General features: G+C 62.4%; 72 protein-coding genes, 2 pseudogenes and 1 riboswitch. Of the genes and pseudogenes, 36 read left to right on the forward strand and 38 right to left on the reverse strand.

Annotated elements, in window-relative coordinates; translation table 11 throughout:
* Positions 1–239: 239 nt before the first annotated feature.
* The 3 genes from AC5E6W_RS03865 to smpB all read right to left on the reverse strand — a co-directional run bounded on the left by AC5E6W_RS03865 (position 240) and on the right by smpB (position 2,976).
* Complete coding sequence (locus AC5E6W_RS03865) at positions 240–1,556, reverse strand: methyl-accepting chemotaxis protein (protein WP_491750944.1); 1,317 nt, start codon at positions 1,554–1,556, stop codon at positions 240–242.
* Between the two features lie 19 nt (positions 1,557–1,575).
* Complete coding sequence (locus tag AC5E6W_RS03870; protein WP_491750945.1) at positions 1,576–2,160, reverse strand: hypothetical protein; 585 nt, start codon at positions 2,158–2,160, stop codon at positions 1,576–1,578.
* Positions 2,161–2,433: 273 nt separating this feature from the next.
* Entirely contained in the window at positions 2,434–2,976 is a 543-nt protein-coding gene (smpB, locus tag AC5E6W_RS03875; RefSeq protein WP_491750946.1) for an SsrA-binding protein SmpB, read from the reverse strand.
* 168 nt (positions 2,977–3,144) lie between these two features.
* Here smpB and AC5E6W_RS03880 point away from each other — a divergent pair, with 168 nt between their 5' ends.
* The 10 genes from AC5E6W_RS03880 (at position 3,145) to AC5E6W_RS03925 (ending at position 14,315) form a co-directional block, all read left to right on the forward strand.
* Positions 3,145–5,811 carry a secretin GspD/PilQ domain-containing protein gene (locus tag AC5E6W_RS03880; protein ID WP_491750947.1) on the forward strand — a complete coding sequence of 889 codons (2,667 nt, stop codon included), beginning with the start codon at positions 3,145–3,147 and terminating at the stop codon, positions 5,809–5,811.
* A 58-nt stretch (positions 5,812–5,869) separates the two neighbouring features.
* Entirely contained in the window at positions 5,870–6,346 is a 477-nt protein-coding gene (locus tag AC5E6W_RS03885; protein ID WP_491750948.1) for a type II secretion system protein, read from the forward strand.
* A gap of 71 nt (positions 6,347–6,417) precedes the next feature.
* Positions 6,418–6,825, forward strand: a complete 408-nt coding sequence (locus AC5E6W_RS03890) for a type II secretion system protein (protein WP_491750949.1) — start codon at positions 6,418–6,420, stop codon at positions 6,823–6,825.
* Between the two features lie 233 nt (positions 6,826–7,058).
* The gene (locus tag AC5E6W_RS03895) at positions 7,059–8,393 is read left to right on the forward strand and encodes a M48 family metallopeptidase (RefSeq protein WP_491750950.1); all 1,335 of its coding nucleotides are present in this window, start codon (positions 7,059–7,061) and stop codon (positions 8,391–8,393) included.
* Between the two features lie 254 nt (positions 8,394–8,647).
* On the forward strand, positions 8,648–9,067 hold the full coding sequence (gene queF, locus AC5E6W_RS03900; RefSeq protein WP_491750951.1) for a preQ(1) synthase: 420 nt from the start codon (positions 8,648–8,650) through the stop codon (positions 9,065–9,067).
* A complete protein-coding gene (locus tag AC5E6W_RS03905) occupies positions 9,068–9,583 on the forward strand; it encodes a hypothetical protein (RefSeq protein ID WP_491750952.1) in 516 nt (171 codons plus the stop codon).
* Positions 9,584–9,793: 210 nt separating this feature from the next.
* The gene (locus AC5E6W_RS03910) at positions 9,794–11,101 is read left to right on the forward strand and encodes a M20/M25/M40 family metallo-hydrolase (RefSeq protein ID WP_491750953.1); all 1,308 of its coding nucleotides are present in this window, start codon (positions 9,794–9,796) and stop codon (positions 11,099–11,101) included.
* Between the two features lie 263 nt (positions 11,102–11,364).
* Positions 11,365–12,669 (forward strand): spinster family MFS transporter, encoded by a 1,305-nt coding sequence (locus AC5E6W_RS03915; RefSeq protein WP_491750954.1) that lies wholly within the window; start codon positions 11,365–11,367, stop codon positions 12,667–12,669.
* Positions 12,666–13,940 carry a glycosyltransferase family 2 protein gene (locus AC5E6W_RS03920; RefSeq protein WP_491750955.1) on the forward strand — a complete coding sequence of 425 codons (1,275 nt, stop codon included), beginning with the start codon at positions 12,666–12,668 and terminating at the stop codon, positions 13,938–13,940. The genes AC5E6W_RS03915 and AC5E6W_RS03920 overlap by 4 nt, the downstream gene beginning before the upstream one ends.
* Positions 13,941–14,060: 120 nt before the next feature.
* On the forward strand, positions 14,061–14,315 hold the full coding sequence (locus AC5E6W_RS03925) for an SEC-C metal-binding domain-containing protein (protein WP_491750956.1): 255 nt from the start codon (positions 14,061–14,063) through the stop codon (positions 14,313–14,315).
* A 230-nt stretch (positions 14,316–14,545) separates the two neighbouring features.
* Here AC5E6W_RS03925 and ispG read toward each other — a convergent pair whose 3' ends face one another.
* The 4 genes from ispG to AC5E6W_RS03945 all read right to left on the reverse strand — a co-directional run bounded on the left by ispG (position 14,546) and on the right by AC5E6W_RS03945 (position 21,447).
* The gene (gene ispG, locus AC5E6W_RS03930) at positions 14,546–15,778 is read right to left on the reverse strand and encodes a flavodoxin-dependent (E)-4-hydroxy-3-methylbut-2-enyl-diphosphate synthase (protein WP_491750957.1); all 1,233 of its coding nucleotides are present in this window, start codon (positions 15,776–15,778) and stop codon (positions 14,546–14,548) included.
* Positions 15,779–16,011: 233 nt separating this feature from the next.
* A complete protein-coding gene (locus AC5E6W_RS03935; protein WP_491750958.1) occupies positions 16,012–17,031 on the reverse strand; it encodes a type 2 periplasmic-binding domain-containing protein in 1,020 nt (339 codons plus the stop codon).
* Positions 17,032–17,264: 233 nt separating this feature from the next.
* The gene (locus AC5E6W_RS03940) at positions 17,265–19,262 is read right to left on the reverse strand and encodes an alkaline phosphatase family protein (protein ID WP_491750959.1); all 1,998 of its coding nucleotides are present in this window, start codon (positions 19,260–19,262) and stop codon (positions 17,265–17,267) included.
* Positions 19,263–19,623: 361 nt separating this feature from the next.
* Complete coding sequence (locus tag AC5E6W_RS03945; protein WP_491750960.1) at positions 19,624–21,447, reverse strand: MFS transporter; 1,824 nt, start codon at positions 21,445–21,447, stop codon at positions 19,624–19,626.
* A 39-nt stretch (positions 21,448–21,486) separates the two neighbouring features.
* Here AC5E6W_RS03945 and queG point away from each other — a divergent pair, with 39 nt between their 5' ends.
* A complete protein-coding gene (gene queG, locus AC5E6W_RS03950; protein WP_491750961.1) occupies positions 21,487–22,971 on the forward strand; it encodes a tRNA epoxyqueuosine(34) reductase QueG in 1,485 nt (494 codons plus the stop codon).
* A 5-nt stretch (positions 22,972–22,976) separates the two neighbouring features.
* Positions 22,977–23,936 carry a YihY/virulence factor BrkB family protein gene (locus AC5E6W_RS03955; RefSeq protein WP_491750962.1) on the forward strand — a complete coding sequence of 320 codons (960 nt, stop codon included), beginning with the start codon at positions 22,977–22,979 and terminating at the stop codon, positions 23,934–23,936.
* A 138-nt stretch (positions 23,937–24,074) separates the two neighbouring features.
* On the opposite strand, the gene AC5E6W_RS03960 is transcribed toward AC5E6W_RS03955, so the two are convergent.
* From AC5E6W_RS03960 to AC5E6W_RS03985, 6 genes are all read right to left on the reverse strand, one after another.
* Complete coding sequence (locus AC5E6W_RS03960) at positions 24,075–25,322, reverse strand: YncE family protein (RefSeq protein WP_491750963.1); 1,248 nt, start codon at positions 25,320–25,322, stop codon at positions 24,075–24,077.
* 158 nt (positions 25,323–25,480) lie between these two features.
* Positions 25,481–25,603 (reverse strand): hypothetical protein, encoded by a 123-nt coding sequence (locus tag AC5E6W_RS03965; protein WP_491750964.1) that lies wholly within the window; start codon positions 25,601–25,603, stop codon positions 25,481–25,483.
* Positions 25,600–26,334: a cytochrome c biogenesis protein CcsA gene (ccsA, locus tag AC5E6W_RS03970; protein ID WP_491750965.1), complete on the reverse strand. Its 735-nt coding sequence runs from the start codon at positions 26,332–26,334 to the stop codon at positions 25,600–25,602. Before ccsA ends, AC5E6W_RS03965 begins: the two co-directional genes overlap by 4 nt.
* Before the next feature lie 62 nt (positions 26,335–26,396).
* Positions 26,397–27,077 (reverse strand): heme exporter protein CcmB, encoded by a 681-nt coding sequence (locus AC5E6W_RS03975; RefSeq protein ID WP_491750966.1) that lies wholly within the window; start codon positions 27,075–27,077, stop codon positions 26,397–26,399.
* Positions 27,074–27,580 (reverse strand): Cys-tRNA(Pro) deacylase, encoded by a 507-nt coding sequence (ybaK, locus tag AC5E6W_RS03980; protein WP_491750967.1) that lies wholly within the window; start codon positions 27,578–27,580, stop codon positions 27,074–27,076. The genes AC5E6W_RS03975 and ybaK overlap by 4 nt, the downstream gene beginning before the upstream one ends.
* Entirely contained in the window at positions 27,577–28,308 is a 732-nt protein-coding gene (locus tag AC5E6W_RS03985; RefSeq protein ID WP_491750968.1) for an ATP-binding cassette domain-containing protein, read from the reverse strand. The genes ybaK and AC5E6W_RS03985 overlap by 4 nt, the downstream gene beginning before the upstream one ends.
* A 152-nt stretch (positions 28,309–28,460) precedes the next feature.
* A riboswitch (SAM riboswitch) is annotated at positions 28,461–28,566 on the forward strand.
* A gap of 129 nt (positions 28,567–28,695) precedes the next feature.
* Here AC5E6W_RS03985 and thrC point away from each other — a divergent pair.
* Both thrC and AC5E6W_RS03995 read left to right on the forward strand, forming a co-directional pair.
* Positions 28,696–29,997, forward strand: coding sequence for a threonine synthase (gene thrC, locus AC5E6W_RS03990; RefSeq protein ID WP_491750969.1), 1,302 nt, complete (start codon positions 28,696–28,698; stop codon positions 29,995–29,997).
* On the forward strand, positions 29,994–30,287 hold the full coding sequence (locus AC5E6W_RS03995) for a MoaD/ThiS family protein (RefSeq protein ID WP_491750970.1): 294 nt from the start codon (positions 29,994–29,996) through the stop codon (positions 30,285–30,287). Before thrC ends, AC5E6W_RS03995 begins: the two co-directional genes overlap by 4 nt.
* A 128-nt stretch (positions 30,288–30,415) precedes the next feature.
* Here AC5E6W_RS03995 and AC5E6W_RS04000 read toward each other — a convergent pair whose 3' ends face one another.
* Entirely contained in the window at positions 30,416–31,615 is a 1,200-nt protein-coding gene (locus AC5E6W_RS04000; protein ID WP_491750971.1) for a pyridoxal phosphate-dependent aminotransferase, read from the reverse strand.
* Positions 31,616–31,816: 201 nt separating this feature from the next.
* Positions 31,817–31,969: a DUF3309 domain-containing protein gene (locus AC5E6W_RS04005; protein WP_491750972.1), complete on the reverse strand. Its 153-nt coding sequence runs from the start codon at positions 31,967–31,969 to the stop codon at positions 31,817–31,819.
* 227 nt (positions 31,970–32,196) lie between these two features.
* Between AC5E6W_RS04005 and AC5E6W_RS04010 the strand changes: the two genes are divergently transcribed.
* Positions 32,197–32,349 carry a lmo0937 family membrane protein gene (locus AC5E6W_RS04010; protein WP_491750973.1) on the forward strand — a complete coding sequence of 51 codons (153 nt, stop codon included), beginning with the start codon at positions 32,197–32,199 and terminating at the stop codon, positions 32,347–32,349.
* A gap of 86 nt (positions 32,350–32,435) precedes the next feature.
* Here the strand turns inward: AC5E6W_RS04010 and lon are convergent, their stop codons facing one another.
* The 5 genes from lon to AC5E6W_RS04035 all read right to left on the reverse strand — a co-directional run bounded on the left by lon (position 32,436) and on the right by AC5E6W_RS04035 (position 40,817).
* Positions 32,436–34,862 carry an endopeptidase La gene (gene lon, locus AC5E6W_RS04015; RefSeq protein ID WP_491750974.1) on the reverse strand — a complete coding sequence of 809 codons (2,427 nt, stop codon included), beginning with the start codon at positions 34,860–34,862 and terminating at the stop codon, positions 32,436–32,438.
* Between the two features lie 287 nt (positions 34,863–35,149).
* On the reverse strand, positions 35,150–36,430 hold the full coding sequence (gene clpX, locus AC5E6W_RS04020) for an ATP-dependent Clp protease ATP-binding subunit ClpX (protein WP_491750975.1): 1,281 nt from the start codon (positions 36,428–36,430) through the stop codon (positions 35,150–35,152).
* A gap of 447 nt (positions 36,431–36,877) precedes the next feature.
* Positions 36,878–37,495, reverse strand: a complete 618-nt coding sequence (clpP, locus tag AC5E6W_RS04025; RefSeq protein WP_491751013.1) for an ATP-dependent Clp endopeptidase proteolytic subunit ClpP — start codon at positions 37,493–37,495, stop codon at positions 36,878–36,880.
* Between the two features lie 247 nt (positions 37,496–37,742).
* Positions 37,743–39,185 (reverse strand): trigger factor, encoded by a 1,443-nt coding sequence (tig, locus tag AC5E6W_RS04030; protein WP_491750976.1) that lies wholly within the window; start codon positions 39,183–39,185, stop codon positions 37,743–37,745.
* A gap of 309 nt (positions 39,186–39,494) precedes the next feature.
* Positions 39,495–40,817: a hypothetical protein gene (locus tag AC5E6W_RS04035; RefSeq protein ID WP_491750977.1), complete on the reverse strand. Its 1,323-nt coding sequence runs from the start codon at positions 40,815–40,817 to the stop codon at positions 39,495–39,497.
* 116 nt (positions 40,818–40,933) lie between these two features.
* On the opposite strand from AC5E6W_RS04035, the gene AC5E6W_RS04040 reads away from it, so the two are divergent.
* Both AC5E6W_RS04040 and AC5E6W_RS04045 read left to right on the forward strand, forming a co-directional pair.
* Positions 40,934–41,731, forward strand: coding sequence for a uracil-DNA glycosylase (locus AC5E6W_RS04040; protein WP_491750978.1), 798 nt, complete (start codon positions 40,934–40,936; stop codon positions 41,729–41,731).
* A gap of 88 nt (positions 41,732–41,819) precedes the next feature.
* On the forward strand, positions 41,820–42,125 hold the full coding sequence (locus AC5E6W_RS04045; RefSeq protein WP_491750979.1) for a YtxH domain-containing protein: 306 nt from the start codon (positions 41,820–41,822) through the stop codon (positions 42,123–42,125).
* A gap of 137 nt (positions 42,126–42,262) precedes the next feature.
* Here the strand turns inward: AC5E6W_RS04045 and AC5E6W_RS04050 are convergent, their stop codons facing one another.
* From AC5E6W_RS04050 to AC5E6W_RS04085, 8 genes are all read right to left on the reverse strand, one after another.
* A complete protein-coding gene (locus AC5E6W_RS04050; protein ID WP_491750980.1) occupies positions 42,263–42,733 on the reverse strand; it encodes a cupin domain-containing protein in 471 nt (156 codons plus the stop codon).
* A gap of 368 nt (positions 42,734–43,101) precedes the next feature.
* Entirely contained in the window at positions 43,102–45,579 is a 2,478-nt protein-coding gene (locus tag AC5E6W_RS04055; protein ID WP_491750981.1) for an ATP-dependent Clp protease ATP-binding subunit, read from the reverse strand.
* 350 nt (positions 45,580–45,929) lie between these two features.
* Positions 45,930–46,691 carry an ABC transporter ATP-binding protein gene (locus AC5E6W_RS04060; RefSeq protein WP_491750982.1) on the reverse strand — a complete coding sequence of 254 codons (762 nt, stop codon included), beginning with the start codon at positions 46,689–46,691 and terminating at the stop codon, positions 45,930–45,932.
* Positions 46,612–46,842 carry a hypothetical protein gene (locus AC5E6W_RS04065; protein WP_491750983.1) on the reverse strand — a complete coding sequence of 77 codons (231 nt, stop codon included), beginning with the start codon at positions 46,840–46,842 and terminating at the stop codon, positions 46,612–46,614. The genes AC5E6W_RS04060 and AC5E6W_RS04065 overlap by 80 nt, the downstream gene beginning before the upstream one ends.
* Before the next feature lie 59 nt (positions 46,843–46,901).
* Positions 46,902–47,375: a carboxymuconolactone decarboxylase family protein gene (locus AC5E6W_RS04070; RefSeq protein WP_491750984.1), complete on the reverse strand. Its 474-nt coding sequence runs from the start codon at positions 47,373–47,375 to the stop codon at positions 46,902–46,904.
* An 80-nt stretch (positions 47,376–47,455) separates the two neighbouring features.
* Positions 47,456–48,787 carry an FtsX-like permease family protein gene (locus tag AC5E6W_RS04075; RefSeq protein WP_491750985.1) on the reverse strand — a complete coding sequence of 444 codons (1,332 nt, stop codon included), beginning with the start codon at positions 48,785–48,787 and terminating at the stop codon, positions 47,456–47,458.
* A gap of 39 nt (positions 48,788–48,826) precedes the next feature.
* Complete coding sequence (locus tag AC5E6W_RS04080) at positions 48,827–50,083, reverse strand: peptidase associated/transthyretin-like domain-containing protein (RefSeq protein WP_491750986.1); 1,257 nt, start codon at positions 50,081–50,083, stop codon at positions 48,827–48,829.
* A gap of 89 nt (positions 50,084–50,172) precedes the next feature.
* Positions 50,173–51,183, reverse strand: a complete 1,011-nt coding sequence (locus tag AC5E6W_RS04085) for an NAD(P)-dependent alcohol dehydrogenase (RefSeq protein ID WP_491750987.1) — start codon at positions 51,181–51,183, stop codon at positions 50,173–50,175.
* Positions 51,184–51,570: 387 nt separating this feature from the next.
* Between AC5E6W_RS04085 and AC5E6W_RS04090 the strand changes: the two genes are divergently transcribed.
* Positions 51,571–52,683, forward strand: coding sequence for a VWA domain-containing protein (locus AC5E6W_RS04090; RefSeq protein ID WP_491750988.1), 1,113 nt, complete (start codon positions 51,571–51,573; stop codon positions 52,681–52,683).
* 169 nt (positions 52,684–52,852) lie between these two features.
* Here the strand turns inward: AC5E6W_RS04090 and AC5E6W_RS04095 are convergent, their stop codons facing one another.
* The 3 genes from AC5E6W_RS04095 to AC5E6W_RS04105 form a co-directional block, all read right to left on the reverse strand.
* Positions 52,853–53,356: a DUF4149 domain-containing protein gene (locus AC5E6W_RS04095; RefSeq protein WP_491750989.1), complete on the reverse strand. Its 504-nt coding sequence runs from the start codon at positions 53,354–53,356 to the stop codon at positions 52,853–52,855.
* Positions 53,356–54,759 carry a peptidase associated/transthyretin-like domain-containing protein gene (locus AC5E6W_RS04100; RefSeq protein ID WP_491750990.1) on the reverse strand — a complete coding sequence of 468 codons (1,404 nt, stop codon included), beginning with the start codon at positions 54,757–54,759 and terminating at the stop codon, positions 53,356–53,358. The genes AC5E6W_RS04095 and AC5E6W_RS04100 overlap by 1 nt, the downstream gene beginning before the upstream one ends.
* Positions 54,760–54,839: 80 nt before the next feature.
* Positions 54,840–55,118: a hypothetical protein gene (locus AC5E6W_RS04105; protein WP_491750991.1), complete on the reverse strand. Its 279-nt coding sequence runs from the start codon at positions 55,116–55,118 to the stop codon at positions 54,840–54,842.
* A gap of 145 nt (positions 55,119–55,263) precedes the next feature.
* Between AC5E6W_RS04105 and AC5E6W_RS04110 the strand changes: the two genes are divergently transcribed.
* From AC5E6W_RS04110 to AC5E6W_RS04155, 10 genes and pseudogenes are all read left to right on the forward strand, one after another.
* Complete coding sequence (locus tag AC5E6W_RS04110; protein ID WP_491750992.1) at positions 55,264–56,511, forward strand: tetratricopeptide repeat protein; 1,248 nt, start codon at positions 55,264–55,266, stop codon at positions 56,509–56,511.
* A 200-nt stretch (positions 56,512–56,711) separates the two neighbouring features.
* Positions 56,712–56,777, forward strand: a pseudogene (locus tag AC5E6W_RS04115) (zinc-ribbon domain-containing protein); the annotation flags it as partial.
* A 3-nt stretch (positions 56,778–56,780) separates the two neighbouring features.
* On the forward strand, positions 56,781–57,107 hold the full coding sequence (locus AC5E6W_RS04120) for a PspC domain-containing protein (protein ID WP_491751014.1): 327 nt from the start codon (positions 56,781–56,783) through the stop codon (positions 57,105–57,107).
* Positions 57,104–58,396: a diaminopimelate decarboxylase gene (lysA, locus tag AC5E6W_RS04125; RefSeq protein WP_491750993.1), complete on the forward strand. Its 1,293-nt coding sequence runs from the start codon at positions 57,104–57,106 to the stop codon at positions 58,394–58,396. Before AC5E6W_RS04120 ends, lysA begins: the two co-directional genes overlap by 4 nt.
* 342 nt (positions 58,397–58,738) lie before the next feature.
* On the forward strand, positions 58,739–59,074 hold the full coding sequence (locus tag AC5E6W_RS04130) for a retropepsin-like aspartic protease (protein ID WP_491751015.1): 336 nt from the start codon (positions 58,739–58,741) through the stop codon (positions 59,072–59,074).
* A 53-nt stretch (positions 59,075–59,127) separates the two neighbouring features.
* Positions 59,128–59,322: a hypothetical protein gene (locus tag AC5E6W_RS04135; protein WP_491750994.1), complete on the forward strand. Its 195-nt coding sequence runs from the start codon at positions 59,128–59,130 to the stop codon at positions 59,320–59,322.
* Between the two features lie 373 nt (positions 59,323–59,695).
* Entirely contained in the window at positions 59,696–60,436 is a 741-nt protein-coding gene (locus tag AC5E6W_RS04140; RefSeq protein ID WP_491750995.1) for a YebC/PmpR family DNA-binding transcriptional regulator, read from the forward strand.
* Positions 60,437–60,509: 73 nt separating this feature from the next.
* Positions 60,510–61,259 carry an acyloxyacyl hydrolase gene (locus AC5E6W_RS04145; protein WP_491750996.1) on the forward strand — a complete coding sequence of 250 codons (750 nt, stop codon included), beginning with the start codon at positions 60,510–60,512 and terminating at the stop codon, positions 61,257–61,259.
* Positions 61,260–61,364: 105 nt separating this feature from the next.
* Positions 61,365–62,291 carry a glutamate formimidoyltransferase gene (gene ftcD, locus AC5E6W_RS04150; RefSeq protein ID WP_491750997.1) on the forward strand — a complete coding sequence of 309 codons (927 nt, stop codon included), beginning with the start codon at positions 61,365–61,367 and terminating at the stop codon, positions 62,289–62,291.
* A gap of 136 nt (positions 62,292–62,427) precedes the next feature.
* Entirely contained in the window at positions 62,428–63,405 is a 978-nt protein-coding gene (locus AC5E6W_RS04155; protein ID WP_491750998.1) for a hypothetical protein, read from the forward strand.
* A gap of 102 nt (positions 63,406–63,507) precedes the next feature.
* Here AC5E6W_RS04155 and AC5E6W_RS04160 read toward each other — a convergent pair whose 3' ends face one another.
* A complete protein-coding gene (locus AC5E6W_RS04160) occupies positions 63,508–63,795 on the reverse strand; it encodes a hypothetical protein (protein WP_491750999.1) in 288 nt (95 codons plus the stop codon).
* A gap of 180 nt (positions 63,796–63,975) precedes the next feature.
* A complete protein-coding gene (locus tag AC5E6W_RS04165) occupies positions 63,976–66,330 on the reverse strand; it encodes a lytic transglycosylase domain-containing protein (RefSeq protein ID WP_491751000.1) in 2,355 nt (784 codons plus the stop codon).
* Positions 66,331–66,529: 199 nt separating this feature from the next.
* Between AC5E6W_RS04165 and AC5E6W_RS04170 the strand changes: the two genes are divergently transcribed.
* Together AC5E6W_RS04170 and AC5E6W_RS04175 are read left to right on the forward strand one after the other, a co-directional pair.
* Entirely contained in the window at positions 66,530–67,213 is a 684-nt protein-coding gene (locus tag AC5E6W_RS04170) for a sigma-70 family RNA polymerase sigma factor (protein ID WP_491751001.1), read from the forward strand.
* Positions 67,214–67,407: 194 nt separating this feature from the next.
* Complete coding sequence (locus AC5E6W_RS04175; RefSeq protein WP_491751002.1) at positions 67,408–67,683, forward strand: anti-sigma factor family protein; 276 nt, start codon at positions 67,408–67,410, stop codon at positions 67,681–67,683.
* A gap of 87 nt (positions 67,684–67,770) precedes the next feature.
* On the opposite strand, the gene AC5E6W_RS04180 is transcribed toward AC5E6W_RS04175, so the two are convergent.
* Both AC5E6W_RS04180 and AC5E6W_RS04185 read right to left on the reverse strand, forming a co-directional pair.
* Entirely contained in the window at positions 67,771–69,027 is a 1,257-nt protein-coding gene (locus tag AC5E6W_RS04180) for an ABC transporter permease (RefSeq protein WP_491751003.1), read from the reverse strand.
* Between the two features lie 9 nt (positions 69,028–69,036).
* On the reverse strand, positions 69,037–70,290 hold the full coding sequence (locus AC5E6W_RS04185) for an ABC transporter permease (RefSeq protein ID WP_491751004.1): 1,254 nt from the start codon (positions 70,288–70,290) through the stop codon (positions 69,037–69,039).
* A 333-nt stretch (positions 70,291–70,623) separates the two neighbouring features.
* Here AC5E6W_RS04185 and AC5E6W_RS04190 point away from each other — a divergent pair, with 333 nt between their 5' ends.
* Complete coding sequence (locus AC5E6W_RS04190; RefSeq protein ID WP_491751005.1) at positions 70,624–71,904, forward strand: phage integrase SAM-like domain-containing protein; 1,281 nt, start codon at positions 70,624–70,626, stop codon at positions 71,902–71,904.
* A 535-nt stretch (positions 71,905–72,439) separates the two neighbouring features.
* On the opposite strand, the gene AC5E6W_RS04195 is transcribed toward AC5E6W_RS04190, so the two are convergent.
* Positions 72,440–74,125 (reverse strand): tetratricopeptide repeat protein, encoded by a 1,686-nt coding sequence (locus tag AC5E6W_RS04195; protein ID WP_491751006.1) that lies wholly within the window; start codon positions 74,123–74,125, stop codon positions 72,440–72,442.
* 400 nt (positions 74,126–74,525) lie between these two features.
* The gene (locus AC5E6W_RS04200; protein ID WP_491751007.1) at positions 74,526–74,987 is read right to left on the reverse strand and encodes a hypothetical protein; all 462 of its coding nucleotides are present in this window, start codon (positions 74,985–74,987) and stop codon (positions 74,526–74,528) included.
* A gap of 142 nt (positions 74,988–75,129) precedes the next feature.
* On the opposite strand from AC5E6W_RS04200, the gene AC5E6W_RS04205 reads away from it, so the two are divergent.
* The 5 genes and pseudogenes from AC5E6W_RS04205 to AC5E6W_RS04225 all read left to right on the forward strand — a co-directional run.
* Entirely contained in the window at positions 75,130–75,867 is a 738-nt protein-coding gene (locus AC5E6W_RS04205; protein ID WP_491751008.1) for a DUF6088 family protein, read from the forward strand.
* Positions 75,864–76,931 (forward strand): nucleotidyl transferase AbiEii/AbiGii toxin family protein, encoded by a 1,068-nt coding sequence (locus AC5E6W_RS04210; RefSeq protein WP_491751009.1) that lies wholly within the window; start codon positions 75,864–75,866, stop codon positions 76,929–76,931. Before AC5E6W_RS04205 ends, AC5E6W_RS04210 begins: the two co-directional genes overlap by 4 nt.
* Before the next feature lie 456 nt (positions 76,932–77,387).
* The gene (locus AC5E6W_RS04215) at positions 77,388–77,684 is read left to right on the forward strand and encodes a hypothetical protein (protein ID WP_491751010.1); all 297 of its coding nucleotides are present in this window, start codon (positions 77,388–77,390) and stop codon (positions 77,682–77,684) included.
* Positions 77,678–78,628, forward strand: a complete 951-nt coding sequence (locus AC5E6W_RS04220) for a hypothetical protein (RefSeq protein WP_491751011.1) — start codon at positions 77,678–77,680, stop codon at positions 78,626–78,628. Before AC5E6W_RS04215 ends, AC5E6W_RS04220 begins: the two co-directional genes overlap by 7 nt.
* A gap of 771 nt (positions 78,629–79,399) precedes the next feature.
* A pseudogene (locus tag AC5E6W_RS04225) lies at positions 79,400–79,741 on the forward strand (ArdC family protein); the annotation flags it as partial.
* Between the two features lie 65 nt (positions 79,742–79,806).
* Here the strand turns inward: AC5E6W_RS04225 and AC5E6W_RS04230 are convergent.
* Positions 79,807–80,778: tyrosine-type recombinase/integrase (locus tag AC5E6W_RS04230; protein WP_491751012.1), on the reverse strand; the 972-nt coding region annotated here is incomplete at its 5' end.

Raw genomic sequence — 80,778 nt, forward strand, 5'->3', positions numbered from 1 at the left:
GGTGGACGAGGACACCATCCGGCGGTACATCGAAAATCAGCAGTGGGACGATCCGGGAGAGAACTTCAAGATCACCGCGCCCACCGAGCCTTAAGCCGGCTCTCAGCCGGAAGCCTTGCAGTCGGCTTCAGCCGCACTCAGGCGACTTCCTGTCGCTACCCCACCCTACCGGCTTTCAGCCGTTAGTCGTTTAGGTTTCAGTTCCCAGATGCCAGAGGGCCAGATGCCAGAGGGTTTGGTTAGGTGAGTTGAAGGACGATGTGGTGGAGGCTTTGGGCCTGGGCTTTGAGCTGGGCGGCGGCGGCGGAGTTTTCCTCGGCGGTGCTGGCGGTGACCTGGGCGATGGCTTCGATGGTCTGGACGGCGGAGCTGACGCGGCGGATGCCGTCGACCTGCTCGCGGCTGGCGTCCTGGATATCCGTGATGATGGTGTTGAGGCGGAGGGACTGGTCGGTGATGCCGCGGACGGCCGAGGCGACCTGGGTGACCTTGGAGAGTCCGGCGGTGGCGTTCTGGATGGAGATGCCGATGAGGTCGGCGGTCTGACTGGCGGCTTCGCTGGAGCGGTGGGCGAGGTTGCGGACCTCGTCGGCGACGACGGCGAATCCGAGGCCGCTTTCGCCGGCGCGGGCGGCCTCGACGGAGGCGTTGAGGGCGAGGATGTTGGTCTGGAAGGCGATTTCTTCGGTGGTTTTGACGATGCCGGAGATCTTTTTGCTGGAGGCGTTGATGGTGTCCATGGCGCTGACCATTTCGTCGAGGAGGCGGTTGGCCTCGGCGAAGCGCAGGGTGTTTTCGGTGGCGATGGTTCCGGCGAGGTTGCAGCTCTCGGCGTTGCGTCCGGAGACGTCGGTGATCATCTGGGCGGAGGAGGAGATTTCGCCGATGGAGGCGGCTCCGTCGGTGGCGGAGTTGGCCAGCGAGACGCTGGCGGACTCGACCTGTGCGGTGGCGTGCTCGACCTCGGTGGCGGTGGTGTCGAGGTACTCGAGGACGATGCCCTGGGAGTGGAGGGAGCGGCCGAACTGCATCGCGAGCCAGACGGCGGGAATGGTCTCGACGACGACGTACATGGCATGAATGAGGACGATGCCGAAGCCTGCCTTGTAGTTGAAGACGCTGCTGGGGAGCCACAGCCAGAAGACGACGTGGTGCACGGCGATGACGCCGGCGGCGACGAGGATGGGCGCGACGCGGCCGAAGGCGACCATCAAGGCGAGCAGCGCGAAGATGCCGAAGTGGGCTTCGATCATGCCGCCGGCGACGTGAATCGTGAGGGCCGTGACTCCCATGGAGCAAACGGCCAGCGAGACCGGACCGAAGTCCCAGGTGTTGTCGGTGGCGAGGGCGATGCCTGGGCCGAGCAGCAATACGATCATGGCGCCGACGACCAGCAGCATGCTGGCATGCGTGACGGCCGCGAGGATCAGCAGGACGGGCAGGAAGGCAGCCATGAAGTAGAAGCCGAGCGTGCTGACCTTGCGGATGTAGGCCTTCTCGTAGTTGGTGACGGAGCCTTGCAGCGAATTTTGAGAGATGGAGGTCTGGGAGGTCATACGGGAGTCAGAGGTCCAGTCAGGGAAGGCGGTATTTCATGCGGAAGGGGTCGACCTGGGCACGGAGGCGCTGGCTGACGGCGCAGCCCATGAGAGGCATGGCGTGGGGTTCCTGGCCGGAGCGCAGGGCAGAGAGGATGCTGGTGTCCTGGTCGCCGAGCTCGCCATAGCCGCCGCGGTAGAGGATTTTGCTATTGGGCGAGACGATGACGAGCAGAGGGACGCCGACGAGGCCGATCTTTGCGGAAATGGTTTCGGAGTTGATGTGGCTGACGGAGAAGCCGCGGTCCTGGACGAGCTGGAGGTTATGGGGAGCGTCGGAATCGGGCGGCTCGGGGCCGTCGACCATGACGATCTGCTCGTCTACGGCGGGATGGGGACCACGGGCGGCGAGGCGCTGCAGGACTCGCTCGGAACAGGCGCAGCTGGGAGAGAGAAAGTGGACTTCGCGCCAGTGGCCGGGGGTGGCGGCGGGTGCGAGGGTGAGGATGTCGTCGCCCGGGGCCTGGAAAGGCATGTGGTAGCTCATGAGGATGCCGCCGCCGAGGACGACGAGGGCCGTCCAGCAGATGTAGAGAAGGCGGGATGAGAGAAAGGACGGCATAGGGGCAAACGCGGACTGCCGTCCTGGAGGGACGGACATGGGTCGCTTGCGGTTATCGGCCAGAGGGGAGTGGGAGTTCAGCGGGGCAAGCACGCGAAGGGGTGGTTCGCGGCGCGTTATGCCTCAGGGGTTGAAGCCCAGTCCCGAATCGACCCTTCAACGTACGAGCTAAAGCTCCCACCCTTCAAGGCAAGAGCGTTTGAGGAAAAGCGAGAGTGTTCCGCAGCTTGAGTTGGGACCTACGCTTCGTGTGCCGGTTGTTGGGGGGGTGCGCTACGCGCGCTGGGAGCGGGCGATCGCGGCGCGGGTTTCCTTGTCGGCTTCGCGCTTGCGCTCGGTTTCGCGCTTGTCCCAGTCCTGCTTGCCTTTGGCGAGGGCCAGCTCGCATTTGACCAGACCGTGGCGGAAGTAGAGCCGCGTGGGGATAAGGGTGTAGCCCTTCTGGTTGGTGAGGCTCTTGAGCTTTTCGAGCTCGCGCTTGTGGAGCAGGAGTTTCCGGGTGCGGAGGCTCTCGTGGTTCATCGCGTTGCCGTGCGAGAACGGGCCGATGTGGGCGTTCAGGAGGAACGCTTCTCCGTCCTTTAGCAATCCATAGGCATCCTTGAGATTAGCGTTGCCTTCGCGGATGGATTTGACCTCGGTGCCGCGGAGGGCGACGCCGCACTCGAAGCGGTCGGTGAGGAAGTAGTTATGGCTGGCGGAGCGGTTGAAGGCGGCATCGCGGTTGCCGGCGGCCACGGGGTCGCGGTCCTTCTCCCTGGGGGCAGAGGATTTTCCCTGAGTGGTAACAGTCGGGTTGGATAGCGAACGGGGCATCGGTACGTCCAAGAGGGGAGACAGCAGGTCTCCGAGTTCTTGATGCTAGCAGAGCGGCGAAGGGTGCAGTTGGCCTGTCGCCGACTGGATCGCTGCGGTTGTCACAACGCCTCGGGAATGGTTCTGCGAGACGTACAGAGGAGTGGTTCTGCAGCGATGAGGCCGGAGATGCGAATGGTAGTATGGAGCGAGCCCGACCCACCGCTCAGGAGCAAGAAACATGCTGTTGGGACACGCCCTGGAGCGGATCCTGGCCTCGGCCACCAGCAGCTTCTGAAGGCACGTGTGCGAGGCATTCCGGAGCAGGACGCGAGCATGCAGGGAAGCAGGATGGCAGGGCGCAGCGGGAGTCGCAAGGGTCAGTCCACGCCGCGTCGTAGGTGGGCCGCACGCTTAGCGGCTCTGACGATGATGCTGGGCGCGCTGTGGGCAGTAAGCGCGACTTCGGCGCACGCGCAGTCGGCGGCGACGTGGAACAAGCGGGGCGAGACCGCCGAGGCTCGCGACGACTACGATACGGCTTTCGAGGACTTTCGCCAGGCGCACCTGAAGAAGCCGAAAGACCTGAGCTATCGGGCGCGCTACGAGCGTTTGCGCTTTGAGGCGGCGAATCAGCATGTGGATCGCGGCCGGGTGTTGCGGGCATCGGGCGATGCGGCCGGAGCGGTGAACGAGTTCACACGGGCGCTGCAGATCGATCCGGGCAACCAGGCGGCGGCGCAGGAGCTACAGCAAACTCAGAGGGCATCACCCAACGCGGCTCCCACAGCGGGAGCTGCGGCGCAAGCCGCACTGGCTTCGGGAGATAACGGTGGCGCCGCGCCGATTACGCCGATGCTGGGCGAACAGACGCCGTACCAGAAACAGGTGCAGCGCGACATCCTTACGCTGGCGACGCCGGTGACTCTTCGGCCCGTCTCCGAGGATCCGGTCACGCTGGACATGGTGGAGGACACGAAAGTCGTCTACCAGGCGATCGGCAAGGCTGCCGGGCTGAATGTGATCTTCGATCCGGACTACACGTCCAAACGCATCCCGGTGAAACTGACGAGCATGAGCCTGTACGACGCTCTACGCATCGTGGGGATGCTGAGCGGGACGTTCTGGAAGCCGGTGACTCCGAACACGATTTTTGTGGCGCAGAACAATCGCGCCAAGCGCACCGACCTCGATGATATGGCGGTGCAGACGTTTTACCTGACGAACGTCTCGCAGCAGAACGATGCGAATGAGATTCTGGTTGCCCTGCGCAACCTGCTCGATCCGAGCGTGAAGATCTACCTTGTGGCCAGCCAGAATGCGATCATTCTGCGCGCGACGCCGGACGAGTTGATCCTGGCGGAGAAGCTGATTAACGATCTGGACCGGACACGTGCCGAGGTAGTGATCGACGTGGCCGTGCTCGAGGTGAGCCGCAACAAGGAACGCGATCTCGGGATCACCTTGCCGACCAGCATTGGGATTACGCCGCAGCAGAGTAACTACAACCAGAACACCGCCAACACCAGCACGACGAGCACGACAAGCACGACGAGTACGACGAACACCACGAGCACCAGCGGCCTCACGCTGAATACCCTGGCGAACCTGAATGCGACGAACTTTGCTGTGTCTGTCACGGGCGGTACGGTGAATGCTCTGTTGACCGATGCGGACACGCGCATTCTGCAGAACCCACGCATCCGGGCGACAGATGGGCAGCACTCGACGCTGAAGATTGGATCCAAGATTCCGGTGGCGACGGGATCGTACAGCTCGACGCTGAGCGCGGCGTCCAGCCTGGGTGTGCAGACGCAGTTCACGTACCTCGACGTGGGTGTGAATATCGACATTACGCCGACGGTGCACTACGACCGCGAGATCTCGCTGAAGCTGAAGATCGAGGTGTCGGCGCAGAACGGGCAGGTGACGATCTCGAGCGTGACGGAGCCGATCATCTCGCAGCGCGTGTCGGAGCAGGTGATCCAGCTGAAGGATGGCGAGCCTTCGCTGCTGGCCGGGTTGCTGCAGAAGCAGGACTCGACGTCGGTGAACGGGACGCCTGGCTTGGCGCAGCTGCCATTCTTCAAGTACTTCTTCTCCAGCCAGGACAAGACGACGCAGCAGGACGAGATTGTTTTCCTGGTGATCCCGCACATCGTGCGCGAGCAGGTACTGACGGACGAGAATACCGAGGCGATCTATACGGGCACCGGCACGTCGATCGAACTGATGCGGAAGGACCCGGCGAAGCTGGCAGCGGCGCGTGCCGAGCGGATGAATGCGGCGCCTCCGACGGGGCCTGCGCAGGATACGTCCGCGGCGCGCGCGGCCTCGGCGATGGTGGGCGCGATTGCCCGCGACGGAAACCCGATTCCGGCGGCTCCGGCTGGATCTCCTGCTGTGGTGACTCCTTCCGCGCCGGTTGCGGGGGGTGCGATGACGCCGGTTTCGCTGCAGGTGATTCCTCCGGCGACGACCCAGGCCGTCGGCTCGACCTTCCAGGTGGTGATCAAGGTTACGAACGCGCATGACCTGTATAGCGTGCCGCTGCAGATGCAGTTCAACAACAAGGTGCTGCAGCTGGTGGATGTGGACAGCGGCGACCTGATGATCCGCGACGGGCAGCCGGCTGCGCTGGTGCACCGCGATGGAGGCGATGGCTCGGTGACGATCACGGATTCGCGGCCGCCGCAGACGTCGGGCGTGAATGGCGATGGAGCGTTGTGCACGCTGACCTTCAAGGCCATCGGGGCGGGAGATTCGCCGCTGGCGCTGGTGAGGATCGGCGCGCGGGATTCGAAGCAGAATAACCTGCCCACGGTCGGCTCGCAGGGCATGGTGCACGTGAAGTAGAGCAAGGGCTCAGGGCCAAGGGTCCAGGGCCAAGGGGTAGATTACGGGATCCTTGAGGATGCAGCTTTCTTCCAACGCGAAATGCCGAAAGCCCGCAGAGGCAGGGTTGACGCTGGTCGAGTTGATCATCGTGGTCACGGTGCTGTCGATTTTGGCGCTGGCGGCGATTCCGGTGGTGAAGCTGCAGATCAAGCGGGCGCGGGAGACGGCGTTGCGGCGGGACCTGTGGGAGATGCGGCGGGCGATCGATGCCTACAAGGACGCGGCGGATAAGGGCGCGTTCCAGACCAAGGCGGACTCGATGAACTATCCGCCGGACCTGCAGACGCTGGTGGATGGCGTGGATGTGCAGACCAAGCACCTGCGGTTCCTGCGCAAGATTCCGATTGATCCGATGACGGGAACGGCAGACTGGGGAATGCGGTCCAACCAGGACGACCCGGATTCGGACTCGTGGGGAGGACAGAACGTGTTCGATGTCTTCACCAAGAGCAATGGGACGGGGTTGGATGGGACGAAGTACAGCACGTGGTGAAGAGTAGTGAATAGTGAGTAGTGAGTAGTGAGTAAAGACAGGCCGAACGGCTGCGGATTGCGATGATCACGATGGCGAGAACTCGGAGGCGGGACGGTGCGGGGGGCTTTACGCTCATCGAGCTGATCATCGTCATGGCGATCATCGCGACGCTGGCGGCGATTGCGATTCCGAAGTACGTCACGATTGTGAAGAAGGCTAAGGAGTCGGTGCTGCAGGAGGACCTGCACGTGATGCGCAATGCCATCGACAACTACACGGTCGACAAGGAAAAGGCTCCGCAGTCGCTGGAGGACCTGGTGCAGTCGGGGTATCTGAAGGTCATCCCGGTGGATCCCATGACGGGTCATAGCGATACGTGGATTACGGGGCAGTCGGACTCGATGATGGACATCAACCAGACGGACGGCGGGATCGACGATGTGCATTCGGGCGCGCAGGGTGTGGCGATTGATGGGACGGGGTATAACACGTGGTGAGCAGCGCGCGGTGCGCGTTAGCGGCTGCGCCGGGTAGCGCTTCGCGGTAGCGGCTTCGCCGTTACCTTAGGGCCCGATTCGGGACATTGGGTGGTGGTGGGGCTGGTCGTCCTATCGAAGGACACGACTGTACTGTCACCCAAATCTGGTGGCTTAGCGTCTAAGATGGTATCCAGAGCTGCGCCCCATCTGCCGATTTCCTCAGGGGCGGTGTCTCTTCGGGGTAACCCCACATGCGTGTCCTCACCCTCGCTACTTTGATGAGCCTTTCGGTCGGCGCTGTGGCGCTGGCCCAGACGACTTCGTCCTCTTCGCCCTCTGGGACATCATCTGGGACTCCTGCTGCGACGTCATCCGCGCCGGGTACCAGTCCCGCTCCGGCGGCGTCCGCACCAGCAGCACAGGATTCGAGCAAGCAGCCTGCGGCGAAGCCGAACGCTTCCGCGCAGGATAGCGACGCCACGATTGCGGCGGAGCACTCGGCGAATGCGGATGCGGATAAGGTCATCGACCCGAAGGCTGATCCGAAGGCCGATTCCAAGACGGATGGGAAGAAGTCCAAGGACGCGAAGGCGACCGATGTTGCCGACTCGAAGAAGGATGACGATATTCCGAACCCGGGCGATCAGCTGGACCCGCACATCAAGAAGGGCAGCGAGGACGATGTGAATGCGATCGGCACGCGGAACATCGGCGGGCGGGGCATGGGGAACTGGTACTCGATCAACTCCGAGATTGGGATGGGCAAGCAGTACTCGATGGAAGTGGAGAAGAGCTCGCACCTGGTGACGGACCCGGTGATCGTGGAGTACGTGAACCGCGTGGGCCAGAACCTGGTGAAGAACTCCGATGCGAAGGTGCCGTTCACGATCAAGGTGCTGGACACGGATGAGATTAACGCGATGGCGCTGCCGGGCGGATTCTTCTACGTGAACTCGGGGCTGATCCTGGCGTGCGATTCGGAAGATGAGCTGGCGGGTGTGATGGCGCACGAGATCTCGCACGTGGTGGCGCACCATGCGGCGCGCGAGATGACGCGGCTGAACTACATGCAGATCGGGTCGATCCCGCTGATGATTTTTACGCAGGGTACGTGGACGGGCTACGGGATCTATGAGGCCGCGCAGCTGGCGGTGCCGATGGCGTTCCTGCAGTTCTCGCGGAACTTCGAGGCTGAGGCGGACTATCTGGGCGTGCAGTGGATGTACAAGGCCGGCTATGATCCGCAGGGCATGGTGACGATCTTCGAGAAGCTGTCGGCGCTGGAGAAGCACAAGCCCGGTGCGCTATCGCGGGCGTTCAGCGATCATCCTGCGACTCCGGATCGGATTGCTGCTGTTGAGACGGAGATTGCGACGATCCTGCCGGCCCGGCCTGAGTACCTGGTGACGACGAGTGAGTTCGACACGGTGAAGGCGCGGCTTGCGCGTATCCAAAACAAGCGCGGGCTGAACGACAAGAAGAATGGCAACAAGCCGACGCTGCGGCGCACGGCGAGCACGAACAACGACCCGAACTCGACGACGAACTCGAATGATGGCCCGCCGACGCTGGGGAGACGGAATTGAAGAGCCAGTGAATAGTGAGTAGTGAATAGTGAAGAAGGGCAACGGCGTGGACTTCGGTTCGCGCCGTTGGCTTTGCGGTGCTCGACAAGATGGGTTCGGGGAACTGTAGAGGGACGAGGCGTTCAGGAGAGGCGAGGAGCGAGTCGCTGGGCTGGAGTCAGGCACGCTGTTGAGCTTCGAGGGGAGCAGCTATGAGCGATGAGGAGAGTTGCAGGTTGTTTCGCCTGGCTAGGACGTTTTGAGACAATAGAGGGATGAGCAACACGGAGCAGAAGCACACTACCGGCTATACCGACGACCATGCGGCGGCAGGTCTTGATGTCCAGTTTCCGGCCATCGAGACGTGGCGGAACCAGTTTCAGAAGTATGAGATTTTGATCGACGATCCGGAGTTTACGAGCGTGTGCCCGAAGACAGGGCTGCCGGACTTTGGGGTGCTGAAGATCCGGTACATGCCGCGCGAGAAGTGTCTCGAGCTGAAGAGTTTGAAGGAGTATCTGTTCACGTATCGCAACCTGGGGATCTTTCAGGAGAACATCGTGAACCAGGTGCTGGACGATGTGGTGAAGGCGACGGACCCGGTGTGGGCGGAGATTGTGGGAGATTTTCGGCCGCGTGGCGGGATCTCGACGGTGGTGACGGCGCGGTATCCACGGAGTGAGGAGATGCGGTAGGTGTTTCCGTTCTCCACGCCTTTTGCGATGTGGTCGCCATTGCGCGTGGAGTTGGTGCAGCAGCGGTTGGAAGAGGCGATAGGTCCACCGTCGCAGATGTTCCAGGTGAAGGCTCTTTCGGGCAAGGTGAGTCGCGAGGGTGTCGCGATCTACGTGACTCCGCGGGGAAGAGGCGCGCAGACTGCTCGCGTGCTCAAAGCCCGGATGATCTCGGATGGCGGTGGAACGCGGTTAGAAGGACAGTTCCGGCTGCGCTGGGGCAACGCCATCGCCCAGCTGATCATGTTCCTGATTGTTTCGGGCGTGTTGATGAATCAGCTGTTCGAGGCCCTGGAGAGAGATTCCGGCGGCTCTCGGGTCGGGGCATTGGCCGGCCCATTTCTGCTCTTCGTCGTTGCATTCGGTATCTTCCTGGGGCCGATTTTCAGTCCTTCTAAGGACAGGCGGCTCGTTGTGGGGCTCGAGATGCTACTCGCGTCGGAGAGACCGAAGTGGCTGGATGATGCCACAAGTTAGAAGGTGAGATGCAGCGGAAGGATAGGCTTCGAATGGCTGACCGAGACTTGGCACCGGCATCCTGCAACCCACATCTCTTCGAGATACGGGGCACCCGGCTTTGGTGGAATGAGTCGGCTGGGCCGGAGGATTGGGTGGTATTCTCACGGCATCGTGACTACTTTTTCTGTTCGAGCGTGCGTTGCCGCGGTGGCGGCTTTGTCTCTTTCCTTGTCGTCTCCTTCGTTGCTGGCGCAGAACCCGCCGGATACGCCGGAGGCTGTGATGGTGAAGGCGGTGGATGCTTCTACGGCGGCGGATGTGGCGTTGCTGGAGCAGATGGTCGACATCAACAGTGGGACGATGAACCTGGCGGGCGTGGTGCGGGTGAAGGATGTGATCGAGCCGCAGCTACAGGCGCTGGGATTCAAGACGACGTGGCATCCGATGGAGCAGGTGGATGAGCGTGCGGGCGATCTGGTGGCGGAGCATCCGTGTGCGCTGGGCAAGGGCAAGTGCGGCAAGCGGATGGAGCTGATCGGGCACATGGATACGGTGTTCGAGCCGAATTCGAGCTTTCAGAAGTACTCGGTACTGCCGGGTACCAACGGGAAGGTTGCGACCGGGCCGGGCACGGGCGATATGAAGGGCGGGCTGGTGGTGATGCTGAGCGCGCTGCGGGCGATGAAGGCCGCGGGCGTGCTGGACAAGACCGAGATCACGATCGTGCTGAGTGGCGATGAAGAGCGAGCGGGCGCGCCGGTGTCGGTTTCGCGCAAGGACATGATCGACGCGGCGAAGCATAGCGACCTGGCGTTTGAGTTTGAGGGCACGTCGCCGAAGGGTGGCGCGGAGGGACCGGATGCGGTGCGGCTGGGACGGCGGAGCTCGGAGACGTGGCTGATTGAGACGACGGGCAAGACGGGACACTCGTCGCTGATCTTTGGGGACGCGATGGGGTATGGGGCGATTTATGAGCTGGCGCGCATCCTCGATCAGTTCCGGACGGAGCTGCAGGAGCCGGGGCTGACGTACAACGTGGGCCTGGTGGTGGGCGGAGCGACGGCGGAAGAGAATGCGGCGAAGACAGGCGGCGATGCGACGGGCAAGCCGAACGTGATTGCGCCTACGGCGCTGGCGAAGGGCGACATCCGGGCGCTGAACCAGGAGCAGAACGATCGCGTGAAGAAGAAGATGGAGGCGATTGTGCGCGACCATCTGCCGCGGACGAGTGCGCGCATCGAGTTCTACGAAGGCTATCCGGCGATGGGGGTGACGCCGGCGTCGGAGGCGCTGCTGGCGCAGATGAACGAAGTGAATGCGACGCTGGGGTTGCCGCCGATGGCGATCATCGATCCGAAGGAGGGCGGCGCGGGGGACATTTCGTTCGTGGCCCCGTATATTCCGGGGCTGGTGGGCGTGGGCGTGATGGGAGCGGGATTCCACGCGGAGGGCGAGACGGTGTATCTGGAGTCGCTGCCGCGGCAGGCGAAGCGGATGGCGGTGTTGATGTATCGGCTGAGTGGGCAGGGGAAGTAGGTAAGAGGGGGTTGGGGGTTAGGTGTTGGGCTGCCTGCGTGTTTTTGTTCTGTAGAGGTTTGAGGGGAACAGGTATGAGCTAAGAGGAAAGGCGCGTTCTCGGGGGGACAGAGAGCGGGGGGCGTGTGGTGTCGGGGAGATCCTGCGAACCCACGTCTCAGAATCGAGACGTGGGGCACCCGGATTTGTGGGATGCACCCAGGATTGCTGCAGGGTTGGTATTCTCCGAGAGGCTGTGATTTCGCGGCGGCCGGGGGATGCTGATGGCGGAGAGCGTTACGAAGCCGGTGGGTGGTGCAGCACAAGGCGCGGCTAAAGGCGCGACCGTGGCGCTGGTGCTGTTGACGGCGATGAACTTCGTCAACTACCTGGACCGGTACATTCTGTTTGCGGTACAGGAACCGGTGAAGCATGAATTCGGGCTGAGCGATGCACAGGTGGGTTCGCTGACGCTTTGGTTTATGGTGGCCTATGTTGGCGCATCGCCGATCACGGGTTGGCTGGGCGACCGTTTCCCGCGGAAGCCAATGATCGTGACGACGGCGCTGATCATTGCGGCGATGAACTTCTTGACGGCGTATGTTCACGACTACGCGTCGTTGAACTTTCGGCACGCTGCGCTGGGTATTGGTGAGGCGAGCTTTGGAATCTTTGCTCCAGCGCTGCTGGCGGACTTTTACGCAGAGGATCAGCGTAACCGGGTGCTGACGATCTTCAATATCGCGCTTCCGGTGGGAGCGGCTGCGAGCTTCGAGATGGGGTCGTGGATTGCGAGCCACTATGGCTGGCGGATGAGCTTTGTGTCGTCCGCGGTTCCTGGGGTTCTGGTGGCGTTGCTGATTCTTGCGTTTCTGAAGGAGCCGAAACATGCGAGGCTCCAATCAGAATCTTCGGACGGGACCAGCTCACAGGGCTCCCAGGCAAAGAAGACTTACTGGTTTGAGTTATCGCTGCTGCTGAAGAATCCGGCATATCTTTGCGCGATTCTGGGCTTTGCGGCGATCACGTTTTCGCTGGGCGGCATTACCGCGTGGATCTCCGCTTTCCTGCAACGCGTGGGTGGGTATTCGCAGCAGGCAGCTGGCGGTGTGATGGGCCCGATCATTGTGGTAGCGGGCTTTGGCGGTACGGCGCTGGGTGGTTGGATCGCGCAGGTGTGGTCGAGGAAGACCTCGAAGGCGCTTTATTTCGTGCCGGGCATTAGTGCGGTGCTTACGATTCCTCCTGCGGTGGTGTGTTTTTTCGGACCGAGGGCGCTGATGGTTCCTTCGTTGAGTGTGGCGGTGTTTCTCGTGTTCCTTGGGACTGGCCCAATCAACGCGGCGACGCTGAATGCGGTGCCCGCGAACCTGCGCGCTACTGCGATGGCGGGGCAGTTGTTCGCGCTGCATATCTTTGGGGATATGTTTTCGCCGACGTTCATCGGCATGATCAGTGACCGGTCGAACCTGCGTTATGGGCTGGCTGCGACGCTGGTGACGTTTGCCATCGCGGGAGTGATCTTCTTCTTCGGCGCGCGGTATGCTCCGGAGCTGCATCACTCGGTGGAGCAGCCGCAGGCAGCATGAGCTGGCACGTTACTCCGTTCTGGAGCGCATGGATCGAGCTGGGAGCGTGGGGGATTGCGGGCACGTGGTGCGTGCGTGCGACCGCGGTGCTGCAGAAGCTGCCGGGGATGGCGGACCTTACTTCTTCTGTATGGAACATCATGCCGGAGCAGATGCCTTCGGTGGTGGTGGTGGTGCCGGCATGCAATGAGGCGGAGAGCATCGGGGCGTCGCTGGACTGCTTCCTGACTGCGGATTATCCGGAGCTGTTCGTGCTGGCGGTGGATGACCGGTCGACCGATACGACGGGCGCGATTCTCGATGAGTATGCGGCGAAGTGGCCTGACCGCATTGGGGCTTTGCACATCACGGAGCTTCCTGACGGCTGGCTTGGCAAGGTGCACGCGATGCAGGCGGCGGTGGATGCTACGGACTCGGAGTTCTTGATCTTTACGGATGCGGATGTACTGTTCTCGCCGTCGATCTTGCGGCGTGCACTGGCGTATGCGGAGGCTGAGGATACGGACCACCTGGTGGTGATGCCGACGGCGCAGGTGAAGTCGCGTGGCGAGGGCATGATCCTGGGGTTCTTTCAGCTGCTGGGGTTCTGGGCGGCTCGGCCATGGAAGATTGCTGACCCGAACGCGCAGGATGCGATTGGGGTGGGGGCGTTCAATTTGTTGCGGCGGTCGGCGCTGGAGGAGATGGGCGGCATGATGCCGCAGCGGCTGACGGTGATCGAGGATGTAACGCTGGCGCGGAGGATCAAGGCGGCGGGGCTGAAGTCGCGATTGGCGTTTGCGCCGGGGCTGGTGCTGGTGCATTGGGCGAAGGGCGCGGGCGGTGTCATTCGCGTGATGACGAAGAATCTGTTCTCGGGCTTTGGGTTCAATCCGTTGCTGCTGGCGGGCGCGGCGTTGTGGATTGTGATGTTCTTCCTGGCACCGCTGGCGGGGTTACTGTGGCTGCCTACGCTGCTGCCGTCGTTGCTGGTGGTGCTGGCGATTGCGTCGATGTACCGAGTGATCGGGCAGTACAGCTTGATCGATGCGCGGTATGGATGGGCAGCTCCGCTGGGCGCGGTGATGTTTTTGTATGCGATGCTGCGGTCGCTGGCGTATGCGTGGTGGCGGGGCGGGATCGAATGGCGGGGAACGGTGTATCCGCTAAGTGAGCTGCGGTCGTTCAATAGCCCGTTTACGTGGATGCGCGAGGGGATGGAGCGGCGACATCGGGCGCGGAGGGCTGTGCCTTCGCGGTTGAGGCGGTGGGTGGATCGGTGGAAGGGGTAGGGAGTTGTTGGTTGTTGGGTGCTAGTTGTTAGGTGTCTTGCGGGCCGGGGCGTGTTTGATCTGTAGAGGTATGAGGGGAATAGCTACGAGCAATGAGGGAAGGCTTGTTGGAGGCGTGCTATGTTGGAGGCATTCCAACGAGGAGGTCTGACATGCAGACTATCGAAACTCTTGAGACCATCGACAACCTCCACTCCTTTCGAGCGCAGTAGTAAGCGGCGCAAGGGTTATCCCTCCGAAACTAATGTCAAGCGTGGTCTGCGGATTGTGCGCGGTCACAAGGACCTGCTCGAGAAGCTGGGGCGGAAGGATCTTTGTCCGTGTGGATCCGGCAGGAGCTTTCAAGCGGTGCTGCCTGGGGTCGGGGCGGTTTGATGGAAGTAATCGACATTACTTCTTTCCGCGAGTGACAGTTGTTCCCAGGGCCTGGATTCTGCTGGCCCACATCTCTTCGAGATATGGGGCACCCAGGTTGGTGGTGGGAGCAGACCGGGTTGCCGATTCAACCCATGTCTCAGAATCGAGACATGGGGCACCCGGTTCGTGCAATGCAAGAACGGCGTCCCTGGGGACGCCGTTCTTGTGTTGCGCGTTGTGATTTGAAGTTAGACCTCGACTGCCTGATGGCCGTAGCGCTTCTCTACGTAGTCGTCTAGGATGACCTGGAACTCTTCGACGATGTGGTCGCCTTTGAGGGTCATGGCTAGTTTGCCGTCGATGTAGACGGGGGCTTTGGGTTCTTCGAAGGTGCCGGGGAGCGAGATGCCGATGTTGGCGTGCTTGGATTCGCCGGGGCCGTTGACGATGCAGCCCATGACGGCGAGCTTGAGCTCTTCGACGCCGGGGTAGATTTTTTTCCACTCGGGCATGGACTCGACGAGGTAGTTCTGGATGCGCTCGGCGAGCTCCTGGAAGTAGGTGCTGGTGGTGCGGCCGCAACCGGGGCAGCTGGTGACCTGGGGCATGAAGCTGCGGATGGAGAGCGACTGCAGGATCTGCTGGGCGCAGCGGACTTCTTCGGAGCGATCGCCGCCGGGCGTTGGGGTGAGCGAGACGCGGATGGTGTCGCCGATGCCGGCGAGCAGCAGCGGCGAGAGGCCGGCGGTGGAGGCGACGATGCCCTTCATGCCCATGCCGGCTTCGGTGAGGCCGAGGTGCAGGGCGTAGTCGCAGCGGGAGGCGAGCTCGGTGTAGACGTCGATGAGATCTCTTACTCCTGAGACCTTCGCAGACAAGACGATCTGATCGCGGCGGAGGCCGTAGCGCTCGGCGGCTGCCGCATTATCGAGAGCGGAGACGACCATGGCTTCCATCATGACGTCGCGGGCGGGGAGTGGGTTCGCGGACTTGGAGTTCGCGTCCATCATCTTGGTGAGGAGGGCCTGGTCGAGCGAGCCCCAGTTGACGCCGATGCGGACGGGCTTCTGATACTCGACGGCGCACTCGACCATGGTGCGGAAGTTGTCGTCATCTTTGCGGCCGATGGAGACGTTGCCGGGGTTGATGCGGTACTTGGAGAGCGCGCGGGCGCAGTCGGGATATTTGCGGAGCAGCAGGTGGCCGTTGTAGTGGAAGTCGCCGACGATGGGCGTGGTCCAACCCTTGGCGCGGATACCTTCGACGATGGCGGGGACGGCCTGCGCGGCATCGTCGTTGTTGACGGTGATGCGGACGAGCTCGGAGCCGGCGCGGGCGAGGGCGGCGATCTGCTGGACGGTGGATTCGACGTCGGCGGTGTCGGTATTGGTCATCGACTGGACGACGACGGGCGCGGAGGAACCTAGCTTCACTCCTCCTACATCGACGGTGGCGGATTTGCGGCGAAGGGCTTGCGGCATCGGTTCTATTTTACCGCTTCGGGTCGTTGGGAGGGAGGAGCCGAACGCGCCGGACGCGGAGGGACGCGACGGGCTTACGCCGGGAGGAAAACACGGAGGACACGAAGGGCACTAAGGTTTCACAACGGAGAGGCGAATGCCAGGAGCCAGGGGCGCGAAGGTGCACAACGGGGCCTGGGAGAGTGTGGGAAAGACGAACGCGGGGTTCGCGGAGTACGCGGTGGGGCGCGGTGTTATTGCAGTGGGAGGGATTGGAGGAGGCCGCCATTGCGGGAGAGGGCATTGGGGCCTCGGGGGAGTTTGAGGGGGGAGGCGGGGCCGAGGTCGCGGTTGAAGAGCTCGCCGTAGTTGCCTGTGGCTTCGAGGACGTGGGTGGGCCAGGCGTCGTCGAGGCCTAGGGGGTGGCCTAGCTCGCGGGTGAGGCCGAGGAGGCGGCGAAGGGTGGGGTCGGTGGACTTGGAGGCGGTGGCGAGGTTGGTGTGGGTGAGGTTGCGCTCTTCGGCGGCGACGAGGAGGTTGAGAGTCCAGGTGAGGATGTTGTGGAAGCGGTTGTCGTCGTTCGTGCCGGAGCGGGAGGCCATCGCGAGGGGATCGGGGGCGATGGTTTCTTGGAGGAGGGTGTAGTTCGGTGCGCTGGATGCTAGCGAGACGCGGACGGCGGCTAGGCGGGTGAGGTCTCCGGCGAGGGCGGTGCAGTTGTGGGTGGAGAAGGCGGCTTCCATCTCGCCTTGTTCCTGGAAGGGAAACGGGGCGAGGGTGAGGCGGTGGTCGTCGAAGTAGGCGTGGAGCTGGGAGTCGATCTCGGTTTCGGCGAGGTAGCAGACGCGCTGGCCGGACAGTTGCGCGAGGGTGGTGATGTGCGTGGCGGCGGGCACGAGGATGCCGATGGCGTCGTAGAGGACGGGCTGGGTGAGGAGGATGCCGGGCTGGGTGGCGTGGGTGAGGTCGTCGGAGACGGTGGGGACGAGGTCGATTTCGCCGGCGCGGAGGGCGTCGAGGGCGGTGTCGTTGTCGGGATAGCCCTTGAGGGCGTAGTGGGCCTGGGGACCGAGGATGGCGGCGGCTACGGCGCGGCAGAGGTCGGTGTCGAAGGCGACGCGGGGGCCGTGCTGGTCGGCTAGGGTGTACTCGGGTTCGGACTGGTTGATGCCGCAGAGGAGGGTGCCTCGGTGGCGGATGGTGGTGAGGATGTCGGAGGGCTCAGAAGCAGGTCTCTCCGCTGCGGCGCTGCGCGCCTCAGGTCGAGATGACACATTTTTCTGGGGAGCGGGGACCTGTGGAGGGCTAACTGCGGTGGTGCCCCAGGTCCGAGAATCCGGACCTGGGGCACCCGGAGTGGTGGTGGGGATAGACTGTGGTGCTGATCCGGCCCACGTCTCAGAAGCGAGACGTGGGGCACCCGGGGTTTGGGCACTCAGGAACAGCAGATCCCCTTCGGGGATGACAACAAGAAGGACAAGAGCGGTGCAGGCGAGTGCGATCGCTCTCATGGCTTCCAGGTGCCGGAGCGGGGATCGCCGGGGGTGGTATTGGGGCGGGGGTTGAAGTCGGCGGGGACGGGGTTGGGCAGGTCGGCGTCGGTGGGCTTGATGTGGAGGGCCTTGCAGCCCTGGCCGCCGTAGTGTGGGAAGGCTGTGAGCTGGGCCTCGGGGATGATGGCGTAGCTGGCGGGCAGGAGCTTGCGCTTGCCGAGGAGGCGGGCGTTGTCGAAGCCGGTCAGCAGGTCGGAGACGCCGGGGGTGAGGTCGTCGGCGGGGCCGAGGAAGTCCTGGTGGTACTTGTCGTGGCCGATCTTGCGGGCCTTCAGCTCGTCGGGTAGGTCGGCGAGGGGGATGAGGTCGAAGAGCTCGTCGACGAACTTGATGATGGAGCTGTGCTCCGAGGGCTCGTGCGCGATCGCGTGGCTGACGCCGTAGGGCGAGATGAGCAGGAAGGGAATGCGGGGACCCTGGTCGAGCGGCAGCCCCTTGTTGTCGCGCGAGCGGACGTGGGGCTGGGTGTGGTCGTAGAGGCCGTCGGTCTCGTCGTAGGCGATGAGGATGGCGGCGTGCGGCCAGTAAGGGCTCTGGGCGATGGCGTTGATTTCTTTCGCGAGCATGGCTTCGCTGAGGGCGGAGTCGGAGTAGCCGGGGTGATCGTCGTCGCCGGCGAAGTTTTTCTGGGCGATGGGCGAGGGATCGGCGGGCTTCATGCCGAAGATGTTGCCGTAGCCGCCGCGGATGTAGAAGACGCCGGAGTCGGGAAGCTTGCGGTCGGTGATGTCGGTGAAGAAGGTGCTGAGCGAGTGCATGTGGATGTTGGCGAGGGGATTGTCCGCGACATAGCCGAAGTACTGTGGCGCGTTGTGATGCGCGACGTAGCCGACGTGCAGGGCCTTGCCAGCGGGATCGTTGGGCTCATGCGCGTAGCCCTGCTGGTACCAGCCCCAGTGGATGGGAGCGACGCCGTGGCCGGCGATCTTGGCGATGTCGTCCTGGATGTCGGGGAGATCCATTGCGGGGTTGTAGTCGGCTGCAGTGGTCTTCGCGATGTCCGAGCCCATGAAGGAGAGCGGCAGCGAAGCGTAGGTGAGGTTGAAGGCGAAGGTCTTCTCGGGGTTGGGTTTGGGCTGGGCGGGGTTGCCGGCTTCGTCCTGCGCGAGGGCCCAGTAGGGACGGGCGTTGCCGACGGTGGGCATGGTGGCCCCGTGGGCGCCTTCGGCGAGCTCGGGGTGGAGCATCCACTGGGTCTCGCCGGTCTGGCCGGAGATCATGCCGATGGCGTTGGGGCCTGAGGGGCCGACGACGGTGTCGAAGAAGTGATCGAAGAGGGCGAAGCGATCGGCGTACTGCCAGAGGAAGGGGGCGATGTCGCAATCGACGTGGGCCATGACGAGCTCGCCCATCTGCTTGCGGGCGAGGGAGGGAAGCTTGGAGGGCTTGCCCGACTGACCTTCGCTGAGGGTCACGCCTTCTTCGCTGAGGGCGTACTGGTCATTGCGGGCGACGCCTGCGGCATCGAGATTGAGTTTTCGGGAGATGCCGACGTGGGAGTGATCGACGGAGTCGATGTCGGTGGGATAGAGGGGGACGACTTTGCCGTTGATGTCGGTGACGGTGGTGGGGATGCGGAAGGGGGAGATGGTGGTGACGGTGCCGTCGAGGTTGACGATGGGCTGGGTGAAGCCGGCGACCTGGGAGGCGGGCTTGTTGTAGAGGCCATCGGCTCCGGGATAGTTGCTGAAGTAGAAGTCGAAGCTACGGTTTTCCTGGAAGAGGATGAAGACGTACTTGATGTTCTTCTTCAGGAGCGCGAGCTTCTGGTCGTGGGTGAGGCGGGGTTCTTTTTCGACGCGGCTGGCCCACTTGGAGCTGATGGGGTTGGAGGCGGGTGCTTTCTCTATCGCGGCCTGGGCAAGGAGGGCGGTTGGGGAAAGGGCGAGGGTCAGCGCGAGTGTGGAGCGCCTGATTCGTGCGAAGAGGGGGTGTGTCGTGGCGGGAGGCATTCGCTGCGATTGTTACAGGAGGGTTACGGGTGGGGCAAGGATGCCGAAACGGGTGATCGAGTCGCGTTGGGAGTCCCGAGCGAGGTGCATGGGTGCCGCGTGAGACGAAACTCGGGGGTCCTTCGTCCGTCGCTGCGCTTCTCAGGATGATGGCGAGAGACAAAGGCAACTGCAAAGGCACTGCGACAGCAACAACAAGGGCAAAGGCGAACGCAGAGGACGCAAAGGTACGCAACGGTTTTCTTGCGATGGACCCCAGGGGTGAGTGCGGGCCCCGAAGTGCGAGGGACCCGGGGCACCGAATTGTTGGAGGTCCACCCACATCTCTTCGAGATATGGGGCACCCAAAGTTGTGGTGGGCCTATGCGGCGGAGGATTTGTCGAAGAGTTGTTCGATCTCTTCGAGGGTGCGGCCTTTGGTCTCGGGGAGGAAGAAGGCTACGGTGACGAGGTAGACGAGGCTGCAACCGGCGAAGACGAAGAAGATGAAGCTGTAGCCGTGCTTGGAGACGACCGGGAGGAAGACTCCGGCGAGGGCGGTGGAGACGATCTGGTTGATGACCAGGGCGATGCTCATGCCGTTGGAGCGGATGCGGGTGGGCATGAGCTCGGAGAGGGCGAGCCAGACGCAGACGCCGGGGCCGATGGCGTAGAAGCTCATGAAGAGATAGAGGCCGACGGCGAGGATCCAGCCGTGCTGCGCGCTGGGGACGCCACTGATCTTCGCGCCGACGATGTGCAGCGGCGCGGTCTTGGCGGCGTCGAGATGGGCGAAGGGGTTCTGGAAGAAGGATTCGACGCGGGTGCCGGGGAGAGCGTCGGCGCGGGTGACGGTGATGGGAGCGGAACCCGCGTCGTCGGAGCGATGGATGCTGGTGGCTCCGGTGTAGTCGCCGTAGCTGTAGATGACGGCGAGTGAGGCGCGGGTGTTGTCGACGGTGGAGACGGCGCCGAGGAGGTGGGCTGCCGTGGTGGGATCGAAGGGCAACGTGAGGGTCTGGTCGGAGGAGACCATGGCCTGGACCTGCGCGGTGACGTCGACGCTGTTGCTCTCGCTGGTGCGGAAGAGCACGCCGACGAGGATGAGCGAGGCGAAGAGGCCAGAGCAGCCGAGGGTGAAGAGGAATTTGCGGCCTTTGCGGTCGATGAGGGCGACTCCGACCATCGTCATGAGGAAGTTGACGGCGGTGAAGAGGACGTAACCCCAGTGGGCGGCGAAGTCGGAGAGGCCGCTTTGCAGGAGGATGTTGGTGTTGTAGCCAATGATGGAGTTGATGCCGGTGGCCTGGTTGCAGGCGAGGATGACGCAGGCGAGGACAAAGGGGATGACGTACTTGCGGCGGAGGAGGGAGCTGGACTTGTCTACGGTGGTTGAGGATGTTGGAGACGAGGCGGATGAGTCTCTGGCAGCCATCTCGGCGAGCTCGAGGGCGGCTTGCTCGGGCATGCGGGAGCGTAGGAGCGCGGTCTCAGCCTGGGCGATCTTGCCTTTGCGGAAGAGCCAGCGGGGGGACTCGCCGACGAAGAACGAGCCGAGGACGAAGAGGATTCCGGGTGGGAGCGAAACCCAGAAGATGCTGCGCCAGGCGTGGTCCTTGAACTGGAAGAGCGCGGAGGCCTCGGCGGTCGCGGTGACGGACTTCACGCGATAGCTGAAGTAGAGGCCGATGACGGCGGCGGAGAAGATGCCGAAGGTGAGTAGCCACTGGAAGATGGCGGTGCCGCGGCCGCGGGTGGAGGCAGGCAGGCACTCGGCGAGATAGAGGGGAACGACGACGCCGATGAAGCCTCCGCTGATGCCCTGCAGGAGGCGGCCGGCGAAGAGTGAGGTGTAAGTCTGCGAGAGTGCGATGACGGGGATGGAGAGCGAGAAGGCGATGCCGCTGAGGATCATGAGCGGCTTGCGACCCAGGAGGTCGGCGAGAAGACCGGCGAAGAGCGTGGAGATGACGGAGCCGAGCAGCACGGCGGCGACGATGATGGAGAGCTGGCCGGCGCTGAGCTGGCGCGTTGCCTGGAGGTAAGGCAGGGCGCCGCCGATGATGCCTACGTCGACGCCATAGAGCAGGCCGCCGAGGCCGGCGACGAGCAGGACGAAGCGGGTGTAGGCGGTGCGGCGGGAGTCTAACGAGGTTGAGGGAACGAGCTCGCTTGGCGCGTTGGCGGCGGTGGGGAATGCGGGCATCCGGTGGTTTTCCTTGTCCCTCACGATACTGCATGCGCGATGTACAGCGGGGGCGCGAACGTGTCCAATGAGGGGATGATGCCGGGGAGCTTCGTCGGAAACATAGGGAGCGAGGAGAAACAATGGCTGATCGAGCGTGCGCTGGCTGCGGGCTTCGATGTTGCCGGGATTGCTCCTGTGCCTGATCCGGAGAGCGAGGCCGCGGAGTTACTTGACGCTCGGTATGCGGCGTGGATCGCAGAAGGGCGCGCGGGGGGCATGGAGTATTTGAAGCGCACCGATGAGCTGGGGCAGCTGGTGCGCGGCGATGTACGGCGGGCGTTTCCGTGGGCGCGGAGCGTGTTGGTATGCGCGGTGGAGTATGGGCCGCGGGATGCGCCGCGGTCGATTGATGCGGCTGATGCGGGGGCGGGATGGATTGCACGGTATGCGTGGAGCTCAGATGCAGCAGAAAAGCAGAACAGCAGAGGAGCAGAACAGCGGAAGAGCGGAACAGCAGAACTGGCGAGCGATGTGCCGCGGGGGAGTGATTATCACGAGGTGTTGTTGCCTCGGCTGAAGGCGATTGAGGCGGAGATGAGGGCGCGTTTCGGCGAGGCGCTGGAGACGCGATGTTATGTCGATACCGGGCCGATTGTGGAGCGTGCGATTGCTACGTGGGCGGGTGTGGGATGGATCGGCAAGAACACGTGTTTGCTGAATGAGGGGCGTGGATCGTTCGTGCTGCTTGGGGTGATTGTGACGTCGCTTCAGCTTGCGGCGGAGGCTTGGGCGATGCCGGCTGCGGATCGTTGTGGGAGCTGTACGCGGTGTATCGATGCGTGTCCGACGGATGCGCTGGTTGCGCCTCGTCAGATGGATGCTTCTCGCTGCATTGCGTACCTGACGATTGAGCACAAGGGCGCGATTGAGGAAGGGCTGCGCGCGGGGATGGGGCGGCAGGTGTTTGGGTGCGATATCTGCCAGGATGTTTGTCCGTGGAATGGGAAGGCTGCGCGGCGCGTGCGTGCGGCAGCATGGCGAGAGGAAAAGGAAAACACGGAGGACACTAAGGACACGAAGGTTGCACAAAGGGAGGGGAAGGAAATCACGGAGGACGCTAAGGACACGAAGGTTGCACAAAGGGAGGGGAAGGAAAGCACGGCGGACGCTAAGGTCGCGAAGGTTGCACAAAGGGAAGACAAGGAAAACACGGAGGACGCTAAGGACACGAAGGTTACACAAAGGGAGGGCGGGATGAGTTCGCGCGGCGAGTTGATGAATCCATCGCTGGAGTGGCTGGCTTCGATGGACAACCGTGCATTCAAACAATGGTTTCGGGGCTCGCCGCTGGAGCGGACGGGGAAGAAGCGGCTGCATCGCAATGTGGCGATTGCGATGGGGAACAGCGGGGAGTTGCGATTTCTTCCTCAGCTTGAGGCATGGGCTGCTGGCGAGGATGCGGTGCTCGCGGAGACGGCGCGCTGGGCGATCGAGCACATCCAGCGTGCGGAGAACGCCGCGGTGGGTGCGGACGTAAACTAGGGTTGATGCGCGATGCGGAAGTAGAAGAGGTTGGGGAAGCTCCGACAGAGATGAAGAAGGCCGGCGGCGAGGCGCTTTCGCCCGCGCTGGAGGCTGCGCCGGCTCGACGGGTGGCGGAGAGCGGCACGTGGGAGCAGGTGCGGGCGCTGGCACGCTACATGACGCATACGGAAGTCCATACGTATGCGTTCAGCGTGGCGGCGCAGGTGATTCTGTCGCTGTTTCCGTTCATCGTGCTGCTGCTGACGATCTCGCAGAAGGTGTTTCACTCGCCGGCGATGACCAACATGGTGGGGCAGATGATGACGTACTTCCTGCCCAGCAACCAGGACTTTGTGATGCGGAATATGCGGGTGCTGGCGAACAGCCATGCGGGCACGAGGGTGTTCTCGCTGGTAATGTTGTTCGTCACGGCGACGGGTGTGTTCCTTCCGCTGGAGGTGGCGCTGAACAGTGTTTGGGGCGTGACGAAGAACCGCAGCTATCTGCACAACCAGGTGGTGTCGATTGGGCTGGCGATGGGGGTTGCGGTGCTGGCGATGATGTCGATTGCATTGAGCGCGGGACAGCGGGCGGTGATGACGAAGTTGTTTCTGGGGCATACGGACAACTTTGTGTTCAACGTGATCTCGCAGGGCTTCCTGAAGGGTGCGGCGGTGGTGGCGAGTATCGGGCTGTTCTTCCTGATCTATTGGGTGCTGCCGAACCGCAAGGTTCCGGCGCGCGCGGTGCTGCCGACGGCGATTGTTGTGGGGCTGCTGTGGGAGGCGGCGAAGTATGTCTACATCTTCGCGCTGCCGTACCTGGATTTTCGCGCGGTGTATGGGCCGTTCGAGGTGTCGGTGGGGCTGATGATGTGGGCGTTTATCTCGGGGCTGTTGTTGCTGGGCGGGGCGTATGTGTCGGCGACGCGGCAGGCGCTGCGCGAGGCTCGGGTGGATGATGCGGAGCGGGCGGCAAGTTAGCCGCGGAGGAAGGCTCTCCTGCACGTCAATGCGGGGCTGTAGAGGTGCGAGGTTTGCAGGGATTCAGGAGCGAGGTCGAACTTGGTCTGTTGAGCGATGAGCTTTGAGGTATTGAGCGATGAGGTATTCGCGTGCCGGCTACGGGGTCTTTGGGGCGCCTTTGCGGTCTACGCGGAAGGACTTGATCGCGATGTCGTGAGGCTGGGCGCCGGCGGGGAGCATGGTGACGAGCTCGGGCGTGGTGGTCTTCTGGGTGCGGATGACGGCGACGTCGGCGGAGCCGGTATCGACGACGAGCAGGGCGTGCTGGTCGGTGGAGAAGGCGATGGCGTCTGGGCGGGTTCCGGTGCGGACGCTGGTGGCGACGTGGCTGTCGTCGATGGAGTAGGCGGCGACGGAGTCGGTGCCGAAGGTGCTGATCCAGAGCGTGCCCGGGGCGGCGAGTGAGGCATCCTCGCTGATGATGCCGCGCACGGGTTTGGGGCCGACGAGCGTGGTGGCGACGACCTCATTGGTCCAGGTGGAGATGTCGGAGATGGAGTCGGAGTCGAAGTTCATGGAGAAGACTTCGTTGCCGCTGGGCTCCATGGCGAGCTGGACGGGCGTTTTGCCGACATCGAGCAGGCAGAGGAACTGGTCGTGCTGTAGCGTGGCGTCCTGCTTGCCGCGGTAGGAGTCGGGTGCGACGGCGAGCCAGACGACCATGACCTGGTGGCCACCGGAGCAGGCGACGAAGGCTTTCGATGAGTCGGGCAGGATGGCGATGTCGGTGGCGCCGGGGCAGCCGGAGAAGGTGGAGCGGAAGCGCAGCGGGGCTTGTGGGTCGCTGGCGATGTCATAGATGGAGACGCTGCCGGCGGTGCGATTGCTGACGACGAGGGCGCGATTGTCAGGTGAGACGCGGGCGACGCCTGGGCCTTCGCCGGTGGCTACAGCGGCGATCTCGCGGCGCTTGTCGAGGTCGAGCACGCTGACGGTGTTGGATGCGGAGTTGGGCACGTAGGCGCGGAGGCCATCGGGCGCCACCGCGAGGAAGTACGGCGTGTGGTGTACTCCGATGGTCGCGGCGACGGTGTTGTTCCCGGCGTCGATGACGGAGACGGAGTCGCTGCCGGTGTTGACGGCGTAGACCTCATTGCGGGTGGGGCTGGCGACGATGCCGGAGGGATTGCGGCCGACGTTGATGCTGCGATCCTTGCGGAGGTAGACGAGGTCGAGCACGGTGACGGCGTTGGCCTGGCCGTCGGTGATGTAGGCGAACTCGCGATAGTTCTGGGGGTAGGCCGGGAAGCGGTCGCGGCGGCAGGCGGCCAGCGAGAGGGTCGCGGCGCTGAGCAGGAGGGCCAGGGTCGCGCGGCGATGATGAGGTTGCAGAGTGAGTCCCACGTCGTCTTCGAGTGTAGGGGCGCGGGACGGGACCCGCAACGGCAAAGCATGGCTACGTGGGATGGGTTGGGACGACGACGAAAAAGGCCGATTGAGCCTGGAGTCTTGGCCTGGGAGTTTTGAGTTCAGATTCCAGTTTTCCAGCTGCCAGATCCCAGTTAGTTGCGGGGGGTCTTCTTCCATTGGACGGCTAGCCAGCCGGCGTAGCCGAACTGGAGGATCCAGACAACGAGGTAGGCGTAGACGAGGTGGCGTTCCGAGAGGGTTGAGAAGGGGATCATGCGTTCTCCAATCCGATGTCGCCGCGCAGCATGGCTTCGGTGGCGAGGGTGTCCTGGTGCTGGCGACGGCGTTCGAGGGCGTAGCGCCAGCCGAGGATGAAGATTCCCCACATCAGAAACGCGGCCATGTTCCAGAGGATGGCAGGGACCATGCTCTTGTCGATGCCGGAGTCACCGCTGCCGCCGAAGACGGGTGCGGGGTGCTGGGTGCGCCACCAGCGGATGCTCATGAAGCAGATGGGAATGTCGATGGCGGCGAAGACGCCGAGGACGGAGGCGACCATGGCGGTCTGGCCGCCGGCCGCGAAGCTACGTAGCAGCATGTAGCTGACGTAGAGCAGCCAGAGCAGGAGGTAGGTGGTGAGGCGGGCGTCCCAGGCCCACCAGATGCCCCAGGCGGCGCGTCCCCAGAGCATTCCCGTCGCGAGGCCGATCGTCGCGTAGAGCACGGTGACGTCGGCTGCGGCGACGGCGAAGGCGTCGGCCTTGAGCGCGAGCTCGGGCTTGTTCTGCCGCCAAACGATGTAGAGCAGCGAGGCGATGCAGTTGATGTAGGGAAAGAGGAAGCTGAGGATGGTGTGCGGGAAGTGGTAGAAGAAGACGCGATAGAGATTGCCCATCGTGGCTTCTTTGGGCGCGATCATCGCTTGATAGAAGCCGTAGGCCATCACCAGCATCGTGAGAGCGAACCAGATACCCGGGAGCGGTGAGCTTTTTCTGCTGTCTTTCACGGGTTTGATTCTATCTTGCGGGGGTGGTGTTGGGCCGGTGATGAACCTCACAGTTCTTGCGCCTATTCGCCCTGGAGGACGATGCCGAAGAAGAGCAGGCAGGCGGTGGTGAAGACGACGTTGTAGGCAAAGAGGACCTTGATCCAGAGCATGGGCGAGCTGTCGCCGGTGAGGATAGAGGTGGTGGCCTGGATCATGGCGAGGAGCGCGGGCAGGGAGATGGGAAAGAGGATCAGGGGCAGCAGGAGTTCGCGATTGCGGGTGCGCAGGCTGAGCGCGGCGAAGAAGGTGCCGTTGCCCACCAGCGCCCAGGTTCCGAGCGGGAGGACGACGAGGAGCATCCAGGTCTGGCCGAGGGGATGCAGGTTGTAGAAGACGCCGAAGACGGGAGCGAGGACGAGCTCGACCGCGGTGACGAAGAGGAAGTTGGCCAGGGCCTTGCCGAGGAAGAGCGCGGAGGCGGGCGCTGGGGCGAGGCGGTGGGCGTCGAGGACGGAGTTCTTGAGCTCCCGGGCCCAGGACTGGTTGAGCGCGTTCATCGAGGCGAAGAGCAGCGCGACCCAGAGCAGGCCGCCGGAGATCTGGCGGGTGATGGTGGGGTAGCTGGCGGGGTCGAAGGCCATGGCGAAGACGACGACCACGAGCAGCGTGAAAAAGAGCATGCCGTTGATGGCGTCGCGGGCGCGCCACTCGAGGCGAAGTTCTTTGGCGAAGTGGGCCTGCACATACTGGGCGTAGTTCATGCGGACACCCCTGCCTTGGTGAGGTCGGCGAGGGTGGCCTCGGTGGCGCGGAGGTAGTCGGCGGGGGAGATGAGGAGCTGCACGCCACGCAGGCCGGCGGAGACGGAGATGGTGTCGAAGAACTCGATGGTCTCGTCGGCGAAGGCGGGAAAGGGTTTCTTTGCGGCGAGGATCGTGACGCCGCCGCGGATGTAGCCGGTGAGCGGCTCTACGTCCTTGAGCGGGGCGAGGTCTATTTTTCGGACGCCTGCGGCCGTCGCGAGTTTCTTCAGGTCGAGCTCCTGGTCGCCGGGAACTACGGCGAAGAAGTGTTCTTTGACGTTTGCGACCGTGACGAGGGTCTTGAAGACCTGCTCGGGTGGGAGGCCGATTTTCCTGGCGACTGAGATGGCAGTCAGGTCGTCGGGGTCGACGTCGTAGGTGCGGAGCTCGTAGGAGATGTTGAGGCCGTCGAGGATGCGGGCTGCGTTGGTTTTGGGAGCGGCGGCTTGATGCTTGCTCATGCGGTGACCACCTTGTTGCGATGCTCTATCGAGGCCAGCCGGCCGCCATGGAGGGTGATGGTGGTGCGGGCGAGGGGGCTGGCGAGCTCGGCCTGGTGGGTGATGAGCATGAGGGTGCGAGGCGTGCCGTCGGCGGAGGGGACGTCGACCCAGGCCAGGAGGCGTTCGATCATGGCGTGGGCGGACTGGACGTCGAGGTTGGAGAAGGGTTCGTCGAGGAGCAGGAGGTCGGGCTCGGTGAGGAGGACGCGGGCGAGCGAGGCGCGCTGGCGCATGCCCTGGGAGTACTCTCCGACGCGGCGGGTGTTGGCTGGGTCGAGGTTGACGTCGCGGAGGGCGGCGGCGGCTCGGTCGCGGAGGCCGGATTTGGTGACGGGGACGCCTTCGGGAGTGTGGAGGCGGCCGAAGTACTCGAGGTTTTCCATGCCGGTGAGCTCGTCGTAGAGCATGGTGGAGTGGCCCATGGTGGCGATGCGACCGCGCTGGTCGGCGGGGGTGAGGCCGAATACGCTGAGCTTGCCGAAGCTGGGCGTCCACAGGCCGCTGACCATCTTCATCAGCGTGGATTTGCCGGCGCCGTTTTCGCCGAGGAGGACGACGCTGGAGCCGGCGGGGATGGCGAGCGAGACCTCGCGCAGGGCGGCGAAGTTGCCGAAGATCTTCGAGACGCGGTGCAGCTCGACGGCTGGAAGTGTGTGAGAGCTGCCCGGTTGTTGAAGTTCTGGCACGTCTCGGAGTATAGAAGCTCACGCGGGTGGGAGCTGGTGACGACTCTCACAGCCGTTTTCGGGATTTCTGGAAGGATTAGGATGTGGGGTTGTTTGCTCTCATGGAACAGCCGTGTTACAAGAGATACATTCCTTCCGCGCAAGCGGGACGAATTTCATGAAGAGTGGTTGAGGGACGAGCCCTTTGACGCCACGACAACCGGACAGCTTGTAGGTACCGGTGTCAACTCTCTCCCGAGCAATCGGGGAACATGAGATTCGGTGGCAAGGGGCTGGCTTTTTCAGCGGCTGTCCTCATTGATCGGCCACGAACCTCCTGTATTCCCCCCTTCCGGAAAAGAGAAGCGTCATTGGCAGATCCGCTCCACTACTCTTGGGAGCGGATGAATGAGTTCTTCCTGTACGGTGTATGAGCTTCGCTGCGGTGAGTGCGGCAAGAGCTATGGCAATCGGCCGCTGTCGGCTTGTCCGGACTGCCTGGCGCCCCTCGAAGTGCAGTACGACCTGGAGTCGGTGCGCGGGCGGTTTACGCGGGAGAGCGTGGCAGCCGGGCCAGCGAGCATCTGGCGCTACAAGCAGCTACTTCCTATCCCCGAGGGCTATGAGCCCGATCTTCCGGTGGGCTTTACGCCGCTGCTGAAGGCGAAGAAGCTGGGCAAGCGCATCGGCGCGAACAACCTCTATGTGAAGAACGATGCGGTGTGTTTTCCGACGCTGAGCTTCAAGGACCGCGTGGTTGCGGTGGCGCTGGCGAATGCGCAGGCGTTCGGGTTCACGACGGTGGGATGCTCGTCGACTGGCAATCTGGCGAACTCGGTGGCGGCGCAGTCGGCGCGGTTGGGGCTGAACGCGTGCATTCTGGTGCCCGCGGATCTTGAGCCGGCGAAGATCCTGAACACGCTGGTGTATGGCGCACGGCTGGTGCGGATCGATGGCAACTATGACCATGTGAACCGGCTGTGCACGCTGATCGCGGATGAGTACAACTGGGGCTTCGTGAATGTGAACCTGCGGCCGTACTACGCCGAGGGCTCGAAGACGATGGGCTACGAGATTGCCGAGCAGCTGGGCTGGAAGCTGCCGGACAACGTGGTGGTTCCGATGGCGGGTGGATCGCTGGTGCGGAAGATTCGCAAGGCGTTCAAGGAGCTGATCGCCTTAGGGCTGGTCGAGGAGAAGCCGGTGCGGTTCTTCGGCGCGCAGGCTACGGGGTGCTCGCCGATCTCGCATGCAGTGAAGCAGGGCTGGGATTACATAGAACCGCAGCGGCCGAACACGATCGCGAGGTCGCTGGCGATTGGGAATCCGGCGGATGGACCTCTTGCCGCGAAGATGATTGCAGAGACGGGCGGATGGGCGGAGGATGTCTCGGACGTCGAGGTGGTGAGCGGTATCCAGGAGCTGGCGGAAACTGAAGGAATCTTCACGGAGACGGCGGGTGGTGTGACGACGGCTGTCACGGCCAAGCTCTATGCGCAGGGCAGAATTGGCGCGGATGAGACCACGGTTGTCTGCATTACGGGCAATGGGCTGAAGACTACGGACGCGCTGGTGGACCGCTACGACGCAGGCATTGCGGTGAAGCCGCGGTTTGCTGAGTTTGATACGTACATCCGCGAGATCGACCCGGCTCTTATTGGGACTGTGCGCGAAGAAGACGAGTTAGTAGCAGCAGGAGGTGTGCAGTGAGCGTGAAGGTAGTGTTGCCGACGGCGTTGGCCCGTCATACGGAAGGTCAGAAGACGATTACGACGGAGGCGAAGAACCTGCCGGCTCTGCTGGCGGAGTTCGATACGAAGTTTCCTGCGCTGTCGCAGAACGTTAAGGATGAGCATGGCAAGCTGCGGCGGTTCATCAATGTCTACGTGAACGATGAGGACATCCGGTTTCTGGGCGGCGACGCGCATGCGTTTGAGGATGGCGACGAGGTGATGCTGATTCCGAGCATTGCGGGCGGGTCCTGCGCGGACGGCGAGTAGCGCTTCGCGCGAGCGAGAAGGCCGGTGAGAACTCTTACCGGCCTTTGCTCATAGGTAGGAGAGCGGTCGCGCTACACGCGCGATGCCCACATCTCAAAATCGAGATATGGGGCACCCGCATTGTGCGACTAGGCACGGTAGCTCTCCAGGCGCTGGCAGGCTTCGGCTAGTTCTTCGTCTTTCTTGGCGTAGCAGATGCGGAGCAGGTTGTCGCCTGCATTGCGTCCCTGGGAGTCCGTCGAGAAGAAGGCTGAGCCTGCGACGGTGGCGATGCCGATCTGTGCGAGCAGGGTGCGGGCTTTCTGCTTGGCGTTCGCGCCGGGGACGTTGGTGGCGTCGGCGAGGATGTAATAGGCTCCGTCGGGGACTGAGGGTGTGAGGCCGGCTTTGGTGAGTGCGGCGCAGACCTTGTCGCGCTTGGCCTGGTACTCGGCCGCGAGGTCGGTGTAGAAGCTCTGGGGGAGTTGGAGCAGACCTGCGGCGGCGCCATGCTGCAGCGGTGCGGGCGCGCAGATGTAGGTGAGGTCGTGGAAGTTGCCGATGGCGGGGATCCAGCGCGGGTCGGCGGCGAGATAGCCGAGACGCCAGCCGGTTACCGAGAACGTTTTGGAGAAGCCGCTGATGGTGATGGTCCGCTCGGCCATGCCGGGGAGCGCGGCGATGGAGAGATGCTGTGCTCCGTCGTAGAGGAAGTACTCGTACATCTCGTCGGTGATGACGAAGAGGTCGTGCTCGATGGCGAAGGCGGCGATCTGTTCGAGCTCTGGCTGCGTAAAGACTTTGCCGCTGGGGTTGGCGGGCGTGTTGAGCACGAGGGCGCGAGTGCGTGGGGTGAGCGCGGCGCCGAGGCGATCCATATCGAGCGAGTACTCGGGCGCGTGGAGCGGGACGGTGTTGGCCTTGAGGCCTTGCGCGCGGATGGTGAGCAGATGATAGCCGTAGAAGGGCTCGAAGATGAGGAGCTCGTCGCCGGGATTGAGCAGGGCCTGGAGCGTGCAGTAGAAGGCTCCCGTCGCGCCGCTGGTGACGAGGATCTGCGAGTGGGGATCGACGTGGAGCTTGTTGAAGCTGGCGAGCTTCTGCGCGATGGCTTCGCGGAGCGGCGTGATGCCGTCGAGGCGGGTGTAGATGTTCTGGCCGGTGAGGATGGCGTCCATGGCGGCCTGGACGACGGGCGTGGGTGGGTCGGTGTCGCAGACGCCCTGGGCAAGGTTGATGCCGCCGACGGCGGTGCAGGCGACGTTCATCGCGCGGATCTCGGATTGCGAGAAGGTGGGAGCGAGTGCGCTGAGGTGCAGGCTTGCCGGAGTTGCCGTAGTCGTTGACATAAGTGAAGGGACGCGCATGAGAGCGCGTCCCTTCATGGTAGAGCAGATTGCTTCCGCGAAAAAGCTCTCAGGAAACTCTGATAAGCTGCCGCGCTTTTGCTCTTGTTAGGCTTCCTCAGCGGCTAAAGCCGCGGCTATTGTGCGGCTTGTTGTCACGGCTGAAGCCGTGACCTGCCGTTTCTGCCGGTGCCTGCAGCCTCGTTAGACGACGTGCAGCAACCAGAGAATGACGACGATCAGAAGGATGGTTCCGAGCGCGCCGGAGGGGTAATAGCCCCAGCTGCGCGAGTAGGGAAACGCAGGGAACGAACCGAACAGCAACAGGACAAGGACAATGACGATGATGAGTTCCATAGCAGCCTCCAGACATCTTGCGTCAGGCGGCGGGATGAACTCATGGCCGCTTGCCCGATCGTTTGGGTAGATGCAGCGGGCGGGTAAGTTGTTGGCTTCGCGATGTGGAGAAAGAAAAAAACCTTGCCAAGCAACGCGGAGGTATGCGGGAACGCTCTCACTGAGGCGTAACAGGCTGGCCCACGCGCGGGGGCAATGACCTGGACGTCCCTTAGGAGGGCACCATCATGTTTCTTATTCTTGCGATCGTTCTTGCACTCGCCTGGCTCGGACTTTTCGTCGGCCTTCACGTCACCAGCTTCTTCATCCACCTACTGATCATCTGCGCGGTCATCTCCCTGGTGATGCACCTCATCGGTGGCGGACGGGCGAGGGCGTAAGTAGAAGTTCCATCGCGAACCTTGAGCAGGAATGGCGAAGGCCGGGCATGATGCCCGGCCTTCGCTGTTTGTCTTTTCGGTGATGGTTACTGGTGCGCCACGTTGGGTGGCTGGACGGCTGCGGGCGGCGGAATCTGCTTGCCGCCGGTGAGCGCCTCGGGCACCTCTTCTTCCAGCTTGGGCAGCCGCTGCGCGAGAGCGATCTCCAGCACCTCGTCCATCTGCTCGACCCAGTTCAACTTCATCTCGTTCTTGATGAGGTCGGGGAGATCGGCGAGATCCTTCTTGTTGTCGGCAGGAAGGATGGCTTCACGGATGCCGGCGCGATGGGCTGCGAGCAGCTTTTCCTTGAGGCCACCGATGGGCAGCACCTTGCCACGGAGCGTGATCTCACCGGTCATCGCGATGTCGCGACGGACGGGGATCTTGGTGAGCGCGGAGGCTAGCGCCGTGGCCATGGTGATGCCGGCAGACGGTCCATCCTTGGGGATGGCTCCTTCGGGCACGTGGATGTGGATGTCGATGTTGCGGTAGAAGTCGCGCGGCAGGCCGAGGTGATGCGAGCGTGAGCGGATCCACGTGAGCGCGGCCTGCGCGGATTCCTGCATAACGTCGCCAAGCTGGCCGGTGGGCGTCATCTTGCCCTTACCGTCGAGCACCTGCACTTCGGTTTGCAGGATGCTGCCGCCCATCTCCGTCCATGCGAGGCCGGTGACGAGGCCGACTTCGTTCTTCTCCTGCACCTGCGAGTCGCGATATTTTGCGACGCCGAGGAGGTCGGGGAGGGTTTCGGCGGTGATGGCTTCAGTGTGCGCGGGGTCCTTGACTACTTTGCGTGCGACCTTGCGGCAGACGTTGCCGATCTCACGCTCGAGGTTACGCACGCCGGACTCGCGCGTGTAGTAGCGCACGATGTCGCGGAGGGCATCTTCGCTGATGGTGATCTGCGTGTTGGTGAGGCCGGTGGCTTCGATCTGCTTCTTGACGAGGTACTGCTTGGCGATCTCCATCTTCTCAAGCTCGGTATAGCCGGAGAGGCGGAGGATCTCCATGCGGTCCTGGAGTGGGCCGGGGATGGTGTGGAGGACGTTCGCGGTGGCGACGAAGAGCACCTGCGAGAGGTCGTACTCGACGTCGAGGTAGTGGTCCTGGAAGGTGTGGTTCTGGGCTGGGTCGAGGACCTCGAGCAGGGCAGCAGCGGGATCGCCGCGGAAGTCGGCGGCCATCTTGTCGATCTCGTCGAGCATGATGACGGGGTTCTTGGTGCCGGCCTTCTTCATGGACTGGATGATCTGGCCGGGGAGCGCACCGATGTAGGTGCGGCGATGGCCGCGGATCTCAGCTTCATCGCGCACACCGCCGAGAGAGAGGCGCACGAACTTGCGGCCGGTCGCCTTGGCGATCGACATGCCGAGCGAGGTCTTGCCGACACCGGGAGGCCCGACGAAGCAGAGGATGGAGCCCTTGGGGTTCTTCACCAGCTGGCGCACCGCGAGGAACTCGAGGATGCGGTCCTTGATCTTCTCGAGGCCGTAGTGGTCCTCGTTGAGGACGGTCTCGGCGTTCTCGATGGAGCGGATTTCCTTGGAGCGCTTCTTCCACGGGACCGCGAGGAGCCAGTCGAGGTAGTTGCGGCTCACCGTGGACTCGGCGGACATGGGGGGCATGGCCTCGAGCTTCTTGAGCTCCTGGATGGCCTTCTCCTGCACGTCCTTGGACATGCCGGCTTCTTCGATCTTCTTGCGAAGCTCGTCGAACTCGCTCTTCTCGCCGCGGCCGAGTTCCTTCTGGATGGCCTTGATCTTCTCGTTGAGGTAGTACTCCTTCTGGGCTCGCTCCATCTGGCGCTTGACGCGCGACTGGATGGTGCGATCCATGTTGAGTTTCTCAATGGCGATGTCGAGGGTGTCGGCGATGCGGGAGAGGCGCATCTCGGGATCGAAGACTTCGAGGAGCTGCTGCTTCTCTTCGATGTTGAGCGGGAGATTGGAGCCGATGACATCGGCGAGCTTGGAAGGCTCGTCGGTGCGCAGGGCGGCGGCGCTCTCCTGATTGAGCGACTGCTGGAGCTTGTTGTACTGCTCGAAGAGCTGGTGGACGCGGGCGACGAGCTGATCTGTCGCGGCGTTGGCCTTGAGCTCGGCCTTGGAGGTGCGGACGGTGGCGACGAAGAAGCCGTCGTCGTCGTTGATCTCGGTGGCGCGGGCGCGCTCGATGCCTTCGACGAGCACCTTGATGTTGCCGTCGGGCATGCGGACGCTTTGCACGATGTTGCCGATAGTGCCGACGGAGAAGATGTCGTCTGCCGTGGGTTCATCGACGGAAGCGTCGTGCTGCGTGGCGAGGAAGATCCGGCGGTCGCCGTTGAGCGCTTCTTCGAGAGCCCGCACGCTCGATTCGCGGCCCACCACGAAGGGGGCCATCATGTGCGGAAAGATCACCATCTCGCGGATGGGCATCATGGGGAGCTTGCGCTGTTCACCGTTAAGTAATTGCCGATCGTCGTTGGTCATAGTCTCCCCGATTAGACGTGCATCGCACCGGAAGGATGCGCTGTGCTTGGCTTGGAGAGGATTGTACGCGTTTCGCAGTCGCTCTCAACGCCAGCATTACCAAGGTTTTCGTTGATCGCACCAAGGTGGAATGAGTGTTCGGCTCTCGCACATTTTGCGAGATGGGAGTGTCGTGGGTTGAGGCAGATGTGGAATAGAAGTCCTTTTGAAACAACAAAAGGGACAGCCGAAGCTGTCCCGCTTTGTTGAGTCAAACCATGGTTGATCGAAGAGTCAATAACTGAAAGCTAACCGGCTTTTTCCAGGACCACGGGAAGCGTAATGTCGCGGCTCGCCACCATCTCTTCGGTGATGAGGAGTTCCTTGACGCGCTTGTTGCCGGGGACGTGGTACATGAGGTCGAGCATGAGCTCTTCGAGGATCATGCGCAGGCCGCGGGCTCCTACCTTGCGCAGCAGCGCTTCGCCGGCGATGGCGCGGACGGCTTCGTCGGTCCAGGTGACCTTGACGCCTTCGTAGTCGAAGAGCCGAGCGTACTGCTTGAGGATGGCGTTGCGGGGGCGGGTGAGGATGTCGATCAGCGCGGCTTCGTCGAGCTCATCGAGGATACCGAGGACCGGGAGGCGACCGACGAACTCGGGAATGAGGCCGTACTTGAGGAGATCCTGGGGCTCAGCCTGGCGGAGCAGCTCCGAGTCGCGCTGGGCGCGGATCGGGGTGGCGATATCGTCCTTGGGATTGGCCTGAGTCTTGAAGCCGAGAGTCTTCTTGCCGATGCGGCGGGCGATGACCTTCTCGAGGCCGACGAAGGCGCCACCGCAGATGAAGAGGATGTTCGTCGTATCGACGAGCGTGAACTCCTGGTGCGGATGCTTGCGTCCGCCTTGCGGCGGGACGTTGGCGACGGTGCCTTCGAGGAGCTTGAGCAGCGCCTGCTGCACGCCTTCGCCGGAGACATCGCGGGTGATCGAGGGGTTCTCGTCCTTGCGGCCGATCTTGTCGATCTCGTCGATGTAGATGATGCCGGTCTGGGCGCGGGTGACGTCACCGTCGGCAGCCTGGAGGAGCTTGAGGATGATGTTCTCGACGTCCTCGCCGACATAGCCGGCTTCGGTGAGGGTCGTGGCGTCGACGATGGCGAAGGGGACATCGAGCATCTTGGCCAGGGTCTGGGCCAGGAGGGTCTTGCCCGAGCCGGTGGGGCCTACGAGCAGGATGTTCGACTTCTGCAGTTCGACGTCATTGCCGCGCGTCCGGTTCATCTGGATGCGCTTGTAGTGGTTATAGACGGCGACGGCGAGTTTCTTCTTGGTCATGTCCTGACCAATGACGTACTCGTCGAGGAAGGCACGAACTTCCGCAGGCTTGGGAAGGTGCTGGGGCGTTCCGGTGGTGGGCTGGTCCTGCTTGTCGTCCTCGAGGATCGAGTTGCAGACGCCCACGCACTCGTCACAGATGTAAGCGCGGGGATAGTCGGACGGGGAAGAGATGAGTTTCGCCACAGCGTCCTGCGACTTGTGGCAGAACGAGCAGCGCAGCGTCTCTTCCGGGCCCCGGGAGGTCTTCATATGCGGTTTAAAACTCCTTCTGGAGCACTTTCCCTGTTCGTGGGCATTTCGAGCATTGGTGCGGTGGCGTTTTCATCTGGGAAAACGCCGAAGCTCGTGTGACATTTACAGGGAATCTGCCCTAACGGCGAAGCCACCTGCCGCCGCGCAACTGGATCAGTTTACACCTTCGTCAAGAAGGGGGACTGTACGGAAGTGGCATGCGGGTAAGCAAAACGGTACGGTTGGCGAACTCGGTTCGGGTTATCCACAGCGGCTTGGGCGGGTCTGCGGAGCCGGCAAAAAACAATGCCCGGCCTGATGGCCGGGCATTGTTTTTGCTGATCGCTTCGGAGAGGAAGCAGGTTTCTCCACTACGCGGGACGATGAAACCGTCCCGCTCCGGTCGAAATGACACATCTTTGGTGGTGGGGAATATGTCGAGACAACCCAGGTCTGCTGCTTCGACTAGCTGCGGGGGCGATCGATGATGTCGTCGATGATGCCGTACTCCTTGGACTGGGGCGCGGTCATGATGAAGTCGCGTTCGACATCGCGCTCGATGCGATCGAGCGGCTGGCCTGTATTCAGCGCCATCAATTTGTTCGTCAATTCCCTGATGCGCAGGATCTCGCGGGCATGGATGTCGATGTCCGTGGCCTGGCCCTGGAGTCCGCCCATGGAGGGCTGATGGATGAGGATCCGCGAGTTGGGCAGAGCGAAGCGCTTGCCTTTCTTGCCGGCCATGAGCAGAAACGCGCCCATGGAGGCTGCCTGGCCGATGCAGAACGTGACCACATCGTTCTTGATGTAGTTCATGGTGTCGTAGATGGCGAGGCCGGCGGAGATGGAGCCGCCGGGGGAGTTGATGTAGAGCTGGATGTCCTTTTCCGGGTCCTCGCCGGAGAGGAAGAGCAACTGCGCGATGATGAGGTTCGCGATGTTGTCGTCGATCGGCGTTCCCAGGAAGATGATGTTGTCGCGCAGCAGACGGCTGTAGATGTCATAGGAGCGCTCGCCCCGGCTCGTCTGCTCGAGCACCATCGGAATTAGTCCCATTGTTCTCCTCGTTTCCTGGTGGTTCAGGTTCTTGGTACGTTCAGATCCCAGTATTCCAGCTTCCAGTCGCCAGCGTGATGCCTGCCGCGAGGTTGTTGATTCTCAGGATAGGGCGCGGGGTGCTGTGGAATTGTGGGGGGAATCTCTGCGGGTAGCCCGGGGCTGAAGCCCGCACTTTTTGCTGTGTGTACCGCGGGCTGAAGCCCGCTGCTACTCCAAGTTGTGAGTTCAAACGAAGACCCGGGCCCATTGGGACCCGGGTTCGTGGTGGAGATTACTTAGCCAGCTTCTCGTAGAGGGCCTGACCGGCCTTTTCGCGGCGGATCTGGTCCTTCATGCGGGCGAGGGAGCCATCTTCCTGCATGCGCTTGCGGAGGGGATCGAGCGGCTCGCGGGACTGGAGGGAGAGCATGAGCAGCTCGCGCTCGAACTCGTCGTCGGAGACGTCGATGTTCTCGACCTGGGCGATCTTGTCGAGGATCAGCGAGGCCTTGACCTCGTTGATGGCCTGATCGCGGTTGGCCTCGCGAAGGCGGCCGAAGTCGAGCTGACGCATGGCATCGGCGCTCATGCCCTGCTGGGCGAGGGCGCGGAGGCCGCGCTCGAGGCGTGCGTCAATCTGCTGCTGGACGAAGGTCTCGGGCACGGGGAAGTTGAACTTGGCGATGACGTCGTCGAGCATCTTGTCGCGGGCCTGGGCCTCGAGATTGTCCTTCTTGCGATCGGCGGCGCGCTCGCGGAGCTTGGTCTCGAACTCGGACCAGGTCTCGTAGTTGCCAAGGGTCTTGGCGAACTCGTCGTCGCGGTCGGGGAAGGTCTTGCTCTTGATGGCCTTGACGGTGACGTCGTAGGCGACGGTCTTGCCGGCGAGACGGGGATCGCCAAACTCAGCGGGGTAGGAGGCTTCGAACTCGAGCTCCTGGCCGACCTTGGCCCCGTTGAGAGCGGCGGTGAAGGCGGGCAGGGTGTTCTTGCCGCCGACCTGGATCACGACGTCTTCGCCGGTGATGGGCTGCTCGGTGGTGGCGGACTCGAGACCGTCTTCGCCAACAACCTGGGCGGCGTCCCGTATCTTGCCGGTGAAGGTGATCTCGGCCCAATCGCCTTCGGCGAGGGGGCGATCTTCTTCGACGGGCTCGACGGTGGCGTGGTGCTCGAGGACGTTGTCGAGCTCGGCCTGGAACTCTTCCTCGGTGAGGGTGGTGTCGGGCTTCTCGATGGTGACGCTGTCGTAGCCGTCGACGGAGAACTCCGGCAGGACCTCGAAGCTGGCCGTGAACTTGAGGGGCTGGCCCTCGAAGAGGATGAGTTCGGAGACCTGGGGTTGGGAGACGGGCTGGAGGCTCTGGGCCTCGAGCGCCTGGCGGAACTTGTCGCTGACGAGGGACTCGAGGACTTCCTGGCGGACGTCGCGGGCGAAGCGCGACTTGATGAGCGACTCGGGCACCTTGCCGGCGCGGAAGCCGGGGATGCGCGCCATCTTCGCGTACTTCTTGACGACGGTTCGGAAGGCTTTGTCGACTTCGGACGCGGGGGCCTCGACTTCGATGGAGCGGGTCAGCTCGGGATTGAGCGTGGGGCCGTGCTGGTGATGCTCGTGATCGTGGCCGGTGTGGTCATGATCATGGCCAGCGTGATCATGATCGTGGCTCTCCGCGAGTGTGGAGGTCTCAGAGGCAGGAGTCAGGGTCTCTTCGTGAGTATCTGCAGGGGTCAAGGTGCAATCGCCTTCCAGGGGGAAATTCGTGTCGGCAGGGATATGTCTCGGAGAGGGCGCGGGCTGGATGGGCGCTTCAGCGCCGCCCGGCGCATGTGGGAAACAACATTGCCAGGTTCAAGGATACGAGCGTGCGCGGCGGGGGTCAATCCGGGCGGGGGTGGTTGTGTAGAACGTTGCGGGCCGACGGCGGGATGTAGGGAAGAGCAAGAACGTACGAGCTGTCGAGGGGCGAGGTCTTCAGGGCTTGAGGGACGAGGGCAAAGTTCCTTGCGGCCTGAAGACCGTCGGCCACCGACAGCCTGGGGCTCAGGGGGTCTGCCGGGTGTTGCCGCCTGCGGCTCCGCCGGGAGGGACAGTGTTGGAGATCTCGAGGCGCAGCTTCCAGAGCATGCTGGCGCCGGGGGCCAAGGTGACCAGGCCGCTGTCGTCCGGGGCCTGCCACTGGGATCCGGTGGGATCGTCGCCGTTGGTCTCCGGCTGGATGACGATCCAGGGCTTTCCGGAGGGCGCCTCGACGTGCAAGCGGCTGATGGATGCGGAAAGCGGGACGAGGCGCAGGGTGTAGTTGTAGCCGGGGTCGCGAAGCATCGCGATGGGGCCATCGGCGAGGCCGGCCTGCAGGAGATCGGTGTAGGTGGCGTCGATATCGCGGCCGCCGAGCGGCGTGCCGGCGGCGCGGGAGAAGTCCATGCCGGTGTCGGAGGCAGTGCGAGTCTTGCCGGTGGGCGCGCCGGTGTGGGGATCGGTGGCGCTGAGGGTGGTCGAAGGGATGGTGAGCGTGGCCGAGGCACGGTCGCCGCTGGGGATGGCGAGGTGAGGCTTCCAGCCGATGCCCATGGGGACGGGCTTCGAGCCGGTGTTGGTCGCCTTCACGGTCATGTCCAGCGTGTGGCCGGTCATCTCGATGCTGTATTCCACGTCGACGGTGGAGGGCCAGGCGCCGGCGAAGTCGCCGCCATGGAGCGTGGCCTGGAGGGCTTGTCCGTCAGGCAGCACGGAGGTCTTGACGGCTTCGACGGCGCGGTCGAGGACGAGGCCCTGAATGGATTGTGCGGCGCCTTCGCCGTTTGCGGGAACGGTGAGAGTATGTCCCTGCCAGGCGACCTGGACGGTGCCGGGCTGAATGCCTGGGTGTCCGAGGAGACGGCCGGCCCAGGGGAGGAGAAAGGCTCCGGCGGTGGTGGCGCCAAGAGCGCCGTGCGCATCGGCACCGGTGCCGGTCCACTGATTGAGAGCGTCGGCCAGGGTGGGGGCTGCGAGCAGTGGCACTTCGCCGTGGCCGGGGATGGAGGCGGTGATCTGGAGGACCTCCAGGCCGCGGCCGGGAAGCAGGGTCGCGGAGAGGAACTCCGGCTGCGTGCCGATGGTGGTGGCGGTCCGGGTGAGGCGGATGGCGTCCTGACCGCCAGGAGCGTTGAAGGACTCCGAGACAGTCGGCGTGGGAGCGACTACAGCGTCAGTGATGTGGTGGAAGTGGCCGTGGCCGCGCTCATAGGAGGCGATCAGCAGGGCGACGCACACCAGCCCGATGATGCCGGGTGTCACGTACCCGGAGTTGGATAACCGGCGTGTCCGGGGGCCAGCGGCCTCCCAGTGTTGCTCGTCGGGACGCGGTGCTTCCCCGTTCATGTGTTTCTGCTCTCCTGGCCTGAATGAGACTTCTCCAGCGTCGCAGGGCTCGCCCGGTGGGGCCGCTGCGGACTTTCGAAGAAAAGGCCCAAAGGCAACGGTATCATCAACACTGCATGGAGCGTTACCGGAAGGACAAAGCGAAGCCGGCAACGGTACCGCAAGCGGAGGTCGGAGGGGGCAATGGAAAGCGCGCCGCAGCGGCCGGGAACCGGGGGCAGGCGGGGCTTCACGTCCTGACAGAGCTGCAGGCCACCATTGCAGGCTGCGAGCGGTGTGTCCGGCTGCGGGAGTACTGCACACGGATCGGCGAGACGAAGCGTCGGGCATACCTGGATCAGGAGTACTGGGCGCGGCCGGTGCCGGGATTCGGCGATCACAACGCGCGGATCCTCATCCTGGGTCTGGCGCCGGGAGCGCATGGAGCGAACCGCACGGGACGACCGTTCACGGGCGATGGGTCGGGGGATTTCATGTATCCCGTGCTGCATGATTTAGGGCTGGCGACGAAGCCGAAGGCGACCTCGCGGGACGACGGGTTGAAGCTGCGCAAGGCGTGGATCGGGTCGGTGGTGCGGTGCGCTCCGCCGGGAGACAAGCCGACACCGGAGGAGATCCGGAACTGCTCGGCGCACCTTACGGCGGAGGTGGATGCTTTGAAGAAGGTGCGGGTGGTGGTGTGCCTGGGCAAGATTGCGTGGGATGGGTATCTTGCGCACCTGGTGAATACGGGGATTATTGCGCGGCGGTCGGCGTATACCTTCGGCCACGGGGCGGAGTACGAGCTGCCGAACGGGTTGACGTTGGTCGGGAGCTATCATCCGTCGCTGCGCAATACGCTGACGGGGAAGCTGAACCGGACGATGTTCGAGAAAGTGTTTGTGCGGGCGATGGAACTGGCAGGAATTGCGTAGGACACACAACTCAAGTGCGTGGTGTCGAATCTTATTACGAGCGGGATTCGTCTCCACAACGCGAAACGCATTCATGGAGGGTTGCACGATGAAGAATCGAGAGTTTTGGATTGCCCTGGGGCTTGGCGCTATCGCGGGTGGGATCGCGGCGCTGCTCTATGCTCCGCAGACGGGCGCGGCGACGCGCAAGCAGATTCGCCGCAAAGCCGAGGATGTGTCCGAGTCGATTGAGGACGCGGCGGACTACCTGAAGGACCAGGCGGAGAAGCTCGCCAAGGAGACACAGAAGTTTATCGAGGTCAGCAAAGGGCGGTTCGACGATGCGCTGGATTCGGCTGGAGATGTGGTGAAGTCAGCCACGAAGACGGCCAAGGGCCTCAGCAAGCTGGTGTAGCTTTGGGGCGTTGCCCCCCGCCTAAAACGCTTAGGTCTGGCAGAGGGAACTGCCGATCGTTTTACCTAAAAAATCCCTGAGAAGGCAGACTTGGCCCGCGACTCGTGATGAGTTGCGGGCCTCTGTTTTTCTGGTGGTCAGCGGGGCTCGGGCGGTCCTACGGTGACGACGAAGTACTTGCAGACGGTGTCGCCGGCGTTGGCTACCCAATGCTGGTCGCCGGCGCAGCAGAGGCCTACGTCGCCGGCGTTCATGCGGCGGGTGACACCGTTGGTCATGAGATCGCAGGTTCCTTCGCGGACGAGCCAGATCTCGTTGTGGAGGTGCGTGCCGATGGCTTCGTGGGGCGTGCCGGGCTGCTGCTCGGTCTCGTGCATCTCGATCTGGATGTTGCTGGCGGGGAGCATGCCGGCGAGGAAGCGGTGGGCCTTGCGGCCTCCGGAGCCGGTGGTGGGGCCGGGAGGGTAGACGCCGGAGGTGAGCGTGGGCAGCGATGGCTTGGCTGCGGGTGCGGGAGTGGAAGTCTGCTGTGCTTGAGCTTCAGGAGACAAGGCTGCGAGAAGGGCAGGGAGCAGCGTGGCGAAGGTGCGGCGATCGAGTTCGGGCATCAGTTCCTCCGAAATGAAGATACGAGATGCGAGATACGAGAGGCGAGGAAATGCAGGTCTCTCCACTCCGCTCCGGTCGAGGTGACACCTCCCTGAAGGCCCGAGCCGACAACCCGTCGGTTGCCGGGGCCTACCGTCTAGATCGAGTTCTCTGGAAACCCACGTCTCTTCGAGATATGGGGCACCCGGCGGCTGTTTTGCTGAGTGGGGGTAGCGGTGGTTTGTGTTCTGTAGAGCTATGAGGAGATCAGCTGTGAGCTACGAGGAAAGACGTATGCCTGAAGATTTGGGAGTAGACACGACGAAGCCCCGGCCATCGGCCGGGGCTTCGTCGTGAAGAGGAGTTACTGGTTACACCACGTTGAGGGCTAGACCACGCTGAGGGCCAGGCCGGCGGCTTTTTCTTCGCCTTCCTGGGTGACGGGGCGGTAGTGGAGCGTGTTGTTGTCGAGGTAGACCTCGAGGAACGCGGGGCGCTCGGCGATCTGGCCTGCGATAAGCGCTTCCGAGAGTGGGTCCTCGATGTAGCGTTGCAGCGCGCGGCGCAGCGGACGGGCGCCGTAGTTGCGGTCGACGATGGTCTTCTCGAGGATCCAGCGCTTGGCGTCGTCCTGCACGCTGATCGTGATCGCCTTGTGCACCAGGTTGGTGTTGAGGGATTGCACGAGGAGCTCGAGGATCTGCATGAGGTCGCTGTCGCTGAGGGCGGTGAACACGATGGTTTCGTCGAGGCGGTTGATGAACTCGGGGTTGAAGGTCTTCTTCACCTCGCTCATCACCATCTCCTGCATCTTCTCGAGCACGACCTCATCCTTGCTCGACTGGAAGCCGAGTGACTCGCGCTTCATCAGGTGCTTGGCGCCGATGTTCGAGGTCATGATGATGATGGTGTTCTTGAAGTCGACCGTGTTGCCGAGGCCGTCGGTCAGCTGGCCATCTTCGAAGACCTGAAGCATCAGGTTGAAGACGTCCGGATGAGCCTTTTCGACCTCGTCGAGCAGCACGACCGAGTACGGATTACGCTTGACGCGCTCGGTGAGTTGGCCGCCCTCCTCATAGCCCACGTAGCCCGGAGGCGAACCGATGAGCTTGGAGACGGAGTGCTTCTCCATGAACTCCGACATGTCGAAGCGAATGAGGGCTTTCTCGCTGCCGAAGAGGAACTGCGCGAGCGTGCGAGCGACTTCGGTTTTGCCGACGCCGGTGGGACCGAGGAAGAGGAAGCTGCCAATGGGACGATTGGGGCTCTTGAGACCCGCACGGGAGCGGCGGATGGCGCGGGCCAGGGCCGAGATGGCCTTGTCCTGCGCGATGACGCGCTTGTGCAGCTCTTCCTCAACGCGGAGAAGCTTCTGGGTCTCTTCTTCCTTGATGGAGGTGATGGGAACGCCGGTCCAGCGCGAGACGACATCTTCGATGTCTTCGCGGGTGACGATGCCCGAGCAGCTCTCGTCGAGGTGGTACTTGTCGCGGAGGGCGCGCAGGTTTTCGCGCTCCTTGCGCTCCTCGTCGGAGTAGAAGCGAGCCTTCTCGAACTCGTGATTCGCGATGGCATTTTCCATGCGATGCACGATGAACTTGATGCGCTTCTGAACCTCGGTCAGCTCTTCGGGAAGCGTGGTCTGGCGCAGCTTGACGCGGGCACCGGCTTCGTCGATGAGATCGATTGCCTTGTCGGGAAGGAAGCGATCGGGGATGTAGCGGTTGGAGTGCGAGACGGAGAAGTGGATCGCGTCGTCGGTGTAGCTGACGGCGTGGAACTTCTCGTACTTCTCGCGGATGCCCATGATGATCTTGATGGCATCTTCTTCGTTGGGTGGCGGGACCTTGACGGCCTGGAAGCGGCGCTCGAGCGAGCGGTCCTTCTCAATGGACTTGCGGTACTCGGCCGGGGTGGTGGCTCCGATGCACTGGATCTCACCACGGCTGAGGGCCGGCTTGAGGATGTTGGCGGCGTCGAGCGAGCCTTCGGCCGAGCCAGCGCCGACGAGGGTGTGAAGCTCATCGATGAAGACGATGGAGTTTTGATTCTCCATGAGCTCCTTCATGATGGTCTTCAGGCGCTCTTCGAACTGGCCGCGGTACTTGGTTCCGGCGACGATCAGCGAGAGGTCTAGCGAGAGGACGCGCTTGTCGGCGAGGAACGAAGGGACTTCGCCGTCGGCGATCTTCTGCGCGAGGCCTTCGACGATAGCTGTCTTGCCGACACCGGGTTCGCCGATGAGGACGGGGTTGTTTTTGGTGCGGCGGCAGAGGATCTGGATGACGCGTTCGACCTCGAAGTCGCGGCCGACGAGGGGATCGAGCTGCCCGTCGGATGCGGCCTGGGTGAGATCGCGCGAGAACTCCGCCAGCATGGACTGCTCCTGCTGGTTGCCGCGCTGCTTGCCACCCTGTGCGGGTGCGGCGGGCTTTTCCTGGGTGGTGCGCTGCAGCTCCTCGCGAATGGTGGCGAGGCGCAGACCGCGCTCGGTCAGGATCTCCGCGGCGAAGCACTTCTCTTCGCGGAGCAGGCCGAGCAGGAGATGCTCCGTACCGATGTGCTTGTGGGAGAGACGCTCGGCTTCTTCGGCCGCGTAGGCGAGAACGCGCTTGCACTCGTTGGAGAGCGGGAGGTCGACTGAGGTGGAGACCTTCTCGCGGACCGTGGTGTGCTGCTCGATCTGCTTGCGGATGGATTCGACGGACGCGTGGGAGCGGAGAAAGCGATTGGTGAGGGCCTTGTCTTCACGGAGAAGACCCAGCAGGAGATGTTCGGTTTCAATGTAGGGCGAGCCGAACTGACTCGCCTCGTAGCGGGCGAAGAAGATGACCCGCCGCGCCTTTTCTGTATAGCGTTCGAACATACTCCCCCTTCGGACCGGAGCCCCGCGCATGGAGCGATGATGCTACTACTGCGAGGGCGCGGTCTGCGATGACGGTTGCCGTGGCCTGCCGCGGGCGATCGTCTGTCCGCGGAGTGAGGGACCTGGACCACCGGAAGCGATCGATTGTTCTGGCGTCCAGAGAGTTGGCCCTAGTGTATCCGCAGCTGCACCAAAAGCGTAGCGGCTGCGGGGCTTCCGACATCAGATGATTGGACGCCGCTGTGGGAAATCGGTTGCAAACCGCCAGGTGTTGAGCTAATGGGTCTATTGAGATAGGGCCGGTGACCCAATGTGGAACCAAAGCAGGCCGGGTGTAGCTCTTTCAGGGGTCAGGCTGGCTCGAGTCGTCCGGATTTGAGCCGCAATACCCGATCGCAACGCGCGGCGAAGTCAAGGTTGTGCGTGACGATGAGGCTGGCGAGGCCCTGCTCGCGGTGGAGCTCCTGGAGGAGCTCGAAGACCTGGGCGGAGGTGGTTCCGTCGAGATCGCCGGTGGGCTCGTCGGCCAGCAGGAGGCGGGGCTGGGTGATGAGGGCGCGGGCGATGGAGACGCGCTGCTGCTCGCCGCCGGAGAGCTCTCCGGCGCGATGATGGCCGCGGCCGGCGAGGCCGACGCGGGCCAGCCAGCTCTCGGCTTGCGGGAGGGCTCCGCTGCGGGAGATGTTGCGAGCGAGCAGCGGCATGGCGGCGTTCTCGGCGGCGGTGAACTCGGGCAGAAGATAGTGGAACTGCCAGACGTAGCCGATCTGGCGATTGCGGAAGGCCGACTGTTGGCGTGGGGAAAGGGCCGTCACCTCGGTCTCGCTGACGAAGACCTTGCCGGTGGTGGGGCGGTCGAGCGCGGCCATGAGGTGCAGGAGGGTGCTTTTGCCGGCACCGGACTGGCCGACGATGGCTACCATCTCGCCGGCGGCGACCTCGAGCGAGAGATTGCGGAAGAGTGTGAGGCCGGGCGCTCCGGAGGTGAGCGGAGGGTAGGTCTTCTCCAGAGAGTCGGCGCGGAGGATGGCGCTATTGATGGACGGATTCCTTGGCGGCTTCCAGACGTGCGAGGCGCTCGCGAACCTCGGTGTAGTCCACGATTCGCCCAAGGGCCGTCATCACCGTTTCATGGCGGTGTTCCGCGCGGCGGTCCACACCCTCAATCTGTTTCTCCAAAGCGTCAAGCCGGGCCTTGATCTCGCGCAATTCGGGAGCGAGAAAATCCTGCAGGACCTTCCGAGTATCGTCGATGGCGCCCATTTTTCCCCCTCAGCCCGATCGTAGCCCGATGATAGATGGCCGCGATCGGTATGACAATGCTACCCGACCTTCAGTGCCGGGGGCTTCCACTCGGCCCCGAAGGCGATGCCGAGGCGGTTCCAGGCGTTGATCTCGGCGATGGCGAAGGTGAGGTCGGCGAGGTCTTTGTCGCGGAAGAACTCGGAGACGGCGGCGAAGTCGGCATCGCTTGCACCGGCGGGCTGCAGGTTGGTGAGGACATCCGTCCAGGCGAGGGCGGCGCGCTCGCGTGGGGTGAAGGCGTCGGCGGTCTGCCAGTCGGCGACGGTATCCATGCTCTTGATGGCGTTGATGCGCGTGTCGGGCTCGTTGTGTTCCTTGAGCGCGGCGGTGTGGGCTCCGATGCAGAAGTGGCAGCCGTTGAGCGTGGAGGCTCGCAGGAAGATGAGCTCGAGCAGGACGGGCTCGAGAGCGGTGCCGGTGTTGAGGTAGTGGCCTAGCTCGGAGAGCTTGGCGTAGGCCTCGGGGGCGAGTTTGGTGTAGGGACGACGCATGGGGCTTTCGGTTCAGCGAGAGAAAGAATGTTTGATCGAGTTATCAGTTGTGAGTTGTCAGTTGCGAGTGTCTGCGCGCGCTATTCGTAGCGCAGGGCCTCGGCGGGGAGGATGCTCGCTGCGGAGTGCGAGGGATAGAGGGTGGCGAGGAGTGCGGTGATGAGCGAGAGGGCGGCGACCATGAGGGCGTCAACGATGCGGGGGGCGAAGGGAAGGTAGTCGATGGAGTAGACGCTGGCGTCGAGCTGGATGAAGCGGTAGTGGGAGCCGACGAGGGATGCGGCGTAGCCGACGACAAGGCCGAGCGTGGTGCCGATCGACGAGATGAGCAGGCCTTGGGCGAGGAAGATGCGGCGGATCTGCGAGGCGTCGACGCCGAAGCTCATCATGACGGCGATGTCGCGGGTTTTTTCCATGACCATCATGGTGAGGGCGATGAGGATGTTGAGCGCGGCGACGACGACGATGAGAGCGAGCACGATGAAGGTGACGACCTGCTCCAGCTTGAGGGCGCGGAAGAGCTCGCGGTTCTGCTCCATCCAGTTGGTGGCCTGGAAGCCGGGGCCGGCGGCTTGCTCGAGGGCGTGGCCCACTTCGGCGGCCTGGTAGAGGTCGTCGAGGCGGAAGGAGATGACGCTGATGACGTCGGGCTCGGAGAAGAGGTGCTGGGCGTCGGCCATGCGCATGAAGGCGTAGCTGGAGTCGTACTGGTAGAAGCCGGAGTTGAAGATGCCGGCGACGCGGAAGTGCTCGTAGCGGGGGATGAGGCCGAGGGGCGTGAGCTCGCCTTGCGGGGAGGTGACGAGGAGGGAGTCGCCGACTTCTGCGCCGAGGGTGGTGGCTAGGTCCTGGCCGATGACGATGGGCTTTGAGAGCGAGGGGCCGAGGGCCAAGGGTCCAGGGCCAAGGGCCAAGGGTCCAGAAGGCGTCTTCGGACAATCGACGATCGCTGCACCGGGCGTAGGAACGCATGAGGACGAGCTTTGCGGTTCGAGTTCGGTATAGGAGCCTTGCTTCGTGGACTGGAGGAGATTGCCGATCTTGAGCTCGTCGTCTGGGAGGATGCCTTTGATGAGGGCTCCGCCGGAGCGTGGACCTCTGGAGATGAGGACCTGGCCGTAGAGGCCGGGAGCGGCGGCTACGACGTGGGGCTCGTGGGAGAGACGGTCGAGCAGAGGACGCCAGTTCTCGATGCCGTCGCCGGCGGTCTTCATCAGGAGGACGTGGGCGGTGGAGCCGACGAGGCGGTCCTGGAGGTCGCGGCGCATGCCGTTGGTGATGGCGAGCGCGATGATCAGCGAGGCGACGCCCGCGGCCACACCGATGACCGAGATCACGGTGATGAGTCCGACAACTGCCTGGCGGCGACGCGCGCGAAGGTAGCGCGCCGCGATAAAGAGCTCAAAGCGCATGCAGGTTCCAGCATACTTGCGGTTTCGAACGTGGCGATTCTAGTTCGTCGTGCCGTCGCCTGCGGGGGCGGCCTTCTTTGCCGGGACCTGCACTAGCACGCCCATGGTGTCGGTCTCGATCTTCAATGTCTGCTCGGCGTCGCCGTAGGTTTGCAGGGTCTTATCCTCGAGGTGAAAGGCCGGGGTGACGCCCTTTGCGTTCTGGACCTCGACCTGGCGGATATCTTTCGCGCCATTGACGGTGAGAGCGTAGGTGTCTTCGGGGACGTAGGGGAAGTGGAACTGCTGGTCGTCGGGGCGTACGTCGACGGAGGCGAGCTCCTCGCGGTCGTCCTGATGCAGCAGCTTCACGTGTCCCGAATTCACGGTGTGGCCATCGGGGGCGAGGAGCGAACCAGTGACGGGGTGGAGTTTGCTGAGCGGTACGGTGAGGTTGGCGTCGGTGATCTCCTGCCCGGCGTTGGCGTCGATGATGATGGCCTCGCGTTTGCGCAGGACGCTGCCGGAGTAGATGGGCAGCGAGAACCAGGTGCGAGTCATCGACATCTGGATGGATCCTTTGCCGTCGGGCGAGGGCATCGTTGTGCTGGTGTGGTCGTTCAAGGAGAGATTGGCGACGACGATGTACTTGCCTGGCGGCAGGGCGTCGATGCGAAAGCGTCCCTGATCATCGGTTGGAGGAGTGTAGAAGCCGCTCTGGAACTCCTTCTTGTACTCTCCCTTCTCATCGGCCAGAAGCAGTCCGACATGGAGGCCGATGGCGGGCGAGCCGTCGTCGTACAGGACGGTGCCAGCGACGGCGGCCCCGCGTTGGAGCACGGCATCGGCCTGCGTGGTGGCATGCGCTGCCACGCGGACCTCCTGCAGCTCACGCTGCATCCGCTGTTGCACGTCGGGCGATGGCTTGCTGAGCTGAGCCCGAGAGTAGGAAGTCAGGGGCGTGATGTACCCGGAGTAGTCGACGCGCAGGTAATAGTCGCCGGGCGCGACGTTGTGCAGCGTGTAGCTACCGCTCATGTCGGTTTCGACGGGAGGCACCTGCTCGCCCTGCGCGAAGGTGTCGGCGAAGTCTCTTGCTTGTCCTTCTGTGAGCGCGGTGGGAACCACGGGGACGAGCCTGACGCTGGCGACCCGGGCGGGCCGCTGCGTGTCGGAACAGGTGATGTGGCCTGAGACCGTGCCGTAGTCCTCGGGAGCGGCGGAGTGAGCGGCCGAGGCCTGCGCCTCGGCAGAGCTGGCAGAAGACGAAGCGGCGCACATCGAAACGGCGAGCAGAACGGCGGCGGCAGAACGCATGATTCCGGCTCCTGGAACGAGAGTTGGGACAGCGGTGCGGCAGAGGTGATGCGCATTCGACGTAGAGGCAGGGCCGCTGTGAGCGGGGCCTAGTTGGTTAGGACGGCGCGGTAGCGGACCTTGTTCTTCTTGACGGCTTCGATGGCCTTGTTGGCGTCTTTCATGGCGAACTTCTGGGTCATGGCGGTGATGTTGTGGCGCGCGGCTACGTCGAGCATCTCGGCGAGGTCGTGGGGGCTGCCGGTGTTGCTTCCGGCGAGGCCGCGGTCTTTGCCTAGCAGGCTGGAGGCGGAGATCTGGATTGGAGAAGGCGGGCCGCCGAGAAGCACCAGCGTGCCGCGGGGGCGGAGCGCGTTGATGTAGGACTGGAAGTCCTGGTCGGCGTTGACGGTGGAGAGGATGAGGTCGAAGGAGCTCTCCAGCTTCTTGAGGCCCTTGCTGTCGCGGGTGTGGACGAAGTGGTGCGCGCCTAGCGCGAGGGCCTCGGCTTCCTTTTCCCTGGATGCGGAGAAGGCGGTGACGTCGCAGCCGAAGACCTTCGCGAACTGCAGGCCGAGGTGGCCAAGACCGCCGATGCCGATGACGCCGACACGGCTCGAGGGGCGGGCGTTGAAGTTCTTGAGCGGCGAGTAGACGGTGATGCCGGCGCACATGAGCGGGGCGACGCCCTCGCTGGGCAGGGCTTCGGGAATGGGGATGGCGAACTTCGCCTGCACGCGGACGGAGGCGGCGTAGCCACCATTGCGGCCGACGCAGGTGGGCTGGGCCTTGGGGCAGAGCTGCTCCTGACCCTGGCGGCACCACTCGCACTCGCCGCAGGAGCCGGCCTGCCAGCCGACGGCGACGCGCTGGCCGGGCTGGAGAGACGTGACGTCGCTACCTACGGCTGTGACCGTGCCGACGATCTCATGTCCAGGGATGAAGGGGTATTTGGAGATCTGCCAATCGTTATTGATGAGGTGGATGTCGGAGTGGCAGACGCCGCAGTGGGAGATCTTGATCTCCACGTCGCGGGGCGCGAGGTCGTCGACGGTGTACTTGAAGGGCAGCAGCTGCGCCCCGGCGGCGTGAACGGCAAGGCCATGAATCTCTGACGTCACGAAGGAAGGCCCCCTCGCGCAGCGGCTCAAGGACGGGACAGCGGCGCGGTGAAATGAGAGTACACCAGAAGATTTCTTCTTCGGGCTTGCATGATGCGGTGTGGGTGACGATAATTGTGCCGCGCCTCTGGTCGGGTCAGTCCCCCACCGGCTGAAACCCTTGATAGGAGGCGCGATTTGAAACGCAATGGGCTGCCGGCACCCCCCGGCGGCCCTTTGTGTTGCACATCTTCCGCAGCATAAGCCGAAGTTAAACCGCGAATCCGACGCGTCGTCTAACCTAGTTGCGTTAGAGGCAAAGAGGGTAGGCGTATGTCGATGAGGATAAGTCGGGGCTGGCGGTGGTCGGCGGCATGGGTTGGAATTCTATTGCTGGGAGCTGCCGCGGTGGCCCAGAGCACGTCGCCGAGCTCGGGTACGGGCCAGCAGAAGCCCGCTTCCCAGACACCGGCGCCGCAGGCTCCAACCGGGACTTCTGACGATGCTGGGCCGGATACCGATACCGGAACGATTGTCCTGCCGAAGAAGAAGGAAGAGGACACGCCTCCTCCTGCGCCTGCCGAGGAGAAGGTGACGAACCCCAACCACGAGGTTTTCTCGCTGCGGGTAGATGTGCCGGTGGTGAACCTCGACGTGAGCGTGCTGCTGGACAAGAACCATCAGTTCGTTCCGGGGCTGAAGCAGGCGAACTTCCTGGTGACCGAGGACGGCGTAGAGCAGCAGGTGCAGACGCTGCGGCTGTCGAAGACGCCGATCACAGCGGTGATGCTGCTGGAGTTTGCGGCCAACTCGTGGGCACTGATTCAGGACATGCAGAATACGTCGGCGGCGTTCTTCCGGACGCTGCAGCCGGAGGATTACATCGCCGTCGCCACCTATGACATGCGGACGCATATCCTGTGCGACTTCACCAATGAGCGCGACGTGGTGCGGCAGGCGCTGCAGAGCATGGTGATTCCGACGTTCAGCGAGACGAACGAGTTCGATGCGCTGTACGAGACGCTGGACCGGCTGACGCGCGTGGAGGGACGGAAGTACATCATCCTGGTATCGAGCGGGCGGGACACGTTCTCGCGCATTACCTGGGATCAGATGATGGCGAAGATCAAGGCCACTCCGAATGTGACCATCTTTACCGTGAGCACTGGCGGGTTGATCCGTGAGCTATCCAGCGGCATGGGGCCGCGGCATATGGATTATCTGCAGGGCGACAACGAGATGAAGACGATGGCCGCGATGACGGGCGGGATGCACTTCGCGCCGATCTTTCAGGGGGAGCTGCCGGATATCTTCGGGCAGATCAACCAGTCGATTCGCAACCAGTATGTGCTGACGTACCGGCCTACGAATGCCGCCAACGATGGAAGCTATCGCAAGGTGAAGGTGTACCTGGTGGACAACGAAGGCAAGCCGATGAAGATGGCTGACGAGAAGGGCAAGCCGCTGAAGTACTCGATCATCGCGAGGGATGGGTACAAGGCGAAGCTGCCGGTGGAATGAGGCAGAACAGCAGAGAAGCTAAATAGCGGAACAGCGGAATAGAGGAATAGCGAGTGGAAGAAACGAAAGGGACCAGCCACAGCTGGTCCCTTTCTTCGCCGTGGGCGCAAGTTAAACGCCGGCACCGCTCAAGCTATTCAGCTATTCGCTATTCCGCTTGCCTCCGCTTTTAGAGCACGGGCGGGACGTATTCGTTGCGGCCGTGAATGGGGCCGAGTGCGATCACGATGAAGCCGAGGAGGAGGACGGCGCTCTCGACTCGTGTGGAGAGAACGTGGAGTTTCTGGAAGTCGTCGTAGGCGGGTACGCCGGGGCTGGACTTGGTGACGTCGCCGCCGAGGGCGTTGCGGTCGGTGTCCATGCGGGGAATGATCGACATCTGCGAGTAGAGGGTGAGGGTGAGCATGATGGCCGCGAGGATGACCTCGGCGACGCGGAGGGGGTGGCCGTCGCGGCGGGTGCCGAGGATGGCGAGCGTGGCGGCGAGGTAGACCAGGCCGGCTCCGACGCCGATGCGATGGAGCATCAGCAGCGAGCCCAGGACCATCTGGCCGGCAAGGAACTGCGTGGGCATGGTCTTGAAGGCGATGGCGGCGACGACAATAAAGAAAACCAGGCCCCCCACCCATACAGCGAGTGAGTAGGCCCGGGCGATGCGAAGAACAGTGAGCATCAAGCGGCTCCGGTGGGGTTCGAGGGGCCGGATGATGCATCCGACGCAGCTGGGTTTCCGGAGCGGTTGAGGGCGCGGCGCAGGACTTTCTCCAGCGCGGCCTTATGCTCCAGGTATTCCTCCTCTGTGATGCGCTTCTGGAGGCGCTCGGTTTCCAGGGCGAAGAGCTCTTCCTTCATGGCGGCGAGGGTCTGCTGATCGGCCGAGACGGGTGCGGCGGGGCGGTAGGCCTGGGTGGTGGAGGCGTAGACCGGGTTTGCCACTGTGGGGTCGAGGGGAGCTGTTCCGTGCGCGATGGGTGCGCTACCCGGCTTGCGCAGCATGAAGCCTGCGCCGATTGCCAGCAACAGAACGAAGCCAGCGAGGATGAACCACTTGTACTTGCCCCAGGGATCGCGGTTGCCGTCAGGGTCGAGGGGGTTGCCGAGGCCTCCGCCGGGGCGAGTGTCGGCGGTGGCGGATTGGGTGTCGCCTGCGCCCATGGGGGCAGAGGCGTCGGCGGGAGCTCCGCCGCCGGGCGTGCCGGCTGCGGGCGTGGGGCCTTGCTGCTGCAGGGCTCCGGTGCCGGAGATGGAGAAGCTGAGGGTGGTGTCGGCAGCGACCTGGGAGGCGGTCCAGGTCTGGGAGTTGCCGTTGTCCGCGCTCGGAGGCTGCGAGGTGAAGTTGGCGCCGCGGCCCGCTTTGAAGGTGATGCTGGGGGGCAGGAGGACGGCGAGCGTCGCTACGGCGCGGGGAAGGTGCAGGGGAATCTCCGCCTTGCCCTTGTAGGGAAGGTCATAGAAGATGCCGAACTGCGTCTCGCCGGGGCGGATGGGGAAGATGAAGGCGTAGTGGCCGGCATCGCCCACCGGGGTGGCCGTGGCAGGCACGGGGAGCTGGTCGCGCATGGCGACGGCGCGCATGATGTGGGCCGTGGGCGGGATGTAGAAGTCGAAGCCCTTGGGGCCGAACTGGGTCCTGGCCGGCTGCGACTGATTCGTGACCTGGATGACTTCGACGACCTGCAGCTTGTCGGCGGTGGCCTCGATGTGGAGCTCCTGCACGGTGGTGGAGACTCCATCGACCTGGACGGCGGCGTCGTAGACGTCGACGGTGACGTCGTGGGTGGTGGGCTGGAGCGGGGCGAAGTAGCTGGCCTTGTCGTGGGTGACGCGGATCATGTGCATCCCGTCTTCGGTCACGTTGACGGAGAAGTGGCCATGGGCGTCGGTGGTGGTCGAGCTGACCTCCTCCATGCCGGTGGTGAGCTTCAGCAGCGTGACGGCGTCGCCCGCGGAGGGTTTGCCCACCGTGCGATTGGTCACGGTGCCCGTCACGATTCCGGTGGCGTGGGCCAGGAAGGGGAGGGCAAGAAGGAAGGCGAGAAGTCTCAGCGAGTGGGTGATGCGTCCGGGTCCGTGCACGAAACAAGGATACGGCAAGGAATGGCGCGGCAGCCGGTGATGTGGAGCACAGAGTTGCGTGGCGTCAGCTGCGGGCGTCGTTAGCTGCGGGCGCCGAGGAAGTCCATTTCGTCGACGACGGCGGCGGCTTCGCTCTCGAGCGAGCTGCGCTGGGCTTCGAAGTCGGCTTCGGGATATTTGCCGGCCTTGTACTCGAAGTTGAGGTCGCGGAGGTTCTCGTAGATCGCTTCCTTGCGCTCACGGAGGTAGTCCAGGCGAGATTTCTCCACTTGCGGCCCGGTAAGGGGCTGCGGCCAGAAGATGTAGGCGAAGCAGACGGCTACCAGAATCAGCGGCGGAAGAATGACGGAGAGATCCATGTGAGGTGAAGCCTTTCCCGGCGGGGCGGACTCACTGTGCCCAACCTGCGTCCAATCTATATTGTAGGTGCGCCGGTCGGGATGGGCCTGTGACCGGGCGCACGAACTTTCTTTGGGCACGCGGCCCGCATCAATAAAGGACAACGTGAGCTTGAGACTGGGTGGGGTGGTTCGGCTGGGTGTGCGGTTGTGTGCCGCAGGGATGGCCGTGGTTTTCGGCATGGGTGCGACGACGGCGAAAGCACAGCAGGCAGTGCCTCCGCACACAGCTGCGCTGAATCTCGATCCGCAGGTGCGGCTGGGGTATGCACGCTTCTACGAGATGGACTTCGATGGGGCGCAGCGGATCTTCGAGCAAGTGGCGCAGGCGCACCCGAACGACCCGATTGCGTACGACTACCTGCTTCTGACGCATGTGTTCCGCGGGCTGTACCAGCAGGATTTGCTGGATACGACCTACTACGCGCATGACAGTTTTCTGTCGACGAAGCGGCAGGTGGAGATTCCCAATAACGAACGCAAGGCGATTGAGGACCTCACAGCGAAGGTGACCTCGCTGAGCGATGCGGCGCTGAAGGTCAATCCCAACGACAAGGACGCGTTGTTTGCGCGCGGCTATGCGAGGGGACTGCACGCCTCGTTTATTACGCTGGCGGACCATGCCTTCTCGGCTGCAGCGCGGCAGGGCTATGCCGCGCGCAATGACAGCGAGGCAGTGTTGAAGCTCGACCCGCAGTATGCGGACGCGAAGATGGCGGTGGGCATTCAGCAGTTTGCGGTGGCGAGCCTGCCGGGCTGGGTGCGGATGATCGTGGGCATCATGGGCGTGGGGGGATCGAAGCAGAAGGGCATTGCGCTGCTGAAGGATGCGGCGGCGCATGGTGTGGTGACGAGCGTGGAGTCGCGTACGGCGCTGTCGCTGTTTCTGCGGCATGATGGGCGGTATCCGGAGGCGCTGGAGGTGGAGCGCGGGCTCGCGGCGCAGTATCCGCACGACTATCTGTTTCGGCTCGAGGTTGCGAACCTGCTGAAGGATGAGGGGCATGGGGTTGAGGCGATTGCGGAGTACAAGAAGGTGCTGGAGGATGCGGGGAAGCCGGGATACTTCGTGGATGCGCGGTTGCAGCTGGCGTGGTTCGGCATGGCTGACACGATGCGTGGGTATAACGATCTGAAGGGCGCGCAGGAGGGGTATCTCAAGGTCGTGCAGCAGGCGAACTGCAGCGACTGGCTGCGTAAGCGGGCGTGGCTGTACGAGGGCCAGGTGAGCGATCTGCTGCATGATCGGGCGACGGCAATGCATGCGTATCAGCAGGCCGCGGCGCCGGGTGGCGATCAGTCGCAGGGGGACGCAGCGCGGAAGTATATGAAGAGTCCGTACGTGGGTAAGTGATAGCAGAGAAGCAGAGAAGCAGAACAGCAGAACAGCAGAGGAGCAGAACAGCAGAGGAGCAGAACAGCAGAACAGCAGAACAGCTAAATAGCTAAGTAGCTGAATAGCTGAATGGAGACAGTGGAAGAGCTGGCGCTGCGCAAGCAGGGAACAAACGTTGCATTAAGCGCGTATGAATACATGTTGGTTAAGGAGCGGATATGACCTGCAATGTATGTGGAAAGACAAATGACACGGGGGCTCGTTTCTGCAGCCAGTGTGGTGCAACGATGAATAACCAAGCTAACTACCAGGGTGTTGTGCCGCCGGTGCAGACGCAGCTTTTCCGTCCCCGCGTGGGACGCGCGATCGCGGGAGTGTGCGCGGGGTTTGCGCTGCGCTATGGCTGGGACGTAACGCTGGTGCGGATCGCGCTAGTGGCCCTGGTGGTGCTGGGATGCGGCTCGCCGATCCTGGCGTACTTTATCGCGTGGATCGTGATGCCGAACGAGCAGTATGCTCTGCCGCCGTACACGCCGTACACTCAGAATGTCGCGCCGCCGCCACCTCCTCCTGCGGCGCCCTACTCCGGTGAGACAGGACCTTCTGCTTCGTGAACGAACGTACGGCTGACAGCACTATTGATTTGGGGCCACGGCCCTTTGCTTACAACGGTCCACGCCTGGAGGTCTCGGGCGTGGATCTTGCTTCGTTGGCTGACGAGTACGGCACGCCGTTGTATGTGTACTCGGCGGACAATGTGCGCTCGCGTGTGGCATTGCTGCAGCACGCGTTTGACGATGTGCCGCACACGCTTTGCTATGCGGTGAAGGCGAACAGCTCGCTGGCGCTGCTGAAGATGCTTGGCGGGATCGGTTGCGGGTTCGACATTGTTTCCGGTGGCGAACTGGAGCGGGTGCGGCGGGCTGCGCCTGAGGCGCTGGGCCGCGTGGTGTTCTCAGGCGTGGGCAAGCTGGCTTGGGAGATCGACGCAGCGCTGGACGCTGGCATCCTGATGTTCAACGTGGAGAGCGAGGCCGAGCTGGAACTGCTGGCCGCACGGGCTCAGGTGTTGGGCAAGACGGCGCGGATGGCATTGCGGGTGAATCCTGATGTGTTTGCGGAGACGCATCCGTACATCTCGACGGGCATGCGGGAGCACAAGTTTGGTATCGCGATCGACCGGGCGCGGGCGATCTATGCGCATGCGGCAACGCTGCCGGGGCTGGAGCCTACGGGTGTGAGCGTGCACATTGGATCGCAGATTCGCGATGTGGCTCCGTTTGCGGAGTCGGTGGCGCGGGTGCGGCAGCTGATTGAGGAGTTGCGGGCGGATGGGCTGAACATTCGCTACCTCGACGCGGGTGGTGGGTTTGGGATTGAGTACGGCCGTGCCGAGTTCGATCCTGCGGAGCGCGTGACGGCTTACGCTGCGGCGATCAAGGATGTGATTGCGGGGCTGAATGTGCACCTGCTGCTGGAGCCGGGACGGTTCGTCATCGCGCAGGCTGGGGCGCTGGTGACGCGGGTGATTGCGGTGAAGCAGAACGGGGCGAAGCGGTTTGTGATCACCGATGCAGCGATGAATGACCTGATTCGGCCTGCGCTGTACCAGGCGCACCATGAGATTGTTCCGGTGGAGCTTCGCGGACGGAGCGAGACGACGGCGGATATTGTCGGGCCGGTGTGCGAGTCGGGGGACTTTTTTGCAAGGGATCGTTCGATGGAAGAGGTCGAGGCGGGTGACCTTGTGGCTCTGCTGGATGCGGGCGCGTATGGGATGAGTTTGAGCTCGAACTACAACACGCGCGGGCGGGCTGCGGAGGTGTTGGTCGAGGGTGGGGAAGCGCGGTTGATCCGGCGGCGGGAGACTGTTGAGGATATGCTGGCGGGCGAGATTCTCTGAATGGCTTGACTCATGTGGGGCCGCAGACTATACCTGAGCGGCAGAGACGGAGGTTTCCATGGCACTCGACCCGCATGCTCGCTTGAGGGCTCTCGAATCTGCTCCATTGGACACGTGGATCGCGTTGTCTGACGATGAGTCTCGCATCCTCGCGACGGGCACCCTCCAAGAGGTATCCGATCAGGTTGATGCGTTGGACGAGCCTGCTGTGATCCTGAAGACGCCGCCGTTTTGGGGTCCTTTGGCGCTTTGACGGGCCGTGTCACGATCCCTTATCGCGAGATTCCGGACGGACAAGATGGCATTACCTATGTCGTGTCCGAAAGGGTCTAGCTCTCCGCAATCGGCAGGTCGGTACGAGCCAGCAAGACTTTCGAGGCTGTATTGGATTCGGGAGCGAGCAGGTGCGTATTTCATGCCGCGTACGCGGTGCAGCTGGGCTTGAAGTTGCGATCCGGAACGCGAGTGATCTCTGTTGGTATCGGCGGCCCGCAGGAGATGTGGCTTCATGAGGTTGCGCTGTATGTTCGCGGCGGCCCGGTGAAGATTCTCGCGGCATTTCAAGAGAACCTTCCAGTCGCCGGGCTTCTCGGGATGCAAGGCTACTTCGAACACTTCACGGTCACGTTCGACGCTGCGGCACGCGAATGCCGGATCGAGCGGATCTACCGCGTTTGATGGCGAGGTAGTTTAGGAGTTTGGCAACCTCGGCGTAGCCGTGGAGTTATCGCATGGCTGTCGATGCTCGCGAGTTTCGATGGTCAGCCTATGTGTCGCGCTTTCAGCGCTCGCTTGGGATGGTGGACGTTACCCAGGGCTTCGCCCTGGGCTGGTATGTCGTTGGGCCTTTGGCCCTCAAATTTGCGGCCGCGCTGTCGGTGTGCGGCGGCGCTGCCATAGGCGTCTGCCCGCGAGCCAGGTCGTGACGGCCAGAAACCCTGCGGCGGTCAATGCGAAGAGAGCCGCGCCCAGAAGAAACGGGAGTCCCGGGCCTCCACATGGACCGAGACCAGCGTGATCCGCGGCGGTCCCGCAGCCGACCATGAGGGCCGCGCAAACGCCGGCGATCGTGGCTGCACGCTTGATCGTCATACCAGTCATGCTGTCAGGCTCTCGCAGCGAACGCAACCCAAAAGCGACCTAAGGGCATCGAGGCATCGCGCGTCGCCCACACCCCTGCGTGCTAGAATTTTCTCGGTGTAAGGCTCTGATGTTGGGCGTACTTGGCCCTTTCCAGAGCGGCTGGCGATGCTGGCGCACTGACAAATTCGGATTCAGATCCGCACTGGAGTTGTAGCAATGTCCGGCCATTCCAAATGGGCAACCATCAAGCATAAGAAGGGCGCGCTCGACGCCAAGCGTGGCAAGATCTTCACGCGACTGATCAAGGAAATCACCGTGGCAGCGAAGTTTGGCGGCGGCGATCCGGACGGCAATCCGCGCCTGCGCACCGCCATTGCGGCGGCCAAGGCGGAGAATATGCCTGCGGACAACATCAAGCGCGCTATCCAGAAGGGTACGGGCGAGCTTGAGGGTGCGAACTACGAAGAGATCCAGTTCGAGGGCTACGGGCCGGGCGGTGTTGCGGTGATCGTGCAGTGTCTTTCGGACAACCGCAATCGGGCTGTCAGCGAGGTTCGGCATGCGTTTTCGAAGCACGGCGGCAACCTGGGCGAGACCGGGTCGGTGGGCTATATGTTCGCGAAGAAGGGCTTGCTGGTCGTCGAGAAGGATGCGGCGAGCGAGGACAAGCTGACGGAGATCGTGCTCGAAGCCGGCGCTGAGGATCTTTCGGCGGAAGGCGATTACTGGGAGATCACGACGGCACCGGCGGACTTCAACGCGGTGAACGAGGCGTTGAAGGCGGCGAAGATCGAGACGCTGTCGGCCGAGATCACGATGGTGGCTTCGACCTACACCAAACTTGAGGGCACGGCCGCGGCGCAGATGCAGCGGCTGCTGGATGCGCTCGAAGACCTGGATGACACGCAGAATGTGTACTCCAACTTCGAGATGGATGAAGAGCCGGTAACGGCGTAAATACAGATTCTAGATGCGAGATTCGAGATGCGAAGGCCGCCCTCGGGGCGGCTTTCGACTGTGAGGAGGCAAATTGCGCAAGGGCTGGCTGGCTGGGTTGTTGGGTGGAGTGATGATGGCGGGAGCCGCGGCGCAGGCGCAGGCTCCGACAGCGGTGACGGCGGTAGGCGCCGAGGCCAACCGGACTCCGTGGGTGGTCGGGGGGCTGTTCCAGGGCGGGGTTGGGCTGACCGAGGACCGGAACAGTTTCCAGTTCTACATGGCGGGCGCGCATATCGGGAAGGTGCTGACGTCGGAGATTGGGACGGGCCACCTGAAAGGCAACTTCGAGTATGGGATTGAGCTGTTTCCGTACTGGCAGTCGAATACGCCGAAGTTCCAACGTGCGGCATGCTACCCGACCCAGGTGACGGGCACGACGTTTTATGCTCCCGGCAATGCGTATTGCACGCCGCTCTACACGGTGGGTGGGACGTATCACGGAGCGTCGATTACGCCGATTATCCTGCGGTGGAACTTCACGCACGGTCAGCGGTTCATGCCGTGGGTGCAGGGTGCGGGCGGTCTGCTGTACACGACGCACAAATATCCGGCGTTCGGTTCGCCGGTGTTGAACCTGAATAACGATGGGCCGAACACCGACACGAGCGTGTGGAATTTCACACCGCAGTTCGGCGTGGGCGCGCACTATTTTCTTAAGCCGCATCGCTCGCTGGACTTCTCCGCGAATGCCGTGCACATCTCGTCGGCGAGCCTGGGGGATAAGAACCCCGGTGTGAATGCGAGTGTGCAATTTTCGGCGGGATATAGCTGGTGGAAGTGAAGCAGCAGAACAGCAGAAGAGCTAAATAGCTGAACAGCAGATCCCCTTCGGGGATGACAACAAGAAAGGCGACTGCGGGCCAGGTACCAGCACGAAGAAGCAATCATGCCAGAGCGACAGATTATTGAGTGCGTACCGAATTTCTCCGAGGGGCGGGATCGGGGGAAGGTTGAGTCCATCGTCCGTGCCATGCGCGTGGACGGGGTGGAGCTGCTGGACTTCTCGCTGGATGGGGACCACAACCGCTCCGTGGTGACCATTGCGGGGGCTCCGGAGGCTGTGGTCGAGGCCGCCGTGCGGGGAGCAGGCAAGGCTGCGGAGCTGATCGATCTGCGTGGGCAGAGCGGAGAGCATCCGCGCATCGGTGCGGCGGATGTGATCCCGTTCGTCCCGGTGGCCAACATCTCGCTGGTGCAGTGCGCGATGTTGGCGCACCAGGCGGGGATGGCGCTGTGGAAGCGGTTCAAGGTTCCCTCGTACTTTTATGAGGCGGCGGCGACGCGTCCCGACCGAGTTAACCTGGAAGATGTGCGGCGCGGGCAGTTTGAGGGCCTGGTTCGGGATGCGGCGAAGGATGCAATGCGTCGGCCGGATGTGGGCGGTCCGGAGCCGCATGCGAGCGCGGGAGCGAGCGCCATCGGGGCGCGCAAGTTCCTGATTGCATACAACATTTACCTGACGACGCAGTCTTCAGGGCCGGACGTGGGGCAGGCGCGCGGGATTGCCAAGGAGATCCGGGCGTCCGGCGGCGGGCTTTACGGGGTAAAGGCGATGGGAGTGCTGGCTAATGGCCGCGCCCAGGTGAGCATGAACATCACCGACTTCCAGCGCACGCCGATGTCGCGGCTGTATGCGACGGTCCGGGAGATTGCGGAGAAGCATGGCGCGACGCTGGCCGAGGGAGAACTGATCGGCCTGATTCCCGAGCAGGCATATGAACCGAACGCGGAATGGGTACGTCAAACACACCAGTTCGACCCGGAAGAGAAGGTGCTGGAGCGCAGGCTGGATCACCCGCTGGCGTGGCCGTAGGGCGCACCGTGGCGGGATCTCTGACGGAACGCGGACGACAAAATTTGATACAGCATTAGGGGCCGCCGCGGCGGATTGGCGTAGAGTGAACTCGAAGCCGGTCGTGCAGCTGCAGGGCGGCAGGAGCATACGAAAGATGGCGATGAGCATGATGAAGTGGGCAACAACGATGGCGCTGGCGGCTGGACTGGCGACACCTTTTGCGCTGCAAGCAGCGCAGCTGAGCGGCGATGCACGGTCGTCGATCCCGAAGGACGTGCAGCAGATCATCGTGGTGGACTACCGAGCGATGCAGAACTCGCCGGCGGCGATGCAGCTGAAGGATCGGGTGCTGCCTCCTGAGCTGAAGCGGCTGGAGACGGCGCTAAAGACGAGCGGGCTGAAGGTGGACCAGGACGCGGACACGCTGGCGTTCGCGGCCTTCCGTACGGGGGGCTCCTCCTCGAGTTCTTCCTCGAACAACGCGCACATTCTTGGTGTGGCGCAGGGGCAGTTCCAGACTGCCTCGGTGATGGGCTACTTCACCAAGAACAAGATCAAGCCGGTCGTCCTCCGCAATAACCAGATCTACCCGATGGGCAGCAGTGGGATGAGCGTTTCGTTCCTGAACCAGACGACGATGGTCTTTGGTGACAAGGATGCGGTGAAGGCGGCGCTTGACGCCCGCGACGGGCTGGCTCCGAACTTCCTGCAGAACAGCCAGATGATGAACGAGATGACCATGGTGGACTCGCGCGCCGTGTGGAGCCTGCTGGACCAGAAGGGTACGGAGACCATGATGAAGAGCGTCATGGGCTCGGCCTCGCAGCTGGCGGACTACAACACGGTGCAGGCGGCGTTCCGCAGCTCGCGCTACACGATGGAGTTTTCCAACGGCGTGAAGTTCGACATGACCGTGGTGCTGAGCGACTCGATGACGGCGGCGACGGCAGCGACGGTGATGAAGGGCGTGATGATCCTGAAGAAGAGCTCGGGCTCGCCGCTGGAGAAGAGTGCGCTGGACGAGACCCGGGTGGATTCGGCGGGCAGCGACCTGAACGTGGGCTATTCGTCGTCGGATGGCCAGTTTGCGAGCCTGTTGACCTCGCCATTGTTCCAGCAGGTCGTCAAGTAAGCTTTCGTCCAAATAGAAAGCTCATGCAGTACTAAAGGCGGCCATCTGGCCGCCTTTAGATACTTTAGTAATGTGTGCCGTCTGAGCGATTGCTTGCGCGTTCTAGGCTGAGCGGCCTGTCTTACTGAGGACGCCAAGAGTTTTATATACCAGGCCAAAGCTTCCGACGGCCACAAATCCGAAGGGGATCACGCGGAGTAACGCGCTGACGATCTGGCTGCCGTGCGCGCGGAGAGTGGCGTCGAGCGAGGCCAGAAGGGCGTCGACGGCGGGGAGTTTCCCGAGCACGAAGAGAGCGACAGCGATGGAGAGGCCGGAGTAGAAGAGGCCACTGCGTACGGTGCGGCGTTGCCGCGGAAGATCTGGGTCGAGCGGGATGGCGTTCAGCATGGACAAGCTCTCCTCAGGCCGTTTGGTTCACCTTTGGTTTTATCGGTCGCACCTGCTCGGAGACATTCCACGTTGGTGTTACAGCGGCCGCAGGCGCAACCGAAGGTGATACAGGCATCGGCGGGGCGATAGGTCGAGGACAGCGGGTCGCCAGCAAGTCACGGGTTGAGGTGACCCTCGTTACTTGCCGGAGTAGATGGCTCGGTAGAGTTCGCGGTTGCGGACGATGGCCTGCACGTATTCGCGGGTCTGGGTGTAGGGAATGGATTCGACCCACTCGGGCATGTCGCGGTAGTCGTTCTGGGCGACCCAGGCTTTTACTGGAGTGTCGCCGGCGTTGTAGGAGGCCAGGGCGTATTCGACGTGGCCATCCCAGCGGCCGATGGCCTGGTGCAGGTAGATGGTGCCGAGCTTGAGGTTCTCGGTGGGGTCGAGGAGCTGGCTGGCGGCGAACTTGCGCTCTCCGTTGCGCTTGGCGATCTGCTTGCCGGTGGAGGGAAGCAACTGCATGAGGCCGTAGGCGTTGGCGTAGCTGATGACGCCGGCGTTGAACTCGGATTCCTGGCGGATGAGGGCGGCCACGAGGTAGGGATCGAGGTCGTTGGCCTGGGCGTCGGCGCTCAGGGCGCCCCAGTAGGGTTCAGGGAAGGCGAGCCTCCAGTAGGCGAGCGGGATGCCGCTGACCGGTACGGAGAGGAAAGGGATTCCGCTGCGCTTCATGGCCTGGAGGGCGCGGGTGGTTTCGCCGAAGCTCTGGTAGATTTCGGCCTCGGCGAGCGCTCCCCACTCCTTGCCGGTGGGGCTAAGCATGATTTCGGGGCGGATGTAGTCGTTGAGGCCGGCGTTGGCGAGGAGGCGCGCCTTGATGAGATGGACGTCGTTTTCCGGCAGGGAATCGACGAGGTCGAAGGCATCCGGCGGATGAAGTGAGGCGAGTGCTGCGGCGGGTGCGACGGCGGGTTGCTGGCCGAGCATGGCGATGCGCTGCCGCGCGAGCATGCCGTAGTAGGTGTTGACGAAGCTCGCGTCGAGGGCCCGGTAGTAGTTCAGGGCTTGGGCGGGGTTGTGTTCCTCTTCCTCGTAGAGACGGCCGCGCCAGTAGATGGCCCCAGGGACTTCGGCGCCGCCCTGGTAGCGGGTGATCTGCTCGTCCATCAGGCGCGCTGCTTCGGCGTTGCGGTGCAGACGGTAGTACATCCACGCGGCCTTCCAGTGGGCGTTGGGGGCGTAGGTGCTGCGCGGGAAGTGCTCAACGAGGGAGGCGTAGTCGTCGGCGGCCTGGAGGGTATCGCGGCGCACGAGGTGGTTGTTGCCGGCGGAGTAGAGGGCTTCCTCGGTCCAACGGCTCTGCGGATAGCGGTCGACGAGCTGGCGGACGAGGTCGTCCTGCTCGGCGGCGTTGCCTTCATTCCGTGCCAGTTCCGACTGTAAGTAGACGCGCAGGGCGGCGGTGTCGTCGTTGGTCACGGGAAGGTTGCTGACGTCGTGGCGGCTGAGGCGCTTGAGGCGAAGGTCGCAGACGGCAGCGTAGATTTCGAGGGCGTCTTTGTCGGCCTGGTTGAGGCCAGAGCTGGAGTGCTCGAGGGCGTGGTACTCGTTGGCGGCCTCGCCGTATTGCTTGGCGTTGAAGAGGGCGTCGGCGTGCTCTTTGCGCTCGACCGGGGTGAGCGGGATGTTCATGACGTCGAGCTGCTGACGGGCGGCGGCGGCTTCGCCGGAGACGGGAGCTCCGAGGAAGATGCCGCGATAGAAGCCGGCGGCCTTGGCGAAGTTGCCCGTGGCCTGGTAGGCCTTGGCGAGGGTCATGCGGAGATCGAGGTTGGTGGGCGGCTGGGCCGGTGTGGCCTCGAACGAGGGTGCGGTATTGAGCTTGGCCTCCAGCGGAGCGAGCACGCGAAGGGCGTTCTGGGGATCGTTGGCGACGAGGTAGGCCTTGGCGAGCAGGACGGGCGCGCTGGGGACGAAGAGGCTGCCGGGGTGGCGGTCGGCGAAGTGCTCCAGGAGCGGCGCGGCTTCGGCGGGGCGGCTGGCGTTCACGGCGGCCTGAGCGGCGAGGTAGTCGGCGTAGTCGGCCAGTACGCCGTTGCCGGCGCCGGCCGCGCGGTAGGCGGTCTCGGCCTCGGGGTAGCGGTGGTCCATGGCGTAGGCGTGGCCGAGAGCGATCTGGGCTGCCGAGCCGGCGTCGCCGCTGTGCGAACGGGCGTAAGCCTCGACGCCTGCGTAGGCGGCGGCGCTGCGGGTGGAGGCTAGCTGCTGAGCCATGGGCCGGAGTGTGGACGAGGCGGCGAACGCGGCGTGGAGGCGGCGGCTCTCGGGGGTCTCGGGCACGGCACGGGCGGCGTGGCTGTGGATCTTTCCTGCGGCTGCCCCGCGGGAGGTGCTCTTTGCGCGGCTGGCGGAGTTTTTCCCATGGCCGGCGGGGCTTTTCGCCTTGCTGTGCGCGGCGGAGGCCTGGCTCGAGTTTGCGTTGTGCTTCTTTGGCGCCTGCGCAGCGGCACCGCTGGCCAACGTGGCCATCAGCAGCGCTGCCGTCATTGTGGTCCAACCCCTAGTCAATCTGTCTCCCAACTGAATCCCTCTATTGGACTCTACGACGCTGTTTGGAGTCGCGGCGGCGAAAGGTAGTGTGCGAGGGGTATAGCGATAGGAACCCTCCGGGGCCGTGGGAGGGGTTGCGGAGTCCCACCAACGGGTGTTGCGAAGGGAGACGCGGTACACTAGAAGAGTCAGCATCATGGCAGCAGAACTTTCAACGATCGACGACGAGCTGGAGCCGACCGAAGATACGGTCGTCGAGCCAGCCGAGGACGCCCAAGCGGACGTTACCGCCGAGCCACATCCCGATGTGGCCCTGGTCGAGCGCGCGCGTGCCGGCGACACGGCAGCCTTCGAGCAGCTGATCCGGCAGTACGACCGGCAGATCTTTCGCACCGCCCTGCACATTACGCAGAACCGCGAAGACGCCGAGGACATCACCCAGGATGTCTTTTTCAAGGCCTTCCAGAAGCTGGACCAGTTCAAGGGGAACTCGAAGTTCTCGACCTGGCTCGTGCGGATTGCCGTGAACGAGAGTTTGATGCGGCTGCGCAAGCGGAAGACTTCGAAGACGGTTTCGATGGACCAGGACGTGGAGACCGACGAGGGCTCGATTCCGCGGGACTTTGCGGAATGGCGGCCGAATCCTGAGCAAACCTTCTCGCAATCGGAGCTTGGGGACATCCTGCGGAAGACGATTGCGGGCCTGCCCCCAGGTTTTCGCACCGTTTTCACCCTGAGAGACATCGAAAACTTGTCGACCGAGGAGACGGCCGAAGCGTTGGGACTGAGTGTTCCAGCGGTAAAAAGCCGGCTCCTGCGTGCGCGGCTTCAGCTTCGCGAGAGGTTGAGCCGGTATTTCCGTAAGGCGACACCTGCTTGACAGGTGTATCGTCGCAGGCCGATGGTATGGGTCCAGGGAAGTAGACTTGCTGACTTTGCTGCTGATCTCTCGGCAGAGAGCGGCGAGCGAGTACGAAAATGCAGGGCGACACGTCTGCGGGCGCAGCGTGGTGAAATCTGATGCTGAAGAACGGCGGGCAGATGAGCAGCCACCGTTCCCGATGAGGGCTCGAAGTGAATTGCACCGATTTTCTGGCGAAACTTACCGACTACTTTGACGGTCAGATCGACGCTGAGCTGCTTACAGAGGTGAAAGAGCACCTCGGCTCGTGTCATCACTGTGAAGTGGTTGTGGACACGACTCGCCAGACGATCGACGTCTATCGTGGACACCAGCCCTATGAGTTTCCCGATGACCTGTCGTCGAAGCTGCGGGGCGCGATCATGGATCGCTGCCGCAAGCATGTGGCGGACACGTCGGACGCGAAGACGTCTGCCGGGGCGAAGTAGTTTCGTCGTAGAAGAAAGATCAAGAATTCATGGCCCGGAGCGCGGATTGCGTTCCGGGCCTTTTCCTTTGCTGCGGGTGAGCTGCCGCTACTCGTGCCGCAGGGCGACGACGGGATCCATGCGAGCGGCTCGCCAGGCGGGAAGAAAGCCGGAGACGATTCCGACCAGGGCGAGGATGACGAAGCTGGCTCCGAGGGTTCCCATGCTGGCGCGGAGCACGATGTCACCTTCGTGATTGGCGGTCTTGTAGATCTCGGAGTAGAGCGGCATAGGCGGGATGATGTAGCCGGCGGCGACCGCGACGATCATGCCGATGATGCCGGCGAGGAAGGTGAGTACGAGGCTCTCCATGAGGAACTGGGCGAGGATGTCGCGGCGGCGGGCGCCGAGGGCCTTCATGAGGCCGATCTCGCGGGTGCGTTCGGTGACTGAGACCAGCATGATGTTCATGACGCCGATGCCACCGACGGCGAGCGTCATCGCGCCGATGAGGCCGAGCAGGACTTCGAGTGCAATGTTGAACTGCATCATCTGCTTTGCGTCCTCGACGGTGTCCCATGCGGGCACTGCTTTCTCGTCCTTGGGGTCGAAGTGATAGCGCTGCGAGAGTACGGTGCGCACGGCTTGCAGGGCTTGCAGATGCTGATCGCCGGAGGAGGGCTGGAAGACGATAGAGTTGGGATCGCGCTGCTGACGGATCTCGCGCAGGGTGTCGAAGGGAACGAAGACGTTTTCGTTGTCGGGACCGTTGTTGGAGGAGTCCTGGATCTTGTTGCGCAGGACGCCGATGACGGTGAAGGGATGGCCTTCGACCTCGACGGTTTCGCCTACGGGGGGATAGCCGTTGAAGAGCTGCTGGGCGGCGTGGGCTCCGAAGATGATGACGTTGCGGTGATCGCTGAAGTCGCCGGCTTCGAAGTAGCGGCCCTGCTCGACGTAGAGCCGGCGCATGCCGCCGTAGGGGAGATCGATGCACTTGGAGGAGATGTTGACGACCTTGTCGCCATACTTGATGGCGAAGGAGTCATCGGTCTCGCGGGAGACGGCCTTGAGGAAGGGCAGGGAGTCGCGGACAGCTTCCATGTCTCCGGCGTGGAAGCGGATCTTCTGTCCGGAGCGCTCGCCGCCGGCCTGCATGGAGGTCTGTCCGCCCCAGACCATGATGACGTTGTCGCCGAGGCCGAGGAAGCCATTGAGGACGGTCTGGCCGAGGCTGCGTCCGTAGCTCAGCAGCAGCACCACCGTGACCAATCCCCAGACAATGCCGAGCATGGTGAGGACGGAGCGCAGGCGGTTGCGCTGCAGCGAGGAGATGGATTGCGCAATGGCTTCACGGAATTGCATGTGGGTCGATCAGTCCGTTCTCAGGCACTCGATGGGAGTCATGTGGGCGGCGCGCAGGGCGGGATACATGCCGGCGCAGACCGTGATGGCGGCGAGCGTTACCAGCGAAGCGACGATGGCGAAGGTGGAGATGGCGGGATGCGGGATGAAGTCCGGCATGGGGATGAACCGCATGATGAGGCAGAGGCCTGTGCCGGAGGCCAGGCCGATGCCCCCAGCGAGCAGGGTGATGACGGCGGATTCGGCGAGGAACTGGCGGCGGATGTCCTTGGCCGTGGCGCCGAGGGCCTTGCGCACGCCGATCTCGCGGGTGCGTTCGGTGACGGCGACGAGCATGATGTTCATGACGCCGATGCCGCCGAGGGCGAGCGTGAGCAGAGCGACGATGGCGAAGAACATGGTCATGGCGCCGAAGATGTGGTCGGTGAACTCCGCGCCCTGGAGTGTGTCCCAGGTCCAGACGGCGTCGGGATCGACGGGGTCGAAGTGGTGGCGCGCTCCGAGGATGACGCGGACCTCATGCACCGCCTGCTTGTGCAGCGCGGCGGAGACGGGCTGAATCACGATGTTGCTGACGGAGCCTTCGGTGATGTTTTTGCCGGTGATGGGGAAGTCGCGCTCCATGGCGCTGAAGGGGACGAAGAGCTGTGAGTTGTCGGGGCCAGAGCCGTAGCTTCCGTTCTGCTTCTTCTTCTCCATCACACCGATGACGATGTAGGGATAGCCGGCGATCATGACGGTTTCGCCGATAGCGGGCTTGCCGGGGAAGAGCTGGCGCGCGCTGTCGAAGCCAAGGAGCACGACGCGGGCTCCGTCCTGCTCGTCCTCGTCGTTCATCAGACGGCCTTCAGAGACGCTGAGCGAACGGAAGGTCTGGTACTGGGGCCACACGCCGCGCACGGCACGGCTGGAGGCGTTGTAGCGGCTTACTTGCTGGACCGTGGACCGGATCTCCGGGGAGACGGTCTTGACCAGCGGGGCGCCATCGCGGATGGCGATAGCGTCGGCGATGTTTAAGCGCACGTCTCGACCGGAGGCATAGCCTTCCCAGGGAAGGTCGGTCTTACCGCCGAACATGATGGCGATATCGGTGCCGAGGCCTTTCATGCGCTCGTGCTGGTCGCGATTGAAGCCGATGCCGAGCCCCACGAGGAGGATGACGGACGTGATGCCCCAGACGATGCCGAACATCGTGAGGAAGCTGCGCAGCTTGCTTTCGCGCAGGGCGGCAAGTGTCTGGAGGATGATCTCTCGGATCGGCATAGGGCTCAGCCGCGGGCTGCGCGGATGAGGTGTGATACGCGCAGAGGGTGGAGATGGTTCCCGAGGAACGGAAAGGCGGTCAGCGTTGCTTCGTTCCGGCAGTTCTTCGCCGACGTGGCGCTGGGGCTTCGCTACGGTAGGATGGGTTTGCAGGCCACGCCGGGATGGTGAAATCGGCAGACACAGCGGACTTAAAATCGTCTAAGTCACAATCTAAGCATCACCTAAATTGTTGAAAATAAATATAGTTGACCGGAATCACCGCCGAGCGCTATCCTTACACATCCCTTCCACATTTTCGCAGTTTTGGGAGGGACAGAAGGTGGGCCACGTATGTCCGAACACCACACCATCCTCGGTGGCAAAGTTCATGTCTACAGGCGTCCGAACAGCTCTAGCTGGCAATGCGCCAGCTATCTAGCGGGAAGGAATCGACGCACGACCACGAAAGAAGACAGTCTCTCGAAGGCAAAGGAAGTCGCAGAAGACTGGTATCTGCAGTTGCGCGGCAAGCTCCGCGACGGTGAGCTGAAAAGCGGGAAACTGTTCCGAGAAGCGGGCAAGTTGTACCTGCGCGAATTCGACATCATCACGCAGGGAGAACGGAGCCCGACCTATGCGCGCGGACAACACGCGCGTACAGATGGCCACCTCATCCCGTTCTTCGGCAACATGGTGCTCCCTGAAATCACCTCTGGCAAAGTCAACGAGTATCGAATCCGTCGGCTCGAAGAAAGCAAGGCTCAACGCGGCAAGCCGCTGGCGCATAACACCATGCACCAGGAGATCGTGACTCTGCGCCAGATTTTCAAGACAGCTCTGCGGCATGGATGGATCGATCATCTGCCGGATTTGTCAGAGCCGTATCGCTCGTCGCCGAAGATTTCCCATAGAGCATGGTTCTCACCGGAAGAGTACAAGCAGCTTTACGAGGCGACGCGAAAACGCGCCCTCGATCCCAAGCAGCCCCGCTTCCGTTGGGAAGCGGAGCAACTTCACGATTACGTTCTATTCGCAACCAATACCGGCCTCCGCCCGGACGAGGCAATGCGCCTTCAGTTTCGGGATGTCATGGTGGTCGAAGACGAGGGCAGCGGCCAAACCATCCTTGAGATCGAAGTACGTGGAAAACGCGGTGTTGGTTATTGCAAGAGCACGGCGGGAGCGGTGCATCCATTTGAGCGGCTGAAAGCCCGCACAAGACCAGATGGTGGGCCGGGGAGATCGGGCAGTCGCACCGCATCCATAGCGAACGGAGAGTGGCACGAGCCAGGATCTACCGATCTTCTCTTTCCGAAATGGCCTCGCGATTTATTCAATGCAATTCTTGAGGAAGAAAAACTCCGCACCGACCGCGATGGTAGGCCACGAACTGCCTATAGCTTCCGCCATACATACATTTGCCTGCGCCTGCTCGAAGGGGCCGACATCTATCAGATCGCCAAGAACTGTCGGACAAGCGTGGAGATGATTGAGAAATATTACGCATCCCATTTGAAGACAAGACTCGATGCTTCCGCAATCAACATCATGAAGCCACGTCCAAAGAAAAAGGTGATTTCCAAGAAAGGCCCCGGTCGAGCGGAAGCAGTGCGCTTGGCGGACGAAGCGTAGACCTTCGCTCCGTGCTTTATGATGGGGTTGTGGTAAACATCACGCGGGCGTGGTGAAATCGGCAGACACAGCGGACTTAAGGAAATTGAGTGCCCGTCAGGGAAACCGGCGGAGTAGAACTGCTCAAAGTCGGGGAAACCTTGAATGGCAATCCCGAGCCAAGCCCGGAAGGACTTCTGGGAAGGTGTAGAGACTAGACGGGCAGCACCTAACCTCATACGGGGAATGGTGAAGGGATAGTCCAGACCACGAAGCCGCCGTTTGGCGGTGCGGCGAAAGCCGAAGTGGTATGAAAATCCGCAGACCCTAACCGGTCGTGGGGGTTCAAGTCCCCCCGCCCGCACCACCACTCCCCTCAGTTGGGCCAGGATGGAACCATCCTGGAGTGTTTTGGGGCCGGAACCGGCCCGCTTTAGCCCGGCACCGGGCCAAGCACGTTAAGGCGCTTGCATACGAACGTTGCAACTATGTCGAGTCTCAATGATGGATTGCGGCTGTGGCTAAGTACCTCTATAGACGGCCCGATGGCTTTGAACTAATCGTAAATTGGAGGATGCGTCTTCACCCATTGGCGCGTTCGATTCTGTATCTCCGCGAGCCGTCCTGCCGTGAGCTTCTTGGCCGCCTCGTCACGCCAATGACGCCATTTGTCCAATACCTCAGCGGGTAGCGGAGACGAGCAGCTAAGGTTGTACCAGAAGTACGCCTCTCCTACGTCTTGAGGAACTCCCTCTCCCTGCTCGTACATCAGGGCAATCGCCAAAAGAGCCCGGTCATATCCTTGATCGGCGGCCTTCTGATACCAACGGAGCGCCTCGGCATAATCCTGAGGCACGCCGTTACCCTCTAAATAGAGACCCCCAATTGCAGAGAACGCAATCGGTTCTCCCTTTTGCGCGGCCTTGCGACACCAAGTCATCGCTTGAGAATAGTCTTGGGCAACACCATTCCCGTCTCGATAGAGAAGGCAGATATTAACCATCGCGCCGCCCAGCCCTTTGTCCGCCGCCTTTCGGTACCACTCCATTGCAGAGGAATAGTCTCGCGGCAATCCACGGCCGTCGCTGTACATATTGCCGAGATTGAGCATAGCTGACTCTGATCCTTGGTCGGCTGCCTTCATGTACCAATTTGCTGCCTGCGAATCGCTCTTTTGAACACCATCGCCGGCGTCGTAGCTCATCGCAAGCCGCAGCTGCGCATATTCGTTATCCTTCGCGGCGGCTTTCATGTACCAGCGGACCGCTTCGGCGTGATCCTCGGACGTGCCTTGGCCTTTATAGTACATATCCCCGACCTGAGCTAGCGCCGTTCCCAACACGTCAATCTCGGCGGCCAAACTGTACCAGCGGAGTGCTTCGCCGTAATCCTTCGGTACGCCTTCACCGTTGTAGTACATGTCGCCCAGCGTATAGCGAGCTGTCCATCTTTCATGCAACTGCGAATATTTCTGGTCAGAGACCTTCCGAAACCAACGCACTGCCTCCGGGAAATTTCTGGCCGATCCAAGGCCTTTGTAATACATATTTCCGAGGAAGTATTGTGCGTCAGCGTTACCTGCTTCTGCTGCAAGCCGGTACAGCCGCACAGCCTCGGCGTGGTCTTTCGCTACGCCCACACCGTTTTCATACATGTTACCGAGAGCGAACTCAGCGGAATTATTGCCCTGCTTTGCGGCTTTCCGATACCAGAGCACGGCCTGTCCGAAATCTTGTGGGACACCGGTACCAGAGCGATAGGCTGCGCCCACGGCATTTTCGGAATCAGCATCGCCGCCATTGGCAGCAAGGCTATACCAGCGAAAGGACTCTGCGTCATCTTCCTTGACTTTCCAGAAATATTCCCCGTCCCTGTACATGAACCCGAGCTGTCTTTGAGCTTCGGTGTCGCCTAAATTGGCTGCTGAGGAGTACCAGTGGAGGGCTTCTTGAACGTCTGTTTCCACGCCACTCCCATTGAGGTAGCAATTGGCCAGACGAACTTCCGCATCACGATTGCCCTGGTCGGCGGCTTTGCGGTACCAAGACACTGCGATGCTCAAGTCCTTTTGGACTCCGGCCCCTTTGGCATAGGCGATTCCCACGAGCGTCTGCGACGCAGCGTCCCCATTGCTCGCCTTGGCCAGAACGGCGGGATCAATCCCCCGGCCTTGCAACGCCGGGACAGCCTGAGCAGGACACATGGGGGGCGGTGAAATGACTGTGACCAGGGCCGACGCCAAGACCAACCGTCCTAAACTGTGCTTTCGACACTTGAACATATGACCTCAGGGGCTGTACTGTTAGGCTTCAATAATAGTAGCGTCAAAGGATGGAGAATCGCATGAAATCAATCATGATGGCGTTCGCGCTCCTATGCCCGCTGATGCTTGTTCCCGTGTCGATTGCGGCTGTGCCGTCTACTCGGATCGCAAAGCCTGTTACCGGTCGCGTGGCAACACGACCGGTGAGACCTCCAAGATCATCGGTCCCGCATTCTGCAGGCCGCCGCCCATACTATGGCGGCGGTCACCACACGGTGGCGCATGGCGGAAATTACCCCGGCGCGACAAACGCGCATCACAAAAACGGACACTACAGCAATTGGCGGACCGCTAACCGCTACGGCGTTCACCAATAGCACTAGCATCGCTGCAACATCTGGTCGATTTCCATCCGGGATAAAATCTCGTAGGAGTCTGGATCGAAGCTGAATTGAGCCTCGGCACGAGCGCATATCCACTGCGCGGTTAGGTCCAATGTGGTTCGGTCGAAGAGACTCTTGTTAGCGTTCAGAATTGCCCGAGCCTCGGGAATATAAGTATCGATCGCAGCACCATTTCGTTGAGTAACTTTCGCTTGGTCGTCCCGCATCGCAACGCGGTCGTGATCCCCGAAGATGAATTGCTCGCCAGCGATCCCTCCCGCTAAGAATGCATAGCGATCTATCGCTGGCCGTGACGTTGAATCGAGGTCATCCGCCCATACATCTGTCAGGAGGAGCCCGTTTGCTACACGCACGCCCTCTACCCGGATGCCTAGTTTGAAAGCGACGATGATGTGCCCCGCTTCGTGGCAGGCCGCACGCTTCATGAATTCACTCATCTCGGGATGATAATCCGCCGGGAACTTGCGAGCGGGGAAGGCCGACAGGAACCGTAGTCAGAAGTTTGTTGCATTTTCCTGACATAGGGTTATATTGATGAAGTCAGAAGTTTGTTGCATTTATCTGACATAAGGCTATCCCATGTCCACTCCGGCATCCAGCATTCCAGCCGCCATCTGGGACCGCATCTCCGCCCCGGCGCAGCCGCACGTCTGGATTCCGGAGGACTTCGCCGACCTTGGACCGCGCACTGCGGTCGATCAAGCCCTCCACCGGCTAGTTGCTTCCAAAAGCCTGCGACGGATTGCGCGCGGCTTCTACGACATCCCCCAAGATAACCGTCTTACCGGAAAGCCTACCTATCCAAACCCGCGCGACGTGATCGACGCGCTGGCCCGGAAGGGCAAGGTCCGGGTGGTGGTTGATGGCCTCACCGCCGCCAACGACCTCGGACTCACCGACGCTGTCCCGGCGCGCATCGGCGTGCTAACGGATGGTCGCCTGCGGCCCATTACCCTCGGCAACCTCACCCTCGATTTCCAAGCCGCCGCGCCCAGCCGTCTCTACTGGGCAGGTCGTCCCGCCATGCGCTTCGTGCAGGCACTCCATTGGCTGCGCGACATGCTTCCGTCCGATGACGGAAGCCTCCGCAAGCGCCTTGTCTCTATCCTCAGAGACCCCGATCATGGACAGTCCATCCAGGACGACTTGCGCAGCGGCCTGTCGGCGCTGCCTGAGTGGATGCGGGTGATCGTGCGCGACCTGCTCCAGCAGGTTAGTGCTGTGGTGCCGCCGCCGACAGAGACAGCAAAGCCCTCCAGACTCGCTCCAGCACCGGCCCATATCATGAAGAGGGCGACGGGTTCGAGCAGCCGATGACCGAGGGCTTTCAAACCGTACTGGCTGCGAGCGACGAGGAGCGCCGCGACCTCTTTGTCGGCGCTGCCGACCGTCTGCGCACCAATGAGCAGAACATCGAAAAGGACTTCTGGGTCTGTTGGACGCTCGACGCGCTCTTCAATGAACTGGAGGCCGGCGGCCCACGCCTGCTCTTCAAAGGCGGAACCTCGCTCTCGAAAGGGTACGGTTTGATCGAACGGTTTTCCGAAGACATCGACATAACTGTCTTCCGGGAAGATATTGGACAGCCCGCAACTGTCGAGGAGTTGGAAGCTCTGAGCGGCAAGAAACGCAACGCCCGCTTGCAGGCCATAAAAACCGCCTGCCAGACGTACATTCAAGGTCCGATGCTGCAGGGATTGAGTGCGCTGCTACGGCAGACACTCGAATCCGCGAACCTGAATGCGAATCGGGCGCGTGTGGAACCCGATCCCGCTGACCCCGACCGTCAGAGCTTGCTGTTCTGGTATCCCACTGCAACCGCAAAGGGAAATGCTTATATCCGTCGCGCCATCAAGATCGAATCCGGTGCGAAATCGGCTCTTGATCCTCATGCTCCCGTCGTCGTAAAGCCGTACATCGCGGACAATCTTCCGAACCTTGATCTAGCGGTCGGCAACGTGACGACCGTTGACCCCGGTCGCACCTTCTGGGACAAGGTTGTTATCCTGCATGGCCTGCGCCGATGGTGGGACCGCCGTGGCGAACTGAGGGGAGGCGGGCAGCGCGTCTCGCGTCATTACTACGATGTTTACCGGCTCTTGATTTCGGAGACTGGCCGGAAGGCAACGGAAGATGCAGCGATGGCCGAGGACTGCGTGCGCCACGCGCGGATGTTCTTCAACCGACCCGATCTTGACTTGGCCTCCGCCGTTCCCGGCAGCTTCGCTCTGACTCCCCATGACGGGATGCTCGCTGATCTGCGGCGGGATTACGAAGCAATGTCTGGCATGGTCTTTGGTCCAATACCCACGGTGAATGAGGTGATCGCGCTTATTGCTGAGTTGGAGCAACGGATCAATCACCGACATGCTGTGATTTGAGAGTTTTAGTCAGCCCCGATTCCGTTCTCATCCAGTATCAAGCGCCTATAGCGCCGAAGGAATATCTACGGTGGTTTCCAAGCAGGTCTAACTGCTTCTGAAATGACCCACATGGCTTAGGCACCATGAGCACTGGTCGCCAGTGATAAACTTGCCGCAAGTTTCAGGAGATTGCCGAGATGTTTTGTGCCGACTGTGGCCAAGAATCAGCGGATGAGTTTAGCTTCTGCCCACGGTGTTGGAACTTCAACTTGTCGAAAGACACAGCGTCGTGTTTCAACCACTCCTAGGTCCGGGTGGTAGCGCGGGAGTCGAAGTAAAACTTTAAGATCGGAACAACAGAACGAAGTGAGGATGTAGGTTGGCACACGGTTAGTGCCAACGGATTCAAGTTGTAGTGTTGTAGTTCATGCTTGCGCAGCGCAGTACAGAAGGAAATCGCAAGAGGAAGCCACCATGATAAAGAGCCGTGAAAGAGTGTTTTATCGGGCGGACACCGCAGTCAAGGAGGGTGATGAGTTTTACCAGATCGTTCTGAAGCATTTTCCGAACTTGAAAGAGCAAAGTTTTCGAGTCGAGGTGTTTCACGGACTGGCTGGCACTCCCCCGAAAGAACCGGAGAGCGTGTGCCTTTTTGACACTGAAGGGGCAGCCGACGCTAAGATCAACCAGACAGTTGCAGAGATTGAAGGGCAGAGCTTCCGTCGCTATTCTCCAACTCTACATGGTGTCAGGGACTTTGAATCATGCTGAGACATCTGGCGATACTCGCTGTGTTCGGTCCGTTGGCAACGGTAAGCCTCTTCGCCTTGAACCCTCAAGGTAATCCGGCCAACGCACCAAAAGCGCAGATCACAAGAAGCGATGGCGGTTCCAAGGGGCAGCAACAGTCCGGCGCTCAGCACGAAGACACTGGTACTCCGAAAACACCGTCTGTTGTCGTTCAAGTGGAAGCGCCAACCGTGGATGACCATAGCGCAGATCGCCAAGAGGAAAAAGAGATACAAAGGAAACTGGCCGACTACACATGGTGGCTCGTTGCTTTCACGGGCGTACTCGCTTTAGTAGGCGCAGGGCAGGGCTACTTTTTGTGTCAGCAGGCCCGCCATTTGTTGAAACATGCCGGTTATTTTCGCACCTTGGCTGAGGCTGCGACTGATAATGCCAAAGCCGCCAGGGAAGCTGCGGAGGCCGCGCTCAAGCAAGCGGACCACATGATTACTTCTGAAAGAGCGTGGTTTGTGTGCAGAGCGGATATGGTTTGGGACAAGGGAGAGGACAACAAGACAGTGGGACGAATTGGCTTCCGGTATGAGAATATCGGCAAGACTCCGGGATTTATTACAGAGATTGGCTTTGCCGTCGACCGTTTGAATAGGGGTCAAGAATTGCCCCAAATTCCCCCGAGTTACCAAAACGGCGATACATCCCAATGGACCGCTGGACGCGGCCTTCCAATTGTCCCCGGAGACAACATGGGTAGACGCGCCTCGTGGGAACCCACTCAAGCCGAACTCGCCGCGTTGCAAAGAGAAGAATTGATTGTGTGGGTCCACGGGTACGTCAAGTACCGTGATTCTTTTGTGGAGCAAATACGCGAAACTCGCTATTGCCTCCGACTGAATCCACACGAGGGGGACACCGATAGCGTCCCATTCTTCATCGATGGTCCGCCCGCATATAATAGCGCAACCTGACCCTCCCTCTGGGCTGACTCAACACGAAAGTCAGTGCAGTGGGCGTAGTTACCAGAGGGAGGATATCAGGGTGAATTCGAGTCTCAGACCACCCGATTAGACTTCTTTTCCATCCGGTGAATCTGCGTTAACGCCCGCGCAATCTTTTCGGACAACGGAAGTCTGTCCCAATCCACGCGAGCGTACTTCGCTTTTCACCCCGCAGTAACGAGGCATCATAGCGCGTGAACTGACTAGCATTGACATGAACGTGCAAAGGGATTCAACTACGCTTACAGTTCACCTTTTGGAGGAGGAAGTCTCCTCCGGTCTGCGGCTGCTTTGCATCCTCCGCCCCCACCTCTGCGGGGCGGTCCGCCCTCCCCGCAACGCCCCTCCGACAAGAACAACAGCAACCGCCAAAACCTCTAAGGGGAGGTATCCCCTCGCGCCCGCAAGCCACTCCCCAATCTTCCGCGCTGCGCTTGTGCAGACCTCCGCTGCGCTACGCCCTTTCCACTTCCGCTGCACTCCCGTTGCAAGGGTGGGGATACCCCTCGGCTTGCAGTTGCTACCCCCCACCTTCGCCAGGAGGCGTTCGGCATGTATGTACCTGCCACTTGCCCATTCAAAGGCAACGGCAAGCGCAACAGCCCAACAGGAGGAACCACCATGAAGAAGTTATCGAAAGTCACCCACTCCGTCACCGTCAACCCCTCAAACGACAGCAGACAAAACGACAAAGAGAACACCGCTCCCGACGCTGTACCGACACCCCACAAACAGCAAACGGTGAAGGAAGCAATCGCAGCGAACGTCCAACTTTTGATCGCGCAATTGGAGCAGGGACACAGCGAAGGATTGACCGCCTATTTGACCGCGATGGGGCGATTCCATCGCTACTCATTCGGCAATATTTTGGAGATCGCGAGGCAAAAGCCGCAGGCTTCGCGCGTGGCCGGGATGTATGCGTGGAACCAGCTTGGCCGTCGCGTGATGAAAGGCGAGAAAGGCATCCGCATCCTTGCTCCCGTAATCGGTATCCGTCGCAAGAAGGATGAGGAAGCAAACAAGGATGTTCGCATTCAGAATCAGGCTGTCCTCGTGGGCTTCCGTTCGGCCTACGTCTTCGACAGATTATCTCGTGATTTGCGCCCGGCATGGCCCGCCACCGTGCTCCGCCGCAGGGTGCGAGGAGTTCAGGCGTGCGCCTCGATGGCAGCAGCCACATCATCGCTCAGTTCGCTCGCTCGTTGCAAGGCGGTCTGGATACGGACGAGTTCCAGTTCGCGGGCGGCGATCTGTCCGGCGGGTTCGTTGTGTCCCTTTGCGGCGTTTAGACTTCGCTGATGGCTGGAGAGCATGCGTCGAAATACAGGCACTGCACTCTTCTTTGGTTGGGCGTGAGTGCAGCCGAGACAGAGCAGGCCCTTTGGGCAGTGTTCTCCGGTGGGCAGGGCGCAGAGATGCGTGCCCATATCGCGCAGGTTACAGTTGGCGGCGAAGGCAGCCCACTCTTCTGCAGTCGGGTTCTTGAGTCCCTCTTCTCCATAGTGGGCGTTGTAGAGACCACGCATGGTCTTGCGATACTCTTCGATCAGTTGGCTGGGGTAAAGCTTGGCATAGATCATGACGGTGTCGAGCGAGGCGTGTCCGAGCAGAGCCTGGATGATGTGAACGGGCGTGTTGTTGTTCAGGTGTTCGGAGGCGAAGACGCGCCGACAGTCGTGAGGTAACAGAATCAGCGGTGAGCCATCGGCGCGACGCGCACCTGCACCGACCGAGACAGCCTTGATGCGTGTACGGATCGTCTGGAGTCCTGGTGCGCTGGGGTGCCGAAGGGCCTGGATCAGATACGGTGCCGGTGGCCGTGGCATCTTCTGCGCGAGGTTCCAGTGGTTGCAGACAGGCACATGACTGGTGCCATGAAAGCGCTTCACATGGCGAACGATCTCGGCGATGACACGACCCAGTCCGTCACCGATGGGCAGGACACGAGCGCGGTCGAACTTCGAGGGCTTTACATGCAGCAGATAGTAGATGCGACCATCGGGCATCTTGCGCTTGAGGATATCGAGGGTCGTGAGGTCGGATGCCTCTTCGATCCGCAGTCCGCTCTGCACGAGCAACTCCAGCAGAGCCCAGTCCCAGAAGCTGTCGGTCTCTTGCGA

The sequence above is a fragment of the Bryocella sp. genome (assembly GCF_058498515.1).

Bases quoted from the DNA above. Each gene is read 5' to 3' on its own strand.
- AC5E6W_RS03865 (WP_491750944.1), bottom strand. From the start codon at position 1,556: ATGACCTCCCAGACCTCCATCTCTCAAAATTCGCTGCAAGGCTCCGTC.
- AC5E6W_RS03870 (WP_491750945.1), bottom strand. From the start codon at position 2,160: ATGCCGTCCTTTCTCTCATCCCGCCTTCTCTACATCTGCTGGACGGCC.
- smpB (WP_491750946.1), bottom strand. From the start codon at position 2,976: ATGCCCCGTTCGCTATCCAACCCGACTGTTACCACTCAGGGAAAATCC.
- AC5E6W_RS03880 (WP_491750947.1), top strand. From the start codon at position 3,145: ATGCGAATGGTAGTATGGAGCGAGCCCGACCCACCGCTCAGGAGCAAG.
- AC5E6W_RS03885 (WP_491750948.1), top strand. From the start codon at position 5,870: ATGCAGCTTTCTTCCAACGCGAAATGCCGAAAGCCCGCAGAGGCAGGG.
- AC5E6W_RS03890 (WP_491750949.1), top strand. From the start codon at position 6,418: ATGGCGAGAACTCGGAGGCGGGACGGTGCGGGGGGCTTTACGCTCATC.
- AC5E6W_RS03895 (WP_491750950.1), top strand. From the start codon at position 7,059: ATGCGTGTCCTCACCCTCGCTACTTTGATGAGCCTTTCGGTCGGCGCT.
- queF (WP_491750951.1), top strand. From the start codon at position 8,648: ATGAGCAACACGGAGCAGAAGCACACTACCGGCTATACCGACGACCAT.
- AC5E6W_RS03915 (WP_491750954.1), top strand. From the start codon at position 11,365: ATGGCGGAGAGCGTTACGAAGCCGGTGGGTGGTGCAGCACAAGGCGCG.
- AC5E6W_RS03920 (WP_491750955.1), top strand. From the start codon at position 12,666: ATGAGCTGGCACGTTACTCCGTTCTGGAGCGCATGGATCGAGCTGGGA.
- AC5E6W_RS03925 (WP_491750956.1), top strand. From the start codon at position 14,061: ATGTTGGAGGCATTCCAACGAGGAGGTCTGACATGCAGACTATCGAAA.
- ispG (WP_491750957.1), bottom strand. From the start codon at position 15,778: ATGCCGCAAGCCCTTCGCCGCAAATCCGCCACCGTCGATGTAGGAGGA.
- AC5E6W_RS03940 (WP_491750959.1), bottom strand. From the start codon at position 19,262: ATGCCTCCCGCCACGACACACCCCCTCTTCGCACGAATCAGGCGCTCC.
- AC5E6W_RS03945 (WP_491750960.1), bottom strand. From the start codon at position 21,447: ATGCCCGCATTCCCCACCGCCGCCAACGCGCCAAGCGAGCTCGTTCCC.
- queG (WP_491750961.1), top strand. From the start codon at position 21,487: ATGTACAGCGGGGGCGCGAACGTGTCCAATGAGGGGATGATGCCGGGG.
- AC5E6W_RS03955 (WP_491750962.1), top strand. From the start codon at position 22,977: ATGCGCGATGCGGAAGTAGAAGAGGTTGGGGAAGCTCCGACAGAGATG.
- AC5E6W_RS03965 (WP_491750964.1), bottom strand. From the start codon at position 25,603: ATGATCCCCTTCTCAACCCTCTCGGAACGCCACCTCGTCTACGCCTAC.
- AC5E6W_RS03975 (WP_491750966.1), bottom strand. From the start codon at position 27,077: ATGAACTACGCCCAGTATGTGCAGGCCCACTTCGCCAAAGAACTTCGC.
- ybaK (WP_491750967.1), bottom strand. From the start codon at position 27,580: ATGAGCAAGCATCAAGCCGCCGCTCCCAAAACCAACGCAGCCCGCATC.
- thrC (WP_491750969.1), top strand. From the start codon at position 28,696: ATGAGTTCTTCCTGTACGGTGTATGAGCTTCGCTGCGGTGAGTGCGGC.
- AC5E6W_RS04000 (WP_491750971.1), bottom strand. From the start codon at position 31,615: ATGTCAACGACTACGGCAACTCCGGCAAGCCTGCACCTCAGCGCACTC.
- AC5E6W_RS04005 (WP_491750972.1), bottom strand. From the start codon at position 31,969: ATGGAACTCATCATCGTCATTGTCCTTGTCCTGTTGCTGTTCGGTTCG.
- AC5E6W_RS04010 (WP_491750973.1), top strand. From the start codon at position 32,197: ATGTTTCTTATTCTTGCGATCGTTCTTGCACTCGCCTGGCTCGGACTT.
- lon (WP_491750974.1), bottom strand. From the start codon at position 34,862: ATGACCAACGACGATCGGCAATTACTTAACGGTGAACAGCGCAAGCTC.
- clpX (WP_491750975.1), bottom strand. From the start codon at position 36,430: ATGAAGACCTCCCGGGGCCCGGAAGAGACGCTGCGCTGCTCGTTCTGC.
- AC5E6W_RS04035 (WP_491750977.1), bottom strand. From the start codon at position 40,817: ATGAACGGGGAAGCACCGCGTCCCGACGAGCAACACTGGGAGGCCGCT.
- AC5E6W_RS04040 (WP_491750978.1), top strand. From the start codon at position 40,934: ATGGAGCGTTACCGGAAGGACAAAGCGAAGCCGGCAACGGTACCGCAA.
- AC5E6W_RS04045 (WP_491750979.1), top strand. From the start codon at position 41,820: ATGAAGAATCGAGAGTTTTGGATTGCCCTGGGGCTTGGCGCTATCGCG.
- AC5E6W_RS04050 (WP_491750980.1), bottom strand. From the start codon at position 42,733: ATGCCCGAACTCGATCGCCGCACCTTCGCCACGCTGCTCCCTGCCCTT.
- AC5E6W_RS04055 (WP_491750981.1), bottom strand. From the start codon at position 45,579: ATGTTCGAACGCTATACAGAAAAGGCGCGGCGGGTCATCTTCTTCGCC.
- AC5E6W_RS04065 (WP_491750983.1), bottom strand. From the start codon at position 46,842: ATGGGCGCCATCGACGATACTCGGAAGGTCCTGCAGGATTTTCTCGCT.
- AC5E6W_RS04070 (WP_491750984.1), bottom strand. From the start codon at position 47,375: ATGCGTCGTCCCTACACCAAACTCGCCCCCGAGGCCTACGCCAAGCTC.
- AC5E6W_RS04075 (WP_491750985.1), bottom strand. From the start codon at position 48,787: ATGCGCTTTGAGCTCTTTATCGCGGCGCGCTACCTTCGCGCGCGTCGC.
- AC5E6W_RS04080 (WP_491750986.1), bottom strand. From the start codon at position 50,083: ATGCGTTCTGCCGCCGCCGTTCTGCTCGCCGTTTCGATGTGCGCCGCT.
- AC5E6W_RS04095 (WP_491750989.1), bottom strand. From the start codon at position 53,356: ATGCTCACTGTTCTTCGCATCGCCCGGGCCTACTCACTCGCTGTATGG.
- AC5E6W_RS04105 (WP_491750991.1), bottom strand. From the start codon at position 55,118: ATGGATCTCTCCGTCATTCTTCCGCCGCTGATTCTGGTAGCCGTCTGC.
- AC5E6W_RS04120 (WP_491751014.1), top strand. From the start codon at position 56,781: ATGAATAACCAAGCTAACTACCAGGGTGTTGTGCCGCCGGTGCAGACG.
- AC5E6W_RS04135 (WP_491750994.1), top strand. From the start codon at position 59,128: ATGGCTGTCGATGCTCGCGAGTTTCGATGGTCAGCCTATGTGTCGCGC.
- AC5E6W_RS04140 (WP_491750995.1), top strand. From the start codon at position 59,696: ATGTCCGGCCATTCCAAATGGGCAACCATCAAGCATAAGAAGGGCGCG.
- ftcD (WP_491750997.1), top strand. From the start codon at position 61,365: ATGCCAGAGCGACAGATTATTGAGTGCGTACCGAATTTCTCCGAGGGG.
- AC5E6W_RS04155 (WP_491750998.1), top strand. From the start codon at position 62,428: ATGGCGATGAGCATGATGAAGTGGGCAACAACGATGGCGCTGGCGGCT.
- AC5E6W_RS04160 (WP_491750999.1), bottom strand. From the start codon at position 63,795: ATGCTGAACGCCATCCCGCTCGACCCAGATCTTCCGCGGCAACGCCGC.
- AC5E6W_RS04165 (WP_491751000.1), bottom strand. From the start codon at position 66,330: ATGACGGCAGCGCTGCTGATGGCCACGTTGGCCAGCGGTGCCGCTGCG.
- AC5E6W_RS04170 (WP_491751001.1), top strand. From the start codon at position 66,530: ATGGCAGCAGAACTTTCAACGATCGACGACGAGCTGGAGCCGACCGAA.
- AC5E6W_RS04180 (WP_491751003.1), bottom strand. From the start codon at position 69,027: ATGCAATTCCGTGAAGCCATTGCGCAATCCATCTCCTCGCTGCAGCGC.
- AC5E6W_RS04185 (WP_491751004.1), bottom strand. From the start codon at position 70,290: ATGCCGATCCGAGAGATCATCCTCCAGACACTTGCCGCCCTGCGCGAA.
- AC5E6W_RS04190 (WP_491751005.1), top strand. From the start codon at position 70,624: ATGTCCGAACACCACACCATCCTCGGTGGCAAAGTTCATGTCTACAGG.
- AC5E6W_RS04200 (WP_491751007.1), bottom strand. From the start codon at position 74,987: ATGAGTGAATTCATGAAGCGTGCGGCCTGCCACGAAGCGGGGCACATC.
- AC5E6W_RS04205 (WP_491751008.1), top strand. From the start codon at position 75,130: ATGTCCACTCCGGCATCCAGCATTCCAGCCGCCATCTGGGACCGCATC.
- AC5E6W_RS04210 (WP_491751009.1), top strand. From the start codon at position 75,864: ATGACCGAGGGCTTTCAAACCGTACTGGCTGCGAGCGACGAGGAGCGC.
- AC5E6W_RS04215 (WP_491751010.1), top strand. From the start codon at position 77,388: ATGATAAAGAGCCGTGAAAGAGTGTTTTATCGGGCGGACACCGCAGTC.
- AC5E6W_RS04220 (WP_491751011.1), top strand. From the start codon at position 77,678: ATGCTGAGACATCTGGCGATACTCGCTGTGTTCGGTCCGTTGGCAACG.